This is a genomic window from Prevotella sp. P5-108 (assembly GCF_002251385.1).
Lineage (GTDB): Bacteria > Bacteroidota > Bacteroidia > Bacteroidales > Bacteroidaceae > Prevotella.
Genome location: NZ_NPJJ01000057.1, coordinates 115344 through 213939, shown reverse-complemented (window position 1 = coordinate 213939; position 98596 = coordinate 115344). Strand labels below are relative to the sequence as shown.

Below are 98596 nucleotides of genomic sequence, written 5' to 3'. Positions count from 1 at the left end.
TTAAATCTTGTAAAACAAATCAGTTCAACTAACAGAACTTGTAAAGTAAAACAGAGAACTGAATAAAAGTAGTAAACCTAATTAGTTAATCGCATCCAATTCTGTCAACTAATTTTAGGAATAGTCAGATGCTATCAACGAGCTCCTTAAATGCCTGAAACTGGATAACAAAATCTCAACGATTAAGCAATTTATTGAGCAAATACAAAAATGATAACGGACTATATTGATAAGATAATCAATGGTAATTGCGTGGAAGTGATGAAGCAGTTACCTGACAACTCCATTGATTTGGTCGTAACTTCACCTCCATACGACAATCTGAGAACATATAAAGGCTATACCTTCCCTTTCGAGGATATCGTTGCCCAATTGTATAGGATTATCAAGGAAGGCGGTGTGGTTGTCTGGGTCGTTTCCGACGCTACTGTCAATGGTAGCGAGACCTGTACCAGTTTTAGACAGGCACTAACCTTCGTTGCAAAAGGTTTCAAGTTGCACGATACGATGATATTCCAGAAAACCAATCCCGTACCCCAAATATACAGGAAGAGATATACCAACGTGTTTGAGTATATGTTTGTTTTCTCAAAAGGCAATGTGGCTACCCACAATCCTATTAAGGTCCCCTGCCTCCATGCGGGATTAGAGCTAAAGGGCACAACCTATAAAAACTATTCCAAAGGTGAACAAAGTCGAACTAAATTGGCCAATCCTGTAAAGGCCGAAAAACTTAAGGGTAATATCTGGGAATATGTTGTTGGTAAAAAGGCTGTAGACCAAGAGGCCAAGAAGCACCCGGCTCCCTTCCCTTATGACCTCGCTTTAGACCATATAAGAAGTTGGTCCAATGAGGGTGATGTCGTTCTTGACCCTATGTGTGGTAGTGGTACAACCTGTGTGGCTGCCAAAGACTCTGGTAGGAAATACATAGGTATCGATATCAGTAAAGAGTACTGCCAGTTGGCAGAGAGCAGAATTAAGATGCACTCCAATACAGAGCCGTCACTATTTGTTAACATGGGTGGTTTCGCCGTTTGTCATAAGTGCTAATGGCATTGGGGGTAGTATTTGCAGACAGCTACATACAGCCAGCGGTCATATCTTTATTCTCCTTGTCGCCACCTCCGCCTCCGCCATCATCTACATAACGCCAAACGAGCACGGCCTTTTGGGTCGTGCTCGTTTGGCTTATTGGGTGGGGCGGTATGTGGGCTGCTGTCGGCTTGTCTTTGGCGGTGTGGCTATTGGGCCTTGTCGTCGTCTTCGTCCACAAAGTCTACATATTCGCCTTCGTCGCTGCCGAATATCTTCTGGTTTGACTGCTCCGGTGTGCGCTGGTCTATCACGCCGTCGCCTCTGCCGTTGTCGGTCTTGCGGTTGGTGCGCTGGGCGTTGCCGCCACGTAGCTGGTCTATGGCGCTTCTTACGCGTACCCACAGACCTACGCCCATCACGATGATGGCTATGATGCCTACGATGAAGATGAAGGCTATGAGCTTGAAGAGTATCATTGCTGCTTGAGTTTGTCAGTGAAATTCTTGAACACCGAGACCAGTATGTACCACACGATGATGAGCGATATGCCAGCTACTCCACACACGAGCAGGATGGGGATGCAACAGAGTATGAAGATGTACTTCAGCTGGTTTTCGGCCCATCCCCAGTGCTTGAACTTGAGTGCAAACATGGGTATCTCGGCTATGAGCAGATAGCAGCTCAGCAGTATCAGCATCAGCAGCAGGGGGAGTGCCCAGGGCGAGCTCTCCAGCTGGTCGCGCCATCCGAGGATGAACGAGCCCCAGAAGAGGGCGTTGGCTGGTGTGGGCAGTCCGATGAAGCCCATGGACTGGCGCTCGTCGAGATTGAACTTGGCCAGTCGCAGTGCTGAGAAGGCTGCCATGACAAAGGCAGCGAAGGGGATGTAATCGCTCACGGGCATGAGGAAGGCGGGGTAGTGTACCATGGTGAGCTCGAAGCCCACGATGGCTGCGGGTGCCAGTCCGAAGGTGATGTCGTCGGCCAGCGAGTCGAGCTCCTTGCCTATGGGCGACGATACGTGGAGCAGTCGGGCGCTCATGCCGTCGAAGAAGTCGAAGGCTGCGCCTATGACAATCCACAGGAGTGCGATGTCTACATTGCCTGTGAAGGCATGGAATGTAGCAATACATCCTGCAATGAGATTGCAGGATGTCAGTGTGTTGGGGATAATTTTCTTGATGGTCTGTAACATGGTTGTATCAGTCCTTTAGTTTGGCTATCACTGTCTGGTCGCCCGTGGTGGTCTGTCCCATCTTGACACACACCTCGGTGCCTATGGGCAGATATACGTCTACGCGCGAACCGAACTTGATGAAGCCCAGGTGTTCGTCGATGAAACATTCCTCTCCGGGCTTGGCGTAGGTCACGATGCGGCGTGCCACGGCGCCGGCTATCTGTCGGCAGAGGATGTCGGTACCCTCGGGCGTGGTAATCATGATGTCGGCGTGCTCGTTCTCCTCGCTTGCCTTGGGCAGCCATGCCTTGTGGAAGTTGCCGTTGCGGTGGTTTACAAACTTCACCTTGCCGTCTACGGGGAACCAGTTGGCATGCACGTTGAAGAGGCTCATGAAGATTGACACCATGAGGCGGCGCTCATGGAAGTACTCGTTCTCCTCTACCTCTTCGATTACTACTATCTTGCCGTCGGCGGGCGCTACGACCAGCCGCTCGGTGTCCTCGCTGCCGAAGTAGCGTATAGGACATCTGAAGAAATTGAGGATGATGGCATATATGGAGCCGAAAATGACAAGGAACGACCAGAAGGGAATCTTGGTCTCAAACGTACGGTGCAATATCAGCGCGACGGCGGCAATGAAAATGAAACCATAGATGATGGTGTCTGTGCCCTCGCGGTGGATACGTATCTTTTTTAGTTTTTTAATTCTATTGCCCATAAGGTTACTCTATATTCTATGCAAAGATACATTAATTAATGTGATGTCGCAAATATTGGCCGCGTTTTTTTTGTGGATGTCGGCAAATGTATGTAACTTTGAAACCCCAAACACAATTTTCGCCACCATTATGGAAGATTTTATACACCTGCACGTACACACCCACTACTCTATACTCGACGGTCAGTCCAAGATACCCCACCTGGTCGACAAGGCCATTGCCGACGGCATGCGCGGTATGGCGGTCACCGACCACGGCGTGATGTATGGCATCAAGGAACTGGCCGACTACTGCGCCGGTGTCAACAAGAAGCGCAAGGAGGAGGGGCTCGAGCCTTTCAAGCCCATCCTGGGTTGTGAGATGTATGTGGCGCGCCGCCGCAAGGAAGACAAGGTCAAGGAGATGGGCGACAACAGCGGTTACCACCTCATCGTGCTGGCCAAGAACTATAATGGTTACAAGAATCTCATCAAGCTCGTCTCCAATGCGTGGACAGATGGCTACTACTATCGTCCGCGTACCGACCGCGCCGACCTCGAGCGCTACCACGAAGACCTCATCGTCTGCTCGGCATGTATCGCCGGCGAGGTACCCTCCAAGATTCTGCATGGCGACATCGAGGGAGCCCGCGAGGCGTGTGAGTGGTATCATCGCGTGTTTGGCGACGACTATTACCTCGAGCTCCAGCGCCACGAGGTGACCGACCCCACCATCCTGGCCAACCGCGAAGCCTTCCCCCTGCAGCAGAAGGCCAACAAGGTGCTCATCGAGATGGCCCGTGAGTATGGCATCAAGCTCGTCTGCACCAACGACTGCCACTTTGAGGACAAGGAGACCGCCGAAGCCCACGACCATCTGCTCTGTATCTCTACGGGCAAGGACCTGGACGACCCCAACCGCATGCGCTACTCCAAGCAGGAGTGGTTTAAGACCCGCCAGGAGATGAACGACATCTTCAGCGATGTGCCCGAGGCGCTTGCCAACACCACCGAGATACTCGACAAGGTCGAGATATACAGCATCGACCACGGCCCCATCATGCCCTTCTTCCCCATCCCCGAAGACTTTGGTACCGAGGAAGAGTGGCGCCGCCGCTTCACCGAGGAGCAGCTCTTCCACGAGTTTACCTCCGACGAGAACGGTGAAAACCCGCTGCCTCCCGACGAGGCCCAGAAGGTGATAGACCGCCTGGGCGGCTACGACAAGATATACCGCATCAAGTTTGAGGCCGACTATCTGGCCCACCTCGCCTACGAGGGTGCCAAGGAGCTCTACGGCGACCCGCTGCCCGACAATGTGAAGGAGCATATCAACTTCGAGCTCCATGTCATGAAGACCATGGGTTTCCCCGGTTACTTCCTTATCGTGTCAGACTTCATCAATGCCGCCCGTCGCGACCTCGGCGTGTGGGTAGGTCCGGGCCGTGGCTCGGCTGCGGGTTCGGTTGTGGCCTACTGTCTGGGCATTACGCGCATAGATCCGCTCAAGTACGACCTGCTGTTCGAGCGTTTCCTCAACCCCGACCGTGTGAACCTCCCCGATATCGATACCGACTTCGACGACGACGGCCGAGGCAAGGTGCTGCGCTGGGTGATGGACAAGTACGGCCATGAGAACTGTGCCCACATCATTACCTATCAGGCTATGGCCACCAAGAACTCCATCAAGGATGTGGCGCGCGTGGAGCGTCTGCCCCTCGACAAGGCCAACGCCCTCTGCAAGGCCATCCCTGATCGTCTGCCCGACGGCATGAAGATGAATCTCACCAATGCCATCAAGGCCACGCCCGAACTGCGTGATGCCGAGGCGTCGTCCAATCCCCAGGAGCGCAACACCATCAAGTATGCCAAGATGCTCGAGGGCACCGTGCGCGGTGTGGGTCTCCATGCCTGCGGCTTCATCATCTGCCGCGACCCCATCAGCAACTGGGTACCCGTGTCTACTGCCGACGACCCCGACTTCCCTGAGTTCAAGACGGCTGTCACCCAGTACGACGGCCACGTCATCGAGTCTACCGGCCTTATCAAGATGGACTTCCTGGGATTGAAGACTCTCTCCGAGTTGAAAGAGGCGGTAAAGAACGTGAAGCTGACCAAGGGCATCGATGTCGACATCGACACCATACCCATCGACGACGAGCTCACCTACAAGCTCTATCAGGAGGGCCGCACCATCGGAACCTTCCAGTTTGAGTCGCCCGGCATGCAGAAGTATCTGCGTGAGCTCCATCCCACCGTGTTCGAGGACCTCATCGCCATGAACGCCCTCTATCGTCCGGGTCCTATGGACTACATTCCCGACTTCATCAAGCGCAAGCACGACCCCTCGCTGGTGACCTACGACATACCCTGCATGGAGAAATATCTCAAGGACACCTATGGCATCACCGTCTACCAGGAGCAGGTGATGCTCCTGTCGCGCCAGCTGGCCAGCTTCACCCGAGGTGAGAGCGATGCCCTGCGTAAGGCTATGGGTAAGAAGAAAAAAGCCATCGTAGACGCCATGAGACCCAAGTTTATCAAGCAGGGGCAGGCCAACGGCCACGACCCCCAGGTGCTTGAGAAAATCTGGGGCGACTGGGAGAAGTTTGCCTCCTATGCCTTCAACAAGTCTCATGCCACCTGCTACTCCTGGGTGGCCTACCAGACCGCCTATATGAAGGCTCACTATCCGGCCGAGTTTATGGCTGCCATCATGACCCGCCGCAAGAGCGACATCAAGGAGATTACCAAGCTCATGGACGAATGTCGCACCTACGGTGTGCCCACCCTGGGCCCCGATGTCAATGAGAGTTACGAGAACTTCGGTGTAAACCACCATGGCGAGATACGCTTCGGACTGGCTGCCATCAAGGGTATGGGCGAGGCTGCCGCCACCGCCATCATCAACGAGCGCGAGGCCAACGGCCCCTTTGCCGATATCTATGACTTTGCCGAGCGCGTGGACTTCCGCAATGTCAACCGCAAAGCCTTTGAAAGCCTTGCCTACAGCGGAGGCTTCGACAGCTTCGGGCTCTATCGTGAGCAGTATTTTGCACCTTGTGGCAAGGAGGGCTCGTTCCTCGATGCCATCGTGCGTTATGGACAGCGCTTCCAGGCGTCCAAGGCCGAGGCTGCCACTTCGCTCTTCGGCGCCGACGATGTAGAGATAGCCCATCCACAACCATCCAAGCCAGAGCAGTGGAACACACTCGAACGACTCAACAAGGAGCGCGAACTGGTGGGCATCTATCTCTCAGCCCATCCGCTCGACGACTACGAGGTGGCGCTCAAGCACCTCTGCAATACCCAGTGTATCGACATCCGCGGTCGCGACACCGATATGGAGCCGCTGAGCAAACTGCAGGAGATAACCTTCGGTGGAATCATCACCGAGTCGACCGAGCGCTTCTCCAACTACAGCGGCAAGCCCTTCGGTATCATCCAGATAGAAGACTACAGCGGCACTGGCGAGTTGAGTATCTTTGATGCCGAATGGCCCAAGTGGAACGGCATGCTCAAGAAGGAGTATCTCGTGCGCATCACCGCCAAGTGCGTGGAGCGCTACCGTGGTTCGGGCAAGTTCCAGCTCAATATCGTCAACGTAGAGTTCCTCGTCGATGTCAAGAACCGCGGCATTACCAGCATGACGATAGGCATAGACTGCGACAAGTTTGACGAGGAGCTCGAGGACAACCTCGCCACCAAGCTCAACGACAACCTCGGCCAGACCCCCTTGCTCATACGCTTCTACAACTGTATGGACCAAAGGGGAGAGATAGTGATGCGCTCGGCCAAGAGCGTCAATGTGACCAGGAAGTTGCTCGACTTCCTCGACGAATATCACTTCAGCTATCAGTTCAATACCTGACGACTCCCTCCGCTGCGTGACGGCGGTTGCAGATACGAGAAATGGTTCGACAGCAGCTCAATGCAAGCTCTGTCGAACCATTTCTCGTATCTGTAGTAAGGGTGTTATCAGTTGTGGACCAGCGTGCCTATCTCTTCGCCGTCCATCACGCGCTTGAGGTTGCCCACCACATCCATGTTGAATACATAGATAGGCAGATTGTTCTCCTTGCACATCGTGGTGGCGGTGAGGTCCATCACGCGCAGGTTGCGGGTATAAATCTCGTCGAAGGTGATGTCGTGAAACTTGGTGGCAGTGGGGTCCTTCTCGGGGTCGGCGGTGTAGATGCCGTCTACGCGGGTGCCCTTGAGCATCACATCGGCCTCAATCTCTATGCCTCGCAGCGACGAGCCGGTGTCGGTGGTGAAGTAGGGGCTGCCCGTGCCGCCCGAGAAGATGCACACGCGGCCGTCTTCCATAGCCTCGATGGCCTTCCACTTGCTGTAGAACTCGCCGATGGGCTCCATGCGTATGGCGGTGAGCACCTTGGTCTTTACGCCCTCGGCCTCGAGAGCCGAACTCAGCGCCAGCGAGTTGATTACCGTGGCACACATGCCCATCTGGTCGCCCTTGACGCGGTCGAAGCCCTTCTGGCTGCCGCTCAGTCCGCGGAAGATGTTGCCACCGCCGATGACGATACCTATCTGCACACCCATCTCGTGTATCTCCTTGATTTGGCGGGCATAGTCACCCAGTCGCTCAGGGTCGATACCATAATTCTGATTGCCCATCAAGCTCTCGCCCGAGAGTTTGAGGAGGATTCTCTTAAATCTTGCCATAGTCTTATTTGTATTTTCAGATGATAAATTCCACTTCCTTGAACGCATAGCTGCGCTGTCGGCCCTCGCTGTCGCGCAGACTGAGCCTGCCGTCGTAGGCCACGCCCACCAGCTCGGCGTCAAATTCGCCGTCGCCGTCGCGATAGCGGTAGAAACCCTTGCGGCGGTAGAGCGCCTCGTGATACTCGCGGCTTATGCCAGCATAGTCGCCCTCCTGCACCCGTCGGTAGTAGTCGTCGAAGGCTTGGAGGATGCGCTCGAGCAGATGGTCTATGCTCTCGTCGCTGCCCGTAATCTGGCTGAGCGACACGGGGTTGGGCGCGTCGCTGGTGAAGCGTCGCTGGTTTACGTTGATGCCCGTGCCCAGTATCATGCGCTTCAGTCGGCCGCCGCTTACCGCCGTCTCGATGAGCGTTCCGCTGAGCTTGCGGTCGCGGTGGTAGATGTCGTTGGGCCACTTCAGCTCCATGCCGTCGGCATAGGCATCGAGCGCCCGCTTCAGGGCCAGCGCTTCGGCCATAGCCAGCACAAACTGGTGGCCTATCGCCACCTCCACGGGGCGTATCTGTATCGAGAAGAGCAGGTTCTGTCCCTCAGCGTCCTCCCATCGGTTGCCTCCCTGTCCGCGTCCGGCGGTCTGGTGGCGTGCTGTGACCACCACCACATCCTCGTCGCCCCGATAGGCGTGCAGATAGGTATTGGTCGAATCGACGGTGTCCAGTCTTATCACTCTCATATCACTCATCTACTCAGCAGCAATGGGTTGAAGGCATCCTCGGTGTGTATCACGTCGCAGTGGCGCGAGTCCATGCCCACCACGGTGATGATGTCAAACCTCACATCGGCGTCAATGCCCATCTGCTTGACATAGGCATTGGCGGCAATGGCGAGATTGCGCATCTTGGTCTCGTCGACGGCCAGGATAGGGTCTATCGTCAAGCCCTCCGAGCGCGTCTTCACCTCGACGATGACCAGCAGGTCCTGCGCCTCGGTAATGGCCACGATGTCCAAATCGCGCTTGCCCAGTCGCCAGTCGCGGTCCTTGATGATATATCCATGGTTCTCCAGGTAGCATGCCGCCACCTCTTCTCCCCATTTGCCTAAGTCGTTGTGTTCTGCCATAACTGTCTGCAAATGTAACACTTTTCCGCCACTCAGCCAACTAAAGGCAAGAGAAATAGGCTGCGCCCCACCAATATTGCCGCCACCGCCGCTCCCGGTTTCCATCTCCGCCGCTTAAGGTGCAGCGGAGTTTCAATGACAGTGTAATGGCTAAATTCGAGTAGGGTGGTTATGCAAACTTCTCCTGGAAATGCGCTATATTCAGCTAAATGTGTGTTTTTTTGATAGATTTAGCTGAATATACGCCATGTTTTAGTATTTTTGCAACTGAAACATTGATACTTGAATATGTTTCCTGATACGAAAAGAAATATACTATAAGAGTTCATATCTCTCTACATGTTAAATTATTAATTGCTGATAACTATGAGATTGAAGCCAAAACTCCTCAATGCAATAATATTAGGATTGACAATGTTCCTTTCAATGCAAACAGCTTTTGCTGCTTGCAAACAGTCATTTGCCGCTCAACAAAAGAAGGTAGCGACCATTAGCAAAAAGAGAGTTGTCAAGAGCAAGAAGAGAACCTATCGCAAGGCTTCGGCGCGTAAATATTCGCATAGGGAACTGAACGCCATTATGCGGATACTTGAGCGGAAGTTCCTGTCGGAAGACAAGACCCCGGCCTTGCGAAATGTTGTTGGATTTGGAATGGGATCCAACTCCATTGATGTTGCGCTCCGTTGGAACACGAAGGAGAAGCAGCAGGAGTTTCGTAGGCTGATTTACAACTCGCCCGCCATCAGGTTTGAGGGCAAGTTGGACCCTATCATCGACAACAGGGAAGGCGTGAGCACCTACCAAGGCATCTTCCTCAAGGCGGAGAAGCCTTCCTATCCATTGGGCACCACGGAGATCAGATTCACGATTACCAACCATAGTGGCGAAGAATTTGTGTATGGCGATGCCTATAGCATCACGGCCCAAGGAGCGGATGGCAATTGGTTTGTTGTGCCCACCGATTGCTCGTTCACGGCCATCGGTCATGTTTTAAGCGATGGTCAAAGCGGCACCATCACGGCCCATCTTTTTCCCGATATTCTTCCAAACAATCCTGGCGTCTATCGCTTCTTCTATGAAGAAAACATAGATGGCAATAAGGTGCTGCTTATGGCAACCTTTGAGTTGAAGTAAATAAAAAAGAATTGTTGCTTATGAAAATACTCTTCAGTTTATTGGCATTACCTGTTGGCGGAATTAATTTAGTGCATACTTAATTCTGCCAATTGGCTTGTTGTTAATGAAGTTTACGTATTGCAGATTGGTAAGTGCACTAATTTTGCCAATGATTCTGGCAAACAATCCATTCGTTATTTTCGCGTAGTTCCTGATGACCAGGAACTGGTCTGTAAGTTGTGAGAATGTTGTCTCAATCCTCTTTCTTGCCTTTGCAAACGGAATGAATGTCGGTTTCCAATCCTTTTGGTTGAGCCGATATGGACACTCCAGTCTTATGTGTGCGGTTTCAAACAAGTCAAGCTGTACGTCAGCTCCAATATACCCTTTGTCACCATAGATGCTACAGTCGTGATAAGTATGTTTTACATCCTTCATATAATGGAGGTCAGCCACACTTGCCTTTGACAGATCATAGGAATGGATAACTCCACTTAACCCACAGAGAGCGTGTAACTTATAACCAAAATAATACGTGTTCTGCGAAGCACAGAAGCCGAAGTCGGGAGCTTGCGAGAAATTGCCGGCACGCCCCATCTTGCAACGTTTTCCTCTTGCAACCCTACAAACCTCTATCGGCTTGGAGTCAACAAAGAATTGTTCCTCTCCGCCATCCATTTCCATGGCAATCCTCTTGCGCAGTTCCTCACACAGGCCTGACGTTTTCTTCCTGCGGTCATTGAACTGTCTCCTTGATATGAGATTGGGAATACTGTCCTTGTGTTCTTGCAATTTATAGTCGAACAACCACTTCTCGCTATCAATGCTCTCGGTCTCTGCCGTCAGGGATAGCGCCACCACTTCCAAATCTGAAAACTTGGGAACAGGACCACGACGTGGAACATTACCAGATTCATTGACGAGATTTTCAGAGAATTGCTTGCATATCTCAAGTATTTTGACGAATTTTGTATAAAGGTTGTACATACGATGATTTGAACTTAATGTTTTGATCACCACTAAGTTACTAAAAATCAGCGACATGTACAACTTTTTACTCATATTTGTCAACTTAAATTAATTCCGCCAACTGGTAGAGATGGAAAATTCGTGCCTAATATGGTTACAGCTTATTGAGTTTACTCATGCTGTGGGCCTTTATTTTGTGTGCCAGGCTTATGAGGATCTAAAAAGGATTTCATTCTCGTAAAACTTAAAAATATGATTAATAATTGGTAATGCGCTTTATTCAGCTAAATATGTGTTTTTTTGATAGATTTAGCAGAATATACACCATTTGGGGTTATTTTTGCGGCATACCCCAAGTCAATCAGCACGCCGCCAAGAGTATAAGTGCCAACAATTATCTTAATCTTCTTCTTGATAATCTGCTGATGGCATGCAATGTGCCAATATACCACAATAACGTGGAATGTTGCTGTTGTGAGAAGCAAATTGGGGGACAAGATAATCGTTAAATCTTCAAAGGTTAGTGTGAGGCTGCATATATAACATGGTAATTAAAGGACAATTTTCGATTCAGGGAAATGTATGGAATAGATTAATGGGATGTAAAAGAGAAAATATTGCAAGTCTAAAGGCAAATATCGCTAATTAATGGAGAGTGGTATCAGGTTTAATTACTAAATATTAATAGAAAACGGACAATTATTCGCTATTCTCGTTGCTTTTACATAACTTTGTGTTCAAGTTTAATCAAATAGATAATTACTTAACGAAGAATAAGGACAATGAAAGACCCCGATTGGCAGAAGTGCGTTTTATGTGCAGACAGTAAGAATGTAATAAAACGTATTCCTGATAATTCTATCGACTTCATTTTGACCGACCCTCCATATAATCTCGGTCAACATTCAACTGGCAATATACCATTGCCAGGCCGTTCGGCTATGAATAATGATGTTGCTGATTGGGATATGGTAGATTTCAATCCAGAAGAATGGGCTGATGAATTCATTCGTATATTAAAGCCTACAGGAAATTTGTTCATATTCACTTCATATAATCAACTTGGACGTTGGTACAATTGTCTTGATCAAAAGTTTGATACAACAAATTTCATGATTTGGCATAAAACCAACCCTGCTCCCAAAATTTTTAAGGTTGGCTTTCTGAATAGTTGTGAAATGATATTTGTATGCTGGAATAAAAAACACACATGGAATTTCCTATCGCAGAGAGAGATGCATAACTTCATAGAAAGTCCGATATGTATGCGTCCAGAACGCCTAAGCAACCCAAAACATCCAGCGCAAAAGCCTCTTGCCATATTAAAAAAAATGATAGAGGTGGCAACAAACGAGAATGATATAGTATTTGACCCGTTTATGGGAGTGGGATCAACAGGAGTAGCCGCAATAGAACTGAAAAGGCGTTTTATTGGAGTTGAATTAAATAATGAATATTTTGAAGCAGCAAAGAAACGAATAAATATGGCATTCAATAAGGGCAGTAAATTAAACACCACGGATTACTCTTTAGAAGAGGATTCATACATGGTACACGAACCATCAGTCGGGGTACATACTTCGCTTTTTATGCTTGATAGTTTTTTCAAAGCCAAAGCATCTACAACGCAATCTGTGTTTATAGATAGGAAAACGAGCTTATCTCCTATAATTAAGTGGCCTGGCGGTAAGGAGAAAGAATTGAAGTATATTATTCCTAATCTGCCACAGTTTGAAAGATATTTTGAACCTTTTGTAGGAGGAGGATCCGTGTTCATGGGAATCAATGCAAAAGAGTATTTCATTAATGATTTCTCTGAAGAATTGGTTCAACTTTACCGATACATATCTGAAAATGACAAGGATTTTTACAGATATGTAGAAGCTATGGATGCGTCATGGAACAATGCAGAGAATTTTTTCCATAACAACAAAAAGCTAGTTGATGTTTACTTAAACTTCAAGAGTGGGCAATTAGACAAGGAAGGCCTTAAAAAATACATTGTAAATTTTATTACAAGAAAGAAGGATGAAATTGAAAGTATTTTAGATAATGCTTTTCGTGGAGTACAATGTATTATGTGCAAGGAACTTGAAACAAACCTATTTCGCAAGATGGTGCGCATGTGCGAACTTGAATTGCAAAAGCAGGATTTGCCTCTTAAAGACTTAAACGACAACATCGAAACGGCTATCAAGAGTGCGCTATATATGAATTATCGCAACTTGTACAACGACAAAAGTATTGGCGGAGATAATCCGCATATGTATAGTGCATTGTTCTTTTTCATGCGCAACTATGCATATAGTGGCATGTTTAGATATAGTAGGAATGGCAAATTCAATGTTCCGTATGGAGGTATAGCCTATAATAGCAAAATGATGAAAAAGAAACTCAATTATTATCGATCAAGACTTTTGCAGGATCATTTTGAGAATGCTCATATCTACAATTTAGATTTTGAAGCATTCCTAAGAGAAGTTCAGCCAAACGAAAATGATTTTGTTTTTCTTGATCCTCCTTACGATAGTGAATTCAGTACCTATGCTCAAAATACATTCACAAAGGCAGACCAAGAAAGACTCGCAAATTTCATGATAAATGAGTGCAAAGCCAAGTGGATGATGATTATTAAGAATACCGATTTTATATATGAATTGTACAGTAAAAAAGGTATAAATATTCGAACATTCGATAAGGAATATCTTGTTAGCTTCATGAATAGAAACGACAAGAAAGTTACGCATCTTCTCATAACAAATTATTGATAGTATGAAACGTATAACGGAAAGTCAGTTGGTTTTGCCAGCTTTATACTTGATGTCAAAATCAGTAAATGGTTTTGTCTCCACAAGTGATTTAATCTCTGGGTTGACCGAAGTGTTGCACCCAACCGGTGTTGATGCAGAAATATTATCAGGCAGATCAGATACTTACTTCTCTCAGAAAGTTAGAAACTTGAAAAGCCATGATACATTTCAACGTGATAATTATGCAACTAATGTACCTGGTGGTTTTTGTATCACTTCTGTTGGAAAGGAGTATCTCGGCGCTCATAGTGAGGCATTATCTTACTTGTTCGAAGAAGATTTCAACTACGAAGATGTAAAAACTGCAATTGAAAGCATTGCCTCAAGTGGCAATAGGCGCGTGCTGCCTATAGAGGAAATTGTATCAGAAGGAAGAGTTGTTACAAGAAATGTTCAGACGCGAGAAAGGTCTTCACATTTAAGAAAGATAGCGATTGAACATTTTACCCGTAACAATATCATCTCTTGTGATTGTTGTGGTTTTAATTTCCCCAAATATTATGGTGATGTTTATGGCAAGGATTGTATAGAAATCCACCATAAGAGACCTATTTTCCAGTATCAAGGAGATACATTTGAACAGTTGGTGGATAGTGCATTAGAAAACTTATTGCCTGTATGTCCGAACTGTCATAGAGTGATACACAAAAACCACATTGGAAGTGATGGCATTGCTGCTTTCATTCATGATGTTCAACAAAGAAGAATAATTCTCTAAGTTGTTATATAGTATGTGTAATCGTTTGAGTTTAGACATAATCCAAAACTCAAACGATTGGCTAAATCTGAATCATCGGTAGTAACTAATCAAACTATTAACCGCAATTTCGGAAGTCATTTATAAGCCTTTTTAGAAAGGAACTTGGCAATCGGACGAGATGGCAATCATCATGCTCCTTGTCGCGTTTCAGGATCTTCCTTCTTGCTTAAGCATATTGATAATTATTGCTGCCCTCTAAACTAAAAATAGCACAATTACTCCGCCCGAAGTCCTCCAATCTGGGACTCCGGGCTTGTTTTTTCAAAAAGTAAGCTCCTCTCTAATCAGACAGACTTTGGATCCGGGTGGCATAGCCTCCTGAACCATTTTTGCCCAGTCTTTTTCTGGTCCATCAAGTTTAGCGGACAGCAATAATAAAAAAACAAAGATACAGCCATTGCTGGCTGTATCTTTATGGTTCTCTGGGGGATGTCGTTATGCTTTACTTGAACAGCTGGGGGATGAACAGGAGCGAGTACTGGCGCCAGTTGCACCAGAGGTGGCCGCGCGGACTCTCGTGGAATGTGTACTTCAGTCCGTCTTTGTCCATGCGCTCCATGAGCCGCTTGTTCGCTGGCAACAGCCAGTCTTCGTTGCCGCATGCAATCCAGTAGAGTTTGGGGTTGCCTTGTGCCAGCTTGGTGAGCTTGGCATCGAGGTTGGCATAGGCTGGAACCTCTTCCATATTAAGATGAGAGAAGTCGACGCCGGCGGAGTAGAGGCCGATGTAATTGAACATGTCGGGATAGTTGGCTGTAATCATAAGCGTGTGCATTCCACCCATTGACAGTCCGGCAATGGCGCGATGTGCCTTGTCGGGGATGGTGTTGAATGTGGCATCGACATAGTTTACGATTTCAGGGAACGCCAGTTCGAAGAGTCCGTCCTTGTAGTGTGGCAAGAGGTGGGTCGATACGGGTCTGAACGCGAGATTCTCTGCCGTCTCGCCGGCAGCGGCCTGCTTGCCGAAGTTGCCGTTGGGCATGACGACAATCATCGGCACACACTTTCCTTCGGCAATGAGGTTGTCCATGATGCGCGCCATGTGGCCCAAGTCGAGCCATGCAGTCTCGTCGCCACCACTGCCATGGAGAAGATAGAATACAGGATATTTCTTGTCGGTCTTGCCATATCCGGCAGGCAGATACACATTCATACGGCGGTCGGCGTTGGCCGTGTTGGAGTGATACCATACCGTGCGCACCTGGCCATGGTCCACATCCTTTACCAGATATTCGTCGGCAGCGCCGCCACCCACATAGAAGATGCTGAATATGTTGCCCACATCGCGGCGCGTAAACGGATTTACAGGGTCGATGCCCAACACACCGTCGATGTCAAAGCGATAGGTGAACATTTCGGATGCGAGCTGTGGAGTGGTATACTCCCATACTCCATCCTTGCCTTTCTTCATTGTAGCCTGGCCGTTGTTCTGCTCCCAGTCAGCCAATATCTTCACACTCTTGGCCTTGGGCGCTTTCACGCGGAAGGTTACGGTGTGGTCGTCGTTTACCTGTGGCGAAACGATGTCGCCCTCACGAAATGAGATGTTCTGCTGTGCGCTCATGCCCATTGCTACGAGCATGGCTGCCATTGCTACGATAGTCTTCTTCATAGATTCTATTTTTAGTTGTTGATTTCTAATAGTATCTACAAAAGTAATAATAATTTGTCATAACCGGACCCATCTTCCGTAGCTTTTTTCATTTATGTTATTCGGTTTCGACTCCGACTCTTTTCTTGTCGGTCAATGTAGAAACCTCAACGTGTCTTCGTTCAGGCTGCTTTAGAAGAGAAATGTCGTAAAGCGTTTGGTGTTTGCTTCTTTCTGCTTCAATTCTTCTTCCATTCTCCGTGTCGCCATCTTGAAAAAGAAACGAATGAGATGTTCATCGGTCGCTTCTGTACGAATCATGCGGAGCGCAGCAATGTATTCCTTGCGATTTTCTGACGGGATGATAAGGAGGGGATGCCCCATGCGTAACAGTATGTAGTTGCTGACCAGACGCCCGGTTCTTCCATTGCCATCGCGGAACGGATGGAGATATTCGTAGAAACCATGGAAACGGGCAGCAAGTATCATGGGGTGTACATTAGCGGCGACGATGGCTTCCTCTGTCGATTCCAATAGCTTTGGCACTCTTGCGATGAGTTCTTTATGGTTGCCGAAGACCGTGTCGCCAGCCGTCATATCCGTAGTGGTGTATTCTCCCGCGACGGCTTCGGGAGCGTGATAAGAAAGCGTGTGACGGGTAACTCGCTTGTTGATTTCCTTGAGCAGTTCTTCGTCGATAGGATGCTGCGTATTTTGCATCATATACTCGAATGCCTCGAAGTGGTCAAGCATTTCGAATGCCTCGAAAAGCGTCTTTCCCGCAGGAATCATTCCCAATCCTTTCTCCTTCAGCTCTCGGGTGTCATCTACGGAGAAAGAGTTGCCTTCAATGGCGCACGAATGAGTGGAAAAGAGCACCTCGTTATATTTGATGTACTCTTCTCTATTCATTTGATTGATAATCGAGGTCTGGTATTGCTGCCTTGCCGCCTCGTATTCTTTTATTTCTGTGTCTAACGCCATTATTGCTTTCTTGTTGTTCTCTGCGGTGATTGGGGGAGGCCTGCAGACACAGGCTTAGTTATTTATCATGGCAAAGATACTGTAAAAAAACTAAGCGTCAAACTTTTCTGACGGAAATCGTTCCTTTTTGTTAGGCAATGATGCCACCCAACACCTGAAACGCCACAGAGAAGCATGCTTTCTTATGTATTGCGCTCGGTTTGCGTTACTTTACGGCATAACCGTGAAGATAGGCTGCATCTCGGCAATAAAAATAAATATGATTTATTTTGTATTGCGCTCGGTTTGCGTTACTTTGCGGCATAACCGTGAAGATAGGCTGCACCTCGGCAATAAAAATAAATATGATTTATTTTGTATTGCGCTCGGTTTGCACTATCTTTGCAGAAGAATTTATAATAATCAAGATGGAAGTAACAATCACTAACGAGAATTTTAAGGACTATCTGAATGGCGAACTGCCATTGGTAGTGGATTTGTGGGCTACATGGTGCGGACCTTGCCGCGCGCTGGCTCCCATTGTATCTGAGTTGGCCGAAGAGTACGACGGCCGTCTTGTGGTGGGCAAGTGTGACATCGAGGAATACGATGACATCGCTACCGACTATGGCGTGCGCAATATACCTACCATCCTCTTCTTCAAGGGTGGCGAACTGGTAGACCGCTTCGTGGGCGCAGCCAAGAAGGCAGTAATAGAAGAGAAGTTCAAGGCGCTGCTCTAATCCCACGCGCTTATTGGGGATTAACAGCCTGTACAGACCGAAAACAACGAGCCGGGTATGCTGACGATTGTCGCATATCCGGCTCGCTGTATATATAAATAAGGTGGAGCTAAAACTCCAGCAGGCGGCTGCCGTCGGCATCGACGCTGATTTTTACGCGCACGGTGTCATCGGGCAGGATGTCTTCTATCAGTTCGGGCCACTCCAGGAGACAGAGGTTGCCGCTGTAGAAGTAGTCTTCGTAGCCCATGTCATAGACTTCCTCGATGCGGCGGATGCGGTAGAAGTCAAAGTGGTAGATGGGGTCGCCATGCCCGTCGGTGTATTCATTGACGAGGGCGAAGGTGGGCGAGGTGATGACGTCGTCTACGCCCAGTTCCTGGCACAATGCCTTGATGAAGGTGGTCTTGCCGGCGCCCATGCCGCCATAGAATGCGATGACGCGGGCTTCGCCGATGCTGTTGACAAACTGCTGTGCCGCTGCGCGTATGGCGTCGAGCGACTCTATTCTGATCTGTGTCATATCGTTTTATCTTTTCTTGGGTTTCAGTGTGATGAGGGGGATGAGCATCTCTTCCATCGAGATGCCGCCGTGCTGGAACGTGTTCTTGTAATAAGACACGTAGTAATTGTAGTTGTTGGGGTAGGCGAAGAAGCTGTCGCCGGTGGCAAACACATAGCTGGTGCTCAGATTGGGCATAGGCAGCTGGGCCTGCTTGGGGTCGCGAATGACAAATACGTCCTTGGCGTTGTAGCTGAGGTTCTTGCCCAACTTGTAGCGCAGATTGGTGTTGGTGTTGCGGTCGCCCACTATCTTGATGGGGTTGGTGCAGCGTATGGAGCCGTGGTCGGTGGTCACCACCACGCGGTATCCGGTGGTGGCGAGTGCCTTGAAGAGGTCGGCGATGACCGAGTGGCGGAACCACCCGAGGGTGAGGTTGCGGTAGGCAGACTCGTCGTTGGCCAGCTCGCGTATCATCTTAGACTCGGTGCGGGCGTGCGAGAGCATGTCGATAAAGTTGATTACCACCACGTTGAGGTCGTTGCCCGTATACTCGTTGAGGCGCCCCAGGAACTTCTCTGCCGCAGCGCTGTCGTTGATTTTGTGATAGCTGAAGGTGTCGTGGCGGCGGTAGCGGTCTATCTGGGTCTGGATGAGCGGCGCCTCGTTGAGGTTCTTGCCCTCTTCCTCGTCTTCATCGACCCACAACTCGGGAAACATCTGCGCTATCTGCGTGGGCATGAGGCCGCTGAAGATGGCATTGCGTGCATACTGGGTGGCTGTGGGCAGGATGCTGGTATACATGTCTTCGTCTATCTCAAAGAGGTCGCTGATTTCCTGAGCCAGCATGCGCCACTGGTCGTAGCGGAAGTTGTCGATGACCACGAGAAACACCTTCTCGCCGCTGTCGAGCATGGGGAAGATGCGACGGCTCATGATGTCGTTGCTCATCAGCGGACGGTTGCTGTTGCCGGGCTTCACCCAGTCCAGATAGTTCTTGCGTATATACTTGGCAAAACCTATGTTGGCTTCCTCCTTCTGCATCTGCAGCATCTCGGTCATCTTGCTGTCGGTGCTACTCAGCTCCAGCTCCCAGTGGGTGAGCTTGCGGTAGATGTTCTGCCAGTCTTCGAGCGTCTGGCAGTCCATAATCTGCATCATCAGGTTCTGGTAGTTCTGCTGGTAACCGCTCTGTGTCACCTCGGTCTCTATCTCGCGCCGATGTATGTTCTTTTTGAGGGTGAGGAGTATCTGGTGGGGGTTGACGGGTTTGATGAGATAGTCGGCTATCTTTGAGCCGATAGCCTGGTCCATGATGTCTTCTTCCTCGCTCTTGGTCACCATCACCACGGGAGTCGCCGGGTTGATTTCCTTGATGCGTTGCAGTGTCTCGAGACCGGTGAGGCCAGGCATCATTTCGTCGAGAAGCACCAGGTCGAAGGTGCGCTGCGCACACTGTTCTATGGCATCGGTACCATTGGTTACGGTAACTACCTCGTAGCCTTTCTTCTCAAGAAACAAGATGTGGGCACGCAGCAGTTCTATCTCGTCATCGACCCATAGTAATAATCCGTTTGTCATAATTGTTGTCTCTGTTAATGGGTTAAAATCCCTCCAAGTCGTAGTATTCGTCTTCGAGGTCAAACTTTTTCTTCTTTGCCGTAGCCTTGGGCTTCTTGGCCTTGGTGGTGTCGGCAGGCGCCTTGGTGACTTTGTCGCCGAAGTAGAAGCCTGTCTTGCTTACGGGTTTGGGCGTAGCGGGCTTTGCCGCAGGCTTGGTGGCAGGAGCCGTCGGCTTGGCTGTCGTAGCCGCTGGCTTGACGGCTGGGGTGGCGGTCTTTGTGGCAGGCGTGGCAGCCTTGGCCTTCTGAGTCTCTTCGGGCAGCGCGACGATGGTGCCGTTGGCCTTGGGCGCTTCCTCTGTCTGTGGCGCGCTGACGATGGTGCCGTTTGCCTTGGTCGTTTCCTCGGTCTGCGACTCGCTGACGATGGTGCCGCCTGCCTTGGTCGTTTCCTCGGTCTGTGGCACGCTGATGATGGTGCCCGAGGTGGCTGCGCCCTCCTTGCCCTCGTCGGGCAGCACGTAGGTACCACCCTGCTGCTGAGGCTTCTGCTCGCCCTCGTCTATCATCATACCCTCGCCCAGGGCATTGTCGATATCCTCTACCGAAGGCTCATCGCCCTGGCGGGTCACTATCTCGGCGGGCTCGGCCAGCAGACGGAAGGTGCTCACCTTGAGCGGCACGAAGTGCTTGTCGTAGTACTGCCCATAGTCGTCGTAGCTGTAGGGATGGCCGATGAGCTCGAGGTTGGCCTCGCTGATTATCATCGTGCGCAGTCCGGCATGGCGTTGCAGAATGTGCTGGGCGTAGAGCTGCCGCGCATACTGCAGGGCTTCATCGTAGTTGCGGAAACCGCTCACCTCCATGTGGCAGAGCCCGTGGGCGTCGTTGACTCCTATCTCAAAGTTGCGCACCAGGTAGTTGGTGAAGTTATAGCGCGCCAGCTCAAACAGCAGTTGGTTGGCATTGATGGAGTCGGGCTGGTAGACGATGACAAACTTGAAGTCGATGTCGCGCTCGTTGGTAAACGTGGGTATCGAGTCTCCACCCTCGCTGTCGAGCAGAGCCGAGCGGCGGCTCCACACGTCGCCGACGTCAAACTTGCCGCCACGCAGCTGGCGACCCGCGTTGACGCCGTTGATTATCATGCCCGCCAGCGTGCTTATCTCGCTCTGCGGATATTGCTCTACCACGCGCTTGAGGTCGGCCAGACAACTGTCGGGCTGGCCCATGTTGAGCTTGGCCAGCGCTCCCACAAAGAGGAACTTGTCGCGGTTGTCGCCCATGGGGAAGCGCTGCTCCGACACCTTGAGATTGCGCATCACGTCGTCCATCCTGTCGTCCTTGAAGGCGGTGTAGGTGGCGGCGTAGAGCGAGTCTTCGAGATGGGTGCCCTCGCGGGCGTTGGCTTCAAAGTAGGGGTCGGTGAGGATGGTGGTCCACTGGCTCTCGGCATAGTGCTGGCGCATCAGGTCGAGATAGTGGCGCGCCGTCTCGCCGCGGTGGCTGCGCATATAGAGCAGGAAGAGGTGGTAATAGACCTCGTCCATGTTGGCGTAGCTCTCATACTGGTTGGCCAGACGCGTCAGGTATTTCTCGCTCAGCCTGAGGTTGTCGAGCTTGTCCTTGAATATCACGCCGGCATGGAAGAGGCCGTCCATAATCAGGGCGTTGCTCTGCTCCACCTGCTCGGGAGTGAAGGGTATCTGGGCGAGGTAGTACTCGCGCTTGTGCGGGTCGTTCTGCAGACTGTCGGTGGTCGATGCCAGCGAGTCTTGCAGCGCTTCCTCGCGGGCTATGGAGTCGCGCTGCTCGTCGGTGAGCTCGTTCTGCTGCCCCATGCCAGCCACCACGGTCTTGTTGACGCGCTGCCAGTTGTCCACATTCTCTCGCTTGCCCCACAGCTTCTGGAAGGTGGCCTTGCCCTGGCTCACGGCGATGGGGTTGTAGAAGTACCACTGGCCGTTGCCTGTCGTGGCGGTGTTGTTGGGCCTCGACGGGGTGTTGTTGCGGTTGTTGCCCATATCGTCGCGGTCCATGTTTTCGTTCTGCTGCTGCATGGCATCGGCTTCCTGTTGGGCGCGACGCTCTTCGCGTTCCTTCTTCTTGAGTGCGTCGATGACGCGGTCTATGGCGGCGTTGCGGTCTTTCTCGCTCATGCGGGCGAGCGACTGGAGCGAGTCCTGCAGCTCCACGGCGTCGGTGTGGGGCACCAGTTCGTCGAGTATCTTGGAGCGGTCAGAGAGCTGGCGGTAGTCGGGGCGGTCCTGGTCCAGAAGACCTATCGCCTCGCCATAGCAGCGGCGGGCGTCGCCAAACTTCTCCTTCTGCCAGTAGAGGTTGCCCAGACTCAGCAGCAGCACGCCCTTCTCTATACCGTTGCGCACCGACTCCTTGGCACCCTTCTCATAGGCGCCGATGGCGTGGGCGGTGTCGCGGTCGGCCAGATAGATGTTGCCGATGGCATAGTATACCTGGTCGAGATATTCCTTGTTGTTGTCCGATGCAGCCATGCGGCGCAGACGGCTTATCATGCGGCGCGACTGGCCCTTGGCCATTACCTCGGTCTGGGCGATGCGGGCGTTGAACTCGAGCTGGTAGGGCGGGTTGAGGCGCACCACGCGGCGGAAGGCGTGGTAGGCAGAGTCGGGCTTGCCCACGGCGGCATAGAGCTGCCCCAGCAGATACCACTCGCGGGCTCGCTGCTTGCGGCGCATCTCGTGGCGTATCACGCGGCGCAGATAGGGGATGGCGCGTTGATAGTCGGCCGTGTGTATGTAGTAGTCGGCATAGGTGTAGTCCCACTCCTTGACGGCGCGCCAGTCCATGGAGTCGCGCGCCATGTTGCGTATCACGTCTTCGGCGTCGTAGAGCCAGCCCTCCTGCACATAGCACTTGGCAAGCCAGGCGCGGGCCTTGCCATAGATGGCGGGCTGGGTGGCGTAGAGGCGGCTCATGTAGGAGAAGGTAGAGGCGGCTTCGTCAAACTGGCCCATGTGAAACTGCGAGCGCCCCATGAGCATCCAGGCTTTCCAGAGGAAGGGGTTATACTCGCGACGGCTGAGCCACTCGATGTCGCGCTCGGTCTTGCGCCGCTGCTTGTCCCACACGGGGCGACGCTTGATGCTGTGCTGGTGTATGGCTTTCTCGGCCTTGGTCACCGCACGCTCAAAGTTGCTCTTGCCCAGCTCCTTGCTGTTCTTGTTGCTGACGGTGTAGAGGGGTATCAGTTCGGTATAGTTGTCGCGGTTGCCCTCTTCCTTTTCGAGCGCGCCGTCTATGTATGCCATCGCACCGTTGTAGTAGGTGTTGTAGCGCGCGTTGAAGGCATGCCAGAACCTCGACGACGAGGTGTTCTTCTGCGTAGAGCACGAGCTGAGTGCCACCACCGCCACCGCTGTCAGCGTCATGGCGCCACGCAGTCGCCGGCGGCCCATCAGCGTCTTGGCGGTGCGCGCCAGGGCGTAGACGATGATGCCTACAAAGATGATGGTGGCTCCCGAGGGCACGTTGAGCCAGTAGGAGAGTGCCAGCCCCGTCATGCAGTCTATCCAGCCGATGACGATGCTCAGCGCTATCATGCGCTTGTAGCTGTAGGTGAAGATGTTGGCGGTCATCTGGGGGATGGTGAGCAGACTGATGGCAAGCACGATGCCCACCATACGCAGGGTGGCGACGATGGTCATGGCTATCACCGCCATCAGCGTATATTCTATCATGTCGACGGGCAACTGCTGGGCGCGGGCGAAGATGGGGTCGAACGCCACGCTCACGATGCTGCGGAAGAACATCACCGTGAGTGCCGCCACTATCAGCGTGAGACCGCCGAGCAGCACCAGGTCGCCATGGCCTATGGTGAGCAGACTGCCGAAGAGGTAGGAGTTGAGGTCGGGCATGAACTCGGGCGAAAGAAAGCAGCAGATGATGCCCACGCTCATGCCCAGGGTCCAGAAGAAGGCGATGGTGGAGTCTTCGCGCACGTCGCCGCGGTGCGACAGCCACTGCACGCCCAAGGCGCTGGCCACGGCAAAGGCCATGGCAGAGACTACAGGATTGATACCGAAATACACCCCCAGCCCGATGCCGCCAAAGGAGGCATGGGTGATGCCGCCGCTGATGAAGACCAGCCGCCGCGTCACGATATAGGTGCCCACGATGCCGCAGAGGATGCTGGCAAGGAGCGAGCCTATGATGGCGTTCTGAAAGAAGGTGTAAGTCAGCAGTTCCATGTCATCTTTCCATCAGCATGATTACTTCGTCTTTGAGGGCATCGGGGAGGTTGATGCCGCGCAGGATGAGGCTGCGGTTCCACCCTGCCACCTCGTCGGGGCGCATGGTGTAGAGCACGTCGGCAAACTCGTGTACCTCGTCGTCGGTATACTCGTCGGAGCGGCGGCCGCGGTAGCGGTCCAGCTCTTCGTCGTCGTAGTATTCTATCTTGCGGGTGGCGGCTTCCATCATGCACTCCTGCTCACACTTGGTGTTGGTGCCGTCGCAGGTGCCGCAGCTCGCGGCTGGCGGGGTAGCCTCGGCGCCGTCGTGCTGGCGCAGCGAGAGGAGGGCTGCCACGATGCCCAGGACTATGAGGGAGGTAACGAGATATATCATGGGCGTTCGGTAATCTGGAAACCGGCACGACGCAGGTCGTCCCAGTAGTGGGGATAAGACTTGGACACCACTTCAGGGTCGTTGATGGTGATGCTGCCCAGGGCCAGGGCTGCGGGGGCAAAGGCCATGGCCATGCGGTGGTCCTGATAGGTGTCGATGGGCTCCATCGTGGGCTCGCAGCGCTCGAGGTTCCATATCAGTTCGCTGTCGTTGCGGTCGGTGAGCACCACGCCCAACTTGCGCAACTCGCACTTCAGTGCCTCGATGCGGTCGGTCTCCTTGATGCGCAGACTGGCGAGACCGGTGAAGTGGAAGGGGATGCCGCGCATGGCACAGGCCACGACAAAGGTCTGGACAAGGTCGGGCGAGCTGACGAAGTCGTAGTCCAATCGGGGCAGACGGCGGTGCTGGTGGCTGAGCACCACTTGGGGGGTGCCGTCGTCGCCGGTGCCGAAGGTGGTCTTCACTCCCATGAGCGAACCGATGTAGCGGCAGATGGTGTCGCCCTGGCGCGAACCGTCCATCAGGCCGGGCAGCACCACGCGGGGCTCGTTGTCGTCGCAGAGGGCAAGCATCTCATACCAGTAGGAGGCGGCGCTCCAGTCGTTCTCCACAGCATAGTCGGCGGGCTGGTAGGGCACGGGCGCCACCGTGATGGTGTCTACATCGCTCCACTCGGCCTTGGCGCCAAACTCGGTCATGGTCCACAGCGTCAGGTCGATGTAGGGGCGCGACACGATGTCGCCCTCAAGACGCAGCTCGAGGCCGCGGCGGAGCACGGGGCCTATCATGAGCAGAGCAGAGATATACTGCGAACTGACATTGCCGGGCACCGACAGGCTGCCGCCCTCGATGGCGCGGCCGCAGATGGCGAGGGGAGGATAGCCTTCGTCGCCCAGATAGCTGATGTCGGCGCCCAGACGGCGCAGGGCATCGACCAGCACGCCGATGGGGCGGTGGCGCATGCGCTCGGTGCCGGTAATCGTGTGGCAGCCGTGGGTCACGCTGAGATAGGCGGTGAGAAAGCGCATCGCGGTGCCGGCAGCACCGATGTCGATGGTCTCGGGCATATCGCGCAGGGCGGCGGCGATGACGCGGGTGTCGTCGCAGTCGGAGAGGTTGGCGGGTAGTGAACTGCCGCCGGCAAGGGCCTGGATGACGAGCGCCCTGTTGCAGACGCTCTTTGAAGCCGGCAGCGTGATGGTGGTGTTGATATGTTGGGGTGGCTGGATGGTATATTGCATGTTGTCGATTATCTTCATTGTTATCCTACTTGACCACGCGGATGGGCAGGTCTATCACGCCCATATCGTCTGCCGAGCCCGTGGCCACACGGCTCTTGGTGCGCAGACGCTGCTTGGGGCCGGGGATGAGCGGACTGTTGTAGAGCACACGGCGGATGCGGGCTTTCTGCTGGGCAGTAAGCTCGAAGGCATAGGTGTAGGCGTAGTCCATGATGTTGGTAGAGAAGAACTTGTCGCCCCGGCAAGAGGTGCGTTCGGCGAGCTCCTTGAAGGAGATAGACTGGACCTGGCTGCTGTTGAGCAGGGCGGTGACGCGACGCAGGTAGGCGGGGCGGTTGTATGATGGGGGGTCGGTGCAGTAGTCGGTGTCGTCACAGGCATCTTCGAGGAGATTGCCGTTGGCATCTTCCTTCTCAGAGAAGGCGTGGAGCAGACCCAGATAGTGGCCCAGCTCGTGGGCAAGGGTGACATTGATGTCAAACTTGGCCTGGTTGAGGGTGCCCGAGGTGATGTTGTGCGACGCGTTGGTATAGCGGTCTACCTCGTAGTCGATGAAATCGCTGTTGATGGACGAACAGTAGGCAAAGGAGAGGTTCTTCTTGCTGATGTCGTTATACTTGGACTCGAGCGCAGAGAGGCCGTCGGTCTCGTTGACGCCTTTCAGCGTGAAGGGCAGATGGCTCACGCCCAAGGTGACCTCGGCAGAGTTGGCTTCGGGGGCAAAGGGATAGACCATCACATTGATATAGTCGTTGGGCTCCCACAGATAGCGGGCATATCCCTTCTTGTTGTTGTTCATGAAGTCGTTGGCGTCGATGGGGTAGGTGCCGTCCCACTTGACATATTCCACGCCGGGGGTGGCGAGGCGGTTGCCGCGTTCATCGTGGGTGGCGAGATTGAAACGGATGTTGATATTCTCACTGGTACCGATATCGGTGCTGTAGTAGCCGCCCTGGTAGATGCGGTTGACGTGGTCGAGAATATCGGCGAGACGAGAGGCGGTGACCTTCTGTTTCATCTCGGCCTCGTCCTTGTAGAATACGTGGAAGATAACGGGCAACTTGTAGGTGTAGCTCTCGTTGAGCTCGGCGGTGGTTTGGTCGTCGTCCAGGTCTACCTTGGGTGTGGGGTCTTGCTGTGGGCCGTCGTCACTCGAGCAGGCGCCGAAGGTGAGCGTGAGCACTGCCATCAGCATGTAGAGGAATGTCTGTTTCATATTGCATTGTCCGTTTGGCAAGGCGGAGCATGACCTCAGGGGCACCGGCGTCCACCTTATTATATATATAATAACACAAAGTTAATGCAAAATGGAGACAATACAAAATAAAGGCCATCTTTTTTGATATTTTTAGGATTGGGCGACGGCGCTCATCATCGCCGTGTCGCTGGAGGTTATCTTCGCAACCGTGGAGGGTACCTCGGCGCCGCCCGGAGGTACCTCTATCGCCGTGGAGACTATAAAAACAACAGACAAACATCAAAAATAGAGGAATTTTTGAAAAAAGTAGAGTGAAAGTTTGGTTATTTCGCAATAAGTATGTACCTTTGCACCCGCAAGTTCGGGATTTAGCGCAGTTGGTAGCGCACACGTCTGGGGGGCGCGAGGTCGCTGGTTCGAGTCCAGTAATCCCGACACGAGAAGGAAGATTGTGATGAGAGTCGCAATCTTTCTTTTTTTATGTCCCTGGGTAAGGTCGCGCAGTCCGTGATGCCGCCCACCCTTGCGGAGCATCCCTTAAAGTTAATTGCGCGTTGCGATACAGTTATTGCAAACCATGAAATTTCCGTTTCCAGTCATGAAACAGTCATTTCATGCCCCGCTTTCCCGATTATGGTCATCTCCATAATGAAAAACTCGCGCTCTGCACCACTCGGCACTTAAACGACAATCGCCGCCAGCACTCGCTATGGGCTTGTGCTGGCGGCGATTGGCCGTGTGGGGTACTGCGTGGTCGCGAAGGTTTGCAGGGAGTCCACCTCGTTTTGCTGCGTGGTCGCGGGGATTGGCTCGGTGCCCGCCCTGTCTTGTTGTGTGCCCGTTCCGTTTTGCTGTGTGGTCGCGGGGATTGGCTCGGGCGGCGTGGACGGGTCAGTCCATAATCTCGCGCAGAGGTTTCATGACGAAGTCGCGCTCGTGCATCAGCGGGTGGGGAATGTGCAGGTCGGGCTCGTCGATGTGCAGGTCGTCGTAGATGAGTATGTCGATGTCGATGGGACGGTCGTGATACTGCCCGTCGGTCGACTTGCTCTTGCGGCCCAACTGCCGCTCTATGTCCTGGGTGGTGGCGAGCACCTCGCGGGGTGTGAGCGTGGTGCGGCAGCGCACACAGGCGTTGAGGAACCGGTTGGGGGAGTCAAAGCCCCAAGGCTCGGTTTCCAAAAAGACTGACCGGCGCTCTACGACGCCAATCAGTCTTCCTATTTCGTCTATGGCACGGCTCATGATGGCATGGCGGTCGCCCATGTTGGAGCCCAGTGCCAGATATACGCAGTGATCAGTCATTCATGATAAGCATGGCGTCGCCATAGCATCCAAACATAAATCCATGTTTCAAGGCGAGGTTGTAGGCTTCCATCACCAGGTCGTAGCCACCAAAGGCGGCGGTCTCCATCAGCAGGGTGGAGTAGGGGTGGTAGAAGTTGGCGATCATCGTGTCGGCGAGTCCGAAGTCGTAGGGAGGGAAGATGAACTTGTTGGTCCATCCGTCGTACTCCTTCAGCAGTCCGTCGGTGCCCACGGCGGTCTCGGTGGCTTTGACCACGCTGGTGCCCACGGCGCAGATATGGTGGCCGGCAGCCTTGGCTGAGTTGACTCTGTCGCAGGCCTCGCGGGTGATAATCATCTGCTCTGAGTCCATCTTGTGCTTGGTGAGGTCTTCCACCTCGATGTCGTGGAAGGCACCCAGTCCGCAGTGCAGGGTGACAAAGGCGGTCTCGATGCCCTTAATCTCCATGCGCTTCATCAGCTCGCGGCTGAAGTGGAGGCCCGAGGCAGGCACGGTCACGCCACCCTCGTTCTTGGCGAAGATGCACTGGAAGTCTTCCAGGTCTTCGGCGGTGCCGTGGTGGTTGTCGCGACGGTCTATGATGTAGCGGGGCAGTGGGGCTTCGCCCAGGGCGAAGAGCTCGCGCTTGAACTCCTCGTGGGGACAGTCGTAGAGGAACCGCAGGGTGCGTCCGCGGCTGGTGGTGTTGTCGATGACCTCGGCTACCATGGTGCCCGAGTCGTCGAAGAAGAGCTTGTTGCCGATACGTATCTTGCGGGCAGGCTCTACCAGCACATCCCAAAGCCGCATCTCCTGGTTGAGCTCGCGCAGCAGGAAGACCTCAATCTTGGCGTCGGTCTTCTCCTTGGTACCGTAGAGGCGGGCAGGGAAAATCTTGGTATCGTTGAAGACGAAGGTATCGCCCTCATCGAAATAGTCGAGCACGTTACGGAAATCGAGGTACTCGCCTTCGATAGGATTGCCATCGGCATCCTTCTTATAGAGTTCTATAGTCTGCGATTTGCTGTGCAGTACCATCAACTTACACTCATCGCGTCGGGTGATGCGCGATGTAACCTTGTTGCCATTATCATCGACGAAGTCGTGATAGATGCTATGGGGGTAGAGGGCAATCTGCTCCTCGGGCAATTTGAACTTAAACTGTGACAGTTTCATTGCTTGTTTCTATTTCTTGGTTATCCAACCATTCCTGGAAATGGTCATACTCTATACATTTATCTATATCGTATTCGCCCACACGCGTACGCCGCAGCTGGGTAAGGTAGGCTCCGCTGCCGAGAGCTCTGCCCAGGTCGCGCGCCAAGGCACGGATGTAGGTGCCCTTGCCGCAGACGATGCGCAGGTCGAGCTGCATGGTGTCGGGGTCGAAACGGGTAATCTCGATGCTGTCGATATGGATGTTCTTGGGCTTGAGCACCACGTCCTGCCCCTCGCGTCGCATGGAGTAGGCGCGCTTTCCGTCTATCTTGCAGGCGCTGAAGGTGGGTGGGGTCTGCTGGATGTCGCCGACAAACTGGGGCAGCGCCTCGCGTATGGCGTCCTCGGTGATGTGGGCGGTGGCAAAGGTCTCGTTGACCTCGTGCTCCATATCATAGCTCGGCGTGGTGGCGCCCAGCTGCAGCGTGGCTTCATACTCCTTGGTATGGGCCTGCAGTGTCTCTATCTGCTTGGTACACTTGCCGGTGCAGAGTATCAGCACGCCGGTAGCCAGCGGGTCGAGGGTGCCGGCGTGGCCTATCTTGACTCTATGTCCGAGGGTGTGGGACAGCACGTAGCGCACGTGGGCCAGCGCCTTGAAGCTGGTAATGCCATAGGGCTTGTCGATGGCAAATATCTCACCTGTCTTGAAGTTCATGTCTGTGGTTTAGCAGAATGAACAGATGAGGGTGACGATACCGGCGATGGCACAGTAGATGGCGAAGTATATCAGCTTGCCACGCTTTACGATGTTAATCATCCACTTGCAGGCTACGCAGCCCGACACGAAGGCAGCCACGAAACCTACGGCCAACACGCCCAGCGAGATGTCGCCCATCACGGAGGCTGCACCGTACTTCACCATCTTCATGGTGTCGAGCAGAGCCTCGCCCAGAATGGGGGGGATGACCATGAGGAAGGAGAACTGGGCGAGCTTGGCCTTGTTGTTGCCCAGGATGAGTCCTGTGGCAATGGTGGAGCCCGAGCGCGACAGACCTGGCATCACAGCCACGGCCTGGGCCAGACCTATGATGAAGGCGTCCTTGAGGCTGATGTTCTCCTTCTGGCGGGGCTTGGCGTAGTAGGAGAAGGTGAGCAGCAGCGCGGTGACGAGCAGCATCGAGCCTACGATGGCGAGGCCTGAGCCGAAGATTTGTTCCACATAGTCTTTGAAGAACAGGCCCACGATGCCCACGGGAATCATCGAGATGAGGATGTTGAACACATAGCGCGTCTCGTCGTTGACCTTGAATTGGAAGAGTCCCTTGAATATCCAGGCAATCTCCTTCCAGAGAATGACGAGGGTACTCAGTATTGTAGCCACGTGTACGGCGATGGTGAACGCCAGGTTCTCCTCGGCCTCGATGCCAAAGAGGGTTGAGGCAATAGTGAGGTGTCCGCTACTGCTGACGGGCAGATATTCGGTAAGGCCCTGTATAATGCCCAACCATAATGCTTCAAACCAGTTCATTGTTATCGTTTGTTGTCTTGGGTTATGGTGTGGTCCTCGCAACCGTTGGCTGCGGCGACGTTCTTGTTCTCGGTTTCCTTGGTGTCATCGCTTCCGGCCTCGTCCTTGGGCTTGCGGATGACGGCATAAATCATGGATATGAAGCCCACAAAGCATACCACGGGGGCTACCTTGATGCGCATGGTGCTGAAGATGTCAGCGTTGTAGTGGGTCTCCGTAGAGCCGGGGCCCGACATGAGGATAAAGCCCAGCACGACTATCAGCATACTGATGGCCATGAGGATAAAGTTGACTTTATCAAAAGCAAAATTTCTCTTTTCCATATTGTTGTTGTTTTCTTCTTATATCTTGTAGAGGTCGCCAGCCTTCATCTTCAGAAACTTATTGACCGAGATGGTGGCGCTGAAGACGGTGATGAGGATGCCGAAGAGCAGCACGGTGGCAGCCGTGATGGCGATGACCTGCCAGGTGATGACGGCCATCATGTCGGGGGCGTAATAGTAGACGGCATAGATGCCGCTACCCAGCACGGCACAGGCCATCAGGGCAGCGATGACGCCGATGAGGGCAGCCTGGCCCAGGAACGGGCGGCGTATAAAACCCCATGAGGCTCCCACGAGCTTCATGGTGTGGATGGAGAAACGGCGGGCATAGACTCCCAGCCGCACGGTGTTGCTGATGAGCGAGAACGATACAAAGGTAAGCAGACTGGCAATCACCAGCAGCACAATGCTTACCTTGGCGAGATTGCGGTTGACGCTCTCCACCAGGTCTTTCTGGTAGGTGATGTCGCTCACCTTGGGATATTTCTTCAGCTCGGCGGCAATCCAGCGCAGTGAGTCGTTGTTGGCATAGTCGGCCTTGAGCGTGATGTCGGCAGAGGGGAGATAGGGGTTCTCACCATTGGTAAACTCGGTGGGGTCGGTGCCCAGCACCTTGGTCTGCTCTTTCAGCGCGCGCTCCTTGCTGATGAAGTCGAGGTGGTTGATATAAGGGCGGGTCTTCAGGCGGGCGCAGAGCTGGCTGCCTTCGGGGGTGGTCATGTCTTGCTCGAACATGACGGTCACTACCAGATTTTCCTTAACAAATTCAGAGGTGTTGCGGGCCACCAGTACTGAGAATATCACCAAGCCTAACAAAACGAGCACCATTGCGGTGCTTATGCAGAGGGTCACGGCTTGCAGTCCCTGACGATTCCGCGATTTAGTATGTCTTTTAGCCATTTGCCTTGTGGATATAATATGCCAATTTTGGTGCAAAGAAACAAAAAAAAACGCGAATATACGACATTTTAACCACCATTAACGCGTATTGCCTGAAAATACGAGTACCTTTGCAGCTGTTAATGCTAAAGATATGAGTACACAGCTACATAATTCGCCCATTTACGGCCCTGTTCACAGTCGCCGTCTGGGCCTCTCGGTGGGCATCAACCTCATGCCCGCCGACGGCAAATACTGTACCTTCGACTGCATCTACTGTGAGTGTGGATACAACCATGAGCGACAGACCCGCACACCGCGTCCGACGGTCGCCGAAGTGACGGCGGCGCTCGAGCGGCAGCTGCAGACGATGGCAGACGTTGGCTCGCGTCCCGACGTGCTTACCTTTGCCGGCAACGGCGAACCCACCGCCCATCCCCATTTCGCCGAAATCGTCGACGCCACCATCGCCCTGCGCAACCGCTATTGCCCCGACGCGCGCATATCGGTGCTGAGCAACGCCACGCAGCTGCATCGTACCGAGGTGCGTGAGGCGCTGATGAAGGTAGACAACAATATCCAGAAACTCGATACGGTCGACGATGCCTACATACGCCTCGTCAACCGCCCCGCCAGTCGCGCCTATCGTGCCGCCGACATTATCGACCAGCTGCGCCTCTTCGACGGTCACGTCATCATCCAGACCATGTTCATGCATGGCTCTATCGACGGCGAGGATGTGGGCAATACCGCCGAGCGTTATGTCGCGCCGTGGCTGGAGGCGGTAAGACTCATCCAGCCCGCCGAGGTGATGATTTACACCATAGACCGCCCTACGCCCGACACCTGTCTGCAGAAGGCGACGCCCCTCGAGCTCGACGCCATACGTCGCAGGGTCGAGAACATGGGCATCGCCTGCACGGCGTCATACTAAGTTGACAATGAAACAATAATAGAGAATATGAATTTTGAACAGAGAGTGAGAGAAGACCTGCTTACCTATCTGGCAGGCAGACAAGAGATAGACGTGCCCATGCCCGAGTGTCCCGATGTAGAGGAGGCATGGCGCAAGGTGGGTGAGGACTATATGCCCGACGGCATCCGCGAGTTCAACGCCTATCCTACCGTTTCCCTGGGTTGGATTATGTTTGTCGGCATGGCCATGGCGCAGCTGTGGGACACTGACTGGCAGCGTGCCGACGCCGATGCACATATATATAATACCTTGCGCGACGTGCGCGGTTTCGACCATACCGACGACTATATCCTCGACGAGGTGCTCGGTCTCGATGCCGAAGCCCACGGTGCTGTGAGCCGGCTGGTCAACGAGTGCGCCAACCGTGCCTTGTCTCTGCTGCGCCATGAGGGGCTTACTCCTGGCAGCGCCGAGGCTTTCCGCGCCTATATAGCCTGTCTCCACCAACTCTATCTGGCTGGCATGGCGGTACAGTTGCGCCGTATGGGGTATCACATGACCAAGATAGGATGACGGCAGTGGAGACTGCCTGCGCAGACTATTGGGCAGCCCGGCTCGCCCATTCTCATGGAGCCGCCGAGATAGAAGCCCTATGCGCCGAGTGTACTGGCAATGAGGGGCTGATGAACATGGTCTACCAGTTGATGGACAGCGACGACAGCCGCACCGCAACCAACGCCCTGTGGCTTCTCAACCACCTGCCCAAGAGCGAGGACGTATGGCTGGAGACCCACCGCGCCGACCTGATTGCCAGAACTGTGGCAGAGGAGGTGAGCGGCAGAAGACGTATGCTGCTCTGCCTCGTCAGCCGATTGCCGTTTGGCGCCGATGATGTCCGCATCGACCTGCTCAACTTCTGTTTCGACCACGCCCTGCAGCCACGCGAGACGGCTGCCTGCCGTGCCCTGTGTGTCAAACTGGCTTATGAGCTGTGCCGCCATTATCCCGAGCTGCTGCGCGAACTCCATATCACGCTGCGCGAGATGATGCTCGACCCGCTTCCGCCCTCTGTGGCATCGGCAGTCATGAGCGTAAAGCGCCATCTGCCTAAGACTTGGAAAGTATAAATGGCCACACGGCCAGTCTGAAGGGATGTCTGCGGGCATCCCTTTCGCTTTTCCGCCCCTCGCGGTTGCTTCCCTGATGATAGGGTCTCTCGTAGGCGCCGCCCCGTCTTCGCTCTTCGTCGATATATCCACCGCAGCGTGACTCTGTTGGCAGCCCCGCATGTTTGTTCTTGCAGGAGGAACAATAAAAACCGATGATACCATCCGTCATGGTATCATCGGTTTCGCATGAATGTCTGTTACTGGCAATGTGGCTCGTTACGAGTCATCCGATGGGGTAGCCTTCTTCCTTAATGATTTGTTTGAGCACATTGACCTTTGCCGTTGCTGCATCCTCTTTGTCATAGATGAGCAGCAGCACTATTTCTCCATCCATCTCCTTTGTGATGAAGTTATAAGTGATGACCCTTGCTCCGCCGGCTTTTCCTTTGCTTTTGGACTTGATGGCCATTCTTATCTTACGGATGCCAGGAGCCAGTTCTGCACCTTGTAACGGGTTCTCGAGGAGCGACTTTCCAAAGTTGGTCAGGTCATCCTTGAATGAAGGATATTGCTTTGCAAGCCTCTTCGCTGTCACATTGAAATAACTTGATGTTGTGATTCTATAGTTCATCAATCAACTTGTCAAGTGTGTTCAGCTCTTTCTTGCCTGCAATGACATCCTTCAGTTCTCTGAGAGCTCCCCTTAGGTCGGCCGCAATATCTTGTGTACTCTCCGCAACGGAGTCGGAAGAAGTAACTGGAAGCAGACGGAAACTGCCTTCACGTGATTTCAATATCACTTGTTCACCGGAGTTCACCATGGAGAAGTATTTGCCCTGGTTGGCTCTAAAGTCTCTTGCACTAACTATCGTCATGACAATTGTTTATTTTGTTTACGCTACAAAGATAGTTATAATATTCCAATTGGCAACCATTTTGGTACCAAAATTAATACCAAATATGCAAAAAGAGTTGCTCAAGAAATGTAATAAGCACTTTTCCAGCAACGATATCCATGTCGCAGAGCAGTCTGAGCCTGTTATCTTGAGCCCCGAACCTGTTGGCGGTCGAATTGTAGTTGCCGACGGCTTGGATGAGGATGAACGTGGCTGATGTGACAGTGTGGGTATCAATCTGTATGGGCTCCTAAATGTCATAACCAAGAAGTCTGCATATGCCCTGGTGGGCGATATGCAGACTTCCGCTTTATGGGGTAGCAGGCTCGAGCCTTACAGGAAGGCGATGGTGAGGCCTGCCATGACGATACTTACCATCGACATGAGCTTGATGAGGATGTTGAGCGATGGGCCGGATGTGTCCTTGAACGGGTCTCCCACGGTGTCGCCTACGATGGTGGCCTTGTGGTCTTCGCTTCCCTTGCCTCCGAAGTTGCCTTCTTCTATCATCTTCTTGGCATTGTCCCATGCACCGCCAGAGTTGGACATGAACACGGCGAGGGTGAAACCTGCAGCAAGTCCACCGGTGAGCAGACCCAGTACGCCGGCTACGCCAAGCACCAGACCGATGACGATGGGGATGATGATGGCCAGCAGCGACGGCAGAATCATCTCGCGCTGGGCACTGCGTGTGCTTATCTCTACGCAGCGGCCGTAGTCGGGAGTAGCCTTGCCCTCAAGGATGCCCTTGATGACGCGGAACTGGCGGCGAACCTCCTGTACCATCGACCCGGCAGCGCGGCCTACGGCTCCCATGGTGAGTCCACAGAAGAGGAAGGCTGCCATGGCGCCGAGGAATGCACCTACGAGCACCTTGGGGTTGATGAGATTGACCTGGAAGAACTCGATGAAGTCTATCGTGGTGGCGTTGACGGGGTCAAACACCTCACCAGCGGCGTCGAAATACTGTTTGCCGTTTTCCACGGCACGTACCATGGCAATCTTGATTTCCTCAATATAAGAGGCAAGCAGTGCGAGGGCGGTGAGGGCAGCCGAACCGATGGCAAAGCCCTTGCCGGTGGCGGCGGTGGTATTGCCGAGGGCGTCGAGGGCGTCGGTGCGCTCACGCACTTCCTTACCCAGACCGCTCATTTCGGCGTTGCCTCCGGCATTGTCGGCGATAGGACCATAGGCGTCGGTGGCAAGTGTGATACCCAGTGTGGAGAGCATACCCACAGCGGCGATACCGATACCGTAGAGACCGGTGCTGATAGAGTGGGCAGACAGAGACATATCAAAGCCATTGGCGCAGAGATAGCTGAGCATGATGGCCACTGAGATGGTGAGCACGGGAATCATGGTCGATATCATACCCGTTCCTATACCCTTGATGATGACGGTGGCAGGACCTGTCTGCGAAGCCTCGGCTATCTGCTGTGTCGGCGTGTAGCTGTGAGAGGTGTAGTACTCGGTAGCCTGACCGATGATGACACCGGCTACAAGACCGCTGATGACAGAGAAGGAGAGGCCGAGCCAGTTGTCGATACCCAGGAGATAGAGTATGGCGAAGGTAGCCACGGCTATCAGACCTGCGCTGACGTTGGTACCCAGGCCCAGCGAGTGGAGCAGTTCCTTCATGGTGGCTCCCTCCTTGGTGCGCACCAGGAAGATGCCGATGAGGGAGAGGAAGATGCCGATGGCGGCGATAATCATAGGAGCGATGACGGCGCGGAGCTGCATGTCATCGTTCATGGCAAAGGCTGTGGCACCCAGAGCGGCGGTAGAGAGTATCGAACCGCAGTAGCTCTCGTAGAGGTCGGCGCCCATACCGGCAACGTCGCCCACATTGTCGCCCACATTGTCGGCGATGGTAGCGGGGTTGCGGGGGTCGTCTTCAGGGATATTGGCCTCGACCTTACCCACAAGGTCGGCACCCACGTCGGCAGCCTTGGTATAGATACCTCCGCCTACACGGGCAAAGAGCGCCTGGGTAGAGGCACCCATTCCGAAGGTAAGCATGGTCGTGGTTATGGTGATGAGAGCGGTGCCCTCTCCTTCATAGACGGCGTTGAGAACAATAAACCATATAGCGATATCGAGCAGGCCGAGACCTACAACGACGAGACCCATCACGGCACCGCTGCGGAAGGCTATCTTCAGTCCCTTGTCCAGACTCGTGCGTGCGCCGTTGGCTGTGCGGGCCGATGCGTAAGTGGCGGTCTTCATGCCGAAGAAGCCTGCCAGACCCGAGAAGAGTCCACCGGTAAGGAATGCAAACGGAACCCAGGGGTTCTGCACTTTCAGCACGTAAGCCATGAAGGCAAATACGATGGCAAGCACTATGAATACGATGGTCACGACCTTGTACTGCTGCTTCAGATAGGCCATTGCGCCTTTCCTGACGTGCTCGGCAATTTCTTTCATACGGTCTGTGCCCTCTTCTTCTTTCATCATCGAACGGAAGAAGTACCATGCCATACCCAGAGCCACTACGCTGGCAATCGGGATGAGCCAAAATACTAAAGGAATGTTGTTCATTAAGATAAATTTAATTGGTTAGTAATGTATGTTCTTAGTTAATCGTTATAATAACGATGGTGCAAATATAATGAAATATATTGATACGGAAAATAAATTGATAAAAATATCTTAAAAAAAATCAACAATGGCTCCTCGGAGCTTGTCGTCAGCTCATTTTATGCCCGATATGGCGGTGCCGATTGGCCCATTGCGGGCAGTGCTTTGCCGATGCAGACACAAAAAACCGTGGCTGCTGCTTGCGGAGGGCCAATTGCGCGTTTTATCCACTATTTATTGCGTCTATAAGGGGATGAAGTAAATACAAAAAGCCGTGGCTGTGGCTGTCGGCTTCGCCTTGGCGTGGATGGTGGTGCCGACAGTCGGAAAACGAGTTTTCCTCCTTGCCGTCTCCACCATCCCCACCGTCATGCCGTGCATGACGACAGCCGCCGCGACGGTAAAAAAAGCGGCCATTGGCCGTAAAAAAAATCCGCCGTTGGCGGTAAAAAAACAGCTGCTTATTGAAAGCATCTCCCCAGCCGTTTAGAAAACCCCTCCCCAGTCATCCCCAAGGTGCGGGAGTTCATTCTTGCTGTGTTTGAAGTGATTTGGTGGCACTCCTTCCTCTTGGGGAAGGCTGGGGTGGGGCTTCTATAGTGGATGGTGCGCACCCCTGGCAACTCTGTAGGAGTTGCGATTTCATAGCCCAGGGTTGAGGTGCGCAGCGCCTCTACCCTGGGTACAGATATAATAAGGTGTAGCTACTCTGTAGGAGTTGCGTTTAGCCGAAGGCGTTATACTCAGTTTAATGGTATTTTCCTATCCATTCCTGCCAATTGTCCTGGTGAGGGTAACGCCTACGGCTAATCGCAGCTTCTACAGAGTTGCCAGGTTAGTGGGGGCAGTTACCCAGGGTAGCGTGCTTCGCCCGCAACCCTGGGCTGGGGAAACGCAACTCCTACAGAGTTGCTGCTGCTTGCGGAGGGCCGATTGCGGGGTAAATCCATTAATGGATACTTCTATAATAGGTTGATATAAATACAAAAAGCCGTGGCTGTGGCTGTCGGCTTCGCCTTGGCGTGGATGGCGGTGCCGACAGTCGGAAAACGAGTTTTCCTCCTTGCCGTCTCCACCATCCCCACCGTCATGCCGTGCATGACGACAGCCGCCGCGACGGTAAAAAAAGCGGCCCTTGGCCGTAAAAAAAGTCCGCCGTTGGCGGTAAAAAAACAGCTGTTTATTGGGAGCCCCTCCCCAGCCCTCCCCAAGGGGAGGGAGTTCATTCCCGTTGTGTTTGAGGAGGTTGTGGTGCACTCCTTCCCCTTGGGGAAGGCCGGGATGGGGCTTGTGGGTCAATGTCGTTGTCGGCAGGTGGGCATCGCTGTGGGGCGTCACTGCGCCTCTTGCTGTCAGCGCAACTCCCGTAACCCACGCCATGTCGCCCATGGCGATTTCGCGGAGCGTGATGGGCATTGCCGCTACCCTGTTGACCGCCATCCCGACTTGCGCAATCATCACGGCTGGCTCGTAACATATGATACGTGGGCTCGTGCCTTCTGAAACGTGGGCTCGTGACTTATGATGCGAGGGCTCGTGACATAAGGTACGAGCTGGCCATGGTGGTAGAGGTGATGGCGATGACGCCCTCTGGCTGACCCTGCGGCATGAGGGGCGAGGCGGAGCGGGTGGCGGTGCTTGGGTGGCTGGTGGCGGCGACGCAAAAAAGCCATCCCCGCTGCCTGTCGTTGGGCAGGGGGGATGGCTATGGTTGCGCCGTGGTGGCGGTGACGGTGGACTGCTGTCGCAGTGGCTATCGCAGAGGGGCGGCGGTGCGGTGCATGAACCGATAGGTGGTGGTGCGCGCTCCAGCCTCTATCCGCAGGAGGTAGACGCCCTGGGCGAGACCCTGGAGGGAGAGCTCGGCGCGGCGGGCATCGGTGGCTGGTGCCTGGCCGACCATCGTGCCACTCACGCTGTAGAGCCGTATGGCTCTGATCCCCTCGGCGCTCACCGCAAGCTGACCGACGCTGAGGCTCACTGTGGGCACCGTGGTCGGGGCGTCGTCAATGGCTGTGGCGGTGCCGCTATAGATGGAGAAGATGTTGCCCTCGCGCTTGAGGTAGTAAGCCGGCGCCTTGGGCGAGGTCAGCGCCACATCGTTGCCGTCGGTCTTGCCGGTGACATAGATGCGATAGGTGTGGCCGTCGGCAAAGGGCTGGTTGCTCTGACGCAACCAGTAGCTGAAGAGCGGCACATCAAACGATGAATGGACGCTGACATTATCCTCGATACCCGGTATCTGGATGGTCTCATGGGTCAGCGTGTCTTCGCCAAACATATATACGTAGCCCTCGTAGCTGCGTCCTTCGGTTGCGCGTAGCGACACTCCGAGTTTGAAGAGCGGCATCCTGGTGATGTCGATGCTTCCCGACTCGACCTTGGAGTTGGAGTCGTCGGCCAGGAATATCTCCGCCTTGGCCATAATCGGTCTGTCCTGTCCCTTGACCACATCGATATAGGCGGCATCGCGGTCGTGGATGTTGAGGATGGGGTAGTGGAGCGTCTCTGCCTCGTCGCCCGTCATCTCGAGCTGCACCTCGTAGCGCGCTGGGGCGAGTGAGGCGGGGATGGAGAGGGTGATGGGTATCTCGGTCTCGGTGAAGCCCTCGATTTCGGTCAGTGCGTCCACACGCGTGTCGAGCACCACTGTCCTGTCGGCATCGAGCAGCCTCACCCTCAGATAACAGTCGCGCGGCACGCCATTGAGATTTTTCACGGGGAAGAACGCCACCACCTTCTCGCCCTGATAGGCTTCGTCAGAGAGACGGGGCTGGCCCATCAGCTGGAACCGCGCTTCCTCCGAACAGATTTCCGAGATGCGTGCGGAGCCGTTGCTCAGTTCCACCTCGATGATGGGCGCCTTCTTTATGGGGAAGAAATCGTCCCACGAACCGTCGTCCTTGCGGGCGGTGCATACGGCGATGAGGCGGTAGTAGCCATCGGCGAGCTGGGCGAGACTCAGGTGGATGGGCTGGGGCTTGTTGATGAGATAGTCGGTGCCCATATATCCGTCGAGGCCGTCGCCGTAGATTCGCTGGGTGAGTCCGCCGGTGGCGTGGTCGTCAGAATAGGCCACGCGGAAGAACTTGCCCTGGGCGTCGTAGACCGCCACGCCGATGTCGCCACGGAAGGGGTTGCCGCGGTTCACAAACGAGCTGACCTCTACGGTCTGCGTCTGCGACGGATTGAAGGTCTTGTCTGCGCCCTTGATGGAGAGCGAGCCGCCCTCGTTGAACATCAGTTGGGGCGAGGTCTCCAGCAGTCCGCGGTCGATGTCGGGATATTTGCCGTTGTTGGGGTGGGCGAGGATGGCGGTGAGGGCGCGGTTGAAGGCCAACGGCTTGCCTTGGAATTCACTTCCGGTCTCGGTCACGTTGAGGTTGGTGAGCGAGTAGTAGGCGTCGCCCTGTCCTTCCCAGCCGAAGTTCATGTGGAAGAGTCCGTTCTAGTCAAATCCGTCGGCCACCCAGGCGTGCCCTGACGCCGTCCCTGCGGGCCGTCCGTCCAGATAGACTGGACACCCGTTGAGCAGTTCCTGCCGCAGTATCTCGGCAAAGCGGCTGGGGCCCTCTATGGCTTTGGTGACATAGGCAGCGGTGTAGTCGAAGTGCTTCTGCAGCGCCTTGTAGGCAAAGAGTCCCTGGGTACCGCTCGCGTCGGGGGTGTACTGCATAAACGAGGCTATGCCCACGTCGCTCATCAGCAGCGCCACGGCGTCTTCCTGCTTCTGCGTGGCGGCGATGGGGTAGCGGTAGTCGGGCAGCATGTTGGCCCAGTCGTAGCGCGACTGGCTGAAGTCGGCGCTCACCGTCGTGTTGTAGTACTTGACGAGATACTCGTTGCTCCCCTTGCCCTGGGCGGGCCACTGGTAGTAGTACATCATCTGCGCCACCGCCGTAGCCACGCATCCGCTGTAGGGGTAGCCGGTCTTGGCGTTGAAGGGGTGCGACTGTCCCCACTTGCTCTTCAGCAGCGGCTCTACGGTCTTGGTGTAGAGTGCGCTGCGGGTTCTGGGGCTGATGGTCACCCACCCCTCCTTGATTGCCTCGTAGGTCTGGCGGTAACCCTCTAAGAGCAGTTTGACGCAGGGGTTGGCTGTCAGCGTGTCGAGCGTGGCCTCCCTGCTGTAGGCCAGGATTTCTCCCATCTCGTCGTCGCCGGCAACGATGATAAATCCCTGTCCCCGCGCGTCGTTATATATATAATAAGGTGGAATGGGCGTCGCCGTGCGGCTCTGCGCCCTGGCTTTGGCGGCACAGTCGTCCGACAGGTTAACCACTCTTCGGGCAATCCTGACAGCCTCCATCGGGCTGATGTCCTTGGCATGCGCCGCTGGGGCAATGGCCGCCAGCATGCTCACCACAACAGTCGCCACAGCCACAGCATGGCTGCGCCACACTGCAAGTCTAAGTATTCGTGCGATATCTTTCATTTCCATTGTTCTATATGTAGATTCAGACATAGGGCATTTGGTTTCAAAAGCATTGTGCATGGCTTCAAAAGCGGTTGCGCATGGCTTCGGAGACATCGCGCTTGGTCTCGTAATTATTGCGCTTGTCTTCAAAAGCGGTTGCAAAGATAATACTTTTTTGCTGATAAATAGCTGTTTTCGCCGTTTTTTCCATAATGCCACATAGATACATTTATTGGGTCATTTATTGGGCCATTTATTGGGTCATTGGGCTAACCGAGTATGGCATTGCTTTGAACAAGCTGGTTCAATCAAATCTGTATTGGTTCTGGTTACTCCCGTAGTTAGGGTCTCAAGCAACGCTTCTCATTCCAAGCATTCAATAATAGCGGAAATTCCGAATAGGGTTGTCTCCTCAGCCATTTTGCAGAATATATTATGCTTGTTGCCCACTTCAAGTTATCCCTCTTCTATCTCTACACATTCCTCCAGCCTGTCAGTAGTGGTGTCATCAAATGTAGAGGCTGACAGCCTGGCCATCGGGTGACCACGAGTGATGACCGCGCAGCCAATGGGGCTTGGGTAAACAAACAAAAAAATCCTAACTGCTTGTTGATAAGCAATTAGGATTAGCGGGTGCGCCTGATAGGACTCGAACCTACACGACCTGAGCCACCAGATCCTAAGTCTGGCGCGTCTACCAATTCCGCCACAAGCGCAATAATGGTGCAAAGTTACGATAAAAAAATGAGAAACGTGACGATGCGTGAGTTTTTATTTGCTGTCATTCAATTTTTTACGGGCTTCCTCGATGATGGTGTCAATGCCACGCTGGAGGTCGCTGTCGGTAATGCTCACCACATGGTCGGGGGCTATGCCGTCTTCGGTGCTCTGGCGGTTGCGGTCGTAGATGGGGCAGGCAGAGAACCTCACGCTCCATCCGCACGGCAGCTCGCTGCTGAAGGGCATGCCGCCTCCGCCACCGGTGTGGTCGCCCACGGTGATGACGCGTGGACAGCAGCGCATATACTTGACAAACTCGTTGGCGGCGCTGAAGACGGTGCGGTTGGTGAGCACTGCCACCGGCTTGTGCCAGCGTATGCCGCGGCTCGGGCGCAACCGCTGCTCCTTCATGGCAGAGAAGTCGTTGTGGCCGCGGCCCGTCTTGTGCTGCACATATCCCACGAGGATGTCTTCGTCGGTAAAGCGGGCAGCCAGTTGCTCGGCGGCGCTTATCATTCCACCGGGGTTGCTGCGTATGTCGATGATGAGGGCGCGGCAGGTGAGCAGGTAGGCCATGATGTCGTCGAGGTTGCCTTCGCCGAAACCGTTGGCAAAGGTGGAGCAGCGCATATAGCCTATGTTGTCGTCGAGGATGCGGTAGCTGATGCCCGACGCGATGCGGTAGTCGGTGCCGAGATAGCGTCGGGAGAGTGTGTCGGAGAAGTTGGAGGGATAGTCTTCGCGCCAACTCCAGTTGCGGCCGATGTCGAAGGTGGAGTAGAGATTGACATGGCCGTCGCGCAATTCGCTGAGCATGTTGCAGAGCACTTCAAACTGCTGGTTCTCGCTCATGTGGTTGTCTATCTGGCGTGAGTAGCGCTGATAGACCTCGTTCCAGTCTATGCCCTTCTGGCTGAAGAAGCAGTAGTGCTCGTCCATGATGCGCCATAGGGCTTCAAAGTTGCCGCTCGGCGAGTTGGTGTATTCGTCTTCATCTACGCAGCTGGTCATGCTGATGGCGACAAGACATGCGAGGCATAGGCGGAACAAGAAAGAAAGGCGTGGAAGGGTCATGGCTGTTTAATCTTTTGGATACTGAACTTGCGCACCACACCGATGACAAACGCATGGGTGTAGATGTGTGACTTGAGGTGGTTGACGCTGGCTTGCTGGTAGTCGCCCAGATAGCCGGCGCGCAGGGTGGTGCCCCACAGGTTGTAGTCGACGGTGAGCATCTGCCTCATCGACGGCGCGTTGCCTACCCAGGTGGGCACCACGTTGTGGTCGTAGTTGCCCTTGGAGAATATCTCGTAGTAGGACTGTCCGTAATTGGGCGAGAACATGACGCCGGCGACTGGCAGCCACACCTCGTATCTCACTGCCAGCGGATGGCGCCAGTGCAGGGTGTAGGTGGCGGCGGCTGTGGGCGTAAGGTTGAGATAGGCTCTGGCCTGTGCGGGATTGTTGGAGTTGCGGGTGTTGTAGATGAAACCTATGTTGGCGTCGATGTTTCCACCCACGTCGAGTCGCAGGGTGCTTCCCTTGAAATGGAAATCGCATAGATGCCAGTGCCATCCGTACTGGAAATTGTAGCTGCCTGCCATCTCGCCACCGTAGCCGCTCTTGTTTTCAAGAAGAGAGAGGCTGCCCTGGTGGATGATTTCATGGAAGAGGCGCGTGGTGTCGGTCTTCTCGCGCAGGGTGTGTGAGATGTATCTCAGTTCGGTGCCCCTGTAATGGAGCGGGGAGAGATAGGTGTCGAGCACCTCGGCACCTCCAATGCCCACCATGCGGGCATTGGTGACTATGCGCTCGCTCTGGGCCCAAGCGATGGAGCAGGGCACGACTGCCAGAAGCGCCAGGAGGATGATCTTAATTGTCGTCATTGGAGAAAAGGCTGAGTTGGCCGGTGATTTCGTCGATGACCTGCTGCTGGCTCTTGCCGGCATCGGGGTCCAGGTTGGTGTCGTCGGTGCTGTCGTCGGCGTCACTGGCAGTGGGCTCGGGCTCTGGTTGGCGGGTAGGCTCAAGCTCTTCTACCGTCTTGACCTTGTAGATGGTGAGTCGGCGGCCGTGGGCCTTGACCGAGCGGATGGTGGCGAAGTCGGCAGCCTCGACCTCCAGTGGTGGCTGCTTGACATCGACGCCCTCGAAGGTAACCCTCAGACGGGGATAGGGCGTGTCGGTGAGCAGCACCATCTTGCTCTTGGGGTTTTCGCCCATGATGTTGAGCGGCTTGCGCGAGTATTCCAGCGCAAATCGCTTGATGTAGAGCAGACGGTTGTTGTCGGCATCATAGAGCACGGCGGTCCATATCTTCTCGGGATTCCACTTCTCGATGACGACGATGCCCTCGCTATAGTGGTTGTTGGCGTCGAAGTCGGTGAAGTAGTAGCTGTAGTCGTTGAGGATAACCAGTATACGGTCGTCGTCGCTGAACTCTCCGAGGTAGTTGCCCCGCTCTTCATAGTTGATGCGTCGCACATAGGGGTCGTACCACACCTTGCGTCCGCCCAGGGTGGAGTGGCCGCGGCTCTTGAGCGAGATGCGGTGTACGGGCTTCTTGGTGAGGATATTGCCTCGTGCCGTACGGTTCTTGATAAGTATTTCGGAGAAATCCTTTTCGAGGAATATATTGGCCTTCTTCTTGGCTGTACAGTCGGGTTCGAGCGTTATCTTTATCACTTCGGCCTCGCCGTTGGGGTTGGCAGTGAAGTACATGATGCGCGAACCCTCGGTGCCTTGGGTCAGGTCGTACTCGCGGTCACGGGTACAGCCGTTGACGAAGAAACGCTTGATGAAGCACATGCCCTTGCGGCCGTCGCGATAGACCACGTTGAAGATGGTGCGCACATCGTTCTTCTTGAACACCTGCGCCCAGATTACGTTCTTGCCCACGAAGAACTTGTCGGCCACCTTGACGATCTTGTATTTGCCGTCGCGGTAGAAGATGATGATGTCGTCTATCTTGGAGCAGTTGCACACAAACTCGTCTTTCTTGAGTCCGGTGCCCATGAAGCCGTCGCTGCGGTTGATGTAGAGCTTCTCGGTGGCCTCGATTACCTCGGTGGCTTCGATGGTGTCAAAGTTGCGTATCTCAGTGTGGCGTGGATGGTCGGCGCCATATTTCTCGATGATATACTCATACCAGTTGATGGTCACGTCGGTCATGTGGGCCAGGTCGTGCTCTATCTCCTTGAGCTCTTTCTTGATACGCGCCAGCAGTTCGTCGGCCTTGTCCTTGCTGTATTTCAGGATGCGCTGCATCTTGATTTCGAGCAGACGCAGCAGGTCGTCGCGTGTGATGCTGCGCACCAGCTTCTTCTTGAATGGAGCAAACTTCTCGTCGAGGAACTCCACCACGGCGTCCTGGTTGGGAGCCTGCTCGAAGCGGGTCTCCTTGTACATGCGTTCCTCGATGAAGATGCGCTCGAGCGAGATGAAGAACAGCTGCTCGAGCAGCTCGTTGCGGCGTATCTCCAGCTCCATCCTCAGCAGGTCTTTGGTGTGCTCGACCGAGTGGGTCAGCACGTCGCTGATGGTGAGGAAGCAGGGTTTGTTGTCCTTGATTACGCAGCAGTTGGGCGAAATGTTGGTCTCGCAGTCGGTGAAGGCATAGAGCGCGTCGATGGTCTTGTCGGGGCTTGTGCCCGGCGCCAGGTGTATCAGTATCTCCACCTCGGCGGCGGTATTGTCGTCGATGCGGCGTATCTTGATTTTACCTTTCTCTATAGCCTTGGTGATGCTGTCTATCAGAGTTGATGTGGTCTTGGTGAAGGGGATGTCGCGTATGGCGAGCGTCTTGCCGTCTACCTGCTCTATCTTGGCTCTCACCTTGACCACTCCGCCTCTCAGTCCGTCGTTATATTTGGATACGTCTATCGAACCGCCGGTGGGGAAGTCGGGGTAGAGGGCAAACTTCTCGCCGCGCAGATAGGCTATGGCAGCCTGGCATATCTCGGTAAAGTTGTGGGGCAGAATCTTGGACGCCAGACCCACGGCTATACCTTCGGCTCCCTGGGCCAGCAGTAGCGGATACTTCACGGGCAGCGTGATAGGCTCCTTGTTGCGGCCGTCGTACGACAGTTGCCAGTCGGTGGTCTTGGGGTTGAACACCGTGTCGAGGGCAAACTTGGTAAGACGGGCTTCGATGTATCGTCCGGCAGCAGCACGGTCGCCGGTCAGTATGTTGCCCCAGTTGCCCTGGGTGTCGATGAGCAGCTCCTTCTGGCCCAGTTGCACCAGCGCGTCGCTTATCGACGCGTCGCCGTGGGGGTGCAGCTTCATCGCCTCGCCCACCACGTTGGCCACCTTATTATATCTGCCGTCGTCCATGCGCTTCATGGTGTGCAGTATGCGTCGCTGCACAGGCTTCAGACCGTCCTCGATATGAGGTACGGCACGTTCCAGGATCACGTAGCTGGCGTAATCCAGAAACCAGTTCTTGTACATTCCCGAAAGGTGATGCACGGCAGAAGCGTCGAAACGGTCGGCGGGGCGATAGTCAGAGTGCTGGTCGTTGTCCAGTATATCGTCTGTTTCCTCTTTGGTCTTGTCGTCGTCCATAGTTATTATCGTTTATTGCAGAAAGTATACAAAATTAGGAGTTTTTTTTGATTTATGCAACGAAAGAATGGCAAAATGCTTGATTTTTCATGATTATGATAGACACGCCGACCCCTGAAACCGAAGAGACGACAACCGGCAGGGCGCTGTGGGGCCCATCGTCGGCTGTCGTCTCTTCAGTAATGGAGTGTCTTGTATCCTTATTGCTTGTCAGCAGCGTCTTCCTTGTCCTTGGGAAGAATCAGATTGAGCACCACGGCCAGGAGGAATACCACAGCCACACAGTTGTCGGCAAATACCGTACGCACAATCTCGGGGAAGATGTTGAACATGTCTGTGGCCTGGGTGAAACCGAGTCCCACGCTCAGCGAGAGGCTCACGATAATCATGTTGCGCTGAGAGAATCCGGAGCGGGCCATCATGCCGAAACCGGCAAAGAGGATGCTGCCAAACATCATGATGGTGCAGCCTCCAAGTACGGCCTGGGGTATGGTGGTAAGCACATAGCCTATAGCCGGGAATATGCCGCCCACAATCATTACCACGGCACCCACGCCTATCGTGAAACGGTTGACTACGCCCGACATGGCAGCCAGACCCACGTTCTGGCTGAACGAGGTGATGGGGGTACAGCCGAAGATTCCTGATACACTGCTCACAAAACCGTCGCAGCAGATGGCAGACCCCATCTCCTTCTGCTTGGGGTCGCGTCCGAGCGCGCTGTTGCAGAGCGCCGATGTGTCGCCTATCGTCTCTGTTGCCGAGACCAGATAGACCGCCGTCACCGAGAGTATCGCGCCGATGTTGAACTCAGGCGTAAAGGGCAGCAGCTTGGGTAGCGCCACAATCGATATATCGCTGAGTCCACTGTAATCAATCATACCCATGAAGAGAGCGAGGATATAGCCCGCGATGAGGCCCATGAGTACCGACAGCGACCGCAGGAAGCCCTTGGCAAACACCTGGCAGAGCAGACAGGCCAACAGCGTAACGCTGCCCACAATCCAGTTGTCCATGCTGCCGAAGTCGGCTGCGCCCAGTCCGCCGGCAAAGGAGTTGGCTCCCACCGGCAGCAGCGAGAATCCGATGGCTGTCACCACAGTGGCTGCCACGACATGCGGAATCAGTTTTATCCAGTATTTGGCGAAAAGTCCCAGCAGTCCTTCCAGCACGCCGCCCACAATCACCGCTCCGATGAGGGTGCCCATGCCATAGGCTGCGCCAATGCTGATGGCCAGCGAGAGAAAGGTGAAGGAAATACCCATCACGATGGGCAGCCGCGAACCTATCCGCCATACGGGGTAGAGCTGCACCAGCGTACCTATACCCGCTATTACCATACAGTTTTGTACGAGCACCGCACTGACTGATTTGTCCAACCCTATGGCGCTGGCAAGAATCATGATAGGCGCAATGTTGCTGACAAACATGGCCAGTACATGCTGAAGACCGAATGGGACTGCTTTGCCCAATGGCACTCTACCGTCAAGCTGATAGAGATTCTCTGTAGAATTTGTCATAACTATATCAGTATAAATAGAAATATCGCTTGATAACATTTCTTTCCGCTCCGTGTCTATCCCACAGCCATAACTGCTTGCGCTGTCAAGCCCCAGGTCTGCCACAGAGACGCTACAAAGTTACAAAAAAACATTGACCTCCAATCCCTCAATCCCCATTTTTTCTTCTGCCATGCACAAAGGGGCGGGATTGGGCGCGGATATATGCCTTATTATATATATAGGAGGCGTCACATCCGCTTTTCCATCCGCTGGTGGAGTCGCTTGGGGGAGAAAGGCATCTCGTGTTGTCTGTTTCTACATCAAACCACAACGCGTGATTGAATTGGCTGGGAGCCATGATGGTTGTATATCGTCCGTTTCCTACATCAAACCACAACTGGTATTAAAGAATAGATGCGGCCTATAGAGTTGTATATCGTCCGTTTCCTACATCAAACCACAATAAGGCAGTAATGCCGAAGGGTAAAACCTATACTCCCGCTTCGGTGGGAGTTTTTTTGTTTTTAGCCCTCTTGACTTTACAAATCCTCCATAATGTTTTGTCTCAGCTTGTCCTGGTTGGCTTTGTCGTAGTAGCTGAGCTGCACGAAGCAGTCGAATTTCTGATGGGTTATCTCGAGGGTTATATCTCCGTTCTTGCAGGCAAAGGTGCTGTGGTATTTGCAGCGGTCAAACTGAACTTCGTACATGCGGCTGTTGTCGTCATCTGCATACTTGTTTTGAAATTCCTCCACACATACTTTGGGCTCGCCGTATTTCTCGGTGAGCATGTCCTTATAGCTGGAGTAGCAGCTTTCGAGGTCACTCCACTTGTCCATTTTGGGGAACTCTACGCAGACGCGACATATCATGCCGCTCTTGTCGGCCACGGCATAGATATGGCAATTCTTGTAACCGGCAAATTCGCCTTTCAGCACCGACACTCCGTCTTCGGTGCCTAAGGGCACATATCCTTTGGCCTTGAGCTTGAGGGTAAACGACTGCAGGGTTCCTTCCATAGGGATGCCCTTAAACTTCATGTGTTCGGTCTGGGCTGAGCAGAGGCATACTGTCAATGTCAGCAGCAATGTACATAATAGATGTTTCATAGTTGTATGTGTTAGTTGATTGTTATTGGGTTCTCGGTATACTCTTTTCGGAGATAGACTTGATACGATTTTCCCTGCCTATGGGTTCGGCGATGTCGTATTGCCCCCATCCTTCTTCCCGTGGATTTTTCTTGATCATCTCGTCATACCACCAGTCGTAGTGCTCGCGACTGATGATGCCCAGGTCGTGGGCTTGATGTACCATCGCAAAGCCACAGGGCAGCCACGGATGTGCTGCAAAGTTACAAAAAAACATTGACCCTCAATCCTCATCTCCCCACTTTTTTCTTTAGCAGAAGTGCGCGATGGTAGAGAGAATGGGTGGAATAGGTGCGGCTGTTTATCTTTTATTATATTTAGCAATTCTGTTTTTCTGTTTCTGAGATTGAATTATAAAAAGAAGGACGAGAGCAATGTAAATAATGCCCCCGTCCGATTAGTTTTCACAACGGAATAATCCTTATTGGATGTACAAAAATACTAATGTCCTAACTAATCACAACCTTTGACGAACAGGAAATGCAGAAGCCCGGTTGTCGTTGGCATAACAAGTGCTCATAACGCTTCCTGCTCTGCGTGTGTCCGAGTCCAGCGGTACACATGCTGATTCTGCCCCAATGTCACGGCCGCTTTCAGCCGCTATGGGGCAGAAGAGGTGTCATCTGGTATATTCTTCGGGCAATACAGGCATGGCACCATGCTGTGTGCAGACATATGCCGATACCTTCACCGCCAGTTCGTGGGCTTCCCTTACGTTCTTGCCCTTCAGGATGCTTGCCACAAATGCGCCTGTGAACGAATCGCCGGCGCCCACGGTGTCAGCCACTTCCACTCTGGGTGTCTCGATAAATGATATCTCGCCTGGTGTAAATACGTAGCTGCCGTTTACGCCACAGGTCAGGATGAGCATCTTCAAGTTGTATTTGCCCAGGAGAAGCCAGCATTTGTTCTCCAGGTCTATGCCTGGATAGCCGAAGAGGCGGCTTATGGTGATCAGTTCCTCGTCGTTGATCTTGAGGATATTGCATCGCTTGATGCTCTCGGTGATAATCTCCTTGTTATAGAATCCTTGACGCAGATTGATGTCAAAGATTTTGAGAGTTTCTTTCTCTTCAGGCATATTGTCGAGAAATCGGTAGATGGTATTGCGTGACACCTCGTTGCGCTGGGCCAGCGAGCCATAGCAGACGGCGGTGCAGTTCTTGGCCAATCTGTCCAGGGCGGGGGTATAGGGTATATTGTCCCAGGCTGCTCCTTCCTTGATGTCATAGCAGGGTATTCCATTGGCGTCGAGCGTCACCTGTACGGTGCCGGTAGGGTAGTCTATCTTTTCTATCTCATAGTTGAGATGGTGGTCGTCGAGTTCCTTTTCCAGTTCCTTGCCCAACTCGTCATCACCCATTGCGCTGACAGCCCAACTGTCGAGCCCAAACTGAGAGACATGATAGGCGAAGTTGGCTGGAGCGCCACCGAGTTTCTTTCCACTTGGCAGCATGTCAAAGAGAGCTTCGCCGATACCTATTACTGATTGTTTCTTTTCCATTGTCGTCTTTAGTTTTAGATTGCTGGATACATTGTCTGGCTTCCGTTGCGTGGGCATCTTTCTGGCGGTGCCCATTGCTGCGGTCCAATCTTTTTGGACAGTCTGCACACGTCAGTACATCCTTTCTCTGTATCTGCCAATGGTGTGCAGACTGTCTCTTCTTGCCTGTCTGCTATTTCTTCTCTTGTGGTTTCTGGTCTAAGTCGATGATAACCTTCATACTCGTCTCGCGATGGCTGTCGATGAATCTGTATGCGTCATCATATTCCTCAAAGGCGAAACGGTTGCTTATGAGAGGCTTGAGGTTGACGATGCCTTTGCTCACATAGTCGATGGCGGTGAGATAATCCTCGTGGCGGTACATCATCGATCCGATCAGGCGCAGTTCGTGTTCGCCCAGGTGAAACATGCTAAGAGCTGGGTCTTTGGCAAAGACAGCCACGACCACGATGTCGCTGCCCTTCTCGATGGTCTCCATCAGCGAGCGGATAGAAACCTCTACGCCAGCCACTTCAAAGCCTACCTGATAGCCTTCTTCGCCGAAGAGTTCTTGGGCAGCTGCCTTGAGGGGCTTCTTGGTGATGTTGAGCGTATGCTCGATGCCACACTCGCGGGCTTTGTCCAGACGCAGGTCGCTCACGTCGGTGATCAGTACGTTCTTGGCGCCACGGGCGATACAGAACTGGGCGATGAGGTTGCCGATGGTTCCAGCACCGCTCACCACTACATTCTTGCCTTTCACCTCGGTGCGGTTGCTGGCATGGGCGCCTACGGCGGCAGGTTCTATCATGGCTCCATAGTCGAGGCTCATCCCTTCGGGCAACTTGGCTACGCGGTCATCGTCTACGACGAAGAGGTCCTGGGCTGCGCCGTCAGCCTGGAATGCCTGTACACGCAGATGTTCGCAGACATTATACTGTCCGCGTTTACAGGGGTTGCACTTGCCGCAGACCAGCTGTGGGCGGGCGGTGATGTGGTCACCGGGGCTGCATACGGTTACCTCGCTGCCTACAGCCACTACCACTCCCGAGTACTCATGTCCCTGTACCACTGGATAGAATGTGGCGGGGTGGAGACCGTGGTAAGAGTGTATCTCACTGCCGCAGATGCCGATGCGCTTGATGTTGACGAGCACCTGATGGGCTGTCAGGTCAGCTGCCTTGGGTTCTGCTATTTCCTTAAACTCGATTCGCTTGGGTTCTACTAATATTGCTTGTCTCATAGTTGTATTGTTTTTTTTATAGTTGTTATCGTTAATGTTAGTGTGTTGGGCAATTTCCGTTTGTCTTGTCCCACCCATCGGCCTGATGACCGATGGAGTTTTATTTCTTTTTGTTTTCCAGTTCTGTCATGATCTGGTTGTATTGTTTCTTGTTGAGTCTGTATAGACAGAGACACCCTGCGGTGATGATCCATAACACTCCTGGTATGGTGCTGAAGGCATGGTGCATGATGCTCAGCACCTCCGGGTTCTGCACAGCGTTGCTTACATATCCTGCACTGCCCAGAGCAATGGCGAGAAGTGATGTGCCGAGCGCCATGCCTATCTTGTTGCCCAGAGAGATGAAGGCATACTGGAATCCATCGTTTCTGATGCCCGTTTTCCACTCACCATATTCCACGCAGTCTGGGATGATGGCATAGATGGCAGTGTTGAATCCAGAGAAGAAGAACCATGACAATGCAGAGAATAGGTAGAACATGATGGCGCTACCGTTGGGACTGAAGAAGTACAGAGCGATCATCGTGACACCGGTGAGGAAGGCGAAGATGGCTGCAGCCAGACCCTTGTTGCCGGTCTTTCTGAATACCATGGGGAAGCAGGCTGCACCGATGATACTTGGCACGATGATGGCCATCGAATAGAAGGAAAAGAGCGTGGCCGAACCTTCTACATAAGTGAAATAGTAGAGCATGTCGGCGTTGCGTCCATAGTGGATGAAACCGAAGAGCAGCTGGCCTAAGAGAGCGAGCAGATAGGGCTTGTTCTTCATCATGGCACAGAGCTGTACCTTCAGCGGGAGCTTCTGACCCACAGGTATCTCCACTACCTCTCTGGTTTTGCGGAAACAGAACAGATGGCAGGCGGCGAAGATGATGCCATAGAGCACAGCCACGGCGAGATAGCCATATTTGGTGTCGCCGGCGCCAAACCAGCTGATGAGTGGCACGGTTACGATGTTGATTACGCCGATGGCCATCATCGCGCTTACCGAGCGGCTGGTGTTGAGTTTGGCTCTCTCGTCGATATCCTGTGTCATGGCTCCGCAGAGAGTGCCATAAGGCAGGTTGACGCAGGTATAGCCCAGTACCAGGATGCAGTAGGTCACTGCCATGTAGATGATCTTGGCGGTCTGGCTCCATTCGGGGTGTGCCCAGAAGGTGAGTATCAGCACCAGTGCCGTGATAGGGGCTCCGAAGAGCAGCCATGGGCGGAATCGTCCCCAGCGAGTATGGGTCTTGTCGGTGAGTGCGCCGATGATTGGGTCGTTGATAGCATCCCAGAATCGGGATATAAGCATCAGGGTGGCTACAGCGCTCATGCTGATTCCAAACACGTCTGTGTAGAATATCATGAGGAAGTTGCCTACAAACATCCAACTGAAGTTGCAGCCCACGTCGCCCATGCCATAGGCGAGCTTGCTGATGAAGGGAACTTTACCCTCTGCATTGTTTTTCTGCGAGTCGTCCATCTGTGAACAGTTCGCTTGACACTTACTGTCTTGTTCCATCTTTTTTAGGTTTGGGTAGTGTATTGTTTTTAATTCTTAGGCGTTGGGAAGTAGTACTCTCCGAGAGAACCTGCTCTTCCCTTATCACGCTGTAAAGGTAGCGTGAATTCGCAGGCAATTCAAGAAAAAAAGCATCTTTTTTCCCACAACCGTTCTCGCAACCGTTACCATTTTCTGCAACCGTTCCCAAAAAGATCCGCATTTTGTTGTTGCTCTCATGGAGAATAAGTATCTTTACAAGCGCATAGACAAAAGACCCAAAGAGATATGGCAAAATACGTCACCATTATGGATATTGCAAGGGTGTTGGGCATCTCCAAGTCCACCGTCTCCCGTGCCCTCTCGGGAGATACCGGCAATGTGAAGGCCGAAACCCTGCAGAAGATTTTGGCAACCGCTGAGCAGATGGGGTATCATCGTAACGAACTGGCAGTACATCTCAGACAGCAGAGTACCCATAACATCGGCATCATCATCCCCGAAATCATCACCACGTTTTATATGACCTTTATCAACGAGGCACAGGCCATCCTGCGCAGACAGGGCTACAAGGTGATGATAGCCATCTCCAATGAGAATCCCGAGCAGGAACGTGAGAATATCCTGATGATGGAGCAGCTGCGCGTCGATGGCATCCTGATGAGTGCCTGTGACAAGGAGCGCAACGTAGATCTATATAATAAGGTGATAGAGCGAGGCATCCCCATCGTGTTTTTTGACAGAACCGTGGAGAGGGTCAGGGCTTCCCAGGTACGCATGGACGATTATATCATGGCGTTTTTCATGGTTGAGGCTTTGCTGCGCAAGGGTTACAAGCACATCATCCATATTCCCGGTCCGTCTTATATCCGCAACAGTTATGAACGGTTGAGAGGTTATCGTGAGGCGCTTGAGAAGTTTCATGTCGAGTACCAGTCGCATGATGTCCTGCTGCCGGCATTGTCGGCCGAAGAGGGCAGTTGGGTGATGGAGCAGTATCTGGCCAAGGGAGTGCCTTTTGACGCCGTCTTCGGATTTACGGAGACCGCTGTCCTGGGAGCCAAGAGCGTCATCCAGAAGCACGGCTTGCGCATCCCTGACGATGTGGCGCTCTGCTGCATGTCGGGTACGACCCTTGCCACCCTGGTACATCCTCAGCTGACGGCTGTCGAACAGCCTATCGCCAAGATGGCGCAGGAGGGGTGCCGACTGCTGTTGGAGCATCTTGCCGATGCAGACAAGCCGATAGAGGAGATTGCTCTGAGAGGCGAAACCGTAATAAGAGAGTCTACATAGAGGCAGCGGGTGTGTCATCCATAGGATATGACACACCCGCAGCTTGTCTTTTCTGCTTCCTTTACGGCTCCAGAGTCTCTGCTTCCGCTTCTGCCATGCAGTTGTAGAAATACAGGAAAATATAGTTGGTTGTCGTGGAAAAATAGTATTTTTGTAACCCGAAGGACAATATATACACTAACAGACAATATGATGAAAGTAATCCATTCTGAACTCGCCCCCAAAGCGGTGGGGCCTTACAGCCAGGCCATTGTGGCCGGTGGCTTCGTTTTTGCGTCAGGCCAGCTGCCCATCGATCCTGCCACAGGTGAATTTGCCGAGGGCGGCATCAAGGAGCAGACCCGCCAGTCGCTCACCAATGTTACCCATGTGCTTGCCGAGGCAGGCATCGACCTGAGCCATGTGGTCAAGACCACGGTGTTCCTCTCTGATATGGCCAACTTTGCTGCCATGAACGAGGTCTATGCCACATTCTTCAGCGAGCCTTATCCAGCCCGTTCGGCTGTGGCTGTCAAGACGCTGCCCAAGAATGCCCTCGTAGAGGTAGAGGTTGTGGCTGCTCTCTGATTTCCCTTCCTCCGCACCCCGATGGCGTGCGAGTCTAATTGACAAGCCGTGTGGTTTCCCGAGGTCATTGTGACTGGTATCGGGTGACCACACGGCTTGTTTTCGGGATGTCCGCAGACGATAGCTGCGCCCTTCCTCCTATGCGACGGCCGCCGAAGGCAGAGAGGAGGTTGTCGCGGTTGCTGTCAGTATGCTATAAGATGACAGGAGCATCATGGTTGCAGCGTTCTTCGCTTGCTGCCAGATGCTCCTGTTATTCGTCTTTCGTCGGTTAGGTGTCTTCTTACTTCACCACAAACACCTTTGTCTCATGCGCGGCCACGCTTCCTTTCCAGCTCTTGGCTTTCCGGGCTATGTCTCGGTGCTGCCATACATCGCGCACGGTGTACTTGCCGTTGAGCCCGAGGCTTGCAAAGTTGAGGCTTATGCGTTGGGCTTCGTCCGAGGGGTTGAGGATGGCCACGGCGTGCGAACCGTCGGCGAGCGGTTTGATGTAGACCTGCTGCGCAGGCAGGTTCACGATGCGTTCGGCAGCCTTGCCCAGAGCGTCTTGGTTGATGGCGATAATCTCCTTGTTGAGCAGAATGCGGCGGTCATCGTCGGTCACCTTGCGCAGGTCGTTGGTCATGGCAAGCACCGACGACAGCATACACCACATGCTCATCTGCGTCTGATATTCGGTCGTGGTGCAGCCTACGCCACCGAGGTCGCTCGACGGCCCGCCCGTTCCGTACAGGCCGACCACCAGCATATCCATGTCGGGCCATTGTCCCTGACGGGCGTGTTTTGCCAGAGGCGCCGTTATGTCGATGATGTCCAGAATACCCATGCCGCCTTGCTTCACGATGTCCTTCCACATATCGCGCACATCGCCCGAGGTACGCCAGAGCTGTCCTCCCACCTCTTCGCACCACTCTTCGCATTGGCGCTGACCCCACTCGCAGATGCCGAGCACGATGTCGCGCCCCGAGTTCTGCAGAGCGTTAGCCATAGTGCGGTAGCGCTGTCGGGCGGTGGCACTGTCGGCAGGAGCGTTGCAGTAGTCGTACTTCAGATAGTCTATGCCCCACGAGGCGAAGGTGCGTGCGTCCTGCTCCTCAAAACCCAGACTCGCCGTCCATCCGCCGCAGGTGAGCTGTGCCGCATCCGAGTAGATGCCGAGCTTCAGTCCTTTGGAGTGTACATAGTCGGCGAGCGCCTTTATGCCCGACGGAAACTTCTCCGGGTCGGGTATGATGTTGTTCTCACGGTCGCGTCCGCCTTGCCAGAGGTCGTCGATGAAGATATATTCGTAGCCGGCGTCGCGGAAACCGCCTTCAACCATGGCGTCAGCGGTTTCGCGTATGAGCTGTTCGTTGATGTTGCCTTGGAAGAGGTTCCATGTCATCCATCCCATTGGTGGTTTCGGAGCAAGTTGTCGACGTGGGGTGGGGGCGTTCTCTGCCGAAGCGAAGAGCGACGCGAGGCAGAGCGCTGCCGATAGGATAAGCGATTTGTTCATAATGATTTGTCAATTGGTTGTTTGTTATTGTCCATAGGCTGTGCCGTGGCGATATAAAGCACGGGGCTTCCGTCTGCTTTATATGCCTTGCGCATAGGCTTTTATATTATCACGTACAAATTTAGCAATTATTTCCCGAAGTCCCGTACCAAGTCTCCGATTATTTCATTATCGTGGCACCAGCCCCTCAGCCCACCGCCGGCATATACACTGCCCCAAGCACTGCCCTGTATATGATTTTTCCGTAAAAACTGCACGCTTGGCGTATTTTTTTGTATTTTTGTGACCATATTATAGTGTTTACCTATGACTATACATCAAATCACATTCAGTCCCACTGGCGGCACGCGACGCGTGAGCGAGTTGCTGTGTGCGGGCATCGGCATCACGGACACCGCCACCGAACTCTGCTCGTGGGAGGACGACATCGCTTATCCCGACATTGCTGCCGACGACCTGGCCGTCATCTCCATGCCCGTCTTTGCCGGACGCGTGCCGATGCTGGCTGTAGAGCGGCTGAAACGCGTCAGCGCCCATGGCGCCCGGTGCGTGATAGTCGCCGTCTATGACAACCGCGCCTACGACGACGCCCTCGTAGAGATGCAGGACATAGCCACCGCAGCGGGTTTCCGGGTGATGGCAGCCGTGACAGCCATCGCAGAGCACAGCGTGTGCCGACAGCTTGCCGCCGGACGCCCCGATGCGAGCGACGCCGCGCAGCTTGGTGAGTTTGGTGCCGCCATCCTTGCCCGCGCAGCCCTGTCGGCGCCCATCCCCGAGTTCACTCTGCCGGGTCACCGTCCTTACCGCGAGTACAGCCCATGCGCCGTGCCCGAAGCCGATGACCGCTGTCAGGGCTGCGGAGCATGTGCTGCCCAGTGCCCCACCAGAGCCATCGCGCCAGACCATCCCCAGACCACCGACCCAGCCCTCTGCATCAGTTGTATGCGTTGCGTGCAGGTGTGCCCCGTCCATGCCCGAGGCATCGGACAGCGCCTCTCCATGCTGGCAGTCCATCTCGAACCGCTCTGCCGCGAGCGACAGGAGAACAGACTCTATCTCCCATGATGCCGACTATACAGGGACCGGAATACACCGTGCATGGGGCTACGGTACGCAAGGTCGTCGCAGCCTTCGACTCGTTCAAGGGCAGTCTCTCTGCCCGGGAGGCATGCGAGGCGTGTGCCCAAGGCATAGGCAGAGTCCTGCCCCACGCCGCAGTAGTTCAGCTGCCGCTGAGCGATGGAGGCGAAGGGCTGGTCGAGTGTGTACGCCGGCTGCTGCCCTCATGCCCTGTGACCGTCGAGGTGCATGGTCCCCTGATGGAGCCTGTCACCGCCGAATATGCCGTGTCCATGGATGGTCGTACCGCCTATATGGAGATGGCGGCGGCAAGTGGACTGACGCTCGTGCCCGTAGGGCGGCGCGATGTGATGCGTGCCACCACCTATGGCGTGGGCGAGATGATGGCCGACGCCGTAAGCCGAGGCTGCACCGAGATAGTGATGGGTATCGGCGGAAGCGCCACCTGCGACGGCGGCAGGGGCATGATAGAGGCCCTGGGCGACTGTCGGCGCCTGGCGTCACGGTGTAGAGTCACCGTGGCCTGCGATGTAGACAATCCGCTGTATGGCGAGCGTGGTGCCGCCTGCATCTTTGCCCCGCAGAAGGGTGCTTCGCCCGAGCAGGTCAGGGCTCTCGACGCTCGTCTGCGCGACTTTGCCCGCGCCACTGAGCGTGCCGGACTCGCCACGCCACTACTCGCCCTCCACCCGGGGGCAGGTGCGGCGGGAGGACTGGGCTATGCGCTCATGGCATACCTCAACGCCGACCTCCGCTCGGGCATAGACATCATGCTGGAACTCGCCCATTTCGACGACGCCATCCGTGATGCCGACCTCGTAATCACGGGCGAGGGCAGGTCTGACGCTCAGACACTTATGGGCAAGGTTCCCTGTGGGGTGCTGGCGCGCTGCCGCCGCGAGGGAGTGAAGGCGTGGCTGCTGTCGGGCGCGATCGACGATACCGAGGGGCAGCTCTCGACAGCGTTTGACCTGGTTGCGGGCATCAACGATGCCGCCCCCCGCCCGCTCGCCGTGCTGATGCGGCCCGAGGTGGCCCGCCACAACCTGGCTGCGACCGTGGCAAGACTCATGGGTGGGGCGGGGTAGACGGAGACCGTGGAAAGCGGTGATTGTCATTATTTTTCATGGATGTGTAACACGTTATTGTATATTCATCCGCATGTGGATGAATGGTTTAAGAAGACTACGCTTCTGAGGAATGACAATTGTCAGACATGTTCCGACTTGTTTACATCAAATAGTTCATATATCAAGAAGAAAGCCTATCGGTAATGAAGAATTTTCACTACCGACAGGCTTATCTGTATTTTATCTATAAAGTTATCTCCATAGAGGATCCGAAATCCAATTCTTAGGGAATCCCAATGCTGCCGGATCTACCTGGGGATAAGAAACGAGTAAGGATTTGAGTTCATTCTTGAAGTCCAAACCATATCCCATGGAATCAAGCCAGTATGCAATACAACAGGCTATAGCATAAACTTTGTTCGCATCAACACCATTAATGTCAACCCACGCACCACGTAAAGAGGCATTCATTTGTGGAGCGTTGGAAAGATAACGATTCCAAAGTCGTGAGTGGTGAGCGCAATAGTTTCTCAGGACAGTTACACTACGCATCCAGCTTTCCAACACCTCATGCTGTGGAAGATTGAATTGACGAGCTACACGCTGTAACTGACCTCTTCAAGAAATGTTGCAGCCTTGGATGAATCAGCAATATTTAAGCCTCTACTTTTTAGTAGTTCTATTTGTTCCGAAATAGAAATAGCCTGTTTCGTGTATAATCTTAATGTTCCCATAAAAGCAAAAGACCCGCCCTGGTTCGCTGTTCAAATGGGAAGCGTGGCGGATTCTGTTGCTGTAAAGATATGAATAATCATTGATAATACGAACTTTTTAGCGAGAAAAATCACGCAAAAGTGGAATTCTCTGACATATTTATATTTAATAATGTTAAATCGGATATTGAAACCATACTTTTCCAGCTAAACAAAGTGGTTTCCCTTAAGAAAGTGTTATCTTTGTATCGTCTATACCCATGCCGAAAGCCTCAATGGGCAGAGGTTGGGCAGACATACATATATGGTATAAGGCGTAACTGTACGCTTTGGTTTTGACGCCATAAGAACTTCGCAACTTCAAACAGATTGTCAAAAACAAAGCAACGGGAACGCCTCATGAAGTGTATTATATACAGCCCCATTGGCTTTGGACGGTTCTGCCGTTTGTTGTCAATAAGGGTGATTTATATATTTACACTGGCGTGGGGCTTTCGGCGTTGCTCGTTTCGACAATCAGGGCAATGCGAAGGCCTTTATGGCGTGGAACGAGTGACAGGATAGACTCCACGCTTTTTCGTATGTATTAGTGAGTGGATTTCGTCAACAAGGGAGTCGGTTGGCTTTATTGTTTACGGAATTAGAATGAATATACTACAAAACAATCCATATCGTCTGTTAGGAGTCTATTCAAACTCTCCTACAAAGGAAAGACTGGCTAATCACAATCGCATGAAAGCGTTTTTGAAGGTTGGCAAGCCTGTGTCCTTCCCTTTAGACCTGCCCTCATATTTGGGACTCATTAATAGAACAGATGCTTCGGTAGCAGATGCTGAAGCAAAACTCACCTTGCCCAAAGACCAAATTTTGTATGCTCAGTTTTGGTTTGTAAAAATGACACCATTAGATGATGTGGCTTTCAAGCATTTGGTTAATGGAGATATTCATGGAGCTATTGAGATATGGCGCAAAAAGGAATGCCCTTCTTCTTTGCAAAACCTTTTCTTATGCTTTTTGATAAACGGATATCTGTTTTTAGCATTGTATTATGCCGAAAAACTATATACTAATATCGAATACGCCAGAGAGTTCGTTGGTTATGTTGTCAATGATTATTCTTTAGAATCTACTGATTTTCTAATAGAAAATTTATTAGATAATATATGTGATGATTTTGGAGCCAAAGAATTGCTAATAGTCAACAAAGCTGACAGAAGTTGGCCGTTGGTCTCTTTTGCAAGAGAACATGGAAAGATGAAAGTGGCCCCTTTTGTTAATAGAGAAACAGGCGATAAGTTTAAGTCGTGTGCTTTTGTTGATGATAAAGAAAATATTACCCTTGTCGCTTTTTGGTCAAAATTGGGAGAATTGACTCCAAAAGAAATAGCTAATAACAAAGAGTATTTAGATGTTATACAGTTATCTTCGGGGACTTATAAACTTGTATATAGGGAAACTGTTCATGGAAATTGGAGAAAATATATTATTGACAAATGTGCCTCAAAATATATTGCAGACATACAGAATTGTATAGAGTTGGCAAGGAAATCAAAAGGGAATCAACCCAAAGAAAGACTATTAGCCGGTGAGCAACTGCGAAAACACACAACCGACTCTTTGACCGAGTTGTCATCAATGCTTACTCACACTGATTTGCAATATCAGATGATTGCTGACAAACTAGGACTTGAAATTCTGCAATGTGGAATAGACTATTACAATGATTCTGAAGACCCCGATGCTGCTATAAAGGCAATGTCTCTACAAAAATATGCATTGAGCATTGTCGTAGGACAAGCAGCAAAGGACAGGTGTAAAGAGAATGTTGACATTCTTCAAAAGATTATAGATAACTTGCCCCCATTTGAAGTGTTTACCGAGGACAAGGCTATCAAGGAAGAATTGCATAAATATTGCCAGTTGCCCGATTTGATAAGCCATGCTGTTACACTTCTTGAAAACACCCAACCGTATTTGGTGTCTATAAAGGATAAATTGGGTGCTGACAATGAATATTATCTGAAAATATCTACATTAGTTGTAAATAATGCATTGAACAATGTTATTGCCGAAATTAATGAAGCTCAAAAATACGACCCCGCAGAAGAAAGACGGCAAAGGAATAAAAAATTAATGGAAAAATCAGACCCTCTGTTTCACCCATTATATTCGTCGCTATATAACGATGAGTTTCTATATGAATCAGAAGACAGAAAGACAAAATATGAATATGTTAAAAGAGTTGTATTAAAGGCAAAAAAGGCTTTGCTTATAATGGATGTCTTGGATATGGAGAAATCTTTTGAGCAAGAAAGGTATTTACCTAATAGGAAGACAATAAATGATTTCTTATTACAATTAAATGACCCTCTTCCGACCTATAAGCCGCTACCTTTGAAAGAAAAAATCATGAAACAAGTTGAAGATGCCCCAGCTAGTGTTAAAAGAGGAATAAAAGGTATTTACAATGAGTTTAAAGACGATAAAGGCTGTCTTTCTGCTGGTGCTTTTATTATAATATGCATGATAGTCGGTGCTACTATAAATGGTGGAGATGGAGCCAGTGCAGGTTTTGTTTTTGCATTGATATTTCTTGGTTTTATAATTAAAATAATGGATTTAGGAAAGTAATGAAAACGTTTTTTAGTATTATGTTTGCTACATTTGTTTGTCTGTCAGCAAACGCGGAAATAGTGCCAAATAAAAATGGAGTAAAGGCATTAGAGAAGAAATACGAAGAGCTTCAGAGTCTGCATGCTCATTACAGTATTGAGTTACGTAGGCTAACGGAAAAACTGAAAGAAGAAGAACGTTGCCTCAAAGACCTCAAAAGTGAGAACAATATCCAGAGTGCTGTCATTGACAGTTTGCGCAATATTTGCAATCAGCTGGGAAAAAAGCAGTCTGCCGATAACAAAAGCATATGTAGGAAGATAGATGAAACTAACAGCAATGTACAAGAAAACCAAAAAACATTGCAAAATCAGACACTTTGGGTTGGCATGGTGGTTTTGTTATTGTTAGTAGCCATCATTGGTGTGGCATATAGATTAGCAAAACGTATTAAGTCAGGTAGCACATCTATTGACGAAGTGCGTAAGGCACAAGATGCGTTACAGGTCGCACAAGGAAAGATGCAAGAAGAGTCAATAAAACTTGACGATAAACTATTGGAATTATTTGACAGGCAAATAGCGAATGCTTCTAAAAATGTAAGTAATGATAAGCCCGACCATTCGCTTGTACTAAAAGTGGCAGACGAAGTTGCTAGAATCGAGCTCAATATGTCTCGCATGGATTCATCTATAAGGGGATATAAGCAGTTGTCTAAGGCAGTAGGTCGCATCAAAGACAATTTCAACGCCCATGGTTACGAAATTGTCGATATGCTTGGAAAGCCGTATTGCGAGGGAATGAAAGTAATAGCAGAGTTCGTGCTTAATGAGGATTTGGAAGAAGGACAACAAATCATTACTGGTATAACCAAGCCACAAGTGAACTACAACGGGATAATGATACAAGCAGCCCGAATCACAGTAAGTCAGAACATCTAAAACAATATTATCATGGCAAGAAATAAAATAGACTATGGCATTGACCTCGGAACAACTAATTCCGCAATTTGTCGCATGGAAAAAGGCGTGCCTGTTGCTATCAAAACAGATGTATTGAAGGATACGATGCCTTCGTGCATCTCTGTAAACAAGAAAGGCTCGATAAGAGTAGGTGATGGTGCCTATAATGATATGAAACAAGACAAACGTCGTGCTACAAAGACTTGGCGTGTTGGAGCGTCCAATACATACGTGGAGTTTAAGCGTACAATGGCTACCAATACCAACTATGTATGTACAAACAAAAACTGCAACTATACCTCAGAGGAACTGTCTGCCGAGGTATTGAAAACTCTTAAGTCGTTTGTCACAGACGAAGAATTCGATTCTGTTGTCATCACTGTCCCTGCCAAGTTCACTGTGAACCAAAAAACAGCTACAATTGAGGCTGCTAAGCTGGCTGGTTTTAAGCATTGCGAACTATTGCAGGAGCCGATTGCAGCTTCTATGGCATACGGCTTAACAGCAGAAGAAAAGAACGGACTATGGATGGTATTTGACTTTGGTGGAGGAACTTTTGATGCAGCACTCTTAAAAGTAGAGGACGGCATTATGCAAGTGTTTGACACTGAGGGTGATAACTATCTTGGTGGAAAAAACTTGGATTATGCCCTTGTTGATAATATTATAGTTCCGTATCTAAAACAGAACTATTCTATTGACAACATCTGGATGGATGCGGCAAAGAAGGAAATTCTTCGCGATGCGATGAAGACGTATGCCGAAGATGCAAAGAACCAACTTTCATTCAAAGACCATGAGGATATTATCTCCAATTTGGGCGAGCTTGGTGAAGATGAAGAGGGAGAGGAGTTTGAACTTGACCTAACCTTGACACAGGCACAAGTATTCGATGTCTTTCGTCCATATTTTCAAAAAGCAGTAGACATCTGCAAGAACCTTATACAGCGCAACAACCTTAAAGGCTCACAAATCACGAAATTGATTCTTGTAGGCGGACCGACACACTGTCCGCTTATTCGTCAGATGCTGCGAGAACAAATTACCCCAAATGTTGACACGAGTATCGATCCGATGACCGCAGTAGCAACAGGCGCGGCTCTCTATGCGTCAACATTGGATGCAGAGGTTTCTGATGATGAATTACAAGTAGGAACTATCAAACTTGACATTAACTATGAATCAACTACAGTTGAATCGACAGAATATGTACCAGTGTGCCTTGCAGATGGTTCTACTCTCAATAAGGTTTTCGTTGAATTCGTAAGAGGAGATAAGGCTTGGTCAAGCGGAAAAATGGAAATAGACTCTAATGGTGATGTTGTAGAAATTACCCTTTCGGAAGGTAAGGCCAATTTGTTCAACATATTATGCTATGATGACAAGGGTAATATTCTTCCCTGCTTCCCTAACGAAATCACAATAATCCAAGGCACTGTTGTAGGAGCTGCACCATTACCTTATAATATAGGTATAGGCATTTGGAGCGAGGAGAAGAAACGTAGCGTAATCGAAATGGCTAAGGGATTGGAGAAAAACAAGCCTCTTCCTGCTATTGGAATTGTTGAAAGAGACTTGAAAACTACAAACCAGCTCCGCCCTGGAGTGGCAAGCGATATTCTGACTGTCCCGGTTTACCAAACTGATGACTTTGAAGAATCCGCAGGTAAGCCAGCCTCACACTATGAGTATGTAGCAGATGTTGTCATCACGGGTGACGAAGTTGACTCTTTTATTCCAGAGGGCAGCCTTGTGAATATCACATTGAAAGCCGACTCATCCGAACAGATGAGAATGGAAGTGCATTTCCTTGCAACTGATATCACTATTGAGAAAAATTTCGATACAGGCAAGAAACACACTTTGGAGGATTCCAATAATCAAATTAATAAGGGATTTGATGAAGCTGAAGCATCAATTGAGACATTGGAAGAGAGTGGTATCTGCGTAAGTGATTTAAGAGCCGAGCTTGCCTCTTTGCATACTGATAATGAAAATACAACGGAGAAAAAAGAGGTGCTCAAGCATCTGCGCGATTTGCTAAGAAAAATTGAAAAACTTGATGCTGGTACAGAATGGCAGCGTGTTGAAAAGGAGTTGCGCGATGAGTTTGACAATCTCGAAAAGGCACAAAGCGAATTGGGTAATGACAAGTCTGCCCAAATGGTAAACCAACTGCGCACGCAAACAGACAATGCCATTCGAACAAAAGATGTACAAATTGGTCGTCAGGTTTTGGAACAGGTAAAAAGTCTGTTTTTTCAACTTACAATGCTTTATCAGTGTATAGGAATTGTTAGATATTGCAACGATCGCTTAGGAACAATCCGTTGGAAAGACTCTTCACGAGCCCGACAACTTGTAAACCGAGGGATGGAGCAAATAAACAACAACCCTACAACCGAGGGACTTAGACAAATTGCAGCGGAACTGTTGGGGCTTATGCCTAAGGAGGACGCAGCAAATGCTGGAGGACTATTAAAATGACAAACGAAGATATATTATCACAATTTCCCGATGGTGATTTGAAAAATATCATGCAAGAGTTAATTGTTGCCAATGATTCATTGGCAAACAAAGAACCTGTGTATGGTTTTCACCATAAGTTTTATGTACCGGGTTGGATTGGATTTATACAAGAATGTATCGTAGAGTCTAAAATGCAAAAGTTTGACAAACAAGTTTTCTATGCAGGTAAAGGGTATATCGACTTTATAAACTGGATAGGAGATAAAGCTGATGCTGTAGCCAAATGTTATTCAGAAATTGAAAATATGGACGAAGCGAAAAGCACTGTTTGCAAAAAACTGATTGTAGCTATTTTTGATTCGACTATAGATAATTGGGCTAAGTGCTGTCCTGAAATTGCAACATATTGCAACATTGATTTTGATGGAAACACGAAGATTAGTCCTATAGGGTGCATTCATTATACGCTGGCTTCAACTCTGCAAAAATTTGAATATCCTCAAATCGACAGTTCTTCATCAGAGAGCAGTTTCGTTTCAGAGATAAAAGCACTGGGCTATTTTATAATAGGATACATCTTAAATGCTGCTTTTCTTGCCTGTGTTTTTGGAATAATAATAACAATTTTAAAATAACTATATCCATGATAAGAATTATTATTACAGTTTTAGTGTATTGCCTTGTCGGTTGGCTTCTGTGCGATATTAATCCCGACAAGTATTACACATGGTACTCCGGCATTTGGCATGGATTGTTCTTCATACCAAACTTGTTGCGTAGTTGGTTCTGTGATGCTTTATATAAAGCGAACGATTACAGCACAGCATACAATGTGTGGTGGTGGATAGCGACCGTTTGGAGTTGTATAGGATTCGTCTTTGGTGGAAGTAATCAACGAGGTTAAATAATATTTATGTACTTCAAGAAGAACGATAAAATAGGTTCATACACAGTAGCGTTTCCGCATAAGCAAGGGTCTTATGCGGAAACCTATCGTGTAAAAGATACAAGTGGCAAGACCCGCTTCTTGAAACTTATCAATTACTCAAAACTCAATCGTAATCAGATTGATGATAATGGTCGAGTGATAGAGATTGAGATTGCCAAATTGCTGAAACATCATAATCTTTGTCAGTTTATAGACTCTGGCAATATGATGATGAACGGAAGGCAATATGCTTGGCTCGTCACCGAATTTGTAAGCGGAGAAACTTTGTCGCAGAGAATTATCCGTGATGATGAAATCAGCGTATATGAGATAAAAACAATAGCTAAGACTGTATTATCGGCATTGTCTTTCTTGCATACGCTACCTACACCTGTCATTCATAACGAGGTAACAATACAAAACGTTTTTCTTAATCTCGTTGGGGAACTGCAAGACTTGAAACTTATTGATTTTGGTTATGCCAGATTCTTGAATCAACCGCCAACCAAGCCAGACATGACGGAGTTGAATCCTTTTTATCTTGCGCCAGAACGATTCTCAGGCGTTTGTTCTGTTCAGACAGACCTCTATTCTGTTGGAGCGATGATGTACCATCTTCTTTATGGAGAGTTGCCTTGGTTCTTAGATATTTCAAGTAAGCGTGGGCAAGATGTTATCGATTCCATCTTGGCAGAACGAGACAAAGAACTTTTACTCACAAAAGAGGACAAGTATGAACTTGACGACCAACTGCTGAATGTGATAGCAAAATCTTTAAGCTATGATGCAGAAGACAGGTTTCAAAGCGCAGATGAGTTTATAAAGGCTATTGATGGAGAAGTAAAGATAGAACGCCAATCTACGAAACGTAAGATTTTATCACAACAACAATCCGCCAATCCGTCAGTTCCTTCCGCTATCAAGAAGAAAGGTGAAGGCTTTGCAGCAGTTGCCGGAATGGAAGAGTTGAAGCAACAAATGCGTGAAGAAGTTATCGAACCTCTTCACAATCCCGAAGAATACCATCGTTATGGTGTAACTATTCCAAATGGGATGTTGCTGTATGGTCCTCCTGGTTGTGGAAAGACATTTTTTGCAAAACACTTTGCGGAAGAGGTCGGATTCAACTTTATGTGCATCACGCCAGCTACTCTAAAGAGCCGTTATGTTAATGCTACGCAAGAGAATATTGCCAAGATGTTTAAAGAGGCAGAGGAGAACGCACCAACAGTGATTTTCATTGACGAGATGAATGAACTTGTCCCTAACCGGGATGATGGGAATGTGCATGAAATGTCAAGAAGTGCAGTTAATGAGATGCTGGCCCAAATGGATAGGACTGGAGAAAAAGGCATATTCATTATTGGGGCAACAAATTATCCAAATATGATTGACCCTGCGATTTTGCGTGCGGGACGTTTGGATAAAAAGTATTACATTGGTGTGCCTGACATAGAAGCTCGAATGGCATTGTTCAGGTTGTATTTGAACAAACGCCCTTACGATTTTGGGTTAGACTATCATCAATTAGCTGATATGACCCAAGGTTATGTCTCAGCTGATATACAACTGATAGTCAATGATGCGTCACGAAATGCACTTCTCCAACATAGCAAAATAACGATGGAGCTATTGAAAGCTGCAATTACAAACACAACTCCTTCACTTAGCAACAATGAATTACGCAAATACGAGCGCATTCGAGCTATGATGAATGGCGAAGAAGTTAAGAAGTCAGATGATAGACCTCGTATAGGTTTTAACGTTTAAATTATTACTGTTATGACAAAAGAAGAATTATACTTGAAAACCATTTTCTGTTGCATTGCTTGTGATGGAGATGTTGCTACAGAGGAAGTAGATATAGTTAGAGATTTGTGCACAAAAGACAACATCTTTCACGATGTAGATTCGGAGAAGTACCTCAACTCATGGATTACAGAAATCAATGAGCAAGGTGGAATGTTCCTGCAATCTTATCTTAAAGAACTAAATTCTGCGGGTTTGAATGAAACAGAGCAGTTACTAATAGCGTCACTTGCCATCAAAGCAATTGAAGCAGACAACCGCATAGAATATGCCGAAGTAAAATTCTTCAAAAAGATACGTTCAAGACTTACTATAAGTGACGAGGCAATATTGGCAGAACATCCAAACAAGGAGGATTTTCTCTTACCTGATATTAACATAACTGAAATTCCTCAATGGGATGATAGTACACATTTTTCACAAATATCTATTTCTACCCAAAGCAACTAAACGTTAACGACTATGTGGAATCCTTTTAAGAAAAAAGACCCATTAGAGAGACAAAGGGCTAACTATTCTTTAGCATTTGACATTGTTCCAAAAGTTCTGAATGCATTCGACACTGGAAATATACCATTGACAGAATTGGAAAACGTCTCAACTTTCATGAACTTTGCCGATGACAGCAAGAGTATCATAAAATGGAAAAAGATAACGATTTCTGGTACCGATTTCAAAAGCTATCAAGATAAGCACATGATAATAATTCGGTTCCCAGAGCCGTTTACTTTATCAAGTGCAAAAGCTGGAATAATTGTTGTTGACAAAAGGTGTCGCCAAACAAGATACTTTACACTGGAGGCTTCTTTTGGTGGGTGTATGATTGTTGAAATCTTGGGACAGAATCGTAACAATACAGGCATTACCATTGCGGACAAAGAAGATCTTACAGAATTTGCCTCTATCGTTTTCAGTTTAGCCATAAAGCAAGACGAACAGAAATCTGCGTCTACCGAACAGGTTGTAAATAATATGGAACAAGCAGGTGTAGGTGAAAGTGTCATCGCACTATCGCTTAATGCTCTGATAGAACAAATGTCAGCAAGATACTCTGAGTGGAAAGGTCTGTTTACCGTAACTCCTATGGCTGATCATGTTTTGGTTAAATGCCATAAAGGGTTTGATGATACAAATACTCGCAAAGCTATACCATGTTTATGGAGAAGAAAATCCTTTGTTGATAATTGCAAAATGTTTGATGTCAAAAGAATCGTATTTTTAGACTCTGTGAATCACACTTTTGATGAATTAAAGCCATTGGAAATAGATGCATCTACACTTCCTTGATTAGAGTATAAGAACCTGCTTTGTCAAATTTCAAACAAAGTAAGTTCTTATAACCTGAGTTCGGGATAAGAATGTCTTTGTAAAAGTTGGTAATCCCAAGTTTAAGAAGACAACGCTTCTGAGAAATGACAATTGGCAAACATATTCCGACTTGTTTGTTATAATTGAGCCCCTTCTTTAAGGGGCTCTATTATTGATTTGATTTTTTCACCTTATATTATATATGATATATCCAGAAAGCGGACACAACCTGCATAACGGATAATCATATTTTATTTCCTAAACAGTTTCATCGTGCGCCATACATCCTGCATTTGGGCAGATGATGAAATGGTAGGAGTCTGTGATTTGTTGTTCACAACTATTGACTTTTGCGATACATTGGTCTTAACGTAATCTGCCAAATCGCCAAGAGTTACATTTCCACGTGACTCCTTTAACTTTTTAAGTAGGAAATACGTAAACAAGCCATGTCCTTTCTCTTTATATGGATAAGCTGTTTCGCTCCCATCTGCAGCAGAAAAGACTACTACATTACCAGTCACTATGTCTTTCTTTGGCTTGATAGCTACACCTCGTGCAGAAACAATCATACCGTTTTCTCTACGGCTACCACTGAAACAGGCATCCATAAAGACTATGGCTTGCTTGGCATCGATGCTTCCGATTGAAGAATACAGACCACTTAGTGGTAAACATGCCTCCAACATAGATGGTGTGGCATCTGCTGGCAGCAGATAGGCTTCATTGTTCTTTTCATTTGGCACTCCATGACCGGCATAGTAAAAAATAACATTTATATCACCCTTGTATGCTTGCGAAATCTGTTTTAATGTACTCAACGCGCCCAATATCTTACCATAAGTAGCATCAATATAAACCTTTATGTTTTCTTTCGGAAGACCTAATGTTTTATGACAATACTCAGAAAAGATCTTTGCATCATTGACTGCGAAAGGAACACTCGCAACATTCTGATAATTCTCATTGCCTATTATGAAGGCAAACGTATTCGAAGAGTTGACAGAAGAGACAGGAATGTCTTTGTCTATCGTACGGTCTATTATAGCAACAGGCTGAGTTTTCGCTTTTTGTAATGATTGCGGTGTCGTTTGTACTTTATTGTCAGCTACGTCAACTATTATTTCTGGCAAATCTATATTTGCAGACAAATTCTGGTCAGGCACATAGTTGTTAAGCGATTTATATACATTGTTACCCAGTTTGAACGAGAATGAAACAATAGCGGCTCTATCGTTAACAATATCGTAGTTCGGTGTTATTTTAACATCATTTTTCCATTTTTCCTTAAAAGTCGGAGCTTGTGCAATAGGGACTTTTATGAATAACGTATCTACATTTTTGATATACACAGGAAAAGTTTCATTTTCAGGGTCATAGGCAGCAAGAATATATCTCAAGTCCACACGTTTGTTGGTGTTGAGGTATTTTGACTTATACTCTTTTGTCAGTTCCTTTACCTTTAGATTCTGATTGACGGCGGTTACGCGTTTCTTCCACTCTGACTGTTTCTCAAATTCTGATTTTTTCTGCCAATTCTTTATATCTTCCTCTATTAAGGGTTTGGCATATTCGCTAAATGTCTTAAAGAGCCCACCATACTCAAAATTGTTGGCCTTTAATGTGTAAAATGCAGATTTAAATGGCGTTTCGCCCCAGCTGTCAAACACCCCGTTATGAATTGTAATTTTGGAAGTGAGTCCATAAATTTCAGTTAGTTTATAACAAAATGCGAAAGCCATATCTCCTATATAGGTCACTTTAGATGGAATAACAATCTTTGACAGACTATGGCAATTATCGAAAGCATAATTACCTATATATTCCAATTGTTTTGGCAGTTCGATAGAAGGAAGTGACATACATCCACTAAAGGCACCATCCTCTATTCGTTTAGTGCCTTCGAAACGGACTTTTCGAAGTCTTGTGCAATCACGCACCATGTTTTTTTCTATCACGGTTCTATAACCCAAATCCAGAGTGTCAAGATAGTTATCCTTATAGTCCCCAAAGATTTGTTTCATGGTCACTCCATGTACATTAACATACGCATAAGTAAGAGATTTGCAGTTGGAAAAAGCGCCATTTCCTATTTTCATGTTCTCATTAAACAAATATATCTTGTTTAGTTTATTACATCCTGAAAATGCATAGCTTCCTATTTCCTTTATTGATTCAGGTAAGTAAACCCATTGCAGTTCCGGCAATTGATAAAAGGCATAATCTCCTATTCTCTCCACTCCGTCTTCGCAACTAACAGATAATAAAGACGTAAAGTTTCTAAAATCGTATTTGCTAATATAAAATGTTTTAGGTATTGTGAGGTAACGAATATTCTTTACGACCTTCTCTTCACTCTTATTTAATCCAAGAGAACAAAAAGTTACAGGATAACTCTTGCCTTTATAAGATACATAGGCAGGTATCACCAAACAGGTAGAGTCTTTCATTTGTTTCGGATGCAAGTTAGCCACGGTACAATATAGTTTATCGACAATTTTGGAAAGGCGATATTCAATACCCTGTATAATAAAATGCTTATCCTTCGCCTCTATTTGGGAGGTGATTCCCCACAACAAGACAAACAACATCAAATAGCGAAATAAAATCTTTTTTTGCAACATATTGTATACTTAAGTTAAAATAGAAATTAAACAATTATTGGGTTTAAGGTCTTAGAAGCAGAGCGTCTTACCAGCCTAAAATCTTGTCGATTGTATTTTGAATGTCCTCACTTCCGCTTTTCAACTCTTCGTGCAAAGCCCTTTTGGCAGCTGCTTTGTCCATACTCCCATTATAGGCAATGCGAACAAGCACTTCTTTGTTCATGGTTGCTTTAATACGATAGCATTCCATGATAGTGATAGTACGTCCATACTTTGAAAAATTTGGTAGTTTGAGCAGCCGCATTTGTTACTAAACAAAAAAGGGAAACCATAAATGCAAATAATTTTTTCATTGAGATAATCGTTAGTTATTAATTTTTTTTAGTACAATACACCATAAATGGACAGTTCTATAAGTATCTGGACAACAAAAACCAGTCCATGATATGCTCATGCCAGACATTTCGCTTGTCTTAGTGTTACACTAAAGATGAACAAAACCTGACTGTTGGCAAAAATACAAATTAAATCTGAATAGCCCGCCTCTTTTGATGCCTTTTTTGCAAATATAGTACATTTTTTTGCAATCATGGTTCAACTTGATATTCTTTTATTCTAAATCACCGCCCCAACCTTAGACTTGCTAACTACCTTTGGTGGATGAATAAAATATCTAACCGCAGTTGCGGGCTCGTATCATTAGTTACGTGGTTGCGTGTCGTAAGTCACGAGCTCACGTATCGTAAGTCACGGGCTCTCGTGACTATTGATACGAGCCGACAACTGTGGTCAGAGGCGCGGCCGGCGTAGTTGCTGCGGTGGTCGGCTTAGTCGTCGCAGTGGTTGGCGCAGTTGCCGCGGAGGGCGGCATGGTCGGTGTAGTGGTGGCGATGGACTCTAAAGAAACCGTGATAATTGACAATCATCACGGATGGAGTGAAAATAATCGCCCTTTTCTTTTGCCATGCACCAACCTTTGGCTAACTTTGTAGAAAGTTAGGTCCCTGCGCCCTGCCCCGATGGCTGCCCTGGTCGCAGACACGATGAGCGCTCGGGCCATACCTTATTAATATATCGGTGAACACTATCTGTATATAGGTGAACACCATCTGTATATAGGTGAAAAATATCAGTATATCGGCGAACACTATTAATATATATAAGTGAACAATAACCCAAAAACTTATAATGATGAGAAAAATCTTTGTGATGCTGTCGTTGCTGGCAGCGGCCGTGACCCACGCCGCCGAACAGCCCCAGCGCGTGTCGGTGGAGACTCCCCACATGTCGTTAGTCCTGGAAGTGTCGAAAGACATGCAGCCCCGCTATGTCTACCTTGGCGAGCGTCTCGGCAAGCATGACCTCGACAACGCCGTACCTCTGGCGCGCACCCCCATCTATCCCACCTACGGGTCGGAACTGGTGCATGAACCCGCACTCGCCATAACCCACGCCGACGGGGCTATGGCCACCGACCTGCGCTATACAGACACCAAGGTGGTGGCAGAGCCCAAAGCCACGGTGACCATCGTGCGCATGCAGGACAAGGTGTACCCCGTGGTGGTAAACATCTGCTATCGCGCCTATAGCGACGTGGATATCATCGAGACATGGACCGAGATAGAAAACTATGAGAAACGCCCCATCACCCTCAACCGCTTTGCCAGCGCCATGCTGCCCATACGCCGCGGCGATGTGTGGATGACACGTTTCCACGGAGCATGGGGCAACGAGGCAAGGCTCGTAGAGCATCCGCTGCAGCGTGGATTTGTGACCGTAAAGAACAAGAACGGTGTGCGCAACTCGCAGACAGAGCATGCCGAGGTGATGTTCTCGCTCGACGGCAAGCCCGCAGAGAACCACGGACGCACCATCGGAGCAGCCCTCTGCTATACCGGCAACTACCGTCTGCAGGTGGAGACCTACAACACCGACTACCATTATCTGCTGGCTGGCATCGACGAGGAGTGCTCTGCCTACCATCTGGCTCGGGGCGAACGCTTTGTCACCCCTGTGCTGGCGCTCACCTACAGCAATGAGGGCAAGGGCGGTGTGAGCCGCACGTTCCACCGCTGGGGCCGCGAGTACAAACTCTGCCACGGCAACCAGGTGCGCGACATCCTGCTCAACAGCTGGGAGGGCGTGTATATGAATGTCGAAGAGAAGAAGATGGACCAGATGATGGCCGATTTCAAGGCCCTCGGCGGCGAGCTCTTCGTGATGGACGACGGATGGTTTGGCGGCAAGTATCAGCGCACCGACGACGCTGCTCTGGGCGACTGGGTGGCCGACACTCGCAAGTTGCCCGGTGGCATCGAGGCTCTGCTCGACGATGCCAAGCGCCACGACATCAAGTTTGGCATCTGGATTGAGCCCGAGATGACCAACGAGCGGAGTGAACTCTACGAGCGCCACCCCGACTGGATCATCAACGCCAAGAACCGTCCGCTCGTGGGTGGACGCGGCGGCAACCAGCTGGTGCTCGACATGGGCAATCCCAAGGTGCAGGACTTCGTCTTCGGCGTGGTCGACAATCTGCTTACCCGCTATCCGCAGATAGCCTATATCAAGTGGGACGCCAACATGTCTATCATGTCTCACGGTTCGCAGACGCTCTCTGCCGCCAACCAGAGTCACCTCTATATCGCCTATCACGCGGGCCTGAAGAAGGTGCTCGAGCGCATACGTGCCAAGTATCCCGACGTGGTGATGCAGAGCTGTGCCAGCGGTGGCGGCCGCGTCAACTGGGGCATACTGCCCTACTTTGACGAGTGGTGGGTGAGCGACAACACCGACGCCCTGCAGCGCATCTACATGCAGTGGGGTACCAGTCACTTCTTCCCCGCCATCGGCATGGCTTCGCACGTGAGCGCATCGCCCAACCACCAGACCATGCGCCGTCTGCCCATCAAGTATCGCTTTGATGTGGCTATGACAGGCCGTCTCGGCATGGAGATGCAGCCCTGCGATATGACCGACGCCGAGCGCGACTTTGCCAAGCGTGCCATCGCCGACTACAAGACCATACGGCCTGTGGTGCAGATGGGCGACCTCTACCGCCTGGTGAGCCCCTACGACGACCAGCACATCGCTTCGCTCATGTATGTGACTGAGGCCAAGGACAAGGCTGTGTTCTACTGGTGGAAGATGGCCAACTTCGTAGACGACCATCTGCCCCGCGTGTGCATGGCTGGTCTCGACCCACAGCGCATGTATCGCGTGCACGAGTTGACCCGCATCGACAAGGCCCCCCTCTTCTGCGAGGGCCGTCTCTATAGCGGCGCCTTCCTCATGAACCACGGCCTCGACTTCCCCTACAATCACAAGACCGACATAGAGACCAACGGATGGTCAAGCCGTGTGCTCTATCTCACAGCCGAGTGATCCCTGGGCGCACAGCCCGTGACAGATAACTTACAAATACATAGATTGCAACGCATTGCGCGTTGCAATTTATGTATATGGCAACAGGAAATAATCTTTTCGTGCTTTGATATCATTGCCTCTAACCGTTACTTGATCTTAATTTAGGCTATTTCCGGTTTTGAGCAGATTGGCTCTGGTCTGGGTGAAGCCATAGCGAGTTATGCCTCCATCAGTATGGCATGAATATGAGTCAGAAGACCTGTCGGGGTTAGACCGTTTGGTGCTAATGCGCAAAAAAAGAGGATGACGGCGCTGTGCCGACATCCTCTCGTAAGAGTTGTGATGACGGCTCCGCAGAGGAAGCCGACATAATGGGTGCTATCAGATGATACTGTTCTTGCGGGTCCACTCGATAATCTCGGGGATGTAGCCGAAGGCCAGTCCGGTGACGGTGTCTGCACAACCGTAGTAAACGGCTACGCGTCCGGTCTCGGGGTCGTGAAGCTCGGCACAGGGGAAACATACGTTTGGCACGTCGCCGGTGAGCTCATACTGCTTCTGCGGAGAGATGAGGTAGGGACCGCTGCGGTAGATGGGCTTCCAGGGCTGCTCGAGGTCGAGCAGAGCCGAACCGAAGCTGTATACATAACCATTGCAAGAGTGGAGCACGCCGTGATAGAACAGCAGCCAGCCCTCGCTGGTCTCGATTGGGATGGGGCCGGCACCAATCTTCATGCACTGCCATGCACTCTGCTCGAATGGAGCGGGAGCCATCACGTGGCGGTGCTTGCCCCAGAAGCACATATCGGGCGACTCGCTATAGAAGATGTCGCCGAAGGGAGTGTGGCCAGTGTCAGAAGGACGAGAGAGCATGGCGAAGTTGCCATTGATCTTCTTGGGGAACAGCACGCCGTTGCGGTTGTAAGGCAGGAAGGCGTTCTCCAGCTGGTGGAAGGTCTTGAAGTCGGTGGTCCATGCCACGCCGATGGTTGGGCCGTAGTAGCCGTTGCACCATGTGACATAGTATTTGTCCTCTATCTTGCACACACGTGGGTCGTAGCCATACACCCACTGTCCCACTTCCTCGTTGTCGCACTGGAAACGGAGCGGTTCTTCATTGATGTTCCACTTCTTGCCATCCTCAGAGAAGCCTACGTGAAGCACCATGCGGCGGTTGGTATCATCGCAGCGGAAAACGCCAGCGAAACCATTGCCGAAGGGTACTACGGCACTGTTGAAGATACTGTTGCTGGTGGGCAGCAGGTCGCGGGGGATGATGGGGTTGTCGCTGCAACGCCACATTACATTCTTGCAGTCTTGCGGACGCTCTTCCCAAGGCATGTTGGGCAGGGCTTGTCCTTCAATAATCAGTTTGCTCATAATCGTGATGATTTTGGTTGTATGAATATTATTGTTTCTTGTCAGGATAGGTGAATGGCACAAACCAGGTGATAAGCAGTGCGGGTATGATGAATATCAGCACAAAGAGGAAGAAGCCCTCATAGCCCAACAGCGTGGTGAGCTTGCCGCTCGACATACCGGTGACCATCACGCTGAGGTTCATGATACCCGAGGCGATGGCATAGTGGGACATCTGGTTCTTGCCGGGAGCTATCTGGTGCATCATAAACATGGTGAGGCCCACGAAGCCAAATCCGTAGCCGAAATACTCTATCACGATGCCGCCGCCGATGAGCCAGAGGCTGCTGGGCTGGTAGATGGCGAGGAAGGTGTAGACCAGGAAGGGCAGGTTGAAGATAAGGGCGAGGACAAACAGCACCCGCTTCAGACCGAAGCGTGCGATGACGTTGCCGCCGAGGATAGAGCCCACCACGAAGGCTGCGGCTCCGAAGGTGCCATAGTAGGTGCCAATCTGCTCATTGCTCAGTCCGAGTCCACCCTGGGAAACGGGGTCGTGGAGGAAGAGGGGCACCACCTTCATCACAAATCCCTCGGCGAGGCGATAGATGATGATGAAGAGGATGTAGTAGATGATGTGTGCCTTCTGGACAAACTCCTTGAGCACATCCCACAGTTCCTTCAGCGTCTCGCTGGCACTCTTCTTGTCGTCGTTGTGCTTGCCGTCGGTGGGCAGGATGAAGTAGTGGTAGATACCCAGCGCGGTCATCACCACGCAGAGGAAGACGAGGATGGCGGTCCAGGCATTGAGCACTCCCACCATGGGGGTGATGATGCCGGCTATCCATACCAGCAGTCCGGTGGCAAAAATCTTGGCGATATTGTAGAACGCACCTTGCCAGCCTATCCACCGGGCTTGGTCCTCCTTGGACAGCACGCCCATATAGGTGCCGTCGGCAGCAATGTCGTGGGTGGCACCACTCAGTGCAACTACGGCAAAGAGGGCTATAGAGATGGCGAAGAAGTCGGGGAGGTGGAGCGAGATGGCTGCCAGACCGAAGACGACGCCACTGACTACCTGGGTGAGGACTACGAAGAACTTCTTGGTCTTGTAGAGCTCAAGCAGGGGGCTCCACAGGAACTTCAGGGTCCAGGGCAGCATGATGAGGCCGGTCCAGAAGGTAATCTCTGCATTGCCTATGCCCAGGTCCTTGTACAGGAGAGACAGTACCATATTGAGCACCACAAAGGGCATGCCCATGGCAAAATAGAGGGTGGGCACCCAGGCTACGGGGCTCACCTTCTTATTGGCTAAATTGATTTCTTTCATTGTTGTTATCAGGTTCTATTTCTTGCATGAGATAAGCAGGTCGGTCTTGCCGTCCTTGACGAGCTTCAGGATAAGCTCGCCGAAGAGAGTGTTCTGCCAGGCAAACCAGGGACGGGTGTAGTGCATCGAGTCCTTGATGTCGAACGACTCGTGGATGACTCCCGTGTTGGCGTCGGTGTCCATAAGCATCTGCACACACTCCTTGATCTCCTTGTCGTCACGGCTGGTCATGGCGCGCATGATGAGGCTCATAGGCCAAGCCATGTCGTAGCCCATGTGGGGACCACCGATGCCTTCGCCAGCCTTGCCGCGGAAGAAGTAGGGGTTGTCTTCGCTCCACACGAAGCGGCGGGTGTTCTGGTAGATGGGGTCATCTATGTCGACATCACCCAGATAGGGCATGGCGAGCAGACTGGGCACGTTGGCATCGTCCATGAGCAGGTGGTTGCCCATACCGTCGACCTCGTAGGCGTAGATCTTGCCATACTTGGGATGGTCGTAGATGGCATACTTCTGCAGCGCGGCCTTCACCTCGTTGGCCAAGTCTGTGCACTGGCTGGCCATCTGGCTGTTGCCGTTGACACGGGTCAGCACGTCGGCCATCTTGTTGAGGGTGGTCACTGCCATGAAGTTGGAGGGAATAAGGAAGAGGAAAGTGGTGGCATCGTCGGATGGACGGAAGACCGATGCGATGAGTCCGACAGGACGCACGGGGGCTCCAAGGCCCACGTTGCAGACGGTGTCGAGCTGTCGGTCGGTGACGCGCAGGAACCTATAGGAGCCAGGGCCATTCTTGCGCTGCTGCTCGTGGAAGGTGGCAAGGATATTCTTGACCACATCCTGCCAGAGTTGACCCTCGAAGATAGAGGCGTCGCCGGTGACGAGCCAGTACTCGTAAGCCAGGCGCAGCGGATAGCACAAGCTGTCTATCTCATACTTACGCTCGTGCAGTCCGGGCTTCATGCCGCTGTCGTCGCTCATCCAGCGGCTCTTCTCGGCGAAGTCGCGGTGGAACGCATTGGCGTAAGGGTCGTACTGGATGTTCTTGAACTGACGCAGGATGACTCCCTTAATCATCTGCTGGATATTCTTGTCCTTCTTGGCAAACTGGAGATAGGGCCATACCTGGGCTGCAGAGTCGCGGCCCCACATGGCGTGGATGTCGCCGGTATAGACAAAGGTGTCGGGGTTGCCGTCGGCGTCTTCCTCGTAGTGCACGGTGGTGTCGAGGGTGTTGGGGAAACAGTTCTCAAACATCCAGGCGAGATAGGGCGAGTCCTTCAGACGCTTCTTCATGTCCTTGATGCACTGCTCGATGACCTTGGAACGGAAGAGGCGTTCCTCGACAGCCGGGCGCTTGGATACGTAGGGTGTGGCGACGGCTATGGCGTCGATATACTCCTGTCCGAACTCTTTCTGGTTTACCGAAGCCTGGGCCTGGGCCGAGGTCGTGGCAGCAAAGGTGAGCAATCCTGCGATTGCCACCTTTGTGATATTGCTGATGTTCATAGACAGTGTCATTTAGGGACGATCCTTAACCTTGGTGCCGAACTTAGAGGGCTTGGCACCCATTACAAACTCGAGTACACCGCCCTTCATCAGGTCGGCATAGTCCATATACGACTTGGTATAAGGACGGCCGTTCCACTTGACGCTCTGGATGTACATATTCTTCTTGCTGTTGTTGCGGGCAACGATGTCGAGAGTCTTGCCTTCGCCGACATTGAGTGTGGCGCGGTCGAAGATGGGTGAGCCGAAGATGAACTTGCCGCCCTCGGGCTCTACCTGATAGAGACCTACGCTCGACAGGATGTACCAGGCCGACATCTGGCCTACGTCTTCATTGCCGCTGAGACCGTCGAACTCGTTCTTGTACATCTCGTCGAGTGTCTGGCGGATGAGGCGTGCACCCTTCCAGGGCTGGCCTACGTAGTTATACATATATATTATATGGTGGCTGGGCTCGTTGCCATGAGCATACTGTCCGATGAGGCCCGAGATGTCGGGAGAGGCTTCGGCACCAGCGTCGCCGCTGACGATAAAGAGGCTGTCGAGTTTGGAGACAAAACGCTTCTCGCTCTTGAAGCAGCTCACGAGACCGTGGACGTCGTGGGGAACGAGCCAAGCGTACTGCCAGGCATTGCCCTCAGTGTAGTCATCCTGACGGTGAACAGAGTGGAAGGGGTTGAAGGGCTCGCGGAACTTGCCCTTGCTGTCCAGACCACGCATAAAGCCGGTGGCGGGGTCGAAGAGACGGCGGTAAACCTGGCTGCGGTTGTAGAAGTACTGGTAGTCTTCCTCGTGACCGAGCATCTTGGCCACCTTGGCCACGCCGGCGTCGGCGAGGGCATACTCCAGAGCCTTTGCCACAGTCTCATAAGTGGGGTCGAGGTCGCAGGGGATGTAGCCATACTTCTTGAGCAGGTCCATGCCACGGTCGTCCTTCATGGCCGAAGCCTTCATGGCCTCGTAGGCTGCCTCTTTGTCAGCCACCAGACCCTTGAGCACGTAGTCGGCGAGGATGGCCACGCCGGGGTTGCCCACCATACAGTCGGTCTCGTTGCCCATAAGATGCCAGATAGGCAGTTTGCCCTGCTGCTTGTAGATATGGATAAAGGTCTGTGCCATATCAGCAGCCTTGTCGGCATGGATGAGTGACATCAGAGGCATGTTGGCACGGTAGGTGTCCCAAAGAGAGAATGTGGTATAGTTGGTGAACTTGCCACGGTGTATCTTGTAATCGGCACCACGGTATTCGCCATTGACGTCGGAGAATACAGAGGGAGCGGTCATCGAGTGATACATGGCGGTGTAGAAGATGGCGCGGTCGTTGGCGTTGCTGGTCTCAATCTTGATTTTGCCCAGCTCGGTGTTCCAAGCCTCGTCGGCAGCCTTGGCTACAGCGTCAAAGTCCCAACCGGGCACCTCGGCCTGCATGTTGAGCATGGCGTTGCCCTCGTTGACGGCAGAGAGACCCACCTTGACCAGCACGGGACGGGTGGCGTCGGCGAGCTCGAGCACGGCGATGGTGTCATTGCTCTGCACCATCTTGACGGGAGTGGAGAACTCGGCTGCGAAATACACCTGCTGGTTCTTGGCCCATCCTGTAGACTTGCGATAGCCTGTTATCAGTGTTGGGCTCACCTGGCGCATGCCGCATACTTTCATCGTATCCCATCCGATGCCCTGCAGCAGGTCGAGCTTCATCAGCGCCTTCTTGGCATTGGCGAATGTGTAGCGATGCATACCCACGCGCTGTGTAGCGGTGAGCTCTACCTTGACATTGGGGTTGTTGAGCTTCAGGCCATAATAGCCGGGGCGGACGGTCTCGTCGCTGTGGGCGAAGATTACAGAGTCCTGCGCAGCGGTAGATACGGGCAGCAGAGCGATGTCGCCCAGGTCACCGATGCCGGTTCCGCTGAGGTGGGTGTGACCGAAACCGATGAGTACATTGTCGCTATAATGATAGCCCGAGCACCAGTCCCATCCACGGGTCTTCTCGGTAGGACCGAGCTGGATGTAGCCGAAGGGAACATTGGCACCGAGGAACACGTGGCCATGGCCGCCGGTTCCCACATAGGGATTCACATACTGCGTAAGATTTTCAGCGTGGACAGCCGTGGTGGCACCACACATTACGCTCAAAGCCAGGAAGGCCTTGACAGATAATTTTCTTAATATTTCCATTGTTAAAGCTAATAGTTTTGTACAAAGGTAGCAATAAATTGGCAGAATTTAGGCCTTAGGGATAAAAAAAACACTTGCAGAGGCATATCCGGCGCTATTTTTTATAAAAATAGCCTTCGCAGCGGCAAGCACCGTGATGATGGCGGCGTCGGCAGCGTTTGTGTAAGCCTCGTCGGGGTGCGGGTTGACCTTTGTCAACATCATCATCGATTATGGCGCGATTTATAAAGATTAACGCTATTGTCACATATTATTGCTGGTTTATCATTAACTTTGCAATAACGTATAAAGACATAGCTGATGAAACTGAAGACGATATTCCTGGCCTTGCTGTGGCTCACGACGCTTGCCGCCCATGCAGCCACCGACGGTCAGGGCAAGATGGAGGCCATGCGCGGCAAGGTTCCGGGAAGCTACAACTTCTGGATATTCACTCCCGAGGAGTACGAAGCAGAGGGACGTGGCGTGCCGCTGGTCATATTCCTCCACGGCGCCAGCCTGTGTGGCAACAATTTGGAAAAGGTGCGCCGCTACGGGGTGCTCCACGCCATACAGAAGGGTAAGATTGTGCCTGCTGTGGTGCTGGCGCCGCAGAACGGAGGTGGAGCGTGGAACCCCAAGAAAATCAACGACCTGCTGGAGTGGACCGTGGCACACTATGCCATCGACACCACCCGCGTCTATGTCCTGGGCATGAGCCTGGGAGGCTACGGCACGATGGATTTTGTGGCAGCCTATCCCGACAAGGTGGCAGCTGCCATGGCGCTCTGCGGAGGCTGTTCGGTGAAGGAGCCCGCGGGGCTGGGCCAGGTGCCCTTGTGGATTATGCATGGTACCGCCGACCGCGCCGTGCCTATAGCCCAGTCCAAGCGAGTGGTCGACTATCTGCAGCAGAGCGGCAACGACCAGCTGCTGCGCTACGACTGGATAAAAGGGGGCAACCACGGCACACCCGCACGCCTATTCTATCTGCAGAAGACCTACGACTGGCTCTTCTCTCACTCCCTCCACGACTCGCCGCGTACGGTCGACCGCACCTTCGACATCGATATGGACGATATCCGCCAGACCTACGACGAACTGAGATGGTTCAGAGGAATGTATGACAACGATTAGACGACGATAATGAATATCAAAGCACTCTTTTTCGACATCGACGGCACGTTGGTGAGCTTCACCTCCCACACCGTGCCCGCCTCTACCGTAGAGGCGCTCGAGGAAGCCCACCGGCGTGGCGTGGGCATCTATATATCCACGGGCCGACCCATGGCCTTTATCACCAACCTCAAGCCCATCGCTCACCTCATCGACGGATATATCACCACCAATGGTGCCTACTGCGTGGTGGGCGATACGGTGGTGAGCCGTCACCCTATGGACCCCGACGACGTGGCTACCGTGCTCGCCGACGCCATCGACAACCACTATCCGGTGGTGGTAGACGGTGAGCGGACCATCGTGGTCTACAACAACTCCGACCTCGTAGACCGTATCTATGTCAAGGGGCTTGGCGTAGATGTGCTCGACTACAGCCTGACACTCAAGGACCTGGGCACAGAGGGCATCCTGGAGTTGTCGCCCTTTATGACCCGCGCCCAGGAAGCTGCACTCAGCCCACGTCTGCGCCATGTCACCTCGGGCCGTTGGCACCCTGAGTTTACCGACTTTACCCGCCAGGGTGTCGACAAGGCACTTGGCTTGCGCGAGATGGCCGGTTTCCTGCACCTTGACATCAGCCAGACCATGGCCTTCGGCGACGGTGGCAACGACATCGCCATCCTCAGTGCTGCTGGCATTGGCGTGGCTATGGGCAACAGTGCCGACGATGTCAAGGCGGCTGCCGACTTCGTCACCACCGATGTCGACAACCATGGCATAGCCCACGCTTTGCGCCACTATAAGATTATAGACTGAAAGGTAGGGACAAAAACTATCTCCTTTTAATCAAGAATTAGAGAAAAAAGGATAACAATCAAACATATTATCGTGGAAAACTGCGTAACTTTGCACACACTTTATAACCATAATAAATACATCGACGACAATGACCTTGACTATTGAAAGAAAGAAGGCAATACGCAAAGAGATACGTGACTATGTGATGATAAGCATAGCCATGATTTCCTATGGATTGGGCTGGACCATCTTCCTGCTGCCCAACAAGATACCTACGGGCGGTGTGCCGGGTGTATCATCGGTACTCTACTGGGGCATGGACATCCCCGTCCAGATGTCCTACTTTGCCATCAACGCCACGCTGCTTCTCATTGCGCTCCGCATATTGGGCTGGCGCTTCTGCGTGAAGACCATCTACGCGGTGTCGTTGCTCACGGCGCTTTCCGCCGTCTTCCAGGAGCATCTGGAGAGCATCCATCTGTTGGAGGGCGACCCCTTCATGACCTCCATCATCGGCGGTGTGTTCATGGGTAGCGGTATCGGCTTGGGACTGGCTTTCAACGGCTCTACCGGAGGCACGGATATCGTGGCAGCCATCATCAGCAAGTATCGCAACATATCTTTGGGCCGCGTGTTCCTCGTGGTCGACCTTACCATCATCACCTCGAGCTATTTTGTGCTGCACGACTGGGAGAAAATCATCTACGGATATGTGACACTCATCGTCTCGTCGCTCTGCATAGACTATGTGGTCAACTCCATGCGCCGTTCGGTGCAGTTCTTCATCATCTCCGACAAGTATGAAGAGATTGGTGCCCGCATCATCAATGACCCCCACCGCGGCGTGACCGTGGTCAACGGCCATGGCTTCTACTCGGGCCGCGACGTCCACATGCTCTTCGTGCTGGCCAAGAAGAGCGAGTCTCACAAGATATTCATGCTCATCAACGAGATAGACCCCAAAGCCTTTGTGTCACAGAGTGCTGTAATCGGAGTCTATGGCGAGGGCTTCGACAAGTTCAAGGTGCGCACCAAGCGTTATCAGGAATAATTCTTCATCCACCATGCGCGACGACAGTCAATACATACACGACCTCACGGCTCAGGGCGAGCACCGGCAGCAGGACTTCAAGTACGAAATCACCGACGCCGGCAAACTGGCGCGCTCGGTGTCGGCATTTGCCAATACCGTGGGCGGCCGCCTGCTTATCGGCGTGCGCGACGACGGTACCATAGCCGGAGTCAAGACCGAAGAGGAAATCTATATGATGACCCGTGCGGCCTACGGATGCTGTGAGCCCGAGGCAGACATCAACTTCAAGACCTATCATGTCGATGGGCGCAATGTGGTGGTTGCCACCATTCCCCCCGCCACTGCCAAGCCGGTGTGCGCCTTCGACGACGAGGGCCACAAGACCGCCTATATGCGCATCAAGGATGAGAATGTGGTGGCGTCGCCCGTAATTATAGAGATGTGGAAGCAAGAGCAGCGCGAAGAGAACGTGATGCCCTACACCGATACCGAGTCGGGGCTGATGGAGATGATGCGTCTCAATCCTCACCAGCCTCTCCAGGTCATCTCCAAGATAGCCCACATCAAGCGTTTCCTGGTCATCAAGATACTGGCACGCCTCATCCGCTACGACATCGTGGGCTGGGAGTGGGACGGCGAGGACTTCCTCTTCTATCTGAAATAGGCTGCACACGTGGCAGGGCACTCTGCGCATGTGCGGGTGCCCCAGTTGGCAACAAATTGCCACGCAAGACAAAAATGTTAATGGTTTTTGTCTTTTATACCAATTGTATTGAGTAAATTTGTAGGCACAAGACTCAAACAATCATCAATATGGAAATCAACAAGGCTTTTATTACCATTGGACTGGCAACAGCTTTGCTGCAAATGCCTGTCGCCGCAGATGCCCAGCACGCCGGTAGTGCATGCTGTGACCACGGCAACAAGACCTGTCGACAGAACCCGCTGCTCCAGAAGAGCACTCTGCCCTTTGGAGCGCCCGACTTCGCACGCATCAAGGAGACCGACTACCTGCCTGCCATCGAGGCGGCGGTCAAGCAACAGCGTGAGAACATCCAGAAGATAGTGGACAACAAGGCCAAACCTACCTTCGCCAACACCATCCTCGCCTACGAGAACAGCGGTGTGCTGCTCGAGAATGTCAGCAATGTCTTCTTCGGACTCTGCAGTGCCCACAAGACGCCGGTCATCGCCGACACCGAGAAGAAGGTGACACCCTTGCTCACCGACTTGGACAACGAGATATCTTTCAACCAGAAGCTCTTCGAGCGCATCAAGTATGTATACGACCACGAGTACAAGAACCTTACCGGCGAAGACCAGCGACTCACCGAGGTGATATATAAGGGCTTTGTGCGTTCGGGCGCCATGCTCTCTGCCGACAAGATGCAGCGCATGAAGCAGATTAACTCGCGTATCTCCTACCTCCAGCAGCAGTGGGGCAACCTCCTGCCCGAGGCGACCAACAACGCTGTGGTATGGGTCGACAGCAAGGAGAAGCTCGACGGTCTGAGCGATGCCGACATCGCCCAGTGCAAGAAGGATGCCGAGAGCCGTGGTGCCAAGGCTCCCTACTGCATCGTAATCATCAACACCACACAGCAGCCCATCCTCGCCAGTCTGCGCAACCGCGACCTGCGACGCCAGGTCTATGAGGCCAGCATCCACCGCGCCGACGGCACGCGTCCCGAGTTCAACACCTTCTCCATCGTGGCCGAAATGGCTCGTCTGCGTGCCGAGAAGGGCAGCCTGATGGGTTATGCCAACTATGCCGACTACTCGCTCGAGAAGACTATGGCCAAAAACTCGCAGAATGTCAATAACTTCCTCGCCCAGCTCATCAAGAAGTATTCGCCCAAGGCCGACGCCGAGACTCGCGCCATCGAAGCCTATGCCCAGAAGACCGAGGGTGCCGACTTCAAGCTCCAACCCTACGACCGTTTCTACTACTCTGCGCTCATGAAGAAGGAGGTGCTCAATATCAGCGATGACGAGGTGAAACCTTACTTCAACCTTGACAGCGTTGTAGAGAAGGGTGTCTTCTATGCAGCCCAGCGCGTCTACGGTCTCCAGTTCAAGCTCCGCCCCGACATCCCCACTTATCATCCCGATATGAAGGTCTTCGAGGTAAGCAATGCCGATGGCAGTCCTCTGGCTTTGTTCTATTGCGACTACTACCGTCGTCCCACCAAGCGCGGTGGCGCATGGATGAGCGCTTTTGCCAAGCAGAGCAGAGAGCGTCATCAGTTACCTATTATATATAATGTATGCAACTACGCCAAGGCGCCCGAGGGCCAGCCTTCACTCCTCACCTGGGACGAGGCCACCACGCTCTTCCATGAGTTTGGTCACGCCCTGCATGGCATGTTGTCCGACTGCCGCTACAACACGCTCTCCGGTACAGCCGTAGCCCGCGACTTCGTCGAGATGCCTTCTCAGTTCAACGAGTCGTTTGCCTCCATCCCCGAGATATTCGACCACTACGTGCGCCACTCCGTCACCGGAGCTCCCATGCCTGCCGACCTGAAGAAGCGCATGCTCGAGAGCATCAATTTCCAGACCGCCTACGCTCTGGGCGAGAACCTTGCCGCCACCAGCGTCGATATGGCTTGGCATCTGATGAAGGCCGACGAGGTGCCCACCGCCGACAAGGCTCCTCTCTTTGAGAGCCAGGCGCTCAAGAAGGTGGGCCTGCTCAACGCGCAGATACCTCCACGCTATTCCACCTCTTACTTCAACCACGTATGGGGCGGTGGCTATGCTGCCGGTTACTACAGCTATCTGTGGACCGAGGTGCTGGCAGTCAACATTGCCGACTATTTTGCCAAGCATGGCGCCCTTGACCCCGCAGTGGGCAAGGCGTTCCGCGAGAAAATCCTCAGCCGTGGCAACACCAAGGACCAGATGGAGATGTTCACCGACTTCACAGGCATGACCTCTCCCGACGCTTCCGGACTGCTCAAGGCCCGTGGCCTGTAGCCCTTCCATTGCCGCCGGTCTTCGTCTGTGGGCGAAGGCTGGCGGTACACAATACGACAGATGACAAGAGTCCCGGCGAAGACGACCATTGCGTCTTCACCGGGGCTCTTCTTTGATGCGCCTGTTGCTGTCTTTGCGCCATCCATCCATCTCTCCAGTGCGCATCTATACAGAGAGGCGGAGCCCATAGGTCATGGACTCCGCCTCATCATTTGGGTTATCATTGTTGCCGTCTATGCGGCGCGATGATTAGTCGAGGTTTGCGAGCTTGTTGTCAGAACCGAGCACGTCAGTAATCTTGTGCTTGTACATCTGCTCCATGAGGTCGCGAGCGGGACCGCAGTACTTACGTGGGTCGAACTCTCCTGGTTTGTCGTGGAATACCTTGCGAACGGCAGCGGTGAAGGCCAGACGAGAGTCAGAGTCGATGTTAATCTTGCAAACGGCGCTCTCAGAAGCCTTGCGGAGCTGCTCCTCGGGGATACCAACTGCGTCAGGCAGCTTGCCACCGTACTCGTTAATCATGTCTACATACTCCTGAGGAACAGAAGAAGAGCCGTGGAGAACGATTGGGAAGCCTGGCAGCTTAACCATAATCTCATCCAGGACGTCGAATGCCAATGGAGGAGGAACGAGCTTGCCGGTCTTGGGGTCGCGGGTGCACTGCTCGGGAGTGAACTTGTAAGCACCGTGAGAAGTACCGATAGAGATAGCCAGTGAGTCTACGCCAGTGCGTGTGGTGAAGTCGATAACTTCCTCAGGCTTTGTATAGTGGCATACGTCTGAAGAAACCTCGTCCTCAACACCTGCCAATACGCCGAGCTCACCCTCAACGGTTACGTCATACTGGTGAGCGTACTCTACTACCTTCTTGGTAAGAGCGATATTCTCCTCGTAAGGCAGAGCAGAACCGTCAATCATTACAGAAGAGAAGCCCAGGTCAACGCAGCTCTTGCAGAGCTCGAAGCTGTCTCCGTGGTCGAGGTGGAGAACAATCTCAGGATGCTTGCAGCCCAATTCCTTGGCATACTCTACAGCACCTTCTGCCATGTAACGGAGCAGAGTCTCGTTAGCATAGTTACGGGCACCCTTAGAAACCTGAAGGATAACCGGTGACTTCAGCTCAGAAGAAGCTTTGATGATAGCCTGCAGCTGCTCCAGGTTGTTGAAGTTGAATGCAGGGATAGCATAACCGCCATTGATGGCTCTCTTAAACATCTCGCGGGTGTTAACGAGGCCTAATTCTTTGTAGTTTACCATAATTGTTATTTGTTATAAAAAATGTAGTCATTTACGGACTATGCCCGTATCGTGATGATACAGGCCCTATTCCGACTGCAAAAGTACAACGAAAAATCGTCAATCCAAAGGTTGACAATGATTTTTTTTGGCTCGTTGTGGTTGTTTTTCACATTATTTTCCTATTGGCTGCGGTTAGGCGCAGAAATGCAAAATCAACTTTGCAAAACCGAGCCGTCACCACCGTGGCTTCTGCCGTGGCGGAGGCGCAGCGCATAGGCGGTCACCACGGCAAAGCCGATGAGGGGTATCACAAAGGGAACCACCAGGTTGACGTGGTCGGCTATCAACCCCATCAGCAGAAAGCCACAGCCGCCGATGGGAGTCATCATCAGCAGCGATGAGGCGCTCTTGGTGTAGGCGCCGAGTCCGCGTAGCGACAGGGCGAAGATGGTGGGAAACATGATGGCTTCGAAGAGATAGATGGCCACCAGCGCCACCATCGATACCATGCCTATATCGACAAGCACCAGCGCCGTACACGCCACGGCGCCACAGCCGCAAGTCAGCAGCATGGTCTCTGCCGCCACGCTGCGCATAATCCAGCTGCCCACAAAGCGTCCCACCATGAAGAAGGCCAAGGCACAGGTGATGACCATCGATGCCGTCGAGTCGTCCATCCATCCCTGCCCGGTCACAAAGTTGATGAAGTAGCTGTTGATGGATATCTCGGCAATCTCATAACACAGCAGTGCAGCCAGTCCGAAGACGAAGAGGCGTCGGTGCAGCAGCAGTTCGGCGATATGGCTGCGGCTCAGCCGGGCACTAGCGTCGTCGGCATGGGCTATCTCGGGCAGATTGGCGCGGGTGAAGATTAGTGCCACCACCAGCACGGTGGCTCCCATCACCGCATAGGGCAGCACCACGCTCTCAATGTTGCCCGAGCCGAAGAACCACTGGCCCACGGCAAAGGTGGCGAAGAGGCAGCCCAGTCCGTTGACCGACTGTGAGAGGTTCAGACGGCTGGTCGATGTCTCGGCGGGGCCTAACTCGGTCACGTAGGGATTGGCGGCAGTCTCCAGAAACACCAGTCCGCAGCCTATCACGAAGAGTGCCAGCAGGAAAGCCCTGAATGTGCCTGCCTCGACGCCGGGGATCATCAGCAGCGACCCTGCCCCGAAGAGCAGCAGACCCAGTACTACGCCGCGCCGGTAGCCATAGCGGTTGATAAACAGGCCCGCGGGGATGGCCATCAGGAAGTAGCCCAGATAGGTGGTCACCTGGATGAGCGACGACTGGGTGATGCTGATGTCCATCTGGTTCTGCAGATGCTTGTTGAGTACATCGAGTATGGCGCGCGCAACCCCCCACAGGAAGAACAGTAGGGTTACCAGTACCAGCGGTACCAGATAGCGGCGGTGGGTGAGCGGTGACAGTCTTTTCATCTTTTATTGGTTCCAATAAAGTGGGGCGCACGTCGGTAGAGTGCGCCCCTGTGAGTGATAACTAAAATCAAAGGGCAGATTAATGCCTATTCATCATCTGCTTCTTATTGGTGGCGGATGTGGCGTGCATCACGTGCTTCGTGGCAATGCCACCCGCCGATGGGGCAAAAGTAATGAAAATCGGCGAATTGCCCAACACTATTCCCGATTATTTGTTCACAAAGTTTCCGTTGGCAGTTGTCCTCTATCAGTAGTCCCTGGGGGCAATCGCAGACAGACCTCTGTCTTTTGTCCTTGCCGCCATGGCGAAAAAAAATCACATCAGGGTATTGCCAGACTCGCGATTTCACCGTATCTTTGCAGCAGGAACAAATAATAATAAGGTAGAATATGACAGCTATGACACTTACAATAATCGTGGGGCTTCTGCTTCCGCTGCTGGGTACGATGCTCGGCTCCGCATTTGTTTTTATGATGAAGCGCGATATGTCTGTGCGACTACAGAAGTCGTTGTTGGGCTTTGCTTCGGGCGTGATGGTGGCAGCATCGGTATGGTCATTGCTCATCCCGGCTATGGAGATGGTGGCTGGGCGTGGAGCGTGGTCGGTGGTTCCTGCTGCGGTGGGTTTCCTTCTGGGCATTGGCTTTCTGCTGGCTATCGACGAGTTTACTCCCCACCTCCATATAGGCACCGACAAGCCCGAGGGCGTCAGGTCTCACCTGTCCAAGACTGCCATGCTTGCCTTTGCGGTGACTATCCATAATCTGCCCGAAGGCATGGCGGTGGGTGTAGTCTTTGCCGGTGCCGAGAATGGTGCGTCATACATCTCTTTGGCCAGTGCCGTCACGGTAGCGTTGGGCATAGCCATCCAGAACATCCCCGAGGGCGCCATCATCTCCATGCCCATTAGGGCGGCGGGCAACAGCAGGTGGAAATCGTTTGTGTTGGGGACGCTCAGCGGAGTCGTCGAACCCATCGGAGCCATAGCCGTCATGGTGCTGGCCTCGCTGCTGCTGCCCGCTCTTCCCTATATGCTCGCCTTTGCAGCAGGAGCCATGTTCTACGTGGTGGTCGAAGAACTGATACCCGAAGCCTCCAGCGGTGCGCACAGCAATCTCAGCACGATAGGTTTTGCCATGGGCTTCGTGTTGATGATGGTTCTCGATGTCGTGATGGGATAGCCGTCAGCAGGGCTGCCATTGCCCAGACCCATCGGCAGTCATGCCGTGGGCGATGCCTTGATACTGATTGGAATATACGAAACAAGCCGCAGCGGTACAGACCTGCTGCGGCTTTGTCTTTTTGATGCCAGGCTGCGGCTTGCGCCGTGTTGCCGTGGCTGTAGAGGGTGGGGGGTTAGAGCGGATATTCGTCGAAGGCGTAGAGCACGGTCGAGAGATAACGCTCGCCGGTATCGGGCAGCAGCGTCACGATGCGCTTGCCGCGGTTTTCGGGGCGTTGGGCCAGTAGGGTGGCGGCATATACGGCGGCTCCCGACGAGATGCCCGTGAGCAGTCCTTCGTTGGCAGCCAGTTCGCGACCGGTGCGGATGGCGTCGTCGTTGTCGATGTCAAGCACCTCGTCTATCACCGTCGCGTCGTAGGTCTTGGGCACAAATCCGGCACCGATGCCCTGTATCTTGTGCGGACCGCTGGGCTTGCCGTTGAGCACTGCCGACGAGGCGGGTTCTACGGCGACTACCTTGACATTGGGGTTGTACTCCTTCAGACGGCGGCCGATACCCGAGATGGTGCCTCCGGTGCCCACGCCAGCCACAAAGATGTCTATCTTGCCCTCTGTCTGCTCCCATATTTCCTTGCCGGTGGTGAGGTAGTGGGTCTGTGGGTTGGCGGGGTTCTCAAACTGCTGCAGTATCACGCTGCCCGGTATCTCGCGCTTCAGCTCCTCGGCGCGCCTGATGGCTCCCGTCATGCCGTCTTTGCCACTGGTCAGTTCTACTCGTGCCCCATAGGCTTTGACGAGGTTGCGACGCTCCACGCTCATGGTCTCTGGCATGGTGAGGATGAGGTGATAGCCTCTCACGGCCGACACCAGAGCCAGGCCCACACCCGTGTTGCCACTGGTGGGCTCGATGATGGTGGCACCGGGTTTGAGGATGCCATGCTGCTCGGCGTCGGTAATCATGGCGAGGGCGATGCGGTCTTTGACGCTGCCGCCGGGATTGAAATACTCTACCTTGGCAATGATGGGGGTGTCAAGGTGCTTGGTGGCCGAATACTTGTTAAGTTCCAAGAGGGGGGTGTTGCCGATGAGGTCGGTCAACTGTTTTGCAATTTTTGCCATAGTGTTCTTCTTTGTGGTTGGGTCGGCAGCCTCTCCCCACTATAGCGGAAAGAGACGAGGGGAGAGGCCGGCTGACAGTTATTGTGATTATTACTTGACGTAGGTAAGTGCCTCGTCGAGGGCATCGATGAGGTCGTCTACATGCTCGATGCCGATACTCAGGCGTATGGTCGAGGGATAGATGTGCTGCTCTTCGAGCTCCTGGGGAGTCATCTGCGAGTGGGTGGTGGTGGCGGGGTGGATGACCAGACTCTTCACGTCGGCCACATTGGCAAGGAGCGAGAAGATACGCAGGTGGTCGATAAACTCCCAAGCCTCTTTCTCACCGCCCTTGAGCTCGATGGTGAAGATAGAACCGCCGCCGTTGGGGAAATACTGGTTGTAGAGCTCGTGGTCTGGATGTGAGGCGAGCGAGGGGTGGTTTACCTTGGCCACCTTGGGATGGTGGGCGAGATGCTCGACGATGCGCAGCGTGTTGTAGACATGGCGCTCCACGCGCAGCGAGAGGGTCTCGAGGCCCTGGAGCAGTATCCAGGCGTTGAAGGGGCTGATGGCGGCTCCCGTATCGCGCAGCACCACGGCGCGGATGCGGGTGACGAAGGCGGCAGCGCCAGCCACGTCGGCGAAAACGGCACCATGGTAAGAGGGGTCGGGCTGGGCGAGCGTGGGATACTTGTCGGCATTGGCCTTCCAGTCGAAGCGGCCGCCGTCGACGATGACACCGCCGAGCGAACTGCCGTGGCCGCCGATGAACTTGGTGGCAGAGTGTACCACGATGTCGGCGCCGTGCTCGAGCGGACGGAAGAGATAGGGGGTGCCAAAGGTGTTGTCGACCACCACGATGGTGTTGTGGCGGTGGGCTATCTCGCTGATGCGGTCTATGTTGGTGACGCTGGCGTTGGGGTTGCCGAAGGTCTCTACGATGATGGCCTTGGTGTTGGGACGGAAGGCTGCCTCGACCTCGTCAAAGTTGGCGGGGTCTACGATGGTCGATGTCACGCCCTGAGTGCTCAGCGTGTGTTCTATCAGGTTGAATGTGCCGCCGTAGAGATTGTTGGCGGCTATGATGTGGTCACCGTTGACGGCCACATTCTGCAGGGCGTAGGTCACTGCAGCCGCTCCCGAAGCCACTGCCAGTGCTGCCACTCCGCCTTCGAGTGCTGCCATGCGCTTCTCAAATGCCTCCTGGGTGGGGTTGGTCAGTCGGCCGTAGATGTTGCCGGCATCGCGCAGGGCAAAGCGGTCGGCGGCGTGCTGGGAGTTGCGGAACACGTAAGAGGTGGTCTGGTAGATAGGCACGGCGCGGGCGTCGGTGGTGGGGTCGGCCTGCTCCTGGCCTACGTGCAGTTGAAGGGTCTCGAAACGGTACTTCTTGTTGCTCATAATACTTTCCTTTCTAATCGTTTTTGGCTCGTCTGTGGACCTAAATGAGAGGGCAGACAGAGCGCGGTAATACATTTATTGATATTGTCGATGCAAAGTTACGGCGATTTTCACTTTCTCGCAATAGCATACATGGGTTATTTGGACTACCACGATTGTGGTATATTGCATCAGGGGCGGCAATCAGAGGGCTGGAGACGGCGTCAGCGGTCGATGGAGATGGCGTCAGTGGTCGATGGAGATGGCTTCTCCGAGGGGTTGGAGCCATCGTCGGTGGCTCGTGACTTATGATACGTGAGTCCGTGCCTTTTGAAACGTGGGCGCGTATCATAAGGCACGAGCCCACGTGACTTCCGTCACGAGCCGCCAACCGTGGTCTGCGCTCCCAGCAGAGGCGGTGTCTGCCTCGGCGGGGACAATATAAGAGGGAGCCCGCTTCTATCAGCGAACTCCCTCGGTGTGATAACACTAATTAGGTATGGATTATATCTTGGTAATGATACCTGCTTTGCTTTGGCTCAGAAACTCCACCACCTTGCGCACCTCGGCGCCGTCGGGCACCTGGTCCTTAATCTGGTTGATGGCGTCAAAGAGCGAGGTCTGGCCGTGGAATACCAGTCGGTAGGCATTGGCCACGTGCTTGCGCACCTTCTCGTCGATGCCGGCAGCCTCCATGATGACGTTGTTGGGACCGCCGTAAGCCACCGGTTTGCCACCGGCGAGGATGTAGGGAGGCACGTCTTTGGAGAAACTGGTGCCGGCCTGTATCATGGCCATGTCGCCCACGCGGGTCTTGGCGTTCTCGATGACCGAGGTAGAGAAGATTACGCTGTTGCCTATCTCGCAGTCGCCGGCAATCTTGGTGCCGTAGCCGAATACGCACTTGTTGCCCACCACGGTGTCGTGGGAGATGTGGGCGCCCTCCATGAGGAAGTTGCCGTTGCCCAGCATGGTCTTTCCGCCGGCATGGGTGCCGCGGTTGATGACCACATTCTCGCGTATGGTATTGTTGTCGCCTATCACCACATGGCTCTCTTCACCGGTGAAGTTGAAATCCTGGGGAAGGGCGGCAATGACGGCTCCTTGGAACACCTTGTTGCCGCTGCCCATACGGGTACCGTTGAGGATGCTCACGAAGGGATAGATGACGCAGTTGTCGCCAATCTCTACATCGTCTTCGATATAGACGAAGGGATATATGCGGCAGTTGTCGCCTATCTTGGCTTTGGGCGACACGTCTGCCTTGGGACTTATTATACTTGCCATATTAGTTGTAATCTTGATTAATGGGTTAATATTACTTGGCTCCACCGCCGAGGGCGTAGTAGAGGTTGACCACTGCCTGCATCTTGTTGAAGTCGTCGGCCACCTTGGACAGCTGCACATTGAGCAGTGACGACTGGGCGGTGATGATGTCCAGATAGTTGCTGCCGGCGTCGCCCACGAGCTCGCGGGTCTGCTCGACGTTCTTTTGGAGCACCTCTATCTGCTTGGCCTCAATCTGGCTCTTCTCCTCCGATGAGTTGTAGAGCACCAGGGCGTTGCTCACCTCGCTGCCGGCCTTGAGCACGGCGTTCTGCCAGGTGTTGTAGGCCTGCTCATACTGAGCCTTGGCCACGCGGAGTCCGGCGATGAGGCGTCCGTTCTGGAAGATGGGCTGCACGAGCGAGCCTACGGCAGAGAGCAGCCACTTGCCGGGGTTGACGATGCCTGCGCCGGCAGAGTTGGTGAAGGCGCCTGTGCCCGAGATGGTGATGGAGGGATAGAAACGGCTGCGGGCGGTCTCTACGCCATAGAAGCACTGGGCCAGGGCCATCTCGGCGGCATGGACGTCGGCGCGGTTGTTGAGCAGCTGCACGCCCACTCCGGTAGAGAAGCTGGTGGGCAGGCTCTGGGCCTCTATCTTGCCACGGGCTATGGTCTGCGCCTGTTCGCCCAGGAGCAGGCTAAGCGTATTCTCGGTCTCGCGGATTTGGCGTTTCAGGTCGGCCTTCTTGGTCAGCACCGAGTAGTAGTTGGACTCGGCGGCCTGGACCGATACCGAACGGTAGCCGCGGCGGCTGTCGATGAGCACCTTCATGGTCTCCCAAGTGTCCTTGGTGAGGGTCTCCATGTCGCTTACGAGCTCGAGCTGCTTGTCGAGCATCAGCAGGGTGTAGTAGAGGTTGGCGATGTTGGCTATGAGGTTGGTCTTGACCGTGACCTGATAGTCCTTCATCTGCAAGAGCGACATCTGGGCGCCACGCTTCACGGAGAGCAGGTTGCCGAAGAGGTCGAGCGACCAGCTGGCGGTCACGGGCAGGCTGTAGGTCTGGGTGGCCTTGTTGCCGTCCCACGAGGCGATGGTGCCTTGGGGCGTAAAGGTGAGGGCGGGCACAAAGGCGAGCTTGGCCACCTTGAGCTGGTCTTCAGCCATCTTCACGTTGAGGGCGGCGTTGAGCAGGTCGGGGTTGTTGGCCAATCCCTTCTCGATGAGGCTCTGCAGCTGGGGGTCGGTAAACACCGAGCGCCAGGGGATGTTGGCAAACGAGGTGGTGTCGGTGACGGCCAGCGTGTCGGTAAGCGACGCAGAGTCGCGCACCAGGCCGGCAGTCTTCACATCAGGACGCTCGTATTTGCCGTAGAGGCTCTTGCAGCTGCTCATGCTGAGCACTGCAAGACCTACGAGCAATATATTCAAATTCTTTTTCATTGTCTTTACTTCAAGTTATTGGTCGGTTTACTACTTCTTGGTCAGTCCTCTGTGGTGGGCGGCAGAGGCATACTGCTCCAGCTCGGCGGCAGCTTCCTCGTTGGTCTCGTCCTCGAACTTGAGCGGACTAATGCGCTCCTGGAGCCACTGGAATACCACGAAGAGGGCGGGCACTACGAATACCTGGATGGCGGTACCGATGAACATACCTCCCACGGCGGCGGCACCCAGAGTCTGGTTACCGTTCTTGCCTACACCCGAAGCAAACATCAGTGGCAGCAGACCGATAACCATGGCCAGTGAGGTCATCAGGATAGGACGCAGACGGGCTGCGGCTCCCAGGATGGCCGAGTACTTGATGGCCATACCCGTGCGGCGGCGCTCAAGGGCGAACTGCACGATAAGGATGGCGTTCTTGGCCAACAGACCGATAAGCATAATCAGCGAAATCTGCATGTAGATGTCGTTGGAGTGGCCGAAGAGGTTGGTGAAGATAAACGCACCAGCCAGACCGAAGGGGATGGACAGCACTACCGACAGAGGCAGGATGTAGCTCTCGTACTGCGCACTCAGAATCAGGTAAACGAATACGATACAGAGTACGAAGATGATGGCGGTAGAGTTGCTCGACTCTGCCTCAGAGCGGGTAAGACCAGAATACTCGTAGCCGTAGCCGTCGGGCAGATTGTCCTTGGACACCTCAGAGATGGCCTTGATGGCCTCACCGGTAGAGTAGCCCGTATTGGGGGTAACCGACACGTTGATAGAGGTGAAAAGGTTGAAACGGTTCACGTTGGACGGTCCGTATACTCGGCGCAGGTTGATAAACTCGCTTACAGGCGACATCTGGCCCGACGAGGTGCGCACGTAGATGTTGGACAGATCCTCGGGGCGCATACGGCTCGACACGTCACCCT

Annotated in this window: 80 protein-coding genes, 2 tRNA genes and 1 pseudogene (1 of these 83 running past the window's edge); 30 read left to right on the top strand and 53 right to left on the bottom strand. The window is 52.4% G+C overall.

All coding sequences use genetic code 11. The features are described from left to right. Positions 1-210: 210 nt before the first annotated feature. On the top strand, positions 211-1053 hold the full coding sequence (locus tag CIK95_RS11510) for a site-specific DNA-methyltransferase (RefSeq protein WP_173849877.1): 843 nt from the start codon (positions 211-213) through the stop codon (positions 1051-1053). A 191-nt stretch (positions 1054-1244) separates the two neighbouring features. Here CIK95_RS11510 and CIK95_RS11505 read toward each other — a convergent pair whose 3' ends face one another. Genes CIK95_RS11505 through CIK95_RS11495 form a run of 3 tightly spaced genes read right to left on the bottom strand, consistent with a single transcriptional unit; the run spans position 1245 to position 2936 of the window. Beyond that, positions 1245-1514, bottom strand: coding sequence for a DUF4834 family protein (locus CIK95_RS11505; RefSeq protein WP_094467050.1), 270 nt, complete (start codon positions 1512-1514; stop codon positions 1245-1247). Continuing rightward, positions 1511-2233 carry a phosphatidylcholine/phosphatidylserine synthase gene (locus CIK95_RS11500; protein ID WP_094467049.1) on the bottom strand — a complete coding sequence of 241 codons (723 nt, stop codon included), beginning with the start codon at positions 2231-2233 and terminating at the stop codon, positions 1511-1513. The genes CIK95_RS11505 and CIK95_RS11500 overlap by 4 nt, the downstream gene beginning before the upstream one ends. 7 nt (positions 2234-2240) lie before the next feature. Further along, positions 2241-2936: a phosphatidylserine decarboxylase family protein gene (locus CIK95_RS11495; RefSeq protein WP_094389151.1), complete on the bottom strand. Its 696-nt coding sequence runs from the start codon at positions 2934-2936 to the stop codon at positions 2241-2243. A gap of 130 nt (positions 2937-3066) precedes the next feature. Here CIK95_RS11495 and dnaE point away from each other — a divergent pair, with 130 nt between their 5' ends. Next, complete coding sequence (dnaE, locus tag CIK95_RS11490; RefSeq protein ID WP_094467048.1) at positions 3067-6786, top strand: DNA polymerase III subunit alpha; 3720 nt, start codon at positions 3067-3069, stop codon at positions 6784-6786. Positions 6787-6893: 107 nt separating this feature from the next. Here dnaE and pyrH read toward each other — a convergent pair whose 3' ends face one another. From pyrH to CIK95_RS11475, 3 genes are read right to left on the bottom strand one after another with little or no spacing between them, the layout of a single operon-like run. After that, positions 6894-7604 (bottom strand): UMP kinase, encoded by a 711-nt coding sequence (gene pyrH / locus CIK95_RS11485; protein ID WP_022309541.1) that lies wholly within the window; start codon positions 7602-7604, stop codon positions 6894-6896. Positions 7605-7620: 16 nt separating this feature from the next. Next, complete coding sequence (locus CIK95_RS11480) at positions 7621-8340, bottom strand: biotin--[acetyl-CoA-carboxylase] ligase (protein WP_254046465.1); 720 nt, start codon at positions 8338-8340, stop codon at positions 7621-7623. A gap of 5 nt (positions 8341-8345) precedes the next feature. Beyond that, positions 8346-8726: a YraN family protein gene (locus CIK95_RS11475; protein WP_022309539.1), complete on the bottom strand. Its 381-nt coding sequence runs from the start codon at positions 8724-8726 to the stop codon at positions 8346-8348. A gap of 366 nt (positions 8727-9092) precedes the next feature. Between CIK95_RS11475 and CIK95_RS11470 the strand changes: the two genes are divergently transcribed. Further along, a complete protein-coding gene (locus CIK95_RS11470) occupies positions 9093-9860 on the top strand; it encodes an immunoglobulin-like domain-containing protein (protein ID WP_094384753.1) in 768 nt (255 codons plus the stop codon). Between the two features lie 63 nt (positions 9861-9923). On the opposite strand, the gene CIK95_RS11465 is transcribed toward CIK95_RS11470, so the two are convergent. Beyond that, a complete protein-coding gene (locus tag CIK95_RS11465) occupies positions 9924-10904 on the bottom strand; it encodes an IS982-like element IS1187 family transposase (protein WP_094467046.1) in 981 nt (326 codons plus the stop codon). 689 nt (positions 10905-11593) lie between these two features. Between CIK95_RS11465 and CIK95_RS13370 the strand changes: the two genes are divergently transcribed. Then, positions 11594-13579 (top strand): DNA methyltransferase, encoded by a 1986-nt coding sequence (locus CIK95_RS13370; protein ID WP_216820588.1) that lies wholly within the window; start codon positions 11594-11596, stop codon positions 13577-13579. Between the two features lie 4 nt (positions 13580-13583). After that, positions 13584-14339 carry an HNH endonuclease gene (locus CIK95_RS11445; protein ID WP_094384758.1) on the top strand — a complete coding sequence of 252 codons (756 nt, stop codon included), beginning with the start codon at positions 13584-13586 and terminating at the stop codon, positions 14337-14339. Between the two features lie 484 nt (positions 14340-14823). Here CIK95_RS11445 and CIK95_RS11440 read toward each other — a convergent pair whose 3' ends face one another. Then, positions 14824-15996, bottom strand: coding sequence for an esterase (locus CIK95_RS11440; protein ID WP_094389147.1), 1173 nt, complete (start codon positions 15994-15996; stop codon positions 14824-14826). Positions 15997-16167: 171 nt separating this feature from the next. Further along, complete coding sequence (locus tag CIK95_RS11435; RefSeq protein ID WP_094421071.1) at positions 16168-16959, bottom strand: Fic family protein; 792 nt, start codon at positions 16957-16959, stop codon at positions 16168-16170. Between the two features lie 407 nt (positions 16960-17366). Between CIK95_RS11435 and trxA the strand changes: the two genes are divergently transcribed. Beyond that, positions 17367-17681, top strand: a complete 315-nt coding sequence (gene trxA, locus CIK95_RS11430; RefSeq protein ID WP_094384765.1) for a thioredoxin — start codon at positions 17367-17369, stop codon at positions 17679-17681. 109 nt (positions 17682-17790) lie between these two features. On the opposite strand, the gene tsaE is transcribed toward trxA, so the two are convergent. From tsaE to CIK95_RS11400, 6 genes are read right to left on the bottom strand one after another with little or no spacing between them, the layout of a single operon-like run. Then, the gene (gene tsaE, locus CIK95_RS11425; RefSeq protein WP_022311753.1) at positions 17791-18204 is read right to left on the bottom strand and encodes a tRNA (adenosine(37)-N6)-threonylcarbamoyltransferase complex ATPase subunit type 1 TsaE; all 414 of its coding nucleotides are present in this window, start codon (positions 18202-18204) and stop codon (positions 17791-17793) included. 6 nt (positions 18205-18210) lie between these two features. Further along, a complete protein-coding gene (locus CIK95_RS11420) occupies positions 18211-19764 on the bottom strand; it encodes a bifunctional response regulator/alkaline phosphatase family protein (protein ID WP_094467044.1) in 1554 nt (517 codons plus the stop codon). A 22-nt stretch (positions 19765-19786) separates the two neighbouring features. Further along, entirely contained in the window at positions 19787-23974 is a 4188-nt protein-coding gene (locus CIK95_RS11415) for a metal ABC transporter permease (RefSeq protein ID WP_094467043.1), read from the bottom strand. A gap of 1 nt (position 23975) precedes the next feature. Beyond that, complete coding sequence (locus CIK95_RS11410; protein WP_094467042.1) at positions 23976-24353, bottom strand: hypothetical protein; 378 nt, start codon at positions 24351-24353, stop codon at positions 23976-23978. Further along, the gene (locus CIK95_RS11405; RefSeq protein WP_094467058.1) at positions 24350-25597 is read right to left on the bottom strand and encodes a 3-phosphoshikimate 1-carboxyvinyltransferase; all 1248 of its coding nucleotides are present in this window, start codon (positions 25595-25597) and stop codon (positions 24350-24352) included. Before CIK95_RS11405 ends, CIK95_RS11410 begins: the two co-directional genes overlap by 4 nt. A 25-nt stretch (positions 25598-25622) precedes the next feature. Further along, positions 25623-26813 (bottom strand): zinc-dependent metalloproteinase lipoprotein, encoded by a 1191-nt coding sequence (locus tag CIK95_RS11400; RefSeq protein ID WP_094467041.1) that lies wholly within the window; start codon positions 26811-26813, stop codon positions 25623-25625. 344 nt (positions 26814-27157) lie between these two features. Here CIK95_RS11400 and CIK95_RS11395 point away from each other — a divergent pair. Further along, positions 27158-27230, top strand: a tRNA-Pro gene (locus CIK95_RS11395). 456 nt (positions 27231-27686) lie between these two features. Here the strand turns inward: CIK95_RS11395 and folK are convergent. The 6 genes and pseudogenes from folK to CIK95_RS11365 all read right to left on the bottom strand — a co-directional run bounded on the left by folK (position 27687) and on the right by CIK95_RS11365 (position 31995). Continuing rightward, a complete protein-coding gene (folK, locus tag CIK95_RS11390) occupies positions 27687-28100 on the bottom strand; it encodes a 2-amino-4-hydroxy-6-hydroxymethyldihydropteridine diphosphokinase (RefSeq protein WP_094421078.1) in 414 nt (137 codons plus the stop codon). Continuing rightward, entirely contained in the window at positions 28093-29259 is a 1167-nt protein-coding gene (gene queA, locus CIK95_RS11385; RefSeq protein ID WP_094421080.1) for a tRNA preQ1(34) S-adenosylmethionine ribosyltransferase-isomerase QueA, read from the bottom strand. The genes folK and queA overlap by 8 nt, the downstream gene beginning before the upstream one ends. Next, positions 29240-29959: a tRNA pseudouridine(55) synthase TruB gene (gene truB, locus CIK95_RS11380; RefSeq protein ID WP_094421082.1), complete on the bottom strand. Its 720-nt coding sequence runs from the start codon at positions 29957-29959 to the stop codon at positions 29240-29242. The genes queA and truB overlap by 20 nt, the downstream gene beginning before the upstream one ends. A 9-nt stretch (positions 29960-29968) precedes the next feature. Further along, complete coding sequence (locus CIK95_RS11375) at positions 29969-30772, bottom strand: undecaprenyl-diphosphate phosphatase (RefSeq protein ID WP_094467040.1); 804 nt, start codon at positions 30770-30772, stop codon at positions 29969-29971. Between the two features lie 98 nt (positions 30773-30870). Next, positions 30871-31095 (bottom strand): annotated as a pseudogene (locus tag CIK95_RS11370) (DUF3098 domain-containing protein); the annotation flags it as partial. An 18-nt stretch (positions 31096-31113) separates the two neighbouring features. After that, the gene (locus CIK95_RS11365) at positions 31114-31995 is read right to left on the bottom strand and encodes an ABC transporter permease (protein ID WP_022311740.1); all 882 of its coding nucleotides are present in this window, start codon (positions 31993-31995) and stop codon (positions 31114-31116) included. A 133-nt stretch (positions 31996-32128) separates the two neighbouring features. Here CIK95_RS11365 and CIK95_RS11360 point away from each other — a divergent pair, with 133 nt between their 5' ends. The 3 genes from CIK95_RS11360 to CIK95_RS11350 are packed head-to-tail and all read left to right on the top strand — an operon-like array spanning position 32129 to position 34017. Next, positions 32129-32908, top strand: coding sequence for a radical SAM protein (locus CIK95_RS11360; RefSeq protein ID WP_094467039.1), 780 nt, complete (start codon positions 32129-32131; stop codon positions 32906-32908). A gap of 27 nt (positions 32909-32935) precedes the next feature. After that, entirely contained in the window at positions 32936-33463 is a 528-nt protein-coding gene (locus CIK95_RS11355) for a hypothetical protein (protein ID WP_022311738.1), read from the top strand. A gap of 5 nt (positions 33464-33468) precedes the next feature. Next, on the top strand, positions 33469-34017 hold the full coding sequence (locus CIK95_RS11350; protein ID WP_144007818.1) for a hypothetical protein: 549 nt from the start codon (positions 33469-33471) through the stop codon (positions 34015-34017). 265 nt (positions 34018-34282) lie between these two features. Here the strand turns inward: CIK95_RS11350 and CIK95_RS11345 are convergent, their stop codons facing one another. Together CIK95_RS11345 and CIK95_RS11340 are read right to left on the bottom strand one after the other, a co-directional pair. Further along, positions 34283-34630 (bottom strand): hypothetical protein, encoded by a 348-nt coding sequence (locus tag CIK95_RS11345; RefSeq protein WP_022311735.1) that lies wholly within the window; start codon positions 34628-34630, stop codon positions 34283-34285. After that, on the bottom strand, positions 34620-34874 hold the full coding sequence (locus CIK95_RS11340) for a type II toxin-antitoxin system Phd/YefM family antitoxin (protein ID WP_094384785.1): 255 nt from the start codon (positions 34872-34874) through the stop codon (positions 34620-34622). The genes CIK95_RS11345 and CIK95_RS11340 overlap by 11 nt, the downstream gene beginning before the upstream one ends. Here CIK95_RS11340 and CIK95_RS11335 point away from each other — a divergent pair. Continuing rightward, complete coding sequence (locus CIK95_RS11335) at positions 34873-35112, top strand: hypothetical protein (RefSeq protein WP_094467038.1); 240 nt, start codon at positions 34873-34875, stop codon at positions 35110-35112. The two genes, CIK95_RS11340 and CIK95_RS11335, sit on opposite strands and share 2 nt — an antisense overlap. Positions 35113-35228: 116 nt before the next feature. On the opposite strand, the gene CIK95_RS11330 is transcribed toward CIK95_RS11335, so the two are convergent. Next, positions 35229-37433 carry a sodium-translocating pyrophosphatase gene (locus CIK95_RS11330; RefSeq protein WP_022311732.1) on the bottom strand — a complete coding sequence of 735 codons (2205 nt, stop codon included), beginning with the start codon at positions 37431-37433 and terminating at the stop codon, positions 35229-35231. A gap of 313 nt (positions 37434-37746) precedes the next feature. Here CIK95_RS11330 and CIK95_RS12945 point away from each other — a divergent pair, with 313 nt between their 5' ends. After that, positions 37747-37962, top strand: coding sequence for a hypothetical protein (locus tag CIK95_RS12945; RefSeq protein ID WP_144007817.1), 216 nt, complete (start codon positions 37747-37749; stop codon positions 37960-37962). Positions 37963-39225: 1263 nt separating this feature from the next. Here the strand turns inward: CIK95_RS12945 and CIK95_RS13500 are convergent. From CIK95_RS13500 to CIK95_RS11270, 13 genes are all read right to left on the bottom strand, one after another. After that, entirely contained in the window at positions 39226-40905 is a 1680-nt protein-coding gene (locus CIK95_RS13500; RefSeq protein ID WP_254046464.1) for a T9SS type A sorting domain-containing protein, read from the bottom strand. Positions 40906-40920: 15 nt separating this feature from the next. Then, on the bottom strand, positions 40921-41913 hold the full coding sequence (locus tag CIK95_RS13495) for a C10 family peptidase (RefSeq protein ID WP_254046079.1): 993 nt from the start codon (positions 41911-41913) through the stop codon (positions 40921-40923). Between the two features lie 58 nt (positions 41914-41971). Further along, positions 41972-42100 (bottom strand): hypothetical protein, encoded by a 129-nt coding sequence (locus tag CIK95_RS13580; protein WP_256387338.1) that lies wholly within the window; start codon positions 42098-42100, stop codon positions 41972-41974. A 423-nt stretch (positions 42101-42523) separates the two neighbouring features. Further along, a tRNA-Leu gene (locus CIK95_RS11315) sits at positions 42524-42605 on the bottom strand. Between the two features lie 55 nt (positions 42606-42660). Next, on the bottom strand, positions 42661-43683 hold the full coding sequence (locus tag CIK95_RS11310; protein ID WP_094467036.1) for a S41 family peptidase: 1023 nt from the start codon (positions 43681-43683) through the stop codon (positions 42661-42663). Beyond that, complete coding sequence (locus CIK95_RS11305) at positions 43680-44495, bottom strand: DUF3316 domain-containing protein (RefSeq protein ID WP_094384795.1); 816 nt, start codon at positions 44493-44495, stop codon at positions 43680-43682. The genes CIK95_RS11310 and CIK95_RS11305 overlap by 4 nt, the downstream gene beginning before the upstream one ends. Next, a complete protein-coding gene (locus tag CIK95_RS11300) occupies positions 44482-47175 on the bottom strand; it encodes a DNA gyrase/topoisomerase IV subunit A (RefSeq protein ID WP_094467035.1) in 2694 nt (897 codons plus the stop codon). Before CIK95_RS11300 ends, CIK95_RS11305 begins: the two co-directional genes overlap by 14 nt. 200 nt (positions 47176-47375) lie before the next feature. Next, entirely contained in the window at positions 47376-48695 is a 1320-nt protein-coding gene (locus tag CIK95_RS11295; protein WP_094467034.1) for a nucleobase:cation symporter-2 family protein, read from the bottom strand. A gap of 521 nt (positions 48696-49216) precedes the next feature. Then, the gene (locus tag CIK95_RS11290) at positions 49217-49786 is read right to left on the bottom strand and encodes a hypothetical protein (protein ID WP_094467033.1); all 570 of its coding nucleotides are present in this window, start codon (positions 49784-49786) and stop codon (positions 49217-49219) included. A gap of 22 nt (positions 49787-49808) precedes the next feature. Next, positions 49809-49991, bottom strand: a complete 183-nt coding sequence (locus CIK95_RS11285) for a hypothetical protein (protein ID WP_094467032.1) — start codon at positions 49989-49991, stop codon at positions 49809-49811. A 453-nt stretch (positions 49992-50444) separates the two neighbouring features. Next, positions 50445-51329: a carbohydrate kinase gene (locus CIK95_RS11280; protein ID WP_094467031.1), complete on the bottom strand. Its 885-nt coding sequence runs from the start codon at positions 51327-51329 to the stop codon at positions 50445-50447. A gap of 172 nt (positions 51330-51501) precedes the next feature. Further along, on the bottom strand, positions 51502-52551 hold the full coding sequence (locus CIK95_RS11275) for a zinc-binding dehydrogenase (protein ID WP_094467030.1): 1050 nt from the start codon (positions 52549-52551) through the stop codon (positions 51502-51504). Between the two features lie 100 nt (positions 52552-52651). Then, positions 52652-54061 carry an MFS transporter gene (locus CIK95_RS11270; protein ID WP_254046463.1) on the bottom strand — a complete coding sequence of 470 codons (1410 nt, stop codon included), beginning with the start codon at positions 54059-54061 and terminating at the stop codon, positions 52652-52654. A gap of 267 nt (positions 54062-54328) precedes the next feature. Here CIK95_RS11270 and CIK95_RS11265 point away from each other — a divergent pair, with 267 nt between their 5' ends. Both CIK95_RS11265 and CIK95_RS11260 read left to right on the top strand, forming a co-directional pair. Further along, a complete protein-coding gene (locus CIK95_RS11265; protein ID WP_094422757.1) occupies positions 54329-55336 on the top strand; it encodes a LacI family DNA-binding transcriptional regulator in 1008 nt (335 codons plus the stop codon). Positions 55337-55528: 192 nt separating this feature from the next. Next, complete coding sequence (locus tag CIK95_RS11260) at positions 55529-55903, top strand: RidA family protein (RefSeq protein ID WP_094384958.1); 375 nt, start codon at positions 55529-55531, stop codon at positions 55901-55903. A 283-nt stretch (positions 55904-56186) separates the two neighbouring features. On the opposite strand, the gene CIK95_RS11255 is transcribed toward CIK95_RS11260, so the two are convergent. Further along, a complete protein-coding gene (locus tag CIK95_RS11255) occupies positions 56187-57404 on the bottom strand; it encodes a glycoside hydrolase family 27 protein (RefSeq protein WP_094467028.1) in 1218 nt (405 codons plus the stop codon). Between the two features lie 306 nt (positions 57405-57710). On the opposite strand from CIK95_RS11255, the gene CIK95_RS11250 reads away from it, so the two are divergent. Both CIK95_RS11250 and CIK95_RS11245 read left to right on the top strand, forming a co-directional pair. Continuing rightward, positions 57711-58472 (top strand): 4Fe-4S binding protein, encoded by a 762-nt coding sequence (locus CIK95_RS11250; RefSeq protein ID WP_094467027.1) that lies wholly within the window; start codon positions 57711-57713, stop codon positions 58470-58472. Continuing rightward, positions 58469-59575, top strand: a complete 1107-nt coding sequence (locus CIK95_RS11245; protein ID WP_094467026.1) for a glycerate kinase — start codon at positions 58469-58471, stop codon at positions 59573-59575. The genes CIK95_RS11250 and CIK95_RS11245 overlap by 4 nt, the downstream gene beginning before the upstream one ends. A 234-nt stretch (positions 59576-59809) precedes the next feature. On the opposite strand, the gene CIK95_RS11240 is transcribed toward CIK95_RS11245, so the two are convergent. After that, positions 59810-60124, bottom strand: coding sequence for an Abi family protein (locus CIK95_RS11240; RefSeq protein WP_254046462.1), 315 nt, complete (start codon positions 60122-60124; stop codon positions 59810-59812). 791 nt (positions 60125-60915) lie between these two features. Between CIK95_RS11240 and CIK95_RS11235 the strand changes: the two genes are divergently transcribed. The 7 genes from CIK95_RS11235 (at position 60916) to CIK95_RS11205 (ending at position 70338) form a co-directional block, all read left to right on the top strand. After that, the gene (locus tag CIK95_RS11235; RefSeq protein ID WP_094467025.1) at positions 60916-62901 is read left to right on the top strand and encodes a hypothetical protein; all 1986 of its coding nucleotides are present in this window, start codon (positions 60916-60918) and stop codon (positions 62899-62901) included. Positions 62902-62921: 20 nt separating this feature from the next. After that, positions 62922-63824 carry a hypothetical protein gene (locus tag CIK95_RS11230; protein ID WP_094467057.1) on the top strand — a complete coding sequence of 301 codons (903 nt, stop codon included), beginning with the start codon at positions 62922-62924 and terminating at the stop codon, positions 63822-63824. 12 nt (positions 63825-63836) lie between these two features. Next, positions 63837-66332 (top strand): Hsp70 family protein, encoded by a 2496-nt coding sequence (locus CIK95_RS11225; RefSeq protein WP_094467024.1) that lies wholly within the window; start codon positions 63837-63839, stop codon positions 66330-66332. Further along, complete coding sequence (locus CIK95_RS11220) at positions 66329-66949, top strand: hypothetical protein (RefSeq protein WP_094467023.1); 621 nt, start codon at positions 66329-66331, stop codon at positions 66947-66949. Before CIK95_RS11225 ends, CIK95_RS11220 begins: the two co-directional genes overlap by 4 nt. Positions 66950-67227: 278 nt before the next feature. Further along, positions 67228-69012: an AAA family ATPase gene (locus CIK95_RS11215; RefSeq protein ID WP_094467022.1), complete on the top strand. Its 1785-nt coding sequence runs from the start codon at positions 67228-67230 to the stop codon at positions 69010-69012. Between the two features lie 12 nt (positions 69013-69024). Then, complete coding sequence (locus CIK95_RS11210) at positions 69025-69501, top strand: hypothetical protein (protein WP_094467021.1); 477 nt, start codon at positions 69025-69027, stop codon at positions 69499-69501. A gap of 12 nt (positions 69502-69513) precedes the next feature. After that, a complete protein-coding gene (locus CIK95_RS11205; RefSeq protein ID WP_094467020.1) occupies positions 69514-70338 on the top strand; it encodes a hypothetical protein in 825 nt (274 codons plus the stop codon). Positions 70339-70610: 272 nt separating this feature from the next. On the opposite strand, the gene CIK95_RS11200 is transcribed toward CIK95_RS11205, so the two are convergent. Beyond that, positions 70611-72983, bottom strand: coding sequence for a leucine-rich repeat protein (locus CIK95_RS11200; protein WP_094467019.1), 2373 nt, complete (start codon positions 72981-72983; stop codon positions 70611-70613). 67 nt (positions 72984-73050) lie between these two features. Next, the gene (locus CIK95_RS11195) at positions 73051-73188 is read right to left on the bottom strand and encodes a hypothetical protein (RefSeq protein WP_216820587.1); all 138 of its coding nucleotides are present in this window, start codon (positions 73186-73188) and stop codon (positions 73051-73053) included. A 965-nt stretch (positions 73189-74153) separates the two neighbouring features. Here CIK95_RS11195 and CIK95_RS11190 point away from each other — a divergent pair. Further along, positions 74154-76349 (top strand): alpha-galactosidase, encoded by a 2196-nt coding sequence (locus CIK95_RS11190; RefSeq protein WP_094467018.1) that lies wholly within the window; start codon positions 74154-74156, stop codon positions 76347-76349. Positions 76350-76712: 363 nt separating this feature from the next. Here the strand turns inward: CIK95_RS11190 and CIK95_RS11185 are convergent, their stop codons facing one another. The 5 genes from CIK95_RS11185 to CIK95_RS13225 are packed head-to-tail and all read right to left on the bottom strand — an operon-like array spanning position 76713 to position 82914. Beyond that, a complete protein-coding gene (locus tag CIK95_RS11185) occupies positions 76713-77711 on the bottom strand; it encodes a glycoside hydrolase family 130 protein (protein ID WP_022311711.1) in 999 nt (332 codons plus the stop codon). A 28-nt stretch (positions 77712-77739) separates the two neighbouring features. Next, positions 77740-79020, bottom strand: a complete 1281-nt coding sequence (locus tag CIK95_RS11180) for an MFS transporter (protein WP_022311710.1) — start codon at positions 79018-79020, stop codon at positions 77740-77742. Positions 79021-79035: 15 nt separating this feature from the next. Next, positions 79036-80529 carry a glycoside hydrolase family 125 protein gene (locus CIK95_RS11175; protein ID WP_094467056.1) on the bottom strand — a complete coding sequence of 498 codons (1494 nt, stop codon included), beginning with the start codon at positions 80527-80529 and terminating at the stop codon, positions 79036-79038. Positions 80530-80541: 12 nt separating this feature from the next. Then, entirely contained in the window at positions 80542-82707 is a 2166-nt protein-coding gene (locus CIK95_RS11170) for a GH92 family glycosyl hydrolase (protein WP_094384844.1), read from the bottom strand. Between the two features lie 48 nt (positions 82708-82755). Continuing rightward, positions 82756-82914 carry a hypothetical protein gene (locus CIK95_RS13225; RefSeq protein ID WP_022311707.1) on the bottom strand — a complete coding sequence of 53 codons (159 nt, stop codon included), beginning with the start codon at positions 82912-82914 and terminating at the stop codon, positions 82756-82758. Positions 82915-83007: 93 nt separating this feature from the next. On the opposite strand from CIK95_RS13225, the gene CIK95_RS11165 reads away from it, so the two are divergent. The 5 genes from CIK95_RS11165 (at position 83008) to CIK95_RS11145 (ending at position 88615) form a co-directional block, all read left to right on the top strand. After that, on the top strand, positions 83008-83823 hold the full coding sequence (locus CIK95_RS11165; protein WP_022311706.1) for a prolyl oligopeptidase family serine peptidase: 816 nt from the start codon (positions 83008-83010) through the stop codon (positions 83821-83823). Positions 83824-83832: 9 nt separating this feature from the next. Continuing rightward, a complete protein-coding gene (locus CIK95_RS11160) occupies positions 83833-84621 on the top strand; it encodes a Cof-type HAD-IIB family hydrolase (protein WP_022311705.1) in 789 nt (262 codons plus the stop codon). Positions 84622-84751: 130 nt separating this feature from the next. Beyond that, a complete protein-coding gene (locus CIK95_RS11155) occupies positions 84752-85654 on the top strand; it encodes a YitT family protein (protein WP_022311704.1) in 903 nt (300 codons plus the stop codon). A gap of 13 nt (positions 85655-85667) precedes the next feature. Then, positions 85668-86300, top strand: coding sequence for a helix-turn-helix domain-containing protein (locus CIK95_RS11150; protein WP_094384846.1), 633 nt, complete (start codon positions 85668-85670; stop codon positions 86298-86300). A 149-nt stretch (positions 86301-86449) separates the two neighbouring features. Beyond that, positions 86450-88615 (top strand): M3 family metallopeptidase, encoded by a 2166-nt coding sequence (locus tag CIK95_RS11145; protein WP_173849876.1) that lies wholly within the window; start codon positions 86450-86452, stop codon positions 88613-88615. Between the two features lie 249 nt (positions 88616-88864). Here the strand turns inward: CIK95_RS11145 and CIK95_RS11140 are convergent, their stop codons facing one another. Next, entirely contained in the window at positions 88865-89875 is a 1011-nt protein-coding gene (locus tag CIK95_RS11140; RefSeq protein WP_094384852.1) for a class II fructose-bisphosphate aldolase, read from the bottom strand. 194 nt (positions 89876-90069) lie between these two features. Continuing rightward, positions 90070-91299: an MFS transporter gene (locus tag CIK95_RS11135; RefSeq protein WP_094467016.1), complete on the bottom strand. Its 1230-nt coding sequence runs from the start codon at positions 91297-91299 to the stop codon at positions 90070-90072. Between the two features lie 399 nt (positions 91300-91698). Here CIK95_RS11135 and CIK95_RS11130 point away from each other — a divergent pair, with 399 nt between their 5' ends. Further along, entirely contained in the window at positions 91699-92481 is a 783-nt protein-coding gene (locus tag CIK95_RS11130) for a ZIP family metal transporter (RefSeq protein ID WP_094467055.1), read from the top strand. A 175-nt stretch (positions 92482-92656) separates the two neighbouring features. On the opposite strand, the gene cysK is transcribed toward CIK95_RS11130, so the two are convergent. The 5 genes from cysK to CIK95_RS11105 all read right to left on the bottom strand — a co-directional run. Further along, positions 92657-93604, bottom strand: a complete 948-nt coding sequence (gene cysK, locus CIK95_RS11125) for a cysteine synthase A (RefSeq protein ID WP_094467015.1) — start codon at positions 93602-93604, stop codon at positions 92657-92659. A gap of 90 nt (positions 93605-93694) precedes the next feature. After that, a complete protein-coding gene (locus CIK95_RS11120; RefSeq protein WP_022311697.1) occupies positions 93695-94987 on the bottom strand; it encodes an O-acetylhomoserine aminocarboxypropyltransferase/cysteine synthase family protein in 1293 nt (430 codons plus the stop codon). 483 nt (positions 94988-95470) lie between these two features. Then, positions 95471-96253: an acyl-ACP--UDP-N-acetylglucosamine O-acyltransferase gene (gene lpxA, locus CIK95_RS11115; protein WP_094467014.1), complete on the bottom strand. Its 783-nt coding sequence runs from the start codon at positions 96251-96253 to the stop codon at positions 95471-95473. Positions 96254-96284: 31 nt separating this feature from the next. Further along, entirely contained in the window at positions 96285-97679 is a 1395-nt protein-coding gene (locus CIK95_RS11110; RefSeq protein WP_094388171.1) for an efflux transporter outer membrane subunit, read from the bottom strand. Between the two features lie 30 nt (positions 97680-97709). Beyond that, positions 97710-98596: the 3' portion of an efflux RND transporter permease subunit gene (locus CIK95_RS11105; RefSeq protein ID WP_094388172.1), read on the bottom strand. Its footprint extends 2383 nt past the window's final position; only the last 887 of its 3270 coding nucleotides appear in the window; its start codon lies beyond the right edge, outside the window — the gene reads right to left on this strand; its stop codon occupies positions 97710-97712.

Coding starts and splice junctions, on each gene's coding strand:
- CIK95_RS11510 (WP_173849877.1), top strand. CDS start 211: ATGATAACGGACTATATTGATAAGATAATCAATGGTAATTGCGTGGAA.
- CIK95_RS11505 (WP_094467050.1), bottom strand. CDS start 1,514: ATGATACTCTTCAAGCTCATAGCCTTCATCTTCATCGTAGGCATCATA.
- CIK95_RS11500 (WP_094467049.1), bottom strand. CDS start 2,233: ATGTTACAGACCATCAAGAAAATTATCCCCAACACACTGACATCCTGC.
- CIK95_RS11495 (WP_094389151.1), bottom strand. CDS start 2,936: ATGGGCAATAGAATTAAAAAACTAAAAAAGATACGTATCCACCGCGAG.
- dnaE (WP_094467048.1), top strand. CDS start 3,067: ATGGAAGATTTTATACACCTGCACGTACACACCCACTACTCTATACTC.
- pyrH (WP_022309541.1), bottom strand. CDS start 7,604: ATGGCAAGATTTAAGAGAATCCTCCTCAAACTCTCGGGCGAGAGCTTG.
- CIK95_RS11480 (WP_254046465.1), bottom strand. CDS start 8,340: ATGAGAGTGATAAGACTGGACACCGTCGATTCGACCAATACCTATCTG.
- CIK95_RS11475 (WP_022309539.1), bottom strand. CDS start 8,726: ATGGCAGAACACAACGACTTAGGCAAATGGGGAGAAGAGGTGGCGGCA.
- CIK95_RS11470 (WP_094384753.1), top strand. CDS start 9,093: ATGAGATTGAAGCCAAAACTCCTCAATGCAATAATATTAGGATTGACA.
- CIK95_RS11465 (WP_094467046.1), bottom strand. CDS start 10,904: ATGAGTAAAAAGTTGTACATGTCGCTGATTTTTAGTAACTTAGTGGTG.
- CIK95_RS13370 (WP_216820588.1), top strand. CDS start 11,594: ATGAAAGACCCCGATTGGCAGAAGTGCGTTTTATGTGCAGACAGTAAG.
- CIK95_RS11445 (WP_094384758.1), top strand. CDS start 13,584: ATGAAACGTATAACGGAAAGTCAGTTGGTTTTGCCAGCTTTATACTTG.
- CIK95_RS11440 (WP_094389147.1), bottom strand. CDS start 15,996: ATGAAGAAGACTATCGTAGCAATGGCAGCCATGCTCGTAGCAATGGGC.
- CIK95_RS11435 (WP_094421071.1), bottom strand. CDS start 16,959: ATGGCGTTAGACACAGAAATAAAAGAATACGAGGCGGCAAGGCAGCAA.
- trxA (WP_094384765.1), top strand. CDS start 17,367: ATGGAAGTAACAATCACTAACGAGAATTTTAAGGACTATCTGAATGGC.
- tsaE (WP_022311753.1), bottom strand. CDS start 18,204: ATGACACAGATCAGAATAGAGTCGCTCGACGCCATACGCGCAGCGGCA.
- CIK95_RS11420 (WP_094467044.1), bottom strand. CDS start 19,764: ATGACAAACGGATTATTACTATGGGTCGATGACGAGATAGAACTGCTG.
- CIK95_RS11415 (WP_094467043.1), bottom strand. CDS start 23,974: ATGGAACTGCTGACTTACACCTTCTTTCAGAACGCCATCATAGGCTCG.
- CIK95_RS11410 (WP_094467042.1), bottom strand. CDS start 24,353: ATGATATATCTCGTTACCTCCCTCATAGTCCTGGGCATCGTGGCAGCC.
- CIK95_RS11405 (WP_094467058.1), bottom strand. CDS start 25,597: ATGCAATATACCATCCAGCCACCCCAACATATCAACACCACCATCACG.
- CIK95_RS11400 (WP_094467041.1), bottom strand. CDS start 26,813: ATGAAACAGACATTCCTCTACATGCTGATGGCAGTGCTCACGCTCACC.
- folK (WP_094421078.1), bottom strand. CDS start 28,100: ATGACTGATCACTGCGTATATCTGGCACTGGGCTCCAACATGGGCGAC.
- queA (WP_094421080.1), bottom strand. CDS start 29,259: ATGAAACTGTCACAGTTTAAGTTCAAATTGCCCGAGGAGCAGATTGCC.
- truB (WP_094421082.1), bottom strand. CDS start 29,959: ATGAACTTCAAGACAGGTGAGATATTTGCCATCGACAAGCCCTATGGC.
- CIK95_RS11375 (WP_094467040.1), bottom strand. CDS start 30,772: ATGAACTGGTTTGAAGCATTATGGTTGGGCATTATACAGGGCCTTACC.
- CIK95_RS11365 (WP_022311740.1), bottom strand. CDS start 31,995: ATGGCTAAAAGACATACTAAATCGCGGAATCGTCAGGGACTGCAAGCC.
- CIK95_RS11360 (WP_094467039.1), top strand. CDS start 32,129: ATGAGTACACAGCTACATAATTCGCCCATTTACGGCCCTGTTCACAGT.
- CIK95_RS11355 (WP_022311738.1), top strand. CDS start 32,936: ATGAATTTTGAACAGAGAGTGAGAGAAGACCTGCTTACCTATCTGGCA.
- CIK95_RS11345 (WP_022311735.1), bottom strand. CDS start 34,630: ATGAACTATAGAATCACAACATCAAGTTATTTCAATGTGACAGCGAAG.
- CIK95_RS11335 (WP_094467038.1), top strand. CDS start 34,873: ATGACAATTGTTTATTTTGTTTACGCTACAAAGATAGTTATAATATTC.
- CIK95_RS11340 (WP_094384785.1), bottom strand. CDS start 34,874: ATGACGATAGTTAGTGCAAGAGACTTTAGAGCCAACCAGGGCAAATAC.
- CIK95_RS11330 (WP_022311732.1), bottom strand. CDS start 37,433: ATGAACAACATTCCTTTAGTATTTTGGCTCATCCCGATTGCCAGCGTA.
- CIK95_RS13500 (WP_254046464.1), bottom strand. CDS start 40,905: ATGAACTTCGGCTGGGAAGGACAGGGCGACGCCTACTACTCGCTCACC.
- CIK95_RS13495 (WP_254046079.1), bottom strand. CDS start 41,913: ATGGAAATGAAAGATATCGCACGAATACTTAGACTTGCAGTGTGGCGC.
- CIK95_RS13580 (WP_256387338.1), bottom strand. CDS start 42,100: ATGGAAAAAACGGCGAAAACAGCTATTTATCAGCAAAAAAGTATTATC.
- CIK95_RS11310 (WP_094467036.1), bottom strand. CDS start 43,683: ATGACCCTTCCACGCCTTTCTTTCTTGTTCCGCCTATGCCTCGCATGT.
- CIK95_RS11305 (WP_094384795.1), bottom strand. CDS start 44,495: ATGACGACAATTAAGATCATCCTCCTGGCGCTTCTGGCAGTCGTGCCC.
- CIK95_RS11300 (WP_094467035.1), bottom strand. CDS start 47,175: ATGGACGACGACAAGACCAAAGAGGAAACAGACGATATACTGGACAAC.
- CIK95_RS11295 (WP_094467034.1), bottom strand. CDS start 48,695: ATGACAAATTCTACAGAGAATCTCTATCAGCTTGACGGTAGAGTGCCA.
- CIK95_RS11290 (WP_094467033.1), bottom strand. CDS start 49,786: ATGAAACATCTATTATGTACATTGCTGCTGACATTGACAGTATGCCTC.
- CIK95_RS11285 (WP_094467032.1), bottom strand. CDS start 49,991: ATGGTACATCAAGCCCACGACCTGGGCATCATCAGTCGCGAGCACTAC.
- CIK95_RS11280 (WP_094467031.1), bottom strand. CDS start 51,329: ATGGAAAAGAAACAATCAGTAATAGGTATCGGCGAAGCTCTCTTTGAC.
- CIK95_RS11275 (WP_094467030.1), bottom strand. CDS start 52,551: ATGAGACAAGCAATATTAGTAGAACCCAAGCGAATCGAGTTTAAGGAA.
- CIK95_RS11270 (WP_254046463.1), bottom strand. CDS start 54,061: ATGGAACAAGACAGTAAGTGTCAAGCGAACTGTTCACAGATGGACGAC.
- CIK95_RS11265 (WP_094422757.1), top strand. CDS start 54,329: ATGGCAAAATACGTCACCATTATGGATATTGCAAGGGTGTTGGGCATC.
- CIK95_RS11260 (WP_094384958.1), top strand. CDS start 55,529: ATGAAAGTAATCCATTCTGAACTCGCCCCCAAAGCGGTGGGGCCTTAC.
- CIK95_RS11255 (WP_094467028.1), bottom strand. CDS start 57,404: ATGAACAAATCGCTTATCCTATCGGCAGCGCTCTGCCTCGCGTCGCTC.
- CIK95_RS11250 (WP_094467027.1), top strand. CDS start 57,711: ATGACTATACATCAAATCACATTCAGTCCCACTGGCGGCACGCGACGC.
- CIK95_RS11245 (WP_094467026.1), top strand. CDS start 58,469: ATGATGCCGACTATACAGGGACCGGAATACACCGTGCATGGGGCTACG.
- CIK95_RS11235 (WP_094467025.1), top strand. CDS start 60,916: ATGAATATACTACAAAACAATCCATATCGTCTGTTAGGAGTCTATTCA.
- CIK95_RS11230 (WP_094467057.1), top strand. CDS start 62,922: ATGTTTGCTACATTTGTTTGTCTGTCAGCAAACGCGGAAATAGTGCCA.
- CIK95_RS11225 (WP_094467024.1), top strand. CDS start 63,837: ATGGCAAGAAATAAAATAGACTATGGCATTGACCTCGGAACAACTAAT.
- CIK95_RS11220 (WP_094467023.1), top strand. CDS start 66,329: ATGACAAACGAAGATATATTATCACAATTTCCCGATGGTGATTTGAAA.
- CIK95_RS11215 (WP_094467022.1), top strand. CDS start 67,228: ATGTACTTCAAGAAGAACGATAAAATAGGTTCATACACAGTAGCGTTT.
- CIK95_RS11210 (WP_094467021.1), top strand. CDS start 69,025: ATGACAAAAGAAGAATTATACTTGAAAACCATTTTCTGTTGCATTGCT.
- CIK95_RS11205 (WP_094467020.1), top strand. CDS start 69,514: ATGTGGAATCCTTTTAAGAAAAAAGACCCATTAGAGAGACAAAGGGCT.
- CIK95_RS11200 (WP_094467019.1), bottom strand. CDS start 72,983: ATGTTGCAAAAAAAGATTTTATTTCGCTATTTGATGTTGTTTGTCTTG.
- CIK95_RS11195 (WP_216820587.1), bottom strand. CDS start 73,188: ATGAACAAAGAAGTGCTTGTTCGCATTGCCTATAATGGGAGTATGGAC.
- CIK95_RS11190 (WP_094467018.1), top strand. CDS start 74,154: ATGATGAGAAAAATCTTTGTGATGCTGTCGTTGCTGGCAGCGGCCGTG.
- CIK95_RS11185 (WP_022311711.1), bottom strand. CDS start 77,711: ATGAGCAAACTGATTATTGAAGGACAAGCCCTGCCCAACATGCCTTGG.
- CIK95_RS11180 (WP_022311710.1), bottom strand. CDS start 79,020: ATGAAAGAAATCAATTTAGCCAATAAGAAGGTGAGCCCCGTAGCCTGG.
- CIK95_RS11175 (WP_094467056.1), bottom strand. CDS start 80,529: ATGAACATCAGCAATATCACAAAGGTGGCAATCGCAGGATTGCTCACC.
- CIK95_RS11170 (WP_094384844.1), bottom strand. CDS start 82,707: ATGGAAATATTAAGAAAATTATCTGTCAAGGCCTTCCTGGCTTTGAGC.
- CIK95_RS13225 (WP_022311707.1), bottom strand. CDS start 82,914: ATGATGATGTTGACAAAGGTCAACCCGCACCCCGACGAGGCTTACACA.
- CIK95_RS11165 (WP_022311706.1), top strand. CDS start 83,008: ATGAAACTGAAGACGATATTCCTGGCCTTGCTGTGGCTCACGACGCTT.
- CIK95_RS11160 (WP_022311705.1), top strand. CDS start 83,833: ATGAATATCAAAGCACTCTTTTTCGACATCGACGGCACGTTGGTGAGC.
- CIK95_RS11155 (WP_022311704.1), top strand. CDS start 84,752: ATGACCTTGACTATTGAAAGAAAGAAGGCAATACGCAAAGAGATACGT.
- CIK95_RS11150 (WP_094384846.1), top strand. CDS start 85,668: ATGCGCGACGACAGTCAATACATACACGACCTCACGGCTCAGGGCGAG.
- CIK95_RS11145 (WP_173849876.1), top strand. CDS start 86,450: ATGGAAATCAACAAGGCTTTTATTACCATTGGACTGGCAACAGCTTTG.
- CIK95_RS11140 (WP_094384852.1), bottom strand. CDS start 89,875: ATGGTAAACTACAAAGAATTAGGCCTCGTTAACACCCGCGAGATGTTT.
- CIK95_RS11135 (WP_094467016.1), bottom strand. CDS start 91,299: ATGAAAAGACTGTCACCGCTCACCCACCGCCGCTATCTGGTACCGCTG.
- CIK95_RS11130 (WP_094467055.1), top strand. CDS start 91,699: ATGACACTTACAATAATCGTGGGGCTTCTGCTTCCGCTGCTGGGTACG.
- cysK (WP_094467015.1), bottom strand. CDS start 93,604: ATGGCAAAAATTGCAAAACAGTTGACCGACCTCATCGGCAACACCCCC.
- CIK95_RS11120 (WP_022311697.1), bottom strand. CDS start 94,987: ATGAGCAACAAGAAGTACCGTTTCGAGACCCTTCAACTGCACGTAGGC.
- lpxA (WP_094467014.1), bottom strand. CDS start 96,253: ATGGCAAGTATAATAAGTCCCAAGGCAGACGTGTCGCCCAAAGCCAAG.
- CIK95_RS11110 (WP_094388171.1), bottom strand. CDS start 97,679: ATGAAAAAGAATTTGAATATATTGCTCGTAGGTCTTGCAGTGCTCAGC.